A 113,215-nucleotide genomic window follows, 5' to 3' on the forward strand; every position below is an offset into this window, starting at 1 on the left:
TCGGTCCTGGTCGCCACCGACGTGGCCGCCCGTGGTCTGGACATCGATGCGCTGGACATGGTGATCAACGTCGAGCTGGCCCGCGACTCGGAAATCCACATTCACCGCGTTGGCCGTACCGGTCGCGCTGGCGAAAAAGGCATCGCGGTCAGCCTCGTCGCACCGTCCGAAGCGCATCGTGCGCAAGCCATCGAACAGTTGCAGAAAGCCCCGTTGAACTGGGATCAGGTCGATAACCTCAAGTCCCAGGGCGGCGCCCCGCTGCAGCCACCGATGAGCACGCTGTGCATCGCCGGCGGGCGCAAGGACAAGGTTCGTCCGGGCGACATCCTCGGCGCCCTGACCGGTGACGCCGCCATCCCGGGTGCCCAGGTCGGCAAGATCGCGATCTTTGACTTCCAGTCATATGTGGCGGTTGAACGCACCGTGGTCATGCAGGCGCTGCAGCGCTTGAACAATGGCAAGATCAAGGGCCGTTCGCTGCGCGTACGGGTCTTGTAAGAACAACGCCTGCCCTGTAGGAGCTGCCGCAGGCTGCGATCTTTTGACTTTGTTTTTAAAGAGCAAGATCAAAAGATCGCAGCCTCGTTTCACTCGACAGCTCCTACAACAGTTGGTTTTGTGGTGATATTTCAGAGGACACCGTTTTGCGCTCTACCGAAGTCGTGATCATTGGCGCTGGCGCCGCAGGGTTGATGTGTGCACTGACCGCCGCCGGGCGTGGGCGTCAGGTACTGCTGCTTGACCATGCGAACAAGGCCGGCAAGAAAATCCTGATGTCCGGTGGTGGCCGCTGCAATTTCACCAACATGTACACCGAGCCGGGCAATTTCCTTTCGGGTAACCCGCATTTCTGCAAATCGGCACTGGCGCGCTACACCCAGTGGGATTTCATCGGCATGGTCGCCAAGCATGGCGTGCCCTACCACGAGAAAAAACTCGGCCAGCTGTTCTGCGATAACAAATCCAGCGACATCCTCGGCATGCTGCTCGACGAGTGCGATCAGGCCGGCGTCGAGTTGCACCTGGACACCTCGATCCAGACCATCGAAAAGGTAGAAAGCGGTTACCTGCTCGACACCACCCTCGGCCAGGTTCAGTGCCAATCGCTGGTGATCGCCACCGGCGGGCTGTCGATCCCGACACTGGGCGCCACCGGCTTCGGTTATCAGGTCGCCAGGCAGTTTGGCCATGAACTGCTGCCGACCCGTGCCGGCCTGGTGCCGTTCACTATCACCGATCAGCTCAAGGAACTGTGCACCGAGTTGTCCGGTACGTCGGTGGACTGTCTGGTCAGCTGCAACGAGCAGAGCTTTCGCGAGAACATCCTGTTCACTCACCGTGGCCTCAGCGGCCCGGCGATCCTGCAGATCTCGTCGTTCTGGGAGCCGGGCGACACCGTGGAGATCAACCTGCTGCCGGATCACGACACCGCCGCATGGCTGCAACAGCAAGTGGCCGAACGCCCGAACAGTGAACTGAAAACCCTGCTCGGCGAGATCTTCACCAAGAAGATGGCCAACCTGTTGGCGGACAACTGGTTCGTCTCCAAACCGATGAAGCAGTACACCCACGCCGAACTGGCGCAGATCGCCGACAAGCTCGGCAGCTGGAAAGTTGTCCCGGCCGGCACCGAAGGCTACCGCACCGCCGAGGTCACGCTGGGCGGCGTCGATACCCGCGAAGTGTCGTCCAAGACCATGGAATCGCTGAAAAGCCCGGGCCTGTATTTCGTTGGCGAGGTTCTCGACGTCACCGGGCATCTGGGCGGTTTCAACTTCCAGTGGGCATGGGCCTCGGGGTACGCGGCTGCGCAGTACGTCTGACTGAAACAACACTCCCCTGTAGGAGCTGCCGAAGGCTGCGATCTTTTGATCTTAAAAACAGGATCAAAAGATCGCAGCCTTCGGCAGCTCCTACAGGGGGGAGCGGGCAATCAAGGAATACTTTTTGCTGTCAGATGTGATCGGCGCCATTGCGTCGGCGTCATTACTGGCTCAATTTAGCGGCATCGCCTCGGAAGGCCTTCGCACTTCATGTCCTCGACCTCGTTTCGTCAGTCTTTGCGGCGCCTGTGGGCGCTGGATAAATTCAGCTACAGCGTGCGGGTGTTCATCGCCCTGACCGGCAGCATGGCGCTGTGCTGGTATCAGGATGAAATGGGCCTGCTGATCCCGTTGTTCCTCGGGATTATCGCCAGCGCCCTGGCCGAGACCGACGACAGCTGGCAGGGCCGCCTCAATGCTCTGGCGGTGACGCTGGTGTGTTTCAGTATCGCCGCGCTGTCGGTGGAACTGCTCTTCCCCTACCCCATCGTGTTTGCCATCGCCCTGGCCCTGGCCAGTTTCGCCCTGACCATGCTCGGTGCGCTCGGTGAGCGTTATGGCGCGATTGCTTCGGCAACGTTGATTCTGTCGGTCTACACCATGATCGGCGTGGATCAGCGCGGCGGCGCGGTCACCGATTTCTGGCACGAGCCGATGCTGCTGGTGGCGGGCGCCGCGTGGTACGGCTTGCTCTCGGTGTTGTGGCAGGCGCTGTTTTCCAACCAGCCGGTGCAGCAGAGTCTGGCGCGGCTGTTCCGTGAACTGGGTTTCTACCTGAAGCTCAAAGCCTCGCTGTTCGAGCCGATCCGCCAACTGGACGTCGAAGGACGACGGCTGGAACTGGCACAGCAGAACGGTCGCGTAGTGGCCGCGCTGAACAGCGCCAAGGAAATCATCCTGCACCGGGTCGGCAACGGTCGCCCGGGTTCGAAAGTCAGCCGTTATCTGAAGCTGTATTTCCTCGCCCAAGACATTCACGAACGCGCCAGCTCTTCGCACTATCCGTACAACGCGCTGGCCGAGGCATTCTTCCACAGCGACGTGCTGTTCCGCTGCCAGCGTCTGCTGCGCCAGCAGGGCAAAGCCTGTCGTGCGCTGGCCGAGTCGATCCAGATGCGCCAGCCGTTCGTCTACGACGCCAGTTTTGCCGAAGCGCTGACAGACCTCGACGCGTCCCTTGAACACCTGCGCATCCAGAGCAATCCGGCGTGGCGCGGCCTTCTGCGTTCGCTGCGTGCTCTGGCAGCCAACCTCGGCACCCTCGACCGCTTGCTCAGCGATGCGAGCAACCCTGACGCGCTGGCGGACGCCACCGATAGCAGCCTGCTCGACCGCTCACCACGCAACCTCAAGGACGTGTGGATTCGTCTGCGCACGCAGCTGACACCGACCTCCTTGCTGTTCCGCCACGCCCTGCGTCTGCCGCTGGCATTGAGTATCGGCTACGGCATGGTGCACCTGATTCACCCGTCGCAGGGCTATTGGATCATCCTCACCACGCTGTTCGTCTGCCAGCCGAACTACGGCGCAACGCGGCGCAAACTCGGGCAGCGGATTCTCGGCACCGCCATCGGTCTGACCGTGGCCTGGGCGCTGTTCGATCTGTCCCCAGCCCGCTGGTGCAGTCGTGCTTCGCCATTGCCGCCGGGGTGGTGTTCTTTACCAACCGCACCACGCGCTACACCGTGGCGACGGCGGCGATCACGATCATGGTGCTGTTCTGCTTTAACCAGATCGGCGATGGCTACGGGCTGTTCCTGCCGCGCCTGTTCGATACCCTGCTCGGCAGCCTGATCGCCGGCCTGACGGTGTTCCTGTTCCTGCCGGACTGGCAGGGTCGACGCCTGAACAAAGTGCTGGCCAACACCCTGACGTGCAACAGCATCTACCTGCGCCAGATCATGCAGCAATACGCCGCCGGCAAGAGCGATGACCTCGCCTATCGCCTGGCCCGACGCAACGCGCACAATGCCGACGCGGCACTGTCGACCACGCTGGCGAACATGCTGATGGAGCCGGGGCATTTCCGTAAGGAAGCGGATGTCGGTTTCCGCTTCCTGGTGCTGTCGCACACGCTGCTCAGCTACCTCTCCGGATTGGGCGCGCATCGCGAAACGCAGCTACCGGCGGAAATCCGCGAACACCTGATTGACGGCGCCGGGGTGAAACTGGCCGCGAGCATCGATGAAATCGCCCAGGGCCTGGCCAACAAGCAGCCAGTGGCGATCCAGAGCGACGACGAGGAAGCGCTGGCCAATGAGCTGGAGCAGATGCCGGACGAGATCGATGAAGGGCAGCGGCTGGTGCAGACGCAACTGGCATTGATCTGCCGGCAGTTGGGGCCGTTGCGCACGTTGGCGGCGCATTTGATCAAAGACACCAGTGAGGCTTAAGGTGACCGGACTGGCCCCATCGCTGGCAAGCCAGCTCCCACATGATTTGTGTACACCGCAATACCTGTGGGAGCTGGCTTGCCAGCGATGAGGGCATCAGCAACAACGCAACTCCGGGATCAGATGCTCACATCCCATGTTGCCTCAGCAACTTGTCATAACTGCCATCCGCCTTCATCGCCGCAATCGCCTTGTCGAACCCGGCCACAATCTGCTCATGCTCGGGGTTCTTCAGGCTCACCAGAATATGCAGGCTGTTCTCGCTCAACGGCTTGGGCAGAAACTCCACGGCGTTGCGCACCTTGGGTGATTCGCGCGCCAGGTAATAGCGCGCGACATACTCATCTTCCAGGGTCAGCTTGACCCGATCCGCCGCCAGCATGCGCACCGCCATTGCAAAGTTGTGTACCGGGACTTTCTGCAACGCCGTGTCGGCATCGAACGCCTGCGAGTAGGCATAACCGCGCACCACCGCCACCGGGTAGGTGTGCAGTTGCTCCAGGCTGTTGTATTCGAGCGGAGTGTCCTTGCGCTTGAGAAAGCGGATGCGGTTGAGCAGGTATTCGCCAGAGAACTGGCCGATCCGGGTGCGTTCGTCGTTGTACCAGGCATTGACCAGCACGTCGTACCGGCCCTCGCCCACCCCCAACAACGCCCGCGCCCACGGCACCTGCTCATAGTCGCTGGCGTAACCGGCCCGCGCCAGCGCGGTGCTGACGATGTCGGTGGCCAGGCCACCGTTGACCAGCGTGTCGTCGGTAAAGGGTGGCCAGATATCAAATACCAGTCGCAGCTTGTCCGCAGCGGCGGGTTGGGCCAGCAAGAGCAGTCCGATCAAGGCAAAGGCTCGATGCAGTCGCGGCATGCTTGAAAATCCTTAGCGGGCGGTTGGCCCGGCGTGTTTTCCAGTCAAAACCCCAAGGCCCCGTACCGGCGAAACCCAGGCCCTAACAGTAGCTCATTGAAGCCCGTGCACAGCGCTTTCCAGCAGATTACACAAAGCGGCCGCCACCGCGAGAAAGGAATGATGGCATTTTGACCTTTGTCACAGACTCTTCCGCCATACAGACATTCAACGCCTGTGCACTTAGTATCGGGCGACGGTGTTCAAGGAGTCGGAAGATGACAATCGAGTGGATCTGCAAGCATCACAGCGATCTGGGCAAAGAGCAGTTATACGCACTGCTGAAACTGCGCTCGGACGTATTTGTGGTCGAACAGCAATGCGCCTACCCAGACCTCGACGGGCAGGATCTGGACGGCGATACCCATCATTTGATGGGCTGGGAAGGCGATCAACTGATGGCCTATCTGCGCCTGCTGGACCCCGAATCCCAGGGCGGTGACGTGGTGATCGGCCGCGTGATCATTGCGCCGCAGGGCCGTGGCAAAGGGCTGGGCCATGTGTTGATGGAACACGCCCTGAATCAGGCCGAGAAGCATTGGCCGCAGGTGCCTATCTATCTGTCGGCGCAGGCGCATTTGCAGGGGTATTACGGCAGGTACGGGTTTGTGGTGAAGGGTGAGGAATATCTGGAGGATGACATTCCGCACATAGGCATGCGTCGTCCTTGAGGCCCTCATCGCTGGCAAGCCAGCTCCCACAGGTTCATCCGTTGCTCACAACAACCGTGTTGACTGGAGACCCTTGTGGGAGCTGGCTTGCCAGCGATTGCGTCAGCTCAAACACTGCAAAACTCAGGGATATTCCAGCACAGCCTTGATCTGCCGCAGATTGCGCTCGATCCACCCGCGATCAATTGCCCCCCACTCGCGAATCCGATAGCGCCCGGCATGGTTGCGCGCGCCCTCTTCCTGCTCAAACTCACAGACGATATCCAGATCCGCCAGCGCGGCGATCGTGTCCTGCGCCGTGCGCCGGGGCATGCCGGTCACTTCGGTCAGCGCCGGGACGCTGGGGGCCAGGCCGCTGTCGATCAGGTAGGCCACGTACAGGCGCCGGTAAAAGCTGCTTTTGGTCTTGCTTACGTCCATCTAAACACTCCCAACGTTAAAAGATCGCAGCCTGCGGCAGCTCCTACAGTTGGAATGCGATCTTTTGATCTTCATTGCAGATCCCGCCACGTCAGGTACACCCGCAGATCGAACTCGACCTGGTGATACCCCGGCAGCATGTGTTCACACAACTTATAGAAGGCCTTGTTGTGATCCGATTCCTTGAAGTGCGCCAGTTCATGCACGACTATCATCTTCAGGAACTCGGGCGCCGCCTCCTTGAACAGCGAGGCGATGCGAATCTCTTTCTTGGCTTTGAGCTTGCCGCCCTGCACCCTTGAGACCGTGGTGTGCAGGCCCAGCGCGCGATGCGTCAGGTCGAGGCGGTTGTCGAACAGCACTTTGTCGATGGCCGGCGCGTTGCGCAGGTATTCCTGCTTCAGGTCCAGCGCGTAGCTATACAGCGCCTTGTCGCTCTGCACATCGTGACGTCCCGGATAGCGTTGGCTCAGGTAGTCACCCAGACGCTGTTCGGCGATCAGTTGGCGCACCTGATCCTGCAATTGCGCGGGATAGGCCTGGAGGTATTTCAACGCAGTCATGGACACGGCAGCACGGTTCGAAAAGAGCGCCAGTGTAGCGAATTCAAACCGGCAGCGCGCTCCAGTCAAAGGGTTTGGCAAAGCTGACGGCGTCCTCGGAGGTCAGCGGACGCGCCACCAGGAAACCCTGTACGTATTCGCAGCCATGCGCCTGCAGCCATTGATACTGTTCAACGGTTTCCACGCCTTCGGCGATCACCAGCAAACCGTACTGTTTGCACAGATTGATCACGTTGCTGACCAGCGCCGCGTCGCGCGTCGAGTCCGGCAGCCGCGCAATCAGGTGTCGATCCAGCTTGAGCGTATCCAGTTCCAGATCACGCAGATACGCCAGCGAACACGGCCCTGAACCAAAGTCATCCAGCGCCACCCGCACCCCGAGATTACGCAGCAGGCGCAACTGTTTGCGGGTCTCGTCGGGGTTGTGCATCAGCGCGTCTTCGGTGACTTCCACCTCCAGTTGCTGCGGCTGCAGCGAATGCCGCTCCAGCACCTGACGCAATTCGGTGACCAGGTTCGGCAGGCCGAACTGGGTGTTGCTCAAACTCACGCCGAGCACCAGATCCTCGGCGAACAGGGTTTCCCAGGCTTTGCGCTGGCCGGCGCCACGGTGATAGATCCAGCTACCGAGCCGACTGATCAGCCGTGCTTCCTCCAGCAATGGCAGGAACAACCCCGGCGGCACATCGCCGACGCTCGGGTGCTGCCAGCGCAGCAACGCCTCGAAACCGCGAATCTGCCCGCTGTCGATCGCCACCTGCGGCTGATACACCAGATTGAAATCCCGGTTCTCGATGGCATTGCGCACGCTCTCTTCGAGCATCAGCCGCGAGCGGGCGCGACCGTTCATTTCGTGATCATAAAAACGATATTGCTGACGCCCGGCGCGCTTGGCTTCATACATGGCGATGTCGGAGGCGCGCAGCAAACCGTCCAGGTTCGCGCCGCAGTCCGGGTAAGTGGCGATGCCGATACTCGCGCCGAGAGCGATGTCCAGTCCTTCGATCTGCTGACAGATCGACACCCGTTCGATGAGCTTCTCGGCAATTTTTGCGGCCTGCTCGGGAAACTCCAGATCGAGCAACGCGGTGAACTCGTCACCGCCCATGCGCGCGAGAATATCGAACGGTCGCAGACAAGCTTTCAACTGCTCGGAGACCCAGCGCAGCACCCGGTCGCCGGCATCGTGGCCAAGGGAATCGTTAACCCGCTTGAAGCCATCCAGATCCAGATACAGCAGCACCCAACTGCTGTCGCTGCGTTCACCGCGCAGCAGCAGGTTTTCCACCGTCTGATAAAAGCCCCGGCGATTGAGCAGACCGGTCAGCGGATCGGTGACCGCTTGAAATTCCAGCTGCTGATGCAGGTGACGCACCACCGACATGTCCAGCACCGTCACCACCATCGCCCGCTGCTCGGCGGGCAGCGGCGCACAGGACAACGCCACCGGCACCTGCTGCCCCGGCGCCGTACGCAATAATGCATCGTGCAGACGCAAGGTCTCACCGCGTTTATAGCCGGCCAGCAACTCGGAACCGGCCCACAGCGGGATATGCGGTTTCTGCAGAAAATCGAGAAACTCCTTGCCCTCCAACTCTTTCACCGGCGCATTCAGCAAGCGCGAAATCGCCGGATTGGCGAAGCGGATCAGGCCGTCCTCGCCGAGCACCAGAATGCCTTCCGCCGCGTTATCCAGCACCGAGGCATTGAAGGCCCGCGCGACCTCCAGATCATGACTCAGACGCTGCAAGGCGCGGCGGTTGCGCTGGTGTTCGAGCAACGCCTGGACTTTCGGCTTGAGGATCTGCGGATCGAACGGTTTGAACAGGTAATCCACCGCGCCACTGGCGTAACCCTTGATCACGGCGTCCTGTGATTGCTCGTTGGCGGTGAGAAAAATAATCGGTGTGAGACGCGTGCGCTGGCTGCCGCGCATCAGCCGCGCGACTTCGAAGCCGTCCATGCCCGGCATCTGCACGTCCAGCAGCACCAGATCGACGTCGTGTTCGAGCAGCAGATTGAGCGCCTCGAAACCGGAGGCGGCGGTCATGACGTGCCAATCCTGACGCTGCAGCAACGCGCGCATGCTGATCAGGTTTTCAGGGTAGTCATCAACGATCAAAAGGACAGAGCTGCCTTCACCTGGCTGGGGTTGCGCGCATTCCATGCTGCTTCTCTTGTCGGGACATCTCTTGTCGGACTATCGGCCGGTTTTTTGTGAAAACCGTACAGTTACTGAGCCATCACTCTAGTCCCGGATCTGTGAAAGCAGAAGCTGCCACGCCGCCATCATTTAGCCAAAGCTGTAATTTACCGACTAACGGTCACCCCTGCAGCCCCCGAAAACCGGCACAGATGGCATTTCGACAGGATGTTGACGCCAATCATCTGCCAAACGGGCGTTAACAAAAAACACCTCTACGCTTATAACTGCCGCCCGAAAAAGCGCGGGCTAGAGCTTCTGGCACTCGCGTACAGGAAAATTGAGTGGAAGAACCGACATGATCGATCTCGCAACATGGAACCTCAGCGTTCCCGTCGGCAGTCCGCCGTACACCGTCGAAACCTCCAAACTGGTGAATGGCTTCAAGGATCAGTACTTCCATTCCGACACCGGCACCTTGTTCTTCTGGTCGCCGGTGACCGGGTCAAAAACCGAAAACGCCATTTACCCGCGCACCGAACTGCGCGAAACCTACAGCAACGGCACCCTGCGCAACTGGTACTACCCAGACGCCGACAACCTGCTGCGCGCGACCCTTTCGGTCAACAAGGTGCCCAGCTCCGGCAAGATCGTCATCGGCCAGATCCACGCTTATGAAAGCCAGCGCCCGATGGTCAAGCTCGAATACCAGTACAAGGAAAAAACCCAGAACGGCAACCTGGTGATCAAAGTGCGAATGCACCCCGACGACCAGGAAAGCCGCGTCATCACCCTCGCCACCGGCATCAAGCTGGATCGCGAATTCAACTACCTGATCCACTTGAGCCCCGGCGGGGCGCTTGGCGTAAGCGCGGCGGGTTACCAGTGGGACTCACAGATCAGCGCGACCTGGCGCAACAAGCCGTTGTACTTCAAGGCCGGGGTGTATGTGCAGGACAACACCGGCTATACCAGCGAAGGCGGCCAGGTCACCTTCAGCAAACTCGACATCGACCACGACAAATAAGGCTTCATTGGCACAAATCCCTGTGGCGAGGGAGCTTGCTCCCGCTGGGGCGCGCAGCGGCCCTAAAAAAGCGAGGCCTGCTGCGCAGTCCAGCGGGAGCAAGCTCCCTCGCCACAGTGTTATTTATTGCCAGTCGGACATCCTTTAAACGGTGTTGTTTAAATCGCTCGGCGGTTACTTCCCGATGCCTACAACAACTTGCGTGGATACCTACAGCTACGCCAGAATCCGCCGGCTTGTGCGCCTGGAGGGCCATCGGTAACTTGATTCGCGTCACTGATTTCCCGTGATCGGGTTTAGTAGCCCGAGGTTACGCGATGCGCATTGGCACCATTCAGTCGGACATTCATCCGCGCTTGATGGTAGCTGTACGCAGGGCGCCTTCGGGTGCGCCGGTCGCGTCTCCCCGGTCTACTAACCTGCGTTCAGCTGCCACCCCTTCGTTTAGTAGCGATCCGGTGCCGGCTCCATTTACCGGAGACGAAACATGACCAAATCAACACCACACCCGCCAGACAAAGATCCAGCCTCCCCCTACGAATCCCTCGACTCCAGAAAACTCCACGACGCCGCCGAACGCGCCCTCGACCATTATCTCAATCCCGCCGCCCTCATCATGGCGAGCAGCAACAAACCCGAGCCCATGTACCTCGCCAACCCGAAGTACGACAGCGAATCCCTGCTCGCCAACGCCAGCGAAACCCTGGGCTCGGCAAGCGACATGCTCAACAACTTCGCCGCCATCCTCGACCCCTCCCACCGCAAGACCGCACTGGGCATCGCGCAAATCGTCATGCTCGGTGAACTGGCGGTGAATCAGGCCTGGATCATGTGGGGTTGAAGAAATAATCGCCCACAAAAAACCCGCCTTACGGCGGGTTTCTTGAGGCAAATAGATTAAATGTTGCGCATACGCTACATTGGCTTCAAATTGTTACGGTATCACAACATGGATCACACTCTATTGATCGGCCGTCTCGGTATCCAATTACGAGAGAAACGCATAAATCGTGGCCTGACACAGGCGCAGCTTGCCGATCTGGCGGGACTGACAAGATACAAAGTCATCGCGGTGGAGAAAGGTACCCTTTCTGTCGGCATGATCGCTTATGCGCGCGTTTTGGCTGCACTGGACTGCGAACTCTCGGTGGTTCCAGCAACGATGCCAACCCTTGAAGAGCTTGGAGATTTATTCGAATGAAAATGGCCTCTCTTCAAGTCAGCACCCCACAAGGTAATAGCGGCAGACTTTTCAGCAATGCCGAAGATTTCACTTTTCGATCACGAAGATGCATCGCCAAAAATGGCCATTAGCCTCTCGATGCCTGTACGGTATGACGAATTTCGTCGGCGCGAACTGCATCCTGTTTTTCAAATGAACCTGCCAGAAGGCTATGTGCTGGAACAGTTACGCAATCGCTTGGCCAAGACAGTCAACGTCGACCCAATGTTGCTACTGGCGCTTTCCGGCAGCACATCGCCCATTGGCAGGGTTCACGTACGCTCTGAAACCGTGGATGCCTTGTTGCAGGAGCAAGAATTTCCGGGAGAGAAACTCGAAGAGATTCTCACGTGGGACGGCACGGAAGATATCTTCGCCGACATGCTTGATCGCTACATCCTGCGGGCAGGCATTTCAGGTGTTCAACCCAAGTTGCTGGTGCCGGAACGACAAGAGGTAGAGTTGCCGCGAGTGACATCCAAAACCTCGGACCTGATCATCAAAAGTGGCAGAGACGAATTCCCGGGCCTGGCGATCAACGAATTCCTGTGCATGTCCATGGCAAAAGACGCGGGCATTCCCGTTCCGCCGTTTTACCTTTCCGACAACGCCAAGCTATTTGTCATGCGCCGCTTTGATCGCGACGATCAGCTCAACCCGATCGGTTTTGAAGACATGGCCGTGTTGATGGGGCTGTCGGCCACTCAGAAGTACAGCAAAAGTTATGCAGCCATCGCGAAGGCAGTTCGAGTATTTTGTCCGGCGATACATTTGCGCACGTCCCTCGATCAACTCTTCGATAGCGTTGCCCTGAGTTGCATCGTCGGAAATGGCGACGCTCATTTGAAGAATTTCGGCTTGCTCTATTCCGAACCGACGCAACGGGATGCACGCTTGGCTCCGGCTTATGACATCGTCAATACCACGGCCTATATCCCGGAAGATGTTTTGGCGCTGGATCTGGCGGGTAACAAGTCAATGTTCGCTTCACGACAAGGATTGCTGGAGTTTGCTCATACCTGTGAAATCGAGAAGCCCAGCGAGCGCATTCAGAAGTTGCTCATCTCTGTTGAGAAGGTGCTCAAGCGCCATTCTCAGTATCGGGAACAGGCGCCTCACGTGTTCACTGCCATCAAGCAATCAGCAGCGCCATTTGCTCTGACTTTTGGATAGTTACACTGCACGCAGATATTGCAGCCCACAAAAAACCCGCCTTACGGCGGGTTTCTTGTATCAGCGGTTCAAAGCTAAGGCTTAGTTAACCTTCGCGTTCAACTCACCCTTCAAATACCGCTGGAACATCGCTTCCAGCGAGATCGGCTTGATCTTCGAAGCGTTACCGGCGGTGCCGAACGCTTCATAACGCGCGATACATACATCACGCATTGCCGTCACGGTCGCGCCGAAGAATTTACGCGGGTCGAATTCGCTCGGGTTGGTGGCCATCAGACGACGCATGGCGCCAGTGGATGCCAAGCGCAGGTCGGTGTCGATGTTGACCTTGCGCACGCCGTACTTGATGCCTTCGACGATTTCTTCAACCGGTACGCCGTAGGTTTCTTTGATGTCGCCGCCGTACTGGTTGATGATCGCCAGCCACTCCTGCGGAACCGACGAGGAACCGTGCATCACCAGGTGGGTGTTCGGGATGCGCTTGTGGATTTCCTTGATGCGGTCGATCGCCAGTACGTCACCGGTAGGTGGCTTGGTGAACTTGTAGGCGCCGTGGCTGGTGCCGATGGCGATGGCCAAGGCATCGACCTGAGTCTTCTTGACGAAGTCAGCGGCTTCTTCCGGGTCGGTCAGCATCTGGCTGTGATCCAGAACGCCTTCAGCGCCGATGCCGTCTTCTTCACCGGCCATGCCGGTTTCCAGCGAACCCAGGCAGCCCAGCTCGCCTTCAACCGAAACGCCGCAGGCGTGAGCCATGGCGACGGTTTGTTGGGTCACGCGGACGTTGTATTCGTAGTCGGTCGGCGTCTTGCCGTCTTCGCCGAGGGAGCCGTCCATCATCACCGAGCTGAAGCCCAGTTGAATCGAGCGCTGGCAGACGTCAGGGCTGGTGCCGTGGTCCTGGTGCATGCACACCGGGATGTGCGGGAACTCTTCGATCGCGGCCAGGATCAGGTGACGCAGGAATGGCGCGCCGGCGTATTTGCGAGCGCCGGCCGAAGCCTGGACGATCACCGGGGAGTCAGTCTTGTCAGCGGCTTCCATGATGGCGCGCATCTGCTCAAGGTTGTTGACGTTGAAGGCTGGAACGCCGTAGCCGAACTCGGCTGCGTGGTCCAGCATCTGGCGCATGCTGATAAGTGCCATTGTGTGTGTCTCTCCCGGTTGAGGGTCGTTAATCGTGCCAGCCTGCCGGAGCGGCGGCGGCTATTCAAGTGATTGCAGATCGGGGGTTGAGGCCCGGTCTGGTGATTCGATAAAGCAAAATCCTGAGAACTGCACAGATCCCCTGTGGGAGCGAGCCTGCTCGCGAAAGCAATCTCGCAGTCGTTGATGCAGTGCCTGTCAGACCGCTTTCGCGAGCAGGCTCGCTCCCACATGAGAATCGCAGTGCTTCAATTACTCGGCCTTGCAGCCGCGGCCAATCAGGTCATTGGTGGCGACCCAGTACACCAGGCCTTCGTCACCCTTGACGTGAAACGCCAGCATGCCGTCGCTGTACAGCACGCCCGAGGCGCCCGGCTCTTCTTTCAGGCGATAGACCTGATCACCGCCACCGAGCCGGACATCGACTTCCTTCTGGCCGGCATCGGCGTAACGCCACAGCACTTTGGCCTGGCTGTCGCAGGTCCAGGTGGTCCAGCTATCCGCCGGCGCGGACGACTGAAACAGGTTCATCTGCGCGCAACCGCCCAACAATGCCAACGCCGCAATGGCGATCAAGCCTTTCATCCGTGTTCCTCGACTGACAGCGCACGCCGCCAGCCCTGCGTTAAAGAGTCAGACCGGTCAAGGACAACCATGTTCCTTGGCCGGGGTTTGCGTCTCGTATTTGTCCAGGCCGTCCGGCCCCGAGCGCTTGTTCAGCACCGGATTGGTTTCGGCCTGCCAGTCGGCCTGGTAGCAGCCTTTCTGCGCGGCATCCGGCGCGGGCGTGGCCTCGGCCTTCGGGTTACTCCCGCAGGCCGCCAGCGTACCGGTCAGCAACAACAGCGCTAACGACTTGACCATCTGAACACTCCTTTGCCTGGCCAACCGGGCGGCCTCAGGCCTTGGCCCGGCTTTCCAGGACTTCAACGGCTGGCAGCACCTTGCCTTCGACGAATTCGAGGAACGCGCCACCACCGGTGGAAATGTAGGAGATTTGCTCGGCCACGCCATATTTATCGATGGCCGCCAGGGTGTCGCCACCGCCGGCAATGGAGAATGCGGCGCTGTCAGCGATGGCCTGGGCCAGCACTTTGGTGCCGTTGCCGAACTGATCGAATTCGAACACGCCGACCGGACCGTTCCACAGAATGGTTTTCGACGATTTCAGCAGTTCGGCGAAGTTGGCCGCGGTTTGCGGGCCGATGTCCAGAATCATGTCGTCAGCGGCAACGTCAGCGATCAGCTTGACGGTGGCTTCGGCGCTTTCGGCGAATTCCTTGGCAACCACCACGTCCACCGGCAGCGGCACGCTGACCTTGGCGGCGATGGCGCGCGCGGTGTCCAGCAGGTCCGGCTCGTACAGCGACTTGCCGACCGGGTGACCGGCGGCCGCCAGGAAGGTGTTGGCGATGCCGCCGCCAACGATCAGTTGATCGCAGATCTGGCTCAGGCTGTTGAGGACGTCGAGTTTGGTCGACACCTTGGAACCGGCAACGATCGCAGCCATTGGCTTGGCCGGCGCGCCCAGCGCCTTGCCCAGTGCCTCCAGCTCAGCGGCCAGCAGCGGGCCAGCCGCGGCGACCTTGGCGAACTTGGCCACGCCGTGCGTCGAACCTTCAGCGCGGTGCGCTGTGCCGAAGGCGTCCATCACGAACACGTCGCACAGGGCGGCGTATTGCTGGGCGAGGTCGTCGGCGTTCTTTTTCTCGCCCTTGTTGAAGCGCACGTTTTCGAACAGCACGATGTCGCCGGCCTTGACGTCAACGCCATCCAGGTAATCGGCCACCAGTGGCACTTCGCGGCCCAGAGCCTTGCTCAGGTAGTCAGCGACTGGCTTGAGGCTGTTCTCGGCGGAGAACTCGCCTTCGGTCGGACGGCCCAGGTGCGAACACACCATCACCGCCGCACCTTTTTCCAAGGCCAGCTTGATGGTCGGCAGCGAAGCCAGGATACGCGCATCGCTGGTGACAACACCGTCCTTGACTGGGACGTTGAGGTCTTCGCGGATCAATACGCGCTTACCTTGCAGATCGAGGTCGGACATCTTCAACACGGTCATGGGTCGCACTTCCTGAGTAACTGTTCTTAGAGAGCAGGTTTTTTTGAAATCGCTGTTTGCAGATAGTGGTCTGCAACGTCCAGCATTCGGTTGGCAAAACCCCATTCGTTGTCGAACCAGGCCAGGATGTTCACCAGTTTGGGGCCGGAAACACGGGTCTGACTGGCATCGACGATGGCCGAATGTGGGTCATGGTTGAAATCACAGCTGGCGTGCGGCAACTCGGTGTAGGCCAGCAGTCCCTTGAGCGGGCCGCTGGTGGCGGCTTCGCGCAGGATCCGGTTGACCTCGCCCGCATCGGTCGCGGTGGCGGTCTGCATCGTGATGTCGAGGCAGGACACGTTGACCGTCGGCACGCGTACGGCTTTGGCCTGAATTCGCCCGGCAAGTTCCGGCAGCAGGCGCTCGATGCCACGCGCCAGACCAGTGGACACCGGGATCACCGACTGGAACGCCGAACGGGTGCGGCGCAGGTCTTCATGGTGATAGGCGTCGATCACCGGCTGATCGTTCATCGCCGAGTGAATGGTGGTGATCGACACGTAATCCAGGCCAATCGCCTTGTCCAGCAGACGCAACAGCGGCACGCCGCAGTTGGTGGTGCAGGAGGCGTTGGACACCAGCAGTTCGGCGCCGGTCAGGCAATCCTGATTGACACCGTAGACGATGGTGGCGTCGACATCCGCCTCGCTGGCCATCGGTTGCGAGAACAGCACGCGGGGCGCGCCGGCGTCGAGGAAACGCTGGCCATCTTCGCGGGTGTGGTAAGCGCCGGAGCATTCGAGCACCAGGTCGACGCCCAGCGCCGCCCAGTCGATGCCTTCGGGGGTGGCACTGCGCAGGACCTTCACGCAGTCGCCATTAATATGCAGACAATCGCCTTCTACACGCACTTCGCCGGGAAACCGGCCGTGAGTGGAATCAAAGCGTGTCAGGTATTCGATGCTGGCCATGTCCGCCAGATCGTTGATCGCGACAATCTCAAACCCGGCCTTCTCGCCACGCTCAAACAACGCACGCAAGACGCAACGACCAATCCGGCCGTAGCCGTTGAGTGCAACTTTGTAGGGACGCGGTTGAGGCATGGGGTTCTCGATAGTATTCGCTAACAACACAACCCCATGTAGGAGCTGCCGAAGGCTGCGATCTTTTGATCCTGTTGTTCAAGATCAAGATCAAAAGATCGCAGCCTTCGGCAGCTCCTACAGGGAACGCGGCGACTTGGGTCGCCGCGCTATGTTTTAGTCTTCCAGCAGCTCTTCAGCCTGACCCAGGATGTTGTCCAGGGTGAAGCCGAATTCTTCGAACAATGCCGAAGCCGGCGCCGATTCGCCGTAGGTGGTCATGCCGATCACGCGACCTTCCAGACCCACGTACTTGAACCAGAAGTCGGCATGAGCCGCTTCGATCGCGATACGTGCGCTGACCTGCAGCGGCAGAACCGATTGCTTGTAGCCGGCGTCCTGCGCATCGAACACGCTGGTGCAAGGCATGGAAACCACACGCACCTTGCGGCCTTGCCCGGTCAGCTTGTCGTAGGCCTGAACGGCCAGACCGACTTCCGAACCGGTGGCGATCAGGATCAGCTCAGGCTCGCCTGCGCAGTCCTTCAACACATAGCCACCACGGCTGATGTCAGCGATCTGGGCGGCGTCGCGTTCCTGATGCTGCAGGTTCTGACGCGAGAAGATCAGCGCCGACGGGCCGTCCTTGCGCTCCAGCGCGTTTTTCCAGGCCACCGCCGATTCAACGGCATCGGCTGGACGCCAGGTGTCGAGGTTCGGCGTGGAACGCAGGCTGGTCAGTTGCTCGATCGGCTGGTGCGTCGGGCCGTCTTCGCCCAGACCGATGGAGTCGTGGGTGTAGACGTGGATCACGCGCTTCTTCATCAGTGCCGACATGCGCACCGCGTTGCGCGCGTATTCCATGAACATCAGGAAGGTCGCGCCGTAAGGCACCAGGCCGCCGTGCAGGGACACGCCGTTCATGATCGCGGTCATGCCGAATTCGCGCACGCCGTAGTACATGTAGTTGCCGCTGGCATCTTCAGCGCTGACGCCCTTGCAACCTTTCCACAGGGTCAGGTTGGAACCGGCCAGGTCAGCCGAACCGCCGAGCAGTTCCGGCAGCAGCGGGCCGAACGCGTTCAAGGTGTTCTGGCTGGCTTTACGGCTGGCGATGGTTTCGCCTTTGGCCGCGACTTCAGCGATGTAAGCCGAGGCTTTTTCCGCGAAGTCCGCCGGCAGTTCGCCGCTCAGACGACGGATCAGCTCGTTGGCTTCGGTCGGGAACGCCGCAGAGTAGGCAGCGAAACGCTGATCCCATTCGGCTTCGGCGGCGCGACCTTTTTCCTTGGCATCCCACTCGGCATAGATGTCGGCCGGGATTTCGAACGGGCCGTAGTTCCAGTTCAGCGCCTGACGGGTCAGAGCGATTTCCGCGTCACCCAGCGGGGCGCCGTGGCAATCTTCCTTGCCCTGCTTGTTCGGCGAACCGAAACCGATGGTGGTCTTGCAGCAGATCAGGGTCGGCAGCGGGCTCTTGCGCGCGGTTTCGATGGCGGTCTTGATCTCTTCCGGATCGTGACCGTCGACGTTGCGGATCACCTGCCAGTTGTAGGACTCGAAACGCTTTGGCGTGTCATCGGTGAACCAGCCTTCGACTTCGCCATCGATGGAAATGCCGTTGTCATCGTAGAAGGCGATCAGCTTGCCCAGGCCCAGGGTACCGGCCAGAGAAGCGACTTCGTGGGAAATGCCTTCCATCATGCAGCCATCACCGAGGAACACGTAGGTGTGGTGATCAACGATGTTGTGGCTAGGACGGTTGAACTGCGCGCCGAGAACTTTCTCCGCCAGCGCGAAACCGACGGCGTTGGCCAGACCCTGACCCAGCGGGCCGGTGGTGGTTTCGACGCCCGGGGTGTAGCCGAATTCCGGGTGGCCCGGGGTGCGGCTGTGCAGTTGACGGAACTGCTTGAGGTCGTCGATCGACAGGTCGTAACCGGTCAGGTGCAGCAGCGAATAGATCAACATCGAGCCGTGGCCGTTGGACAGCACGAAGCGGTCACGGTCGGCGAACGACGGGTTGCTCGGGTTGTGCTTGAGGTAGTCGCGCCAAAGTACTTCGGCGATATCTGCCATACCCATAGGGGCACCGGGATGGCCGCTGTTGGCTTTTTGCACGGCATCCATGCTGAGGGCACGAATGGCGTTGGCACGCTCACGACGGCTAGGCATCGCTGATCTCCTGGGTGTGAATAGGTTGAAACGGAAAAAAGGAGGGCATTTTCCCTCACCGGAGCGCCTCGGGGCAATGACAGATAGTCATCCGAGGGCGTTTTTCCCGTGCTGGACGGCGGTTTCGTCTGGTGAAACCTTTCCGCTGTTCGTTTGTAGAGTTAACCAGCCAGTGAGAAGTGCCATCTATCGAGCAATATCAAAACTTTTTGATATTGCCCTTGCGGCGATTTCCCACCGTCACTAGACTGCTGCCCCATGAACTTACGCGTGCCTTCCATTCGCCATGACGATTGCGACGAGCTGGCGGCTCTGTGCAAGGCCGGTGGCGACCCGCTGCGCCTGAATGTATTGCGCGCGCTGGCCAACGATTCGTTCGGCGTACTGGAGCTGGCGCAGATTTTCGGCATTGGTCAGTCAGGCATGAGCCACCACCTCAAGGTGCTGGCCCAGGCCGATCTGGTGGCGACGCGCCGCGAGGGCAACGCGATTTTCTATCGCCGCGCCCTGCCCCACACCGAATTGCTGGGCGGCAAGTTGCATGCAGCACTGTTAGAAGAAGTCGACAATCTGGCGCTGCCGGAGGACGTGCAGGCTCGCATCGCTCAGGTCCACGGACAACGTGAAGCCGCCAGCCAGGACTTTTTCGCACGGGTTGCGGAAAAATTCCGCGCCCAGCAAGACTTGATCGCAGGTCTGCCGCAGTACCGCGACAGCGTGCTGGCCCTGCTCGACAAACTGAACTTCAATGGTGCTGCCACGGCCATTGAAGTCGGCCCCGGCGATGGTGCTTTTCTGCCGGAACTGGCCCGCCGCTTCGGCACCGTAACCGCGCTGGACAACAGCCCGGCGATGCTCGAACTGGCGCGTCAGGTATGTGAACGTGAACGGCTGGCTAACGTCAGCCTGCAATTGGCCGATGCATTGAATGGCTCCAGCCTTCAGGCCGATTGCGTGGTACTGAACATGGTGTTGCACCATTTCGCCGCGCCGGCCGAAGCGCTCAAGCACATGGCCGGCCTGCTGCAACCGGGCGGTAGCCTGCTCGTGACAGAGTTATGTAGCCACAACCAGAGTTGGGCCAGGGAGGCCTGCGGTGATCTGTGGTTGGGGTTTGAACAGGACGATCTGGCCCGTTGGGCCACCGCTGCGGGACTCGTTCCCGGGGACAGCCTCTATGTAGGCTTACGTAATGGTTTCCAGATCCAGGTTCGCCACTTTCAGCGACCGGCTGGCGACACTCACCATCGGTAAATTCAGGAAAACATCGAGATGAGCGAATACTCCCTCTTCACCTCCGAGTCCGTGTCTGAAGGACATCCGGACAAAATCGCCGACCAGATTTCCGATGCGGTGCTGGACGCCATTATTGCCCAGGACAAACACGCACGCGTTGCCGTGGAAACTCTGGTCAAGACCGGCGTTGCCATCGTGGCCGGTGAAGTGACCACCAGCGCCTGGGTCGACCTGGAGCAGATCGTTCGTGATGTGATCTGCGACATCGGCTACACCAGCTCCGAAGTCGGCTTCGACGGCGCGACCTGCGGCGTGATGAACATCATCGGCAAGCAGTCCCCTGACATCAACCAGGGTGTTGACCGCGCCAAGCCTGAAGATCAGGGCGCCGGCGACCAGGGCCTGATGTTCGGCTACGCCAGCAACGAAACCGACGTGCTGATGCCAGCGCCGATCACCTTCTCGCACCAGCTGGTGCAGCGCCAGGCCGAAGCCCGCAAATCGGGCCTGCTGCCGTGGCTGCGTCCAGACGCCAAGTCGCAAGTGACGTGCCGTTACGAAGGCGGCAAGGTGGTCGGTATCGACGCCGTTGTACTGTCGACCCAGCACAACCCTGAAGTGTCGTACAAAGACCTGCGCGAAGGCGTGATGGAGCTGATCGTCAAGCACGTGCTGCCTGCCGAACTGCTGAGCAAAGACACCCAGTTCCACATCAACCCGACCGGCCAGTTCATCATTGGCGGCCCGGTAGGTGACTGCGGTCTGACCGGTCGCAAGATCATCGTCGACAGCTACGGCGGCATGGCCCGTCACGGCGGCGGCGCGTTCTCCGGCAAAGATCCATCGAAGGTTGACCGTTCGGCGGCCTACGCTGGCCGTTATGTTGCCAAGAACATCGTCGCTGCCGGCCTGGCCGAGCGTTGCGAGATTCAGGTGTCCTACGCCATCGGTGTCGCTCAGCCGACTTCGATCTCGCTGAACACCTTCGGTACCGGCAAGATCAGCGATGACAAGATCATCAAACTGGTGCGTGAAGTGTTCGACCTGCGTCCATACGCAATCACCACCATGCTCGATCTGCTGCACCCGATGTACCAGGAAACTGCAGCCTACGGCCACTTCGGTCGTGCTCCGCAGACCAAGACGGTTGGCGAAGACACCTTCTCCACCTTCACCTGGGAAAAAACCGACCGCGCCGACGCTCTGCGTTCCGCCGCAGGTCTGTAAGCCCTTCCCGGCCGCAAAAAAAGCCCCGCACGGTTCGCGCCGTGCGGGGCTTTTTCATGCTTGCCAGGATTAAAAGATCGCAGCCTTCGGCAGCTCCTACACAACGCATCCCCCTGTAGGAGCTGCGGAAGGCTGCGATCTTTTGACTTTAACGCTGCGCAACACCCCGCAAAACACCCAGGCTACCCGACCCGCAATCCTCGCCTAGCCTTCAAACATTCCCCCTGAGCAAGGACGCTCAAAATGCTTGCCACGCTGCGCCTGTTTTCCGCTGTTCTGCTGAGCGTCATCCCTCTGATCGCTTACTCAGCCTGCCCCGACTGGTCTACCAGCAGGGCAAAAACTGAAATCTCGGCCCTGCAACTGCAGATCGATCAATGGGACAACGCCTACCACCACCAAGGTCGCTCGCTGATTGCCGACGAGCTCTACGATCAATCGCGCCTGCGGCTCAACCAATGGCGCCAGTGCTTCCAGCAGCCCGCAGCGCCCGAACCGTTGCGCAGCGTGTCTGGCTCCGTCGCGCATCCGGTCGCCCACACCGGTCTGGACAAGCTTCACGAAGCTGCTGCCGTTCAAGCGTGGTTGAAGAATCGGCAGGATGTCTGGGTACAACCCAAGGTCGACGGTGTGGCCGTCACGCTGATTTACCGTCGCGGCCTGTTGCAGCAAGCGATCAGTCGCGGCGACGGGATCAGCGGTCAGGACTGGACAGCGTCGGCGCAAAAGATCGCTGCCATTCCGCAACAACTGTCTCAACCGCTGGACTTGCTGGTGCAAGGCGAACTCTACTGGCGCCTGAATCAACATGTGCAAGCCAGCGCCGGCGGCGTCAACGCCCGCGCCACGGTTGCCGGGCTGATGAGCCGTAAAACCTTGAGCACAGATCAGGCGTCCGGGATCGGTCTGTTCGTCTGGGACTGGCCGCAGGGGCCGGCGAATCTGCCGGAAAGAATATCGACGCTAGCGACATTGGGCTTTGCCACGACAGCGCCATTCAGTCAGGCCATCACCAACCTTGCCGACGCGCAAAAATGGCGGGAGTACTGGTATCGATCGCCCCTGCCGTTCGCTACTGACGGCATTGTCCTGCGCCAGAGCCAGCGCCCACCGGCCGAGCGCTGGCAGGCAAGCGCGCCCTACTGGGCCGTCGCCTGGAAATACCCGTTTACCCGAGCGCTGGCCGAGGTGCGCAAAGTGAATTTCAAGGTCGGCCGCAGTGGACGCATCACGCCGGTATTGGAGTTGTCGCCGGTGATGCTCGATGACCGCGAGATCAAACGCGTCGGCGCCGGTTCACTCAAGCGCTGGCAGGCGCTGGATATCCGCCCCGGCGATCAAGTGGCAATCAGCCTGGCCGGGTTGACCATCCCGCGACTCGACAGTGTGGTGCTGCGCACTACCGAACGAGCCGCCCTCGACATTCCCGACACGCGCGACTTCCACGCCTTGAGTTGCTGGCAACCGACACCCGGTTGTGAAAGCCAGTTTCTCGCGCGCCTGACCTGGCTCAGTGGCAAACAAGGCCTGGCGCTGCAGAATGTCGGGCGCGGCACCTGGGAGAAACTTCTGGAAACAGGCCGCCTGAACAACCTGCTGGATTGGTTGACCCTCGACGAGCCAGAGCTTGCTAACATTGCCGGCTTCGGCGAGCGCAGCAGCGCACGTCTGATCAACAGTTTTCACAGCGCCCGCCAACGACCGTTCACGCAGTGGCTCAAAGCATTGGGTTTACCGCCCACCGGTCAGGCACAACTGGCCGACTCGTGGCAGGCGCTGGCACAACGCAACACCGAACAATGGCAAGCAGAAGCCGGAATCGGCCCGGGCCGCGCGGCGCAATTGAGCGCATTCTTCCGCGACCCGCAGGTGCTGGCCTTGAGTGACACATTACGCGCCGCCGGAATCGACGGCTTCTGATCACGCAATCCCGGCAGCCGGGAACCGAAGGAACGTCAGACGCTCAAACAGCGCAGTGCCACCGACCCGATTGCCTTCGCACATGGAGCTTTTATGAAATTTCTTGCACCGCTCGCCTTGCTGACCCTCTGTGGCGTTTTGGCCGCACCTGCGATGGCCGACGAAGATGCACCGGGCCTGACCGGTTGCGCCGCGAAGAAGCAGGGCATCATCAATCAGATCGAACAAGCCAAATCCCGAGGCAACACCGACCAGCAGGCCGGTCTGCAAACCGCTCTGGACGAAGTGACGAAAAACTGCACCGATGCGGGCCTGAAGAAAGAACGCGAGAACAAGGTGCTGGAAGCCAAGCACGAAGTCAGCAAACGTCAGGCTGATCTCGACAAGGCGATGAAGAAAGGTGATCCGGAGAAGATCGACAAGCGCAAAAACAAACTCGCCGAGTCGCGCAAAGAACTGCAGGATGCGCTGGACCAGATTGACAAGTAACCGAAGGTTTGGTGAGGGAGATTTATGTGGTGAGGGGATTTATCCCCGATGGGCTGCGCAGCAGCCCCAAAACCATTCAACCGAGTCTTTCAGAAAGAACAGCAGGTTCACGACGGCTTCGCCGCCGATCGGGGCGGTGCGACGTTTCGCTAAATCCCCTCGCCACAATTGCTCAGCAGTTCAATGGTCCCGAAACTCTTTATGGCAAGCGCTGCAGGCATCTTCGACTTTCTGCACCGCCGGCCCCAGGTTGCTGGCCTTGTACGGCTGAACCTTGCTGGCGATCACCAGTTCACCGGTGGCCGCCTCAAGGTTGCGGGCCAGTTCCTGAAAGCGGGCCTGACGCAGCCAGACATCGTCCCTGGCGCTGGTGTTATCTTCTTCGCGCACCTGCGGGAAATGCTTCCACGGTTCATGGGACAACGCATCAAGTTTCACCGCACCCTCGGCGAATTTCGGCCCGTCGAACGGAATGCGTCCGCGCAACATGCCGCCCAGGTCTTCACCGGTCTTGAGCATCTGCTTGAAGATCGCCTTGCGTTGACCCAGCGGCGAATTCGGATCGACGCCGCCACAGGCGGACAAGGTCAGACAGGCCAGCAATACAACAGCAATTCTTTTAAGAGTCATGGTGGCTTCAGGTCACGGAATTCGGCGGCCAGTATCCTCGCGTCGCTGATAAACACCAATAGCCCTATTAAAAATACGGGTTGCCCGGGCGCATGGAGCACTTCGGCAACCGGCACAGGAATCACTCCATGAACAGCCGTTTCAAGGCCTGGCGTCACCCGCTGATCGCAACCCTGCCGCTGCTGGCAATCCTTGCTGGCTGTACGGGCGGCGACAATGCCAAACCGAAAACCCACGCCTTGGCGACTTATTCCAGCGCCACCTGGGAAGCCCTGCCGGCGGTGTCCGACAGCGACCTGGTCGCCGGTTTCGGCTCGTGGCGCAGCGCCTGCACCCGACTCAAGGCTGATCCGATCTGGGGTGGCACCTGCGCGGCAGCCGCCAGCGTGCCGCAAAGCGCCAACGAGATTCGCGCGTTCCTCAAGCAGAACCTCGACGTGTTCGGGTTGCGCGCCGAACACGACAACCCCAACGGCCTGATCACCGGTTACTACGAGCCGGTCTACCCCGGCAGCCTGACCCCCACCGAAACAGCCAACGTGCCGGTCTATGGTGTGCCCGAAGACATGATCATCGTCTCGCTGGACAGCATTTACCCCGAACTCAAGGGCAAGCGCCTGCGCGGTCGCCTCGAAGGTCGGGTGCTCAAGCCGTATGACGACGCCGCAACCATCGAATCCAAAGGCGTCAAAGCCCCGGTGGTGGCGTACCTGACCGATCCGATGAACCTGCAATTCCTGCAGATTCAGGGCTCCGGGCGGATTCAGACAACGGACGGCAAACAACTGCGCATCGCCTACGCCGACCAGAATGGCCACCCGTACCGGCCGATCGGCCGCTGGCTGGTGGAACAGGGCGAGTTGAAGAAAGAAGACGTGACCATGAGCGCGATCAGCAATTGGGCCAAGGCCAACCCGTCGCGCATTCCGGAGCTGCTGGGCAGCAACCCGAGCTACGTGTTTTTCACTCGCAACCCGGACAGCAATGAAGGCCCGCGCGGCTCGTTGAACGTACCGCTGACGGCCGGCTATAGCGCGGCGGTGGATCGCAAGGTGATTCCGTTGGGCAGTCTGCTGTGGTTGTCGACCACCCGTCCGGATGGCACCGCTCTGGTTCGCCCGGTCGCGGCGCAGGACACTGGCGGCGCGATTGCCGGCGAGGTGCGCGCGGACTTGTTCTGGGGCACCGGCGACGCAGCCGGGCAACTGGCCGGGGACATGAAACAGCAGGGGCAGATCTGGATGCTCTGGCCTAAAGGTGCGGCGTTGCCGCAAGTGCCCCAGGTCGCCGACAAACCTTGAAAAGCAAAAGATCGCAGCCTGCGGCAGCTCCTACAGGGGACATGTATCAACCTTGTAGGAGCTGCCGCAGGCTGCGATCTTTTGATCTTGCTTTATCTATACCGACACAAAGAAGAACGCAGCAATCAGCCCCATCCCGACAAACCACACCAGCGACCGCAAGATCGCCCAGTCCGCCAGATAGCAAATGATGTACAGCAGACGACTGGTGATAAACAGCACCGCCAGCACATTCACGGTCACTAGCTGCGCCGTGCCCACCAGATGCGCAACAATCACTGCGGCAGCAAATGCCGGCATCACTTCGAAGCTGTTCAGCTGTGCCGCATGCGCCCGTCGGGCGACGCCGCCCACGCTATCGAGGAAGTCCCGAGGATCATGATTGTCACTGAGCCGGAAACCGCCCGAGACCTTGGCCACAATCGTGCACACATACGGCAGGAAAATCGCGATCAATACACACCACAGAGCCACCGTCATAACGCCGTCCTTTTTTCGAGTGTTGGAAATGGCGGGCCGTCAGAACTTCATCACCAGCATGCCGATCAGCACCAGCCCACAGGCTAAGAGCCGCGGCCTGCCGAAAGGTTCTTTCAGATACCGCATGCCGAACAGCACCACCAGTATCACGCTGATCTCACGCAAGGCCGCCGCCTCGGCAATCGAGCCCAACTGCATCGCCCATAGCACCAGAGCGTAGCTGAACAACACGCAGAACCCGACCGCCAGCCCCAGCTTCCATTGCTCGCGCCAGAACACCAGAAATGCCGGGCGTTTGGCGACCCACGCCAGCAACGGAAACGGCCAGGCGCTGAGCAGCGTGACCCAGACCAGGTAATCCAGCGGATGCGACCAGCGCCGCAAGGCCTGGCCATCGATGTAGGTGTAGCAACCGATGCACAAGCCGATCAGCGCCACCACCGGCAGCATCGACCACGGCAAATGTTTACCACCACCGCCCTGCCAGAGCAGGCAGACCATGCCCAGCGGAATCAGCATGATCCCGAGGATCTGCTGCGTGGTGAGCACTTCGCCGGCGAAGATCAGGGTCAGCGCCAGTACCACCAGCGGCGACAAGCCGCGCATCAAGGGATAGACCAACCCGAGGTCGCCGACCCGATAAGCCTGGATCAACAGATAGCGATACAGCAGCTCGAATGCTGCCGACGCCAGAATCCACGGCCAGATTTGCGCCGGTGGCAGGCTGATGAATGGAAAGGCCAGCGCCACGAACAACAGCGCCACCGTGTCCATGCACGCCACCACCAACAGCCGTTCGGCACTGAACTTGATCAGGGTATTCCACGTCGCATGCAACAGCGCCGCCATCAACACCAGAACTGTCGCCGCCACGTCCCACTCCTTGATTTTTTGTTGACCCTACACCAATGCGTACCGCTGACCAACCGAGGGATGCGATTGTGTCCCCATCCCGAAACAGCCCATCCAACTTTCGCGCCGAAGAATCGGGGCGCTGTCTTTCCCCCCATCCAATGGAGCCCGGATGCTAGAACTTGTAGCCGCTTTTATCTGCCTCACCACCCTTCTCACCTTCGTCAATTACCGCTTCATCGGCCTGCCGCCGACCATCGGCGTCATGGTCACCGCGCTGATGTTCTCCCTGTTGCTGCAGGGCCTGAGTGTGCTCGGCTACCCCGGCCTCGAAGAACGCGTGCAGCAACTGATCGGCCAGATCGACTTCGGCGACCTGCTGATGAACTGGATGCTGTCGTTCCTGCTGTTCGCCGGCGCCCTGCACGTCAACCTCAACGATTTGCGCAGCTATCGCTGGCCCATCGGCCTGCTGGCGACGTTCGGCGTGCTGATTGCCACCGCCGTGATCGGCAGCCTCGCCTATTACATTTTTGCCCTGTTCGGTTGGCACGTGAGCTTCCTCTACTGCTTGCTGTTCGGTGCGCTGATTTCGCCGACCGACCCGATCGCGGTACTCGGCGTACTGCGTACCGCCAATGCCTCGAAGCCGCTGAAAACCACCATCGTCGGCGAGTCGTTGTTCAACGACGGCACCGCGGTCGTGGTGTTTACCGTGCTGCTGGGCATCGCTCAGTTGGGTGAGACGCCGACCCTCAGCGCCACGGCCATGCTGTTCGTGCATGAAGCCCTTGGCGGCGTGCTGTTCGGCGGGCTGATCGGTTATGGGGTGTACCGGATGATCAAAAGCGTCCAGCAGCATCAGATCACGGTGATGCTGACCCTGGCGCTGGTGATCGGCGGTTCGGCGATGGCCACCGAGTTGCACGTCTCGGCGCCGATTGCGATGGTGGTGGCCGGCCTGATCATCGGCAACCTGGGGCGTAACCTGGCGATGAACGACATGACCCGCAAGTACCTCGACGGCTTCTGGGAGCTGCTCGATGACATGCTCAACGCCCTGCTGTTCGCGCTGATCGGCATGGAGCTGTTGCTGCTGCCGTTCAACTGGGCGCACGTGGCGGCGGCCAGTTTGCTGGCGCTGGCGATCCTGCTGTCGCGCCTGCTCACCGTGGCCCCGGCCATCGTTCTGCTGCGGCGTTGGCGCACAGTGCCGCGTGGCACCATCCGCATCCTGACCTGGGGCGGTTTGCGCGGTGGTGTTTCGGTGGCACTGGCGCTGGCCCTGCCGCTGGGCCCGGAGCGCGACTTGCTGTTGAGCATCACCTACATCGTGGTGCTGTCGTCGATCCTGTTGCAAGGCCTGACCATCGGCAAGCTGGTCAAGCACGCCACCCGCGACGAGCCGGCCACCACGGCCGAGCCCGCGCATCACTGATCATTTTCTGATCTGCTGCGGGTCAGGCTTTTCGGCCTGATCCGCAGACCCTTTGGCCTTGCCTGTTTCCTTTGGCGCACCGCTTTCGCTGCGGATCTGCGCATGGCTGATCAGGGCGAAGATGCAACTGCCGCCGATGATGTTCCCCGCCAGCGTCGGACCGGCAAACACCATCCAGAAATCACTCCACGGCAACTCGCCGGCAAACACCAGGTACGAGACTTCCGCCGAACCGACCACGATGTGGGTGAAGTCGCCCAACGCCATCAGATAAGTGATGAGGATGATGATCCACATCTTCGCGCTCTCCATGGACGGGATCATCCAGACCATGGTGGCGATCATCCAGCCGGAGACGATGCCTTTGGCGAACATCTGACTGGCGTGGTTTTCCATGACCTTGCGGCCGATTTCAAGGAAGGCGTGATCGGTCCTGGTGTCAAAGATCGGCAGCTCGAGCATCACGTAGGCCACGAGTATCGTCCCGCACAAATTGCCGAACAGGACGACGCCCCACAAGCGGATCAACCGGCCAAAATTGGCCAGGGTCGGCTTGGTCATCACCGGGAGGACGGCGGTCAGGGTGTTTTCGGTGAACAGTTGCTGGCGGGCGAGAATCACCGCGAGGAAACCGGCACAGTAGCCGAAACTGGCGATGACCTTGAATTCGTCGCCCTCGGGCAGGCGCGAATTGAGCAGGCCCATGCCCATCAGCGACAGGCCCATGGTCAATCCGGCCGCGAGCGCCGACCACCACAACGCGGCGATGCTGCGCTCCAGTTCCTGATCGCCCTGCGTGCGGATGATTTCATGCAGAACCGCTGCGCGAGGCGGCTGGTTTTTCTCGACTTCATGTTGTTCATCGGTCGAGAGGTTGGGGGTCTTGCCGTCTGTCGGGGTGGTCATGGCGTGGGAACCGGGTGGGGGCTTTTAGCTACGACCGTTCTTGCCTGGAATACGTTCTGTATGCGCCACGCAAATCCCCGGTTATACGCATGACAGTGTAGGAGCTGCCGCAGGCTGCGATCTTTTGATCTTGCTCTGCAAAAACAAAGTCAGAAGATCGCAGCCTGCGGCAGCTCCTACAGGGCTCGCATTACTCGCTGACGAGCTCATCTTCCTTGAACTGGTCTTTGACGTACTTGATCTCGGTGCGCCCGTGCGGCGCTGGCAGGCCGTCTTCGCCGAGGTTGACGAAGACCATCTTTTCGACGGTGAGGATGCTCTTGCGGGTGATCTTGTTGCGAACCTCGCACGTCAGGGTGATCGAGGTGCGGCCGAACTCGGTGGCGGTGATGCCCAGTTCGATGATGTCGCCCTGGCGCGAAGCGCTGACGAAGTTGATTTCGGAAATGTACTTGGTCACCACGCGCTGATTGCCCAACTGGACGATCGCGTAAATCGCCGCCTCTTCGTCGATCCAGCGCAGCAGGCTGCCGCCGAACAGGGTGCCGTTGGGGTTCAGGTCTTCGGGTTTTACCCATTTGCGGGTGTGGAAATTCATGTTCACTCCTGAGCGTTTGCCGAAAGATGGCGCCATCTTGGCAGACCGGGCGGTCATGCTCCATGAGCCTTCTACTATGGTCGCTATTAACGATCTTCATCTGGCCGACAGAAACCCTTTGGAAGATCAGTCTAGACGGCTATAATCGCCCCCGTTTCAAAACGGTAACCTTCACTTGCTACCGTTTTCCCGCCACCTGTCCGAGGGGCGCTGCAGCAGGATCAACCTGTCAGGCTCGGATGGGGCGTTGACTGGCCACGGCCGGACACTAAACGCACAACGGCGCCCATTCGCATACATTACGAATGGAGGCTCTTCATGAGCGCTGTTATCACGCCTGCCGATTTTAACGATTACAAAGTTGCCGACATGTCCCTGGCTGCCTGGGGCCGTCGCGAAACCATCATCGCCGAGTCGGAAATGCCGGCCCTGATGGGTCTGCGCCGCAAGTACGCTTCCGAGCAGCCGCTCAAGGGCGCGAAAATCCTCGGCTGCATCCACATGACCATTCAGACCGCCGTGCTGATCGAAACCCTGGTTGCCCTGGGTGCCGAAGTACGCTGGTCGTCCTGCAACATCTTCTCGACTCAGGATCAGGCTGCCGCGTCCATCGCCGCTGCCGGCATCCCGGTTTTCGCCTGGAAAGGCGAGACTGAAGAAGAGTACGAGTGGTGCCTGGAGCAGACCATCCTGAAGGATGGCCAGCCATGGGACGCCAACATGATCCTCGACGACGGCGGCGACCTGACCGAGCTGCTGCACAAGAAATACCCACAGGTGCTGGACCGCGTTCACGGCGTGACCGAAGAAACCACCACCGGCGTTCACCGCCTGCTGGACATGCTGGCCAAGGGCGAGCTGAAGATCCCTGCGATCAACGTCAACGACTCGGTGACCAAGTCCAAGAACGACAACAAGTACGGCTGCCGTCACAGCCTGAACGATGCGATCAAGCGCGGTACCGACCACCTGCTGTCCGGCAAGCAGGCGCTGGTCATCGGTTACGGTGACGTGGGCAAGGGTTCGGCCCAGTCCCTGCGTCAGGAAGGCATGATCGTCAAGGTTTCCGAAGTTGACCCGATCTGCGCCATGCAGGCCTGCATGGACGGTTTCGAACTGGTTTCGCCGTTCATCGACGGTATCAACAATGGCACCGAAGCGAGCATCGACAAAGCGTTGCTGGGCAAGATCGACCTGATCGTGACCACCACCGGTAACGTCAACGTTTGCGACGCGAACATGCTCAAAGCCCTGAAGAAGCGTGCTGTTGTCTGCAACATCGGCCACTTCGACAACGAAATCGACACCGCTTTCATGCGCAAGAACTGGGCATGGGAAGAAGTGAAGCCACAGGTCCACAAGATCCACCGTACCGGCCCGGGCGCTTTCGACGCGCAGAACGACGACTACCTGATCCTGCTGGCCGAAGGCCGTCTGGTGAACCTGGGCAACGCCACCGGTCACCCGAGCCGCATCATGGACGGTTCGTTCGCCAACCAGGTACTGGCGCAGATCTTCCTGTTCGGCCAGAAGTACGCCGACCTGTCGCCAGCCCAGAAAGCCGAGCGTCTGACCGTTGAAGTACTGCCGAAGAAACTCGACGAAGAAGTGGCCCTGGAAATGGTGCGCGGCTTCGGCGGCGTGGTCACTCAACTGACCAAGCAACAGGCTGACTACATCGGCGTCACCGTCGAAGGCCCGTTCAAGCCGCACGCTTACCGCTACTGATTGGCTGAGCGTCGACGCGGTGTGCCTTGCGCACCGCGTTGCCTGACTGGCGCTGCTGACCGCTCTGTGCAGGAGCTGCCGCAGGCTGCGATCTTTTGATCTTCAAAGATCGCAGCCTGCGGCAGCTCCTACAGGAGTACAGCGTCCGGCTTACGTGTTTCCAAGGGTATGACCATGTCCCAAGACCGTCGCTACAGCTTCGAGTTCTTCCCGACCAAGACCGATGCTGGGCATGAAAAACTGCTCAACGTTGCCCGTCAGTTGGCAACGTACAACCCCGATTTCTTTTCCTGCACCTACGGCGCTGGCGGTTCGACCCGTGATCGCACCCTCAACACCGTTCTGCAGCTGGAAAGCGAAGTCAAAGTACCGGCCGCACCGCACCTGTCGTGCGTCGGCGACAGCAAGGACGACCTGCGCGGACTGCTGAACGAGTACAAGGCTGCCGGCATCAAGCGCATCGTTGCCCTGCGTGGTGACCTGCCGTCCGGCATGGGCATGACCAGCGGCGAGCTGCGTCACGCCAATGAACTGGTTGAATTCATTCGTGAAGAAACCGCTGATCATTTTCACATCGAAGTTGCCGCTTATCCGGAGATGCATCCGCAAGCGCGCAACTACGAAGACGATCTCGCCAACTTCGTGCGCAAGGCCCGCGCCGGCGCCGACAGCGCGATCACCCAGTACTTCTTCAACGCCGACAGCTACTTCTACTTTGTCGACCGTTTGCAGGCGCTGGGCGTGGACATTCCGGTGGTACCGGGGATCATGCCGATCACCAACTACAGCAAGCTGGCGCGGTTCTCCGATGCCTGCGGTGCGGAAATCCCGCGCTGGATCCGCAAGCAACTGGAAGCCTACGGCGATGACAGCCAGAGCATTCAGCGCTTTGGCGAGCAGGTTGTCAGCGAAATGTGCGAACGCCTGCTGCAAGGTGGCGCACCAGGGCTGCACTTCTATTCCATGAACCAGGCCGAGCCTAGTCTGGCGATCTGGAATAACCTGAAGTTGCCGCGCTAAAAAGCATCAAAGCACAATCAAAAGATCGCAGCCTTCGGCAGCTCCTACAGGGGTGTCGTGGCTGCGATCTTTTGCTTTTGAATCCCCGAATTAGAGCTTGTGCAGGCACTTTCTGGCTCTTTCGCGTTTCTCGTCGTAATCTCAAGCCATGCCTTTGATCGCGCAATTATTCACGGTGCTGGTTTTTGCTTGCCTGAGCTTTGCCGCTCGGGGCGAGAAGTTGCGCATTGTCACCGAGCCATGGGCGCCGTACGTGTACGAAGAGGACGGCAAGAACCTCGGGCTGGATTACGAAACCACGGCCATCGTGTTCAAGCGCCTGGGGATCGAGGTCGAATGGCAATTTTTGCCGTGGAAACGTTGCCTGTCGATGCTCGAAACCGGTCAGGCTGACGGCGCACTGGACATCTTTCACAGCGACGAGCGCGACGCCATGCTGCTCTACCCCATCGAACCGCTGTCGGACGTCGAGTTCGTGATGTTCTACGCCAACGACCGGCCGCACCCGTTCAGCAAACTCGAAGAACTCAAAGGCCTGACCATTGGCACCTCGCCGGGTTATCTGTACAGCCCTGACTTCCGCGAATCGACACTGTTCACCCGGGAACCGGCGCCAACCCACGAAGCCAACTTCGGCAAACTGCTGCGCGGGCGCATCGACTTGCTGATCACCGATCGCCGCGTCGGTCAGCATTTGCTCGATCAGTTGAATATCCGCGACCAGATCACTGAAAACCCCACTGTCATTAGCCGCCAGAGCCAATATCTGGCCGTTCGTCGCAATGCCGGGATGGATCTGCTGGTGGCGCGTTTTGGCGCCGAGCTCAAGCGCTTCAAGCGCGAACCGGCCTACGCCGAGCTCAGCGCACGCTACGGCGCAGCCCCGGTCGACGCCGCGCCAATGAGCAACGTCTCGGCCAGTCGCAAAACCGTTGAGCAGCAGGAAAGCAGCGCGCAGTGATTGCTCTGTTATACTCCGGCGTTCCCGCCAGGCTCACGCCCGGACGCCCGGAACCGTAACAGGCCTCCAGTCCCGCTACAGCGCAGCTTTTCAGCCCGCGCGAGCGCTCCTGACGTGCCTTCGAGACCGCAGCAGGACCGGACGGGATCGCGTCCTCTTAAACGCGATTCGCGCCAGGCAAGACTCCCATTGGGCCAAGCCCTAACTAAAACAGGATTACTCATGTCCTTTGCTTCCCTCGGTCTCTCCGAGGCTTTAGTCCGTGCCATCGAAGATGCGGGCTATACCGAGCCTACTCCGGTGCAACAGCGGGCCATTCCCGCCGTGTTGCAAGGTCGCGACCTGATGGTTGCGGCACAGACAGGTACCGGTAAAACCGGCGGGTTCGCCCTTCCGATCCTGGAGCGGTTGTTCCCCAACGGTCACCCGGACAAATCCCAGCGTCATGGCCCGCGCCAACCGCGCGTACTGGTCCTGACCCCGACCCGCGAACTCGCGGCCCAGGTTCACGAAAGCTTCAAGATCTACGCCCGTGACCTGAAATTCGTCAGCGCCTGCATCTTCGGCGGCGTCGGCATGAACCCGCAAGTCCAGGCCATGTCCCGTGGCGTTGACGTCCTCGTCGCCTGCCCGGGTCGCCTGCTTGACCTCGCCGGCCAAGGCAGCGTTGACCTGTCCCACGTCGAAATCCTCGTCCTCGACGAAGCCGACCGCATGCTCGACATGGGTTTCGTGCACGATGTGAAGAAAGTCCTCGCGCGTCTGCCGGCCAAGCGTCAGAACCTGCTGTTCTCGGCGACCTTCTCCAAAGACATCACCGATCTGGCCGGCAAACTGCTGCACAACCCGGAGCGCATCGAAGTCACGCCGCCGAACACCACGGTCGAGCGCATCGAGCAACGCGTGTTCCGTCTGCCGGCCAGCCACAAGCGTGCGCTGCTGGCGCACCTGATCACCGCCGGCGCCTGGGAACAGGTGCTGGTGTTCACCCGCACCAAGCACGGCGCCAACCGTCTGGCCGAATACCTGGACAAACACGGCCTGCCGGCTGTGGCGATCCACGGCAACAAAAGCCAGAACGCCCGCACCAAAGCCCTGGCCGATTTCAAGGCCGGTGAAGTGCGCATTCTGGTAGCGACCGACATCGCTGCTCGCGGTCTGGACATCGACCAGTTGCCACACGTGGTCAACTTCGAGCTGCCGAACGTCGATGAAGACTACGTGCACCGTATCGGCCGTACTGGCCGCGCCGGTCGTTCGGGCGAGGCGATCTCGCTGGTCGCGCCGGACGAAGAAAAACTGCTGAAAAGCATCGAACGCATGACCAAGCAGAAAATCGCCGACGGCGACCTGATGGGCTTCGATGCCAGCACCATCGAGGCCGAGAAGCCTGAAGTGCGCGAGCGTCCGGACATGCGCAACCCGCGCAACTCCCGCGGTCCGCGCGGCGACGGTCCGAATGGCGGCGGCGGTGGCGGCGGTCGCAAGGACAAAGGCAAAGACAAGGGCAAGGAAAAACCGGCCGGCGAACGCGGCGAGCGCCCTGCCCGCCAGCAGAAGCCCCGTGAAGGCACGCCGAGCCGCGAACAGCGTCCGAGCCAGCCACCACGCGCGGCTGCCGACCGTGCACCGGACGAGTTCCTCGACGACGATATCGATAACTTCGGTAACCGCGTTGACTACGTGCCCAAAGCCGCTCCGGCCGGTGGTCGTGGTCGCCGTCCGGGCGCGCCAGGCCAGGGCGCAGGTGCCGGCGCACCTCGCGGCGGTCAATCGCAAGGTCGCCAGAACGGCCCGCGCAACAGCAACGGTTCGAGCACCGGCACTCCACCGGGCAAACGCAACGGTCCGCGCAACGGCGCCCCACGTGACGGCCAGGGCCGTCGTGACGAGTCCTCGCGCAACCGCCGTCCGGCTCGCGACGATCAGCAACGCGCCGAACCGGCCGTGCAGAACCCGCGCAGCACCGGGCCGAAGATCATGCACAAGGAATCGAAAGCCGACCGCTTCCCGACGCCTGAGCAACTTGATCAATTGCCGACCCGTCCGCGCGGCGAAAAACCAGCCTTGCTGACCCGCAATCGCTGAGTTATCGCTGCAATGAAAAATGCCCCGGTTCGAAAGAGCCGGGGCATTTTTTATGGATGTCCCAGAACCCGCTTTCTGTAGGAGCTGCCGAAGGCTGCGATCTTTTGATCCTGGAAAAACCAACCTCTCAAAAGATCGCAGCCTTCGGCAGCTCCTACAGGGGATCCGGGTTGTGGCGGGCTATAAAAAACGCCCCCGGCCTTGCGACCGGGGGCGTTTTTGTAAGGCGGCGAAGTTACTTCGCTTTCACACCTTCGAACGAGATGTACAGGTCGACGTTGTCGGACTGTGGACCCAGGTCCATCATCTTGCCGAAATCAGAACGCTTGATGCTGGTAGTACCTTCGAAGCCGGCACGGTAGCCGCCCCATGGATCCTTGCCTTCGCCCAGGAACACGGCCTTGACCACGATTGGCTTGGTCACGCCGTGCAGGGTCAGGTCGCCGGTCACGTCAGCCGTGTCTTTGCCAGCGGCGTTCTTGCCGGTGGATTTGACGCTGGTGGAGACGAACTTGGCGTCAGCGTATTTGCCCACGTCCAGGAAGTCTTTGCTGGCGATGTGCTTGTCGCGCTCGGCGTGGTTGGTGAACACGCTGGCGGTCTTCACGTTGAATTCGATTTTGCTGTCTTCAGGCTTGGCAGCGTCAAAGCTGAACTTGCCGTCGATGTCCTTGAACGTACCGGTGATGTAGCTGTAGCCCAAGTGGCTGATCTTGAAGTCGACGAAAGCGTGCTGGCCTTCCTTGTCGACGGTGTAATCAGCAGCCATCACGTTCGCGGACAGTACGGCCGAACCGATTGCCAGAGCGGCCAGAGTCTTTTTCAACATGCTTTCTTTTCCTTTGAGTCGAGGTTGAATTTCAGGATTTGCGACCGAGCATTCGCGTCAGGGTCGCATCACGATCGATAAAGTGGTGCTTCAATGCTGCCAACGCATGGAGGCCGGAAAAAATTACCAGCGCCCACGCCAGCCAGAGATGAATCACCCCAGCGGTATCTGCCTGATCCGGTAGCCCGGAAACCAGTGCAGGCACTTCAAACAGACCAAATACCGGAATCCCGACACCGTCTGCGGTGGAAATCAGGTAACCGGCAAGCATCACAGCGAACAGCCCGACGTACAGAAACCCGTGGCCGAATTTGGCGCCGATGCGGGTCATGCGGCTGTAGCTTTGCAGCATCGGTGGCGGTGGGCTGATAAAACGCCACAACACCCGCAACACCATCACACCTAGCAGCACCAGACCGATGCTCTTGTGCAGATCCGGCGCGTCTTTGCGCCAGCTGCTGTAGTAATCCAGCCCCACCATCCACAGACCCAGCGCGAACAGTCCAAAGACCGCCAGCGCCACGCCCCAGTGCATGAAGATGCTGACCCAACCATAGCGTGAAGCAGAGTTACGTAGCTGCATTGCCCAAATCCTGTGAGAACTGCGAACCAAGACTAGCGAGTTATCTATCGAATTAAAGCGGAAAATTTTGCTTTGAAATATCGAGAAATACGATCAAGAGCTTCTAACCCTCGTGTTAAGGAAAGATTAACCCATAGCAGAATCACACGTCCTAGCGAGAAAAATCATACAAGTCCAGCCCCCGCTGACGTAGTCGCTCATCAGAAAACTCTTCAGTTTCTTTAGGAATTCCAAGTGATTTGAGTGGGATAGCAGGGCTAGAGCTATGCGTTTTTTTGACGATCGGAACGAAAAGCTTGATGAGGCTTTCGCATCTGGACCTACGACAGAGTGGCTACTACTCTCAGGTGGGGCAAACGTAAGTCCATTGTCCAACAGCAGGAACAGTGCCAGACGGACCGCAACTCAACACAGGGAAAAAAGATGCGTTTTGACGGCAAACTCGAAGAACTAAAGCAAAAATTAAGCTCTCTCCGGCACGCTGGAGAATGGAAAGTCGTCAACCCAAACCAATATCAATTCAGAGCTAATAGCAAAGGGATCATGAATTGGTTCCCCTCAACGGGGAGCATAACATTTCAAGGAAACCCGAGATCCGCCGAACAATTAAAACTACTTGTTGAAGGATTGCTGATCAGCGGCACAGATTCGGAACACCCATATATCGAACAAACCTCAATAGAGGTAGAAGCTGCTTTCGCTGAACTATCAACAAGCTCGACTGAGACAGGAGCATATTTTCTCGATGACTCCTACTCAGACTCCGAGCTGATTATCGGCTTGGTTGGGACGATCGGCACCAACCTAAACGAAATTGCAAGACTCATAGAGGAACGGCTTTATAAATTCAACTACACAACAGAAAACATAAAAATCTCTACGGATATAATCTCTACATTAGGCTCCCCACTTTCAAGCACAGATGAGTTTGCCAGGATCAGTTCCTTCATGGAGGAAGGGAACAATCTTAGAAAAAATAGTAAAGATAATTCAATACTTGCTCTCGGCGCTGCTGCCAGAATCAACTTCTTACGAGGCAAGCAAGAAGCATTGCGCAGAAAAGCTTTTATTATCAATTCGCTGAAGAATCCTGCCGAAGTACAAAGATTAAGAAAAATATACTCGAATGGTTTTTTCTTAATCGGCGTCCACGCTGACCATACAAGACGGCATGACTACTTAACAAAAGAAAAATCGATTCCAGAGGAGCAAGCTTCTAAATTAATCGACAGAGACGCGGATGAACGCGATGACTATGGTCAACACACGAAGGATACCTATCATTTATCCGACTTTTTCATCGACTACAACGGCAACTCTGACTCACTGAAAAAGCAGATATGGCGAGTTTTTGATCTGCTTTTTGGCAAGCCATACGTCACGCCTACATTCGATGAATACGCAATGTTCATGGCATTCTCAGCTTCATTAAGATCTGCTGATCTTTCTCGACAAGTGGGTGCCGTTCTAACGAAAGACAGATGCATCGTCTCAACAGGCGCTAACGATGTACCAAAAGCACATGGAGGGCTGTACTGGCCTGAAGTAGACGATGTTACACAGGAAATCGTTGACGCAAAGGATGGGCGCGACTACATGAGAGGAGAAGACTCTAACGCCACACAGAAAAAATTAATCATCGACAGTATTCTTGAAGTGATTCCAGAAGAATACAAAGAAAAACTGAAACCCTTGATCAAGAGCAGCAAGATAAAAGACATCACCGAATACGGAAGAGTTGTTCATGCCGAAATGGAGGCACTTCTTTCAAGCTCAAGACTAGGAATTAGTACATATGGTAGCGATTTATACTGCACGACATTCCCCTGCCACAATTGTGCAAAGCATATCGTGGCTGCTGGAATCAAGAGAGTTGTATATGTTGAGCCATACCCGAAAAGCAAAGCACTCGACTTCCACTCAGATTCCATATCACTGAATCAAAGAAGCAGCAACGTTGTATTTGCACCGTTTATCGGAGTTGGCCCACGAAGCTTTTTCAACCTATTCTCCACCAACCTCGGTAGTGGCTATCCAGTAACCAGAAAAACCGAGGATGGTCAGGCTCTTGACTGGAATGAGTCTGATGCTAAATTACGCACCCAAATGCTGCCTTGCTCGTACATTGAACGCGAAACCATAGCTGCAACACTTCTATCAAGGTACCTAGAGGAAAGCCAAAATGACGCCCACTAAAGAAGAGTTTCTCAACCATTTAGCGGAATCTCGCCGTACTGTTGAGCAATGGCCTTCTTGGAAGCAAGAGGCACTCAAAGCATCTCCTCAGCAGCATTCTTCCTCATCAGTTCCGTCTGCTCAGCACAAAGAAAAGCGCTGAGTCGTCTACACAGATCTCACCCGATGGAGCTTGAAACCCGATCTAGGGCAGATTAACCAAAACGGTTAATCCATAAAAAAGCGCGGCTTGAAAGCCGCGCTTTATCATTCAAGCCAAAATTTTACTGAGCCTTTGTATCGGTGCTCGCTGCCGGTTTCGCCGCTGGCTTCTTCGCCGGCTCAGCCTTTTTCGCCGCAGGCTTGGTCGGGGCCTTTTTCGCCTCGGTTTTCGCTGCAGGTTTCTTCGCCGCAGGCTTGGCTGGCGCTTTCTTCGCCGGCTCGGCTTTCACCGGAGTCGCTGGTTTCGGCGCTTCCACCGGAGCTGGCGCAGGTGCCGGAGTCGGTGCAGGCGCTGGCGCCGCTGGAGCTGGAGCTGGAGCCGGCTCAGGCGCCTTCGCAGGCTCTGGCTTCTTCTCGTCATCCGAACCGCCAAACAGGTTGCTGAAGAAGTTACCCTTCTTCGCCGCCACGGCACCCGCCGCGCCCGCCGCTGCTGCAGCCGGAACCACTTTGGCCGGTTCAAACGACTTGCCGGCGGCCAGGTCTTCAACCTGACTGGCCGCACGCTGACCAGTGCGCAGCGCGCCTTCCAGGGTGCCCGGGTACAGGGTGTCGGTGTGTTCACCGGCAAACGCTACACGTTGCAGCGGACGCTCCCACAGGCGCCAGAACTTGCTGATCTGGCCCGGACCGTAAGCCAGGTAAGCGCCGCCCATCGACGGATCGGTGCTGTAACGACGAATTTCATAACCGGTGAACGAGCCACGGGCCTGTGGATAAAACGCGTGCAGGCGGATCAGCACTTGATCGACCATCTGCTTGTCGCCGAACGCCTGCATCACGCGAGCGTTGTCGCCGGACAGGTTGATCACCACGTTCGCGCCGCCCTTCAGCGCCGGTTCGATCCAGAGCATGCCCAAACCTGCGTTGCTGTAGATCTCGCCGGACATGCGCGCCTTGCTTTCCCACACCGGCGTCTTGAACTTCAACATGATCTGGTCGCGCCAGCCGTAGTTGGTGCCCTTGATCGCGGCCAGATGCTGGGCGTCCAGTGCCGGGGTCAGCGCAATCTTGTTCAGCGCGCGCAGCGGCACGGCCAGCACCACGTAATCAGCCTGGTAGCCGACACTGCCGACCTTGACGGTCACGCCGTCCTTGTCCTGAGTGATCGCCGACACCGGCGAGTTGGTCTTGATGGTCTTGATCTGTTTGACGAAGGCCTGGGCCAGCACCTGGCTGCCGCCGACCAGACGCGAGGCACGCAGGTCGCGGTCAGAGACGCCGCGATACACGCGGTTCTGCTGGGCGAAATACAGCAGCGACAGACGCGAAGGCTCGTCGTAATGGGTGCGGATGTCCTGGTTGATCAACTGACGCGCGGTGGCCGGCAGGTTCTGCTTGTCGAGCCAATTCGACACGTTGATCTGATCCAGCGCATGCAGGGTGCTGGTCGCGGCCGGGTTCTGCGGGTCGTCGATCGAGCGCGCCAGGTCGTCGAGGGTTTTCTGGTAGCGCTTCAAGGCATCGGCGGTGGCCGGTTGCTTGGTTGCCAGATCGGCAGCGGAGAAATACTCGCCGTCGATCAGATAACCCGGGGTACGCACGAATTCCGGGGCTGGCGTGGTGCTCAGTTTGAAGGTCGAGACGTACTTGTTCAGCACCGGCTGGGTCTTGTCGTTGCCGATCCACTCGCTGGTGGCCATGCCCGAGCGACCGCCCAGGCTCGGTTTGGCTTCCAGCAGGGTGACCTGCCAGCCCTTGTTTTGCAGCTCGTAAGCCGCGGTCAGGCCCGACAGGCCGCCGCCGATCACGATTGCGGTTTTATCCTTGGCCAGCGCCGTAACGCTGAACAGCCCCAACATCACCAGCGCACAGGCGCGCAGCCAACCGACAGACATTCAGCGAACTCCGGAAATACACGTAGGAAAAAGCAGTTTTTGCGGGTCAGACGACCCAAAGAACCGCGAAGAATACGTCAGCCATCAAAACGCCGCCAGCGACGTCTATCGGCCCATACAAAGTAGCTCAATCGACACAATGGGTTGTTCCGACGCGATGCATTGCATAGGCTTGCGCGATTGTTTGCCCGCGCCTGACGCGAGCCGCCTCGAGGAGACTGTAAATGGGCCTGAATAACCAGTGGATGCAACGCGACCTCGCGGTGTTGTGGCATCCCTGTACCCAGATGAAAGACCACGAACAGCTGCCGCTGATCCCGATCAAGCGCGGTGAAGGCGTGTGGCTCGAAGACTTCGAAGGCAAGCGCTACCTCGATGCTGTCAGCTCCTGGTGGGTCAACGTGTTCGGCCACGCCAACCCGCGCATCAACCAGCGCATCAAGGATCAGGTCGATCAGCTGGAGCATGTGATCCTCGCCGGTTTCAGCCATCAACCGGTGATCGAGCTGTCCGAGCGCCTGGTCAAGATGACGCCCGAGGGCCTGAACCGGGTGTTCTACGCCGATAACGGTTCGTCCTGCATCGAAGTCGCGCTGAAAATGAGCTTTCACTACTGGCTCAACCGTGGCCAGCCGAACAAGAAGCGTTTCGTCACCCTGACCAACAGCTACCACGGCGAAACCATGGCGGCGATGGCGGTCGGTGACGTGCCGCTGTTTACCGAAACCTACAAAGCGCTGCTGATGGACACCATCAAGGTGCCAAGCCCGGATTGCTACCTGCGCCCCGAAGGCATGAGCTGGGAAGAACATTCGCGCAATCTGTTCGCCGCCATGGAACAGACGTTGGCAGAACATCATGACAGCGTGGCGGCAGTCATCGTCGAGCCGTTGATTCAGGGCGCCGGCGGCATGCGCATGTATCACCCGGTGTACCTCAAACTGCTGCGCGAAGCCTGCAACCGCTACGGCGTGCACCTGATTCACGACGAAATCGCCGTCGGCTTCGGCCGCACCGGCACCATGTTCGCCTGTGAACAGGCCGGCATCCGTCCGGACTTCCTCTGCCTGTCCAAGGCCCTGACCGGCGGCTACCTGCCACTGGCGGCGTGCCTGACCACCGACGAGGTCTACAGCGCGTTCTACGACGACTACCCGACCCTGCGCGCCTTCCTCCACTCGCACAGCTACACCGGCAACCCGCTGGCCTGTGCGGCGGCGTTGGCGACGCTGGATATCTTCGAGCAGGACAACGTCATCGAAAACAACCAGGCGCTGGCCCGGCGCATGGCCTCGGCCACGGCGCATCTGGTTGATCACCCGAACGTCTCGGAAGTGCGGCAGACCGGCATGGTCCTGGCCATCGAGATGGTCAAGGATAAAGCCACGAAAGAGGCCTACCCTTGGCAGGAACGTCGCGGCCTGAAGGTGTTCCAGCATGCGCTGGAGCGTGGCGCGCTGCTGCGGCCGCTGGGCAGCGTGGTGTATTTCCTGCCGCCGTACGTGATCACCCCGGAGCAGATCGATTTCCTCGCCGAAGTCGCCAGCGAAGGCATCGACATCGCCACTCGAGACAGCGTCAGCGTGGCGGTGCCGAAAGATTTCCACCCGGGCTTCCGCGATCCGGGCTGATTGAAAATTTGTGGCGCCTGAACTGCCGCTTTCGCGAGCAGGCTCGCTCCCACCCTGGAATGCATTTTCCTGTGGGAGCGAGCCTGCTCGCGAATGAAGTCGACTCCGATCCAACTGATTCACATCTTTCCAGAGACCCGAAATGAGACTGTCCCGCTTCTTTATCGACGCCCCCCTGAGCACCGGCGAACACGAACTGCCGGAAGCCCAGGCGCATTACATCAGCCGCGTGCTGCGCATGGCCGAGGGCGATGCGGTGCAGTTGTTCGACGGTTCCGGCCATGAGTTTCGCGGCTCGCTGGTGGAAGTCGGCAAGAAGCGCGTGGTGGTGCAGATCGACGAGCAGCTCGCCGGCCAAGTCGAATCGCCGCTGCACATCCATCTAGGCCAGGGCCTGTCCCGGGGCGAGCGCATGGACTGGGCGATCCAGAAAGCCACCGAACTGGGCGTGAGCGAAATCACCCCGATCTTCAGCGAGCGCTGCGAAGTGCGCCTGAAGGACGAGCGCGCCGACAAACGCCTGCTGCACTGGCGTCAGGTGGCGATCAGCGCCTGCGAGCAATGCGGTCGTTCGCGGGTGCCGGTGATACATCCACCGGTACTGCTGGCGGACTGGCTGAAACAGACCCAAGCCGAGCTGAAACTGGTTCTGCACCCGGTGGCCGAGCCGTTGGTCAGCCACGCCAAGCCTGCGACCCTGGCGTTCCTGATCGGCCCCGAAGGCGGCTTGTCCGACGCCGAAGTCGAGCAAGCCAAGGCCAACGGTTTCCACGCCGCCCGCCTCGGCCCACGTGTGCTGCGCACCGAGACCGCACCGGTTGTGGCACTGGCGGTGGCTCAGCAGCTTTGGGGTGATTTCTAACCCGTCACTGCACCGGATCACTGATCGGTTTGGCGATGATTGCCTTGAGTTCGCTGGTCATCGGGAACTCAAGGTTCAAGCCTTTCGGCGGGATCGGCTGTTCGAACCACTTACGATAGATCCCGTTGATCTCCCCCGAGCTGTACAGATCGGCCAGCGCCCCGTTCACCAGCGCGAGGAATGGCGGATCATCCTTGCGCACCATGCAGCTGTAGATTTCCCGCGATTGTTCCTCCCCCACCACGACCCAGTTGTGCGGGTCCCGCGCCTTGGCCCGCTCGCCGTAGAGCAATGCGTCGTCCATGTAGAAGGCCGCTGCCCGTCCCGACTGCAGCATCTGGAACGCCTCGCCGTGATCCTTGGCGCTGATCACGAACATGTTCAGTTTGTGGTCGAGGTTGTAGCTCTTCAGATAGCGCTCGTTGGTGGTGCCGGCGGTGGTCACCACATTCTTGCCGCGCAGGTCATCGAAGCTGTGAATGCCGCTGTCCTTTGCGGTCAGCAACTGCCCTTTGACGTAGATGAAACCGTAGGAGAACGCCACCTGTTTCTGCCGCTCGGCCGTCACCCCGGTGGAGCCGCACTCAAGATCAACCGTGCCGTTCTGCACCAGCGGAATCCGCGTCTGCGACGTCACCAGGTTGTACTTCACCTTCAGCTCAGGCAACGCCAGTTGCTGCTTGATCCGCTCGACAATCTTGCCCGCCAGCTCCACCGAATACCCCATCGGCTGCCCGGTGTGATCGCCCACATACGAGAACGGCACCGAGGCATCGCGATAGCCCAGGGTGATGCTGTTGGCGCTGGCGATCTTGCCAAGCGCGCCGGTCAGCGGCACTTCATTGGCCTGTGCCTGGGCGCCGATGAACAGCGCCAGTGTGCAGCCGAGCAACGTGATTTTTTGCATTGTTATTCTCCGTTGTGGTTGGGGTGTTTTAGCAGAAACTGTCACGCCGCACGGGGATTGAGCCCGTGCAGGTCAATGGATGTACGCTGCTGACCGATCAGTTCACTGAGCAACTGCCCGCTGCCGCAGGCCAGGGTGAAACCGAGCGCGCCGTGGCCGAGGTTGAGCCACAGATTGCGATACGCCGTGGCGCCCAGCAGCGGTACGCCGGTGGGGGTGGCCGGGCGCATGCCCGCCCATTCCACAGCCGCGTCGTAATTGCCGGCATCGGGAAAGGTGTCGCGGGCCTGGCGCTTGATCAGTGCCAACCGCTCGGGATCTACCGCCGGGTCGAAACCGACGATGTCGACCATCGCCGCCACCCGTAACTGTTCGCCGATGCGCGCGTAGACGATCTTGCGGTCGTAGTCGGTGATGCTCACGTCCGGCGCCCGATGCTCATCGCCGATCGACAAGGTCAGGCTGTAACCCTTCAGCGGATACAGCGGCAGACGCAGGCCGGGCAGCGCCAGCAAGGGGCTTCGGTGCCCGGCGGCGATCACCAGTTGTTCAACTGGCAGGGTTTCGTTGCCAAGCTCAATCGCCGTAACGACGCCGTGGCTGTGGCGAATGCCGGTGACTGCCTGACCGAGGCGAAACTCGCAGCGACCCGACGCCGTCAATCGCGCCGCCAACTGCTGGCAGAAGGCGTGACAGTCGCCGACTTCTTCATCCGGCGTGTAGATCGCGCCTACAAACGGCGCATCGGTCAGTGCCGGTTCCAGCTGCGCACATTCGGCGGCGGACAACACCTGTTGTTGCTGCGGATCGGCCAAGCCCTTGCGCGCATGGTCGAAGTTGCCGGCATTGCGGAAGGTCACCAGTTTGCCGTTGCGCCGCCAGTTGAAACCGGTGAGCCCGTCATCCTCGCGCCAGCGTTTCAGCGTGCTCTGGCTGAACAGCGCCAGACGCAACAGATGCGCCGCGTTTTCCCGGTTGACCGAGGTGCGGCAGGCGGCGAGAAACGACGCCATCCAGCGCCACTGCGCCGGGTCCAGACGCGGGCGCAGCTTGAGCGGCGAGTCGCCGCGCAGCATCCAGCCGAGCGCCTGCAACGGCACGCCGGCATCAGCCAGCGGCGCCACATAGCGGTAGGACAACTGGCCGCCGTTGGCGAAACTGGTTTCGCTGCCCAGCGACTGCCGCGCCTCGACCACAGTCACTTCGAAACCGTCGCGCACCAGCGCATAGGCCGTTGCCAACCCGATCACACCGCCGCCGATGATGCACACGCGCTGAGCCATGTCCGTCCTTATTTCTATGTGAAGACGAGGCTGAGGTTAGGGTGAGGTGACAGGCGCCGAACAATGAATAAAGATGCCAGACTTATAAACAAAGGTTATGGACTCACCATGCGCCTTCGCCACATCGAGATTTTCCAGGCCATTCGCCAGACCGGCTCGGTCAGCGCCGCTGCGCAATTGCTGCACGTCTCTCAGCCGGCGGTGACCAAAGTGCTGCAGCACGCCGAGCAGCAGTTGGGCTTTCCGCTGTTTCTGCGGGTGCGCGGTAAATTGCAGGCGACTCCGGAAGCGCTGGAGCTGGAGCGCGAAGTCGACAAGGTCACGGAAAGTCTGCAAGGCGTGCGACGCCTGGCCCAGAGCCTGCGCCGCGAGCCCGGCCACAGCCTGCGGATCGGCGCGACCCCGGCGCTGGCGCTGTCGTTGCTGCCGCCGGCGATCCGGCAATGGACGGCACAGTTCCCGGACATCGCCTGCGAACTCTCCAGCGCCCACAGCCGCGAGCTGATGCAGAATCTGCTGATGCGCGAAGTGGACGTGGCCCTGACGTTGCAGTTGCCGGATCATCCGGGATTGAAGGCGCAGGCATTGGCCTCGGGCGTGTTGGTGGCGCTGGCGCCGAAAGGTTACTGGCCGGAGGAAGAAGCCGGTCAGCCGTTGCCGCTGATGGCGTTGGCGGGAGCACCGCTGATCGGGCTGTCCAGCGCCGACCCGCTGGCTGCCCGACTCGACAGCTACCTGGAAGCGGTCGAGCCACCGCCTCGCGTGCGGATCGCCGTGCAGACGTATTCGCTGGCGCGGGCGATGGTGGAGTCTGGCGCCGGGGTGGCGGTGATCGACCCTTTCACGGCACTCGGTGCTTCGCCGACCAGCACCGTAATCCGCCCGTTGGCGCCGCCCTTGCCGATCACGTTGTACGCAGTGACCCGCGCCACCGAACCGCCACCGCATACCCTCGGCGACTTGTTGCAGATATTCAGCAGACGCGCGCAGATACAACTGCAAACCCTGGTCCCTGTGGGAGCTGGCTTGCCAGCGATTGCGGTTGCCCCATCAACACATGAGTGACTGACAGTCCGTCATCGCGGGCAAGCCCGCTCCCACAGGATTTGTGATGTTCTAAAGGACATAAAACAGAATCGCCACAAAGTGCAGCAGACTCCCGGCGATCACAAACAAATGCCAGATCCCGTGCGCATGCCGCAACCGGTGATCCAGGGCAAAAAAGATGATCCCCACGGTGTACAACACCCCGCCCGATGCCAGCCAGGCAAAGCCTGCTGTGCCCAGCGCCGCGATCAACGGTTTGACCGCCACCAGCACGATCCAGCCCATCACCGCGTAGATCACGATCGACAGGATCCGCGCTTCCGAGCGTGGCTTGATCTCCTGCAGGATGCCGATCAGCGCCAGCCCCCAGACAATCCCGAACAACGTCCAGCCCCACGGCCCGCGCAACGTCACCAGGCAGAACGGCGTGTAGCTGCCGGCGATCAGCAGATAGATGGAAAAGTGGTCGACCTTCTTCATGATCGCTTTCTTGCGCCCGCGCACGCTGTGGTACACGGTTGAAGCGCTGTAGAGCACCAGCAAGGTAAAGGCGTAGATCGCCACGCTGACGATCTTCCACGGACTGCCGTCGAGGCTGGCAATCACCAGCATCCACACGCCGCCGATAAACGCAGCCACGGCCCCGACCAGATGCGTCCAGGCGTTGAGTTTTTCCCCGTGATACATGTGTCGCTCACCTCAAGATTCGTTACCGCAACGCGCAAGGCTCAGGCCTTGAGCGTAAAAGCGCAATGTTTCCGTTTAAAAGATCAAAAGATCGCAGCCTCCGGCAGCTCCTACAAAGAGCGGCGCATACCGGGCACAATCGGTCGATACCAAAAAGAGTCCGCGCCATGCTGATCGACGAAGAATTGACCCTGAAAAAACTCGAGGTGTTCCTCGCCTTCATGCGCACCGGCAATCTGGCGCGTGCCGCAGCCGAGTTGCAGACCAGCAATGTCAGCGTGCACCGGGCGATCCATTCGCTGGAAAGCGCCCTGCGCTGCCCGCTGTTCAAGCATGAAGGGCGCAACCTGACGCCCCTGGAAAGCGCCTACGTGCTCGAAGAACGCGCGCAGAAGCTGATCCAGGACGTGGTCGAGAGTGTGCGCCTGACCCGCGAGGCCGCCGGCTTCTCCGCTGAACGCTTCAAACTCGGCTCGCTGTACTCGCTGACGGTGAAAACCGTACCGCAACTGATCATGGGCCTGAAGATCCGCCGCAGCGAACTCAACATCGACCTGATCCTCGGCTCCAACATCGACCTGCTGTACAAGCTGAAGAACATGGAAGTCGACGCGATTCTGGTGTCGCTGGACGACACGGTCAGCGACCCGGACTGCGAGCAGATCCCGCTGTTCTCCGACGACATTTTCCTCGCCACACCGGCAGATTCAAGGTTCGCCCAACGCAGTGAAGTCGATCTGGCCGAGGTGCGTGACGAAACCTTTATCACCCTGACCCAGGGCTTCGCTACGCATCAGGACGGTATCCGGGTGTTCAAGCAGGCGGGGTTCGAGCCGAAGGTGGCGATGCAGGTCAACGACATCTTCACCCTGCTGAGCATGGTCAGCTCCGGGGTCGGCTATGCGTTGCTGCCGGGGCGGATTGCGGCGGTGTACGAGAATCGGGTGAAGCTGATCCCGTTGCAGGAGAAGTACCGCTTGCAGCAGCACATTGGCGTGGTGTTCTTGAAGGCCAAGGAGCGCGATCCGAATCTGCTGGCGTTGCTGGCGGAGTGTCGGATGTATGCCAATCGCCAGATCTGAAACCGAGTTGCGCCCTTCGCGAGCAAGCTCGCTCCCACAGGAGAATGCATTCCAAGTGTGGGAGCGAGCTTGCTCGCGAAGGCGTCAGCGCAGACAACTGAAATTCCGGATCTAGCCCACAATCCCGCGAACAATGAAGAACAACAGCGAAGGCCCCAGCAAGCACCCGAGCCCGGTGTGGAACGTCGCCGTCAACGCCCCATAAGGCACCAACCGCCGATCCGTCGCCGCCAGCCCTGCGGTCACCCCGCTCACCGTCCCGGCCAGACCACCAAACACCATCGCCGAACGCGGGTTATCCAGGCCCATCCAGCGCGCCGCGACCGGCGTGCCGACCATCACCAGAATCGCCTTGATCAACCCGGTAGCAATCGACAGCGCCATCACATCCGAAGTCGCGCCAATAGCCGCACCGGTCACTGGGCCGACGATGTAGGTCACCGCGCCCGCGCCGATGGTGGTCATGCTTACCGCATCGCGATAGCCGAAGGCCCAAGCCATACACGCGCCGACAATGAACGGCAGGATGGTGCCGAGCAGCAGCGCGATCACGCCAATCAACCCGGCCTTCTTCGCCTCGGTCGCCTGCACTTCGAACGCCGTGGCGACGATCGCGAAATCACGCAGCATCGCCCCGCCCATCAGGCCGATGCCGGAGAACAGCGTCAGATCCGCCAGGCCTTTCTGACCACCGGTCAGAGTGCCGCCAACCCAGGCCAGCACCAGACCGATGACGATGGCAATCGCCGAGCCATGAATGCGCCCGAAGGTCAGGCGTTTGGAGAGAATCACCGAGACCCACATGATCACGCCGACGAAAGCGAACGCGGTGATCAGGCCGTTGTGTTCCAGACCGTTTTCAATGAGTGCCCACATGTCAGCGACCTCCTACCGGGGTACCGACCGGGGTGACTTCCACCGGTTCGTCAGGCAACGGTTCGCCTTTATGGGTGCGGCTGATCAGGGCAATCGTGCAGCCACACACCACCACCGAACCGATGGCCGCCAGCACCGCCACCGGGCCGCCGTGCAGGGCGGTGACGACGTTCTGTTGCGCGGCCATCGCCACCACCACAGGAATGTACATCGCGCCCCAGAAGCCGACGCCCATCTCGCAATCCTTGGTCATGCCGCCACGCTTCTGCATCCACAACCGCGCGCAGATCAGCAGGATCATGGCGATGCCGACCCCGCCGACGTTGGATTTGACGCCCAGCAACACGCCAAGCATGTCACCCATGATCACCCCTGCCAGCGTACAGATCGCCAACAGCGCCACACCGTAAATAATCATTGTTGTAGTCCTCAAAGTGCATCGTCGAATGTTGTTTTTGTTGTTCGAAGCCTGAGTCGCGGCGGTTTAGGGTCGGCGGTCTCCCTCCTCTCGCAACAGCGCCTGCAAGGTGTCCAGACGCGCACTGTCGAAGGCAGTGACCGTGCCCGATTCGAACACCCGGCGCGCCAGCCCGGTCAGCACCGCACCGGGCGGCAGTTCGATTTGTAAACGTACACCGCGCTCGTAAGCGCTTTGTACGGTGCCGCGCCAGTCCACCACGCGGCACATGTTGAAAGCGAGGTCGTCGCGCAGGGCATCAGGCTTGATCAGCGGACGCGCGCGGCTGCCACTCAGGTACGCGATTGTCGGGCGCTTCAGTTCAACCTTGGCGAAGGCCTCAGCGAGGATTTGCGCAGGTTTTTCCAACAGCGGACAGTGCGACGGCACGCTCACCGCCAGACGTTTCGCCAGACCGGCGCCACGACTGCGCGCCAGTTCCGCCACCGCTTGCATCGCCGCGTCACTGCCGGCAATCACCACCTGGTTATCGGCGTTGATGTTGGCCAGGTACACCGGCGACTCCGCGCTGTGCACCTGCGCCAGCAGCGTTTCGACGGTGGATAATTGCAGACCGATGATCGCGGTCATGCCATAGCCCTGTGGATAAGCCTGCTGCATCAACTCGCCACGCAGGCTGACCAGATGCAACGCATCGCTGAAGCTCAGCGACCCGGCGACCACCGCTGCCGGGTACGCACCGATGGACAGGCCGGCGACGTAATCCGCCGTGAGTCCGTCCTGCAACAACTGCCGCGAGGCGGCGACCCCGGCGATCAACAGGCACAGCTGAACCGCCCGGGTGCTGCGCAGCGCATCGGCCGAATCGAGCAGCGAGACATCCTCACCGAGCACGTCGCTGGCCTCGATCAAGGTTGCCCGAGGCAAACGCTGGAGCATGCCCGGTTGCTGCGCGCCCTGGCCCGGGAACACCAACAGGCTGCTCACGCTGCCTGCTCCTGCAGGTTCCACGGGTCAGTGACCAGACAGGCCTGATGCTGAGTTTTCAGCAGCACCCGGGCCGAACCGCTGGCCCATTCGCGCAGCGCCACAGCACCAAACGGCGTCTGCAATTGCATATCCACCCGGCACACAGCCTGATCGAAACCCGCGACCAGTTTGCGTGCCTGATTACGGGTGATCAGCTGCGGGGTACGCAGAATCAGATCGAGGTCACTGGCCGCGTGCATCGCGGTAAAACCACTGGCCAACTCAAATCCGACACTGCCGCTGACACCCCAGACCCAACCACAATCATCGAGCATCGGCCGCAGTTGTTTGAGTGCCTGCATCACTGACAGATCGCGCTCGCAATCGACATGACAAAGCGCCTCCGGACTGATCCGACGCACGACTGCATCAAGACCCATGAACGCCGCCAGGCGCTGCTCACGCAACACACCGCGAATACCCACCGCGACCCAACCTTCAGCGCTCACCGCGCGCCGCACCACCACCGGTTGCCCGGCAGCCAGCGATTCGACTGCCCACTGCGGCGCATCCGCCGGCAACTGCGCAGGAGTCATGCCCCACAGCAGGTCGTGGGCCAATGGCAAGTTCACCACTGTGCCCTCAGCAGTTCACGCACGCGGCTGGAGGCCTCACGATTTTTCGCGCCGAGACGCTTGCGCAAGTCAGTGCCGGAGATATCGTCGATCGCCTGTTTCAGGCACTCGGTGACCCGCGTCAGGTCCTCCGCCGTCGGCTGCTCGATCTGCTGCACCGAGAAGGTTTCCCAGAGCAATCCGAGGCTGGCGTAGCTGTCGATGTCGTAAGCCATCGGCGGCACGCTGGCGGCCAGCGCTTCCAGTTCCTCGACACTGCGCAAGGTCACTCGCGCCGCCGAAGCCTTGCCCATCGCATGCACCATCACCCCGGGATCGCGCAGGGCAATCAAGCGGTTGGCCTGATAACCGTGAGCCAGAAACGCCCCGGACATCGCCTTGCCCACCAGCAGCGCAATCACCGGATGCCCGGCCAGACGGGCGCGGGCATAACTGTCCGCCGCACCGGCCAGGGCCTGATGAATGCCGAGGGCTTCTTCGCGACGACCGTAAGCCTGGCTCGGGACGTCGACGATGGCGATGATCGGGCGCTTCTGCGCTTTGTCGCGATCTGCCGTGATCACGTCATCCACAGCCTTCGCCAGACCCCAGCCTTCGAGCAAACCGACTTCGCCGTTGCGAGCGCGTGGAAAGCGGTTGTCCGGGTCACTAACCACGGCAATGAAACGCCCCAGCTCACCGTCAGCAACCCGCAACGAGGCCGGTAGCCCTTCAACCACCACAGCACCAGCGCTCAGGGCGTTGAACCAGTTCAAACCGCGCACGGAATAACCACTCATGAGCGCTCTCCTTGATACAGATCGCGAACCACCGCAGGCTCGATTTGCTTATCGGTGTCCAGGCTCGCCAGACGTTGCAGAAACCAATCGGCGCGCTGACTGCGCGGCCGCGTTGGCAAACCCTGTTGCAGCAACTCACCGATCTGCTGGCGAATCTGTGCCACATCATCGGCGACGTAACGATCCACCAAGCCGCTGGCGAAACGCTGCTCGCCACCGGTCAGGCTCCAGATGAAGGGCCGGTCGCGGGAGTCGTACTCTTCGATCCCGGCTTCCTGTTCGATCACTTGCGGGCCGTTGAGACCGAGGCGCGCTTCCTGAGTCACCAGCAAATAGCTGCACAACGCAGCGGCAATCGACATACCGCCGAAACAGCCGACACTGCCCGCGACCACGCCGACCACCGGTTGGTACTGCTGCAAGTCGACAATCGCCGCATGAATATCGGCAATCGCCGCCAGCCCGAGATTGGCTTCCTGCAAGCGCACGCCACCGGTTTCCAGCAGCAACACGGCGCGGGTCGGGATGCCTTTGCGGTTGTCTTCGGCGGCCAGTTCCAGCGCGCCGGCAATCTTCGCCCCGCCGACTTCGCCGAGGCTGCCGCCCTGGAACGCGCCCTCGATGGCGGCGATCACCAGCGGCAAACCGTCAAGGCTGCCCTTGGCGATCACCACGCCGTCATCGGCTTGCGGTACCACGCCCTGGCGTTCGAGCCACGGCGACATGACCCGTTGAAACGGGTCAAGCAATTCGCGGAAGGTCCCGGCATCGAGCAAGGCTTTCGCCCGTTGCCGCGCACCGAGTTCGACGAAGCTGTGCTTGTGCAACAGCGCTGCGCTGTCATTCATGGCCGATCTCCTCGAAACCTTGTTCCAGACGCAGCCGCACCACCCCCGGCGTGGCGCCGAAATCGTGGATATCGATGGCCATCGCCGGTGGCGTGGTGCCGTCGAACATCCGCGCAAACAGATGCTGCCAGCGCTGCTGCGCACCGTTGACCGAGGTCTGCACATTGATCGTCAGCTTGCCGGCCAGCCCCGGTTCGATCAGCACTTCCAGATCGCCGGAGCCGACACAACCGACCAGCGCGCGCCCGCGTGGCGGCTGCCCGGCGGGAAATTCAAAGGATAAGGTTTCCATCAAAACGCTCCCTGAAGGATACCGTCGCGCTCGATTCGGTCGAGCAGCAGCGTGGCGGCGAGCAAGTCGGCGGCGCCACCGGGCGAGGCATTCAATGCGATGAGTTGTTGATCCAGTGCGTGCAGGCGCCGACGTCCGCTTAGGCTGGCGCTGCCGCCGGCGTCGAGCACCGCTTGCGCGCCGTGTTGCATGGCCTGCAGGCCTTGTTCACCGGCGCGGTAGAGCACGCACGTGTCGGCCAGATCGGTCATGATCGCCAGCAGCGCATCGAGCCGGGCGTTCTGTTCGCCGTGACCGTTGGCGCGGCTGCGTTTGAGTTGCGGCAGGCCGCGTTGCAGCACGGACGGGAAGCCGAGTTGCGCTTCTTCCCGAGCGCCGCGTGCGCCGTAACGCAGGGCAACTTGTGCGCCGTGGCTCAGCGGTTTTGGTGCGTAGCGATCATCCAGCAAGGCCAGACGTGCGGCGCGAACAGAGACGGCGTCGGCACTTGAGGATTTCGGTTCCAGCGCAGCGGCGGTCACCAATAACCCCAGTGCCCAAATGGCGCCGCGATGGGTATTCACCCCGTTGGTGGTCGCAAGCATGGCTTGCTCGCCTTCGCGACCGATGCGACCAATCGCTTCGCGCAACGCTGTATCGACTGCGCCGATATCAACTGCGGCCTCGGCCATTTCCTTGAACGCCGGCCACAATGACAATGCCGAAGCGTGCATCAGGCCCAAGTGCAGATCGGTGTGCGCGCCATTGCCACGTCGGTCGACCAGCGCCGGTTTCGGTGACAGATCGGCTTCGTCGATCAGCGCATCCACCGCCAGATCGGCCAGGCGTTCGCTCAGGCTCAGGGGTTTCGCTTGCAGGTTGAGTGCGTGCATTACCAGCTCCTGAATTTGGCGGGCGGGTTGTACAGGCCGCCGGACCACTCGACCAGATCGGCCACGCTTTTCGCCGCCAGCAGTTCGCGGGTGGCGTCGGTGCGGCGGATGCCGAGGTCTTCGGGCAAGGCGATCAGGCCTTCGCGGCGCATGCGTTCGGTGTCTTTCGGGTTGTGGCGCAGGCCGATGGCGGTGACGCCGGCAACCGCTGCGATCATCGCCTGGCGCTCTTGCAGCGAGCGCGCCTTATACAGATAGGCGATGCCTTCTTCGGTGAGCAGGTGGGTGACGTCGTCGCCGTAGATCATGATCGGCGCCAGCGGCATGCCGCTTTTCTTCGCCACGTCCACCGCGTCGAGGGTTTCGACGAAGGTCGGTTTGCCGCCCTCCTGGAAGGTCTCGACCATTTGCACCACGAGTTTCTTGCCGCGTTCGAGCATCGGTTGCGGCGCGTCGTCGTGGCGCATGTCGAGCCACGCCGGGGTGCCGTGACGCCGACCGCGCGGGTCGTGGCCCATGTTCGGCGCACCGCCGAAACCGGCGAGGCGGCCACGGGTAACGGTCGAGGAATGGCCGTCGCCATCGACCTGCAGCGTCGCGCCGATAAACAGATCCACCGCGTACTGTCCGGCGAGTTGGCAGAACATCCGGTTGGAACGCAGCGAGCCGTCGCGGCCGGTGAAGAACACGTCCGGGCGCGCGGCGATGTAGTTTTCCATGCCCAGCTCGGTGCCAAAGCAATGCACGCTTTCGACCCAGCCGCTCTCAATCGCCGGGATCAGCGTCGGGTGCGGGTTGAGCGTCCAGTTGCGGCAGATCTTGCCTTTGAGGCCGAGGGATTCGCCGTAGGTCGGCAGGATCAGCTCGATGGCGGCGGTGTTGAAACCGATGCCGTGGTTGAGCGACTGCACGTTGTGTTTTTCGTAGATCCCGCGAATCGCCATCATCGCCATCAACACGTGCACCGGTTTGATGTGCCGTGGGTCGCGGGTGAACAGCGGTTCGATGTAGAACGGCTTGTCGGCCACCACCACGAAATCAACCCATGAGGCGGGGATATCCACGCGCGGCAGTTCGCTGACGTCATCCACCAACTGGTTGACCTGAACGATGACGATGCCGTCGCTGAACGCCGCCGGTTCGATCAGTGCCGGGGTGTCTTCGGTGCTGGGGCCGGTGTAGATGTTGCCGTTGCGGTCGGCCATGAACCCGGCCGAAAGCACGACGTTGGGGATCAGGTCCACCACCAGCCGCGCGTAGAGTTCGATGTAGGTGTGAATCGCGCCGACTTCCAGCAGGCCGTCTTCGAGCAACTGGCTGATGCGCAGGCTCTGGGTGCCGGCGAAGGAGAAATCGAGCTTGCGGGCGATGCCGCGTTCGAACAGATCAAGGTGCTCGGAGCGACCGACGCTGGGCATGATCATGTGCAGATCATGCAGCTTGGCCGGATCGGCTTTGGCCAGCGAACGGGAAAGGAAATCCGCCTGCTTCTGGTTGTTGCCCTCCAGCACCACACGGTCGCCGGGATGGATCAACGCTTCAAGCGCGGCGACGATCTTGTCGCTGGGCAACACCACGCCGTCGGCCAGCCCGCGCACCTTGTCGAGACGCCGCTGCTTCTCGTCACGCCGCCGCGTCCAGCGCGAGTCGGGGGAAATTGTTGTTGTCATGCTCACTCCACGGGGTTCGCTGTCGTGGAGCTACGTTAGGCGTGTGGGGTGGGGGGCATCAATCAAGCGCGGTGGTGAATCATTACGGTCAGCGTAACGTTTGACGACGCCTTCGCGAGCAAGCTCGCTCCCACAGGGATTTGAGTTGTTCAACCACTATGTGACAACCCAAATCCCCTGTAGGAGCTGTCGAGTGAAACGAGGCTGCGATCTTTTGATCTTCAGAATCAAGTTCAAAAGATCGCAGCGTGCCGCAGCTCCTACAGGGGAATGCTGCGCTTTTCAGTCTGTTGGCACCAATTTGTCGAGCACCCGATTGACCGCCATCTCCGCCACCATCACCACCTGAGCGATGCCTTGCAGGGTCTTGCGGTGCGTGCCTTGCACCAGCGCCGCATGGTTGTTGAGCATGACCGTGGCCGAGCCGAGCGATTCACTGGCGTCGGCCAGCAGGGATTCGCTGTCGGCGTCGGGGTTGGCCATGTACAGCGTGTTGGGGGTGTAGGGCGTGGCCATGAGGTCGGGTTTTGGCGGGCCGAGGTAATGGTCGAGGGCGCGTTCGGCGGCTTCGTGGAATTTCTTTGATTCGGGGGCTTCGTAAGGGGATGCCGCATCTGTTGGCGGCGGATTTGGTGTTGGTTTAATCATTCTCAGGTTCCGAAATAAAGCTGGAACCGCTTCTCTGCTAAAAGAAGGGGTGGCAGCTGAACGCAGGTTAGCAGACCGGGGAACCTAAGGAAGCCGGCGCGCCGAAGCGCCCTGCGCACAGCCGCCATCGAATGCAGGCACTGAGCCTGACGATGATGTATGTGCCCCCTTAGATTAACCACGGGCTGCTAAACCCGATCACTGGGAATCAGTGACGCAATCAAGTTACGCAGGCTGCCGAGGGCGCACAAGCCGGCGGATTCTGGTGCATGCGTAGGCAGTGGCGCAAGGATTTGTAGGCTGGTGAGGCGTAACACTGAGTGTCTTTAAACAGCTGTGCTGGAAAGTGTTTATTGCACTGCAGAAATTGAAGATTTGCCTGTAAGAATTTGCTGATTCAACTGGCCCCATCGCTGGCAAGCCAGCTCCCACAGGGTTTTGTGTGATTCACAAAATCCGCATACGACGCGGACACTGTGGGAGCTGGCTTGCCAGCGATGAGGCCAGTCAGGGCAGCACAAAGGCTGGATCAGTGAACCAAGCCAGCCTCCACCAACAACTGCTCCAACCCCAACAAATCCGGCACCTTGGCCACCTGTTCCCCGACCTGCACCGCCGCCTGCTCCAGCGCACACAACGGCACATCGACATAACTCAACTGACTGTCGAGCTTGTACGAACGCGGGATCCCCTGCACCAGCAGCGCGATGAATTTCAGCTGCGGCAACCCACCGAGAGCATTGAGGATGACGATCCGCGCGCGTTCGCCGATGACAATTTTCTGCCCGCACGCCGACTCGAAACTCAGCAGCGGGATCTGCCGCTCACGCCAGCTCACCCGCCCCAGGTACCACGGCGGCGTGTCCAGATCGAACGCGCTGGCCTGGTAGTCGATCAACTCGGCGACGGCGACGTTGGGCAGGATCAGGTTGCGGTCGGCCAGTGGCAGCAGCAGGCCGGTGAGTTGGCTGCTGCGCGCGTTGTGGCGGCGCTCATGCATGTTTCTTGCTCCAGTGGGCAATGCTTTCGAGCAGCACCGATTCCTGGTACGGCTTGCCGAGGTAGTCGTTGACGCCGATGGCCATCGCACGGTCGCGGTGTTTCTGCCCGGTGCGCGAGGTGATCATGATGATCGGTAGGTGCTGCAGACGTTCGTCGTGGCGCACCTGGGTGGCGACTTCGAAGCCGTCCATGCGCGGCATTTCAATGTCGAGCAGCATCAGGTCGGGCATGTGTTCTTCCAGCAGCAGCATCGCGTCGACGCCGTCCTTGGCGGTCAGCACGTTCATGCCGTGGCGTTCGAGCAAACGGCTGGTGACCTTGCGCACCGTGACCGAGTCGTCGACCACCAGCACCAGCAGGGGTTTCTGCGGTTCGCTGTCGATGTCCGCCTGCGCCGGATGCTGGGCGATCCGCGCCTGCATCGCGCGGATCGGTGCGAGCAGATCAAGAATCAGCACCACCCGGCCATCGCCGAGAATCGTCGCCCCGGACACCCCCTGCACCGCCGCGAACTGCGGGCCGAGGCTCTTGACCACAATCTCGCGAGTGCCGGCCATCGCATCGACCTGCACCGCGATGTGCCGGTCATTGCACTGCACCAGCAGCACCGGCAATGGCAGGCTCTGGCCGAGCAGTTTGGGGCGTGGCGCGGTTTTCAGCAGCTCGCCCAAATAGCACAACTCGTAACGCTGGCCGGCGTAGTGGTAGCTCGGCGGATCGTTGCGGTAGTGCGCTTCCAGATCATTCGGCAACACCCGAACGATGCCTTCGATGGTGTTCAGCGGAATCGCATATTGATCCTCACCACACTGCACCATCAGCGCGCGGTTGACCGACACGGTGAACGGCAGACGAATGCGGAAATGCACGCCCTGCCCCGGCACCGAGTCGATGCTCATGGTGCCGCCGAGCTGCCGGACTTCCTCATGAACCACGTCCATGCCGACGCCGCGCCCGGAAATCTGGGTGATCTTTTCCGCGGTGGAAAAGCCCGGCTGCAGGATGAACTGCAGCACGTCGCGGTCGCTGATCTCGGCGTCCGGTGCGAGCAGGCCACGCTTGATCGCCTTGCGCCGCACCGCGTCCAGCGGCACCCCGGCGCCGTCGTCACGAATATCGAAAACGATGTCGCCGCCCTCGCGGGACAAGTCCAGGCTGATTGTGCCCTGCGCCGGTTTGCCCGCCGCCAGCCGCACTTCGGCTGACTCCAGGCCATGGTCGACGGCGTTGCGCAGCATGTGTTCCAGCGGCGCCGCCATGCGCTCCAGCACGTTGCGGTCCATCTCGCCTTCGGCGTTGTCGATGATGAAGGCGACGTCCTTGTTCAGCTCTTCGGCGACCTGCCGCACGATACGTTTCAGGCGCGGCAGCATCCGTTCGAACGGCACCATGCGCGTGCGCATCAGGCCTTCCTGCAATTCGGTATTGATTCGCCCCTGCTGCTGCAACAGGTTCTCGGCATCGTGATTACGGCGCTCAAGGGTTTCCTTGAGGTCAAGCAGGTCGGAAGCGGATTCGAACAGCGCTCGCGACAGTTGCTGCAACTGCGAGTGACGATCCATTTCCAGCGGGTCGAATTCTTCGTAACCGAGGCGTTCAGCATCGACTTGCTGGCGGCTGAGAATCCGTCCCTGGGTTTCGGTATCGAGCCGGCGCAATTGATCGCGCATGCGCTCAATGGTGGTTTCCATCTCGTTCAGCGCGGTTTGCGCATCGCTGACCTGCTGCTCGATACGCCCACGGAAAATCGAAGTTTCGCCGGCCAGATTGACCAGTTCATCGAGCAGTTCGGCGGAGACCTTGACCATGTCCGCGCCGGCATCGGCGGCGGGTGCGGCAGGTTCGGTCTTGGCCGGAATCGGCAGCAACGGCGGCGTGTCGGGGGTCGCCGGATGGCTGAAATTCTGGATCGCGTTGATCAGCCGATCCGCCGGCGGGCATGGCTGCCCGGCGCGCACGCCGTCGAGCATTTGCGCCAGGCGGTCATGCCCGCGCTGCACCAGCGCAAACAGTTCGGCGGACGGTTGCAGCACGCCGGTGGCGAGGCTTTCGTAAAGGAATTCGAGCTCATGGGCGAGGTCGCCGATCGGGCCGATCTCGACCATCCGCGCGCCGCCCTTGAGTGTGTGCAGATCGCGCAGCAGGGTTTCCACTTCCTGCCGATTGCCCGGCTCGGCCTGCCAGCGCAGCAGCGCCGCGCCGGAGCTTTCGATGATGTCGAAACCTTCTTCGAGGAAGATGTCCAGCAGCTCCGGATCATGCGCTGCGCTGTCGGGTACAGCCGTCGGCTGTGCCGCTTCGGCACTGCCGGACTGGCCCTGACGGAAATGGCGGATCGCTTCGATCAAGTCTTGCGCCGGGGTCAGTGGCTGATGGTTGTGCAACTGTTCAAGCAACTGCGCCAAGCGGTCGTGGCTCTTGTGCAGCAAGCGTCCGAGCAGCTCACTGTAGCTGTGGCGACGATCTACCAGACCTTCGTAGAGACTTTCCAGCTCATGGGCCAGATCGCCGATGGCATCGACCTCGGCCATCCGCGCGCCACCCTTGAGGGTGTGCAGATCGCGCTGCAACGACGACAGCGGCGCAGTGTTGTCCGGGTCGCTCAACCAGCGCTGCAGGGCTTGCCCGGCGCTGTCGAGAATGTCTACCGCCTCTTCGAGGAAGATCTCGACGATCTCGTCGTCCGGCGCCGTCTCGGCATTGGCGCGGGACAGTTCGGCGGTGGCGGCACCCAGTTCGCTGATGTTCAAGGTGCGGCTGCCGTCGCTGCGGATCAGCCCCATCGCTGACGGGTCGAGGCTTTCATCGAGCAGCTCGTGCAGGGCACGAATGCGCTGCGGCTGCGGGGTAATTTCCTGGCCGGCAGCCAGTTCGTCGAGCATGTTGATCAGCGCTTCATGGGCGTTCTGCGCTTCGTGGAAAAACCTGTCGCTGACCGCCAGGCTGCTTTCTTCGACGGCGCCATAGAGGTCGAGCAAGGCTTCGCACAACACATCCACCGGCAGCAGATCGGCGAGGTGCGCGCCTTCGCCCAAAGTGCTCAGCTCATCCAGCAGCGCGCTGAGTTCCTGGCGCTCGCCGGGGTGTTGTTGCCAGCGTTGCAACAGGCTTTCGGCGTCGAGCAGGATGTCCATGCCCTGGGCGAGGAAGTTGTTGATCAGTTGCGGATCGCGCTTGATCCGCAGGCCGGTGTTCGGCGCGTTAAGGATCGCTTCCAGGCGTTCGGCGAGCAGCGTTTCGGTGCGCTTGATCAGCGATTGCGCACCGACAATCGGCGCCAGCGGGTCGTGCTTGAGCTGGCGCAAACCAACGCGGAACAGGCCTTCGGCTTCGAGGAGCAATTCCACTTCATCCAGATCCAGAGGCAACTGATGCGCCTTGAACTCCCGCGCCAGCTTATCCAGCGGCGCGGCCAGTTCGGCAATCGGCAATACGCCGGCCATCGACGCACTGCCCTTGAGCGTGTGCAAGGCGCGCTGCAATTCGTCGCTGGCCGGCAGCGGCACATGCTCGGCGGCCTGATCGAGGAAGCGGTTGAGGCTGGCGAGGTGGGTTTCAGCCTCGTTGCGAAAGATCTCCAGCAACAGCGGATCGAGGGCCGCCACATCGTCGACGTCTTCGGCCGCCAGCGGCTCGACACCTTTGGCCAGCGCATGCGCGCGGGCCGCCAGTTGATCGACATCGCGGCGCTGCCGCTGGCGCTGAGTGGCGAATTCGCTGATCAGTTCCGGCAGCAACAACACCGTGTCCGTGAGCAACTGCTGCACCTGCGCGCTGGGCTCGACGCTGTGTTCCAGTACGCGGTTGAGCAGGTTTTCCACGGCCCAGGCCAGCTCGCCAAGGATCAGCGCACGCACCATGCGCCCGCTGCCCTTCAAGGTGTGAAAAGCGCGGCGCAGCTCGGTCAGGGCGGCGCGGTCGCGGGTGTCAGCCGTCCAGCGCGGCAGGTATTCGTGCAGGACTTCGAGCACCTCGTCGGTCTCTTCGAGGAACACTTCGCGCAGTTCATCGTCCACCGGTGCTTCATCGAGCGGCGGCGGCATCAGGCTGCCGGGGGTGATCAAGGCCGGCGGGTTGACTGCCGATACCGGACTGGCCAGCACCTCGGCCAGCGACTGCACGGTCTGCGGATCGTCCAGCGCCTGCAGGTCCTGCATCACCAGCGCTTCGCTGGGGCTGAGGACATCGTCGAGCAACGGCACGTGAGGTTCGCCGGGAGGCTCGTCAGGAAAGAAACCGAGGCTGGCGAGGCTCTTTTGTGCAACATCCAAAAGTTGTTCATTCGGCGCTTGCGGGTCGTCGCTCAGGCGTTCGAGGTAATACTCGAGGCTGGTGATGACGTCGGCGAGGTGATCCAGTTGCTGCCAGCCCGGCTCATGCGGATCGAGCAGCAGGTGTTCGCGAATGAAGCTGTTGCAGGCCTCGACCAGACTCGCCGCGCGGCTCAGCGGAATCATCGCGAGCGCGCCGCGCACCTGGGTCAGCAACTCCGGCAGCGGTTGCAGTTGCTGGCGATCCCAGTCGGCGTCGATGTAATCGACGATCATGTCCTTGGCCTGTTGCAGGCAGATGCGCGCTTCCTTGATCACGATCTGGTGGATCTGTGTCAGGTCGGTGGTCGGCAGGCGCGCGTCTTCAGGGCTTTCCGGCTCTACGGTGCCGACCATCCCGGCGAGGTTGGCTTCGACGTAGAGCAGCGCGCCGGCCACGTCCATCAGGGTCGCGTCATTCGGTTCGCGCTGGCCCTGAGCCAGGCTGAGGACCACCGCCAGTTGATCGATGATGACTTTGCGCGGCTGACCAAAACCGAGCACCGCGAGGGTGTCGGCGATCTGCCGCAGCGGCGCCAGCAGGCTCTCCAGATCAGCAGTGTGCTGACGGTCGCTGCGCACGAACAGGTCGAGGCGCTCCTTGACCCGCACCAGCTCTTCGCACAGCGCCGCCAGCACCGAGCGCATCGCATCGCGGTCGGGGCCGGCCAGGCGCGCGCGTTCTTCGTCGACCATCGCGCTGTCGGGCAACGCGTCGTCCAGGGAGTAGCGATCTTTCATGGTCAGCATCTGCCCGGTGGGATGTTCGGCTTTGGCAATATAGAACAGCAGGCTTTTCAGCAGCTCCGGCGGAGGCGGCTGATTGAGGCCGCGCGGGCCTTGTTCGAGCAGGCGCTTGAGTTCCTTGTCGGCGTCCTTGAACAGGCTGCGCAAGGCCGGGCTGTTGGCGATGGCGCCTTCGCGCATGCCTTCGACCAGCGCTGAAGCGACCTGCCACAGCGGGCTCAACGGCGCATTGGCGCTCAGCGCTTCGAGGCGCTGGAAGACTTTCGCCAGGTAGTCGAGGTGCGTCTGGTCATCCTGCTCGCGCAGCAACCCGACCAGCGCCATTTGCAACATCTGGCGCAACTTGCGCAGTACGTTGGGCCACTCGGCCGGCTCCAGCGCGGCCAAGGCTTCCTCGCTCAACGGCGGCAAGTCCGGCAGTGGCGGGCTGAACAGGCTGGTTTCCGAGAGCAGGCTTTCACCGCGCGCACTGCGCAGATCGTTGATCAGCGGCAGCACCACCAACGGCAAGTCGCGGCGGGCGCTCTGCACCCGATCGAGGTAAATCGGCAATTGCCCGAGGGCTTGCAGCAACAAGTGCAGGGCTTCGTCGCGGTGGCTGACGCGCCCTTGCTGCAGGGCGTCGACCAGATGCTCCATCTCTTCGGCCAGCAATGCCGCGCCGTAGAACTCGACCATCTGCAAACTGCCATGCACTTGATGAATAAACGCCAGGCACTCGTCCAGGCCCGGCGCGGCGTGCGGGTCATCGAGCACGGACTCAATCGCCTGATGCGCCTGTTTCAGCGTTTCGGCAATTTCACCCTTGACCCATTCGAGGGCCACATAGTCGTGCCGGTCACCCATAACCACTCCACTCACGCCTTGTCCGTCGCGGACGCCGACGGCAAGGTGAAACCGGATACCGAACGGCGCAGCTGACTGGCCATCTTCGCCAGGTTGCCGATGCTCTCGGCGGTGGCGGTCGAGCCAGACGAAGTCTGCGAGGTGATCTGCTGGATCACGTTCATCGTCAGCGAGATTTGCCCGGCCGACGAGGTCTGCTGCTGCGCCGCGTTGGAGATGCTCTGGATCAGCGCGGCAAGGGTCTTCGATACGCCTTCGATTTCTTCCAGCGCCACCCCGGCATCCTGCGCCAGTCGCGCGCCGCGCACCACTTCGGTGGTGGTCTGCTCCATGGAAATCACCGCTTCGTTGGTGTCGGTCTGAATCGCCCGCACCAGGGTTTCGATCTGCCGGGTGGCGGCGGACGAGCGCTCGGCCAGCCGCTGCACTTCGTCGGCAACCACGGCAAACCCGCGTCCGGCATCCCCCGCCATCGACGCCTGAATCGCCGCGTTGAGCGCGAGGATGTTGGTCTGGTCGGCGATGTCGTCGATCAAGCTGACGATGTCGCCGATTTCCTGGGACGACTCGCCGAGGCTCTTGATGCGTTTGGCGGTGTCCTGAATCTGTTCGCGGATGTTGTCCATGCCGTGGATGGTGTTGTGCACCACCTCGTTGCCCTTGTTGGCGATTTCCACGGAACGCTCGGCCACCGCCGAGGATTCAGCGGCGTTAGCCGAGACCTGATCGATCGACTGAGCCATGTCGCTGATCGCCGTCGAGGCTTCGGAAATCTGCTGCGCCTGATGTTCCGAGGCCTGGGCCAGATGCATGGCAGTGGCCTGGGTTTCCTGCACGGCGGCGGCGACCTGGCCGGCGGTGAGGTTGATGGTCGCAACCAGATCGCGCAGTTGGTCGACCGAGTAGTTGATCGAATCGGCGATGGTCCCGGTGAAGTCTTCGGTCACCGAGGCGGTCACCGTCAGGTCACCGTCGGCGAGGTCTTCGATCTCGTCGAGCAGGCGCATGATCGCGTTCTGGTTACGCTCGTTCTTCTCGGCGGTCTCGCGCAACTGGCGGTTGGTTTCGCGGACCATGACCATGCCGATCAGGATGATCGAGGCCAGTGCCAGCAAGCCCAGGACGTAGCCGCCAATGGTGTCGGTGCTGCGTCCGCCGGCAAGGTTTTCGAAACCGCTGGCGAGGTGTGAAGCCTCGTCGAGCAGGGTCTGCGACAGGCTGAAGATGTTGCTCGCCGATTCACGGACCTTGAACAGCTCCGGCGAGGTTTCGAGGATTTCGTCCACGGAGCCGGAGACGAACTGGAACAGCTCGGAAATTTCACTCAGGCGTGCGCGGGCATCGCGGTCTTCGACCTGGCTGATTTTCAGGGTCGGGTTGCCCTGCAGCATGCCGTTGAGCACCTGGCCGAAACGAGTGGCGTCGCGGCCAAAAGCGTCGGCGGCCTGCTGCGAGTTTTCGTCGCCAGCGAGCACGGTGTTGACCGCGCCGAGGATGCGTTCGGCCAGCAGCGATTGACGCTGGGCCATCGCCACTTGCGCCGCCGGGGCGCCGCGTTGCAGGAGAATTTCGACGACTTTTTCGTATTCGATCTGCAACTGCGGCACGGTTTCGGCCAGGGTCGCGGCGACCTGATGCAGCGAGAGCACGGTCTGTTCGCTGGAAAGAATCGCGTCGGTGTTTTTCAGCAGGCGTTCCCAATCCAGCTGCACCGCGCGCATTTCCGGGCGCACGGTGGCCGGCGCAGGCGGCAGACCGGTGGCCGGGTCGCCCTTCTTCAGATAACCCCAACGCTGGGCGAAATCGTTGCGCGCATCGCTCAGCAGCTTGAACGCGGCAGCCTTGCCGGCGGCGGCCTCGGTGGCGTTCTTGGCGATGCGTTGCGACAGCACCCGCAGCTCACCGGCGTGGCCGATGTACTGCTTGTCGTAGTTGGCCTGGGTGTTGAGGTAGGCGAAGTTGGCGAACAGCAGCATGATGAACACGATCAGTGCGATGAACAGCACGATGATCTGCGAACGACTGCGCGACCCTTCTGCCGACTTGCCTGTTTTTGCTTTTGTCATCGGTCCTCGCCTATGAAACCTGCCACGGTCCACTGTGGGATTTGTGGTGAGGGGATTTATCCCCGATGGGTCGCGCAGCGGCCCCAAAACTGAGTGGTATCTGGAACATCGCGAATGCAGGTTTTGGGTTGGCTTCGCCAACCATCGGGGATAAATCCCCTCGCCACAGACTCCCACCCCATATATTTATGGTGCTTCGGCTATATCGCGACGCTCATGAACACCGGCGACCTGGCCAGCGCAAACAGGCTGAACACCCGCCAGTTCTGCTCGCGCCGAAAATAGCCTTTGACGAACTCGGCCTTGGAACCCTGGCGCTTGCTGATCGAGATCGGTTCGAAGCTGTCCTGCTCGAAGTGCTGCAAACCGAACACCTCATCCACCAGCAGCCCGGCGAACACGTCGTTGTGCTCCACCACCAACACCCGCCGCTGTTTGCGCAGCGGTGACAGCTCGTGGCCGAAGAAGCCGCACAGGTCCATGATCGGCAGCAAGCGCCCACGCAGGTTAGCCACCCCTTTGACCCATGGCTTGACCCCGGGCAATTGAGTGCAGCGTGGTTCGTGCAGCACTTCGCTGACTTCACCCATCGGCGTCACGTACCAGTGCTCGCCGAGGCGAAAACCAATGCCGCTCCAGCGATCCTGGCGGCCGGGTTGCGACGGCAGGTCCGCCGCCAGCAGGCGGCAGCGCTGGTCGATCTGCCACAGCAGTTCGAACGCGGTCAGCGATTCGCTCATGGTCGCGCGATCAACCGGCCAGCACGTTGTTCAGAGTCTTGATCAGCATGTCTTCTTCGACCGGTTTGGTCAGGTAATCCCTGGCGCCCTGGCGGGTGCCCCAGACCTTGTCGGTTTCCTGATCCTTGGTGGTGATGATGATCACCGGGATATGGCTGGTCTCGGCATCCTTGGTCAACTGGCGGGTGGCCTGAAAACCGTTGAGGCCGGGCATGACGATGTCCATCAACACCGCGTCGGGTTTTTCCTGACGGGCCAGGGCCACGCCGTCGGCGCCGTTTTCGGCCTTGAGCACTTCATGGCCGTGCTTTTCCAGCATGCCGGTGAGTTTGTACATTTCAGTCGGCGAATCATCGACGATCAGGATACGTGCCATGGTCTTCCCCATTTTTCTTGTCGACTCCCGGCCCGCTGGCCGAGCGTCACTGTACGTGTCTTACTGCGGCAAAACGGCGGCAAAGCCCGGAACGTGGGCCTGAATCGCGTCGAGCAGTTCTTCCTTGCTGAAAGGTTTGGTCAAAAATTGATCAGAACCGACAATGCGCCCCTTGGCCTTGTCGAACAGTCCGTCACGCGACGACAGCATGATCACTGGCGTGGCCTTGAACGCACTGTTGTTCTTGATTAAAGCGCAGGTCTGATAACCATCCAGACGCGGCATCATGATGTCGACAAAAATGATCCCGGGGTGGTTGTCGGCGATCTTGGCCAACGCGTCGAAGCCGTCGATGGCCGTGATGACCTCGCAGCCCACATTCTTCAACAGCGTTTCGGCGGTGCGACGAATCGTTTTCGAGTCGTCGATCACCATGACCTTCAAGGCGCTGGACTGCTGTTCCATAAGGGGGCTCTACCGTCGCCTTTGCGAATCAAATTGTCCGTTTTGCGATGAGTAATGGCTGGAAACCCTTGATGCTCAAGGGCCAGCACGCTATGCCAGCCTTTTTAGCACAGTCTCCAGATGCAATCTATCGACGGGTTTTTCCTTGACCGAAAACCCGCCCGGAGCCACTCTGGCGGCACTTTTTCAATACCGATCCGGTAGCCAATTTTCGAGGAAAACCCAATGAGCGTTCGCGTCGGGATTGTCATGGACCCTATCGCCAGCATTTCCTATAAAAAGGATAGCTCGCTGGCCATGCTGCTGGCCGCGCAGAAACGTGGCTGGGAACTGTTCTACATGGAGCAGCGCGACCTGTATCAGGCCGAAGGTCAGGCCCGGGCGCGCATGAAGCCGCTGAAAGTCTTCGCCAACCCGGAAAAATGGTTCGAACTGGACGCCGAGCAGGACAACCTGCTGAGCGACCTGGACGTGATCCTGATGCGCAAGGATCCGCCGTTCGACATGGAGTTCGTCTACTCCACCTACCTGCTGGAACAGGCCGAAACCGCCGGCGTGCTGGTGGTCAACAAACCGCAGAGCCTGCGCGACTGCAACGAAAAGCTGTTCGCCACGCTGTTCCCGCAGTGCACGCCGCCGACCATCGTCAGCCGTCGTCCGGACGTACTGCGTGAGTTCGCCGACCACCATGGCGACGTCATCCTCAAGCCGCTGGACGGCATGGGCGGTTCGTCGATCTTCCGTCATACCGCCGGTCACCCGAACCTGTCGGTGATCCTTGAAACCCTGACGCTGCACGGCAAGCAGCAGATCATGATTCAGGGCTACCTGCCGGCCATCGTCGACGGCGACAAACGCATCCTGATGATCGACGGCGAGCCGGTGGATTACTGCCTGGCGCGAATTCCGGCTCAAGGCGAAACCCGTGGCAACCTCGCGGCCGGTGGTCGTGGCGAAGCGCGGCCGCTGACCGACAAGGATCGCTGGATCGCCGCGCAAGTCGGCCCGACCCTGCGTGAGAAAGGCCTGCTGTTCGTCGGTCTGGATGTGATCGGTGAACACCTGACGGAAATCAACGTCACCAGCCCGACCTGCATCCGCGAAATCGACAACGCGTTCGGCACCGACATCGGCGGCATGCTGATGGACGCGATCGACAAGAAACTGCAAGCCGCCGGCAAAAAGCCACAAGCTTGATGCACGTCACATGCAGTCTGTCGCTTGAAGCGTGAAGCCCAAGGCGTGAAACCAACATTGCGTTATCATGCGCAGCCTCTGAAAAACGCGATGTTGGTTTTCTTGTCATGACCCTCCCGTCCGATCTGCCCGCAGAACTCGCCCATCGTGGCGTGCGCCCGGCCGATCGCCTCGGCTTTACCCTGTTTCTGGCGGCGCTGATTCATTTGGCGCTGCTGCTCGGCGTGGGCTTCACCATGGTCGAGCCCAAGCAGATCAGTAAAACCCTGGAAATCACCCTCGCCACCTTCAAGAGCGAAACCAAGCCGAAAAAGGCCGATTTCCTCGCTCAGGAAAACCAGGAAGGCAGCGGCACCCTTGACAAGAAGGCGACTCCCAAGACCACCGAGGTCGCGCCGTTCCAGGATAACCAGGTCAAGAAGGTCACCCCGCCACCGGCCGCCAAGCCGGAAGTGCGCGAAGCAGCACCCAAGGCTGCGGTGACCACCGTGGCGCCGAAACAGCAAAAGGCGCCGACCAAGAAAGAAGAAACCAAAACCGAAACCAAGCCTGCGGTCAACGCGCCGACGTTCGACAGCTCGCAGCTGTCCAGCGACATCGCCAGCCTCGAAGCCGAACTGGCCAACGAACAACAGCTATACGCCAAGCGCCCGCGCATTCACCGTTTGAGCGCGGCCTCGACCATGCGCGACAAGGGCGCCTGGTACAAGGACGACTGGCGCAAGAAGGTCGAGCGCATCGGCAACCTCAATTACCCGGAAGAAGCCCGGCGCAAGCAGATTTACGGCAACCTGCGCCTGATGGTTTCAATCAACCGCGATGGCTCGCTGTATGAAGTGCTGGTGCTGGAGTCCTCCGGCCAGCCGCTGCTGGATCAGGCGGCGCAGCGCATCGTCCGGCTGGCGGCACCGTTTGCGCCGTTTACCGGCGATCTGTCGGATATCGACCGACTGGAAATCATCCGCACCTGGAAATTCGCCCGGGGCGACAAACTCTCCAGTAACTGACCGCCGGCATACAGGTTTTTTGTGGTGAGGGGATTTATCCCCGATCGGCTGCGAAGCAGTCGCAAAACCAGCACACTCGGTATGTCAGGCATATCACGTCAATGGATTGAGGGCCGCTTCGCACCCCATCGGGGATAAATCCCCTCACCACAAAGGTTCAACTTCAACAATGGATCTGCGTTGTTCTCTGATCCTCAGCTTGTCAGTTCGCCCCTTGAACGCCACACTATCGCTCATGAAAAACGTCAGCCCCAGCTACCTCAAGCATCACTTCCTGATCGCCATGCCGCACATGGCCGACCCGAACTTTGCCCACACCTTGACCTACATCGTCGAGCACACGGCCAATGGCGCCATGGGGCTGGTGGTCAATCGACCGCAAGAGCTGAATCTGGCTGACATCCTCGAGCAATTGCGCCCGGACATCGATCCGCCAGCGCTGTGCCAGCACGTGCCGATTTTCATCGGCGGCCCGGTGCAGACTGATCGCGGTTTCGTCCTGCACCCGGCCGGCAAGACCTTTCAGGCCACCGTTGAGCTCGAAGGTGATCTGGCGCTGTCCACTTCGCAGGACGTGCTGTTCGCCATCGCCGACGGCGTGGGCCCGGCGAAAAGCGTGATCACCCTCGGCTACGCCGGTTGGGAAGCCGGGCAACTGGAGGCTGAACTGGCCGACAACGCCTGGCTGACCTGCCCGTACGACGCCGACATCCTGTTCAACACCAGCAGCGAGCTGCGTCTGGAAGCGGCGGCACGGCACCTGGGGATCAACCTCAGCCTGCTGACCAGCCAGGCGGGGCACGCCTGATGGCCCTGCGCCTGATTCTCGGCTTCGACTACGGCACCAAACAGATCGGCGTTGCGGTCGGCCAGGTGATTACCGGCCAGGCCCGCGAGCTGTGCACCCTGAAAGCGCAAAACGGCGTGCCCGACTGGAATCAGGTCGAAGCGCTGTTCAAGGAATGGAAACCCGACGCCGTGGTGGTCGGCCTGCCGCTGAACATGGACGGCACGCCCAGCGAGATGTGCCTGCGCGCGGAGAAATTCGCCCGCCGTCTCAATGGCCGCTTCAATGTGCCCTTCTATACCCATGACGAACGCCTGACCACCTTTGAAGCCAAGGGTGAGCGGCTGGTGCGTGGCGGGCAGAAAGGCAGTTACCGCGACAACCCGGTGGACGCCATCGCCGCCGCTCTGCTGCTGCAGGGCTGGCTCGATGAAAACACTGCATTGTTTGAATCCTGACAAGCGCTTCGGCGCTTTTCTTTTGAGCTACGACCCGAGCCGCGTCCAAGGACCCGGCTCGGCCCCAAGAAGGAGCAACCATGAGCCTGCCCAATCCCGCCGATCTGATCAGCCAGATGGCGACCCGCCTCAAGGCGCACCTGGCCCAGCGTGATATCCGCGAGCCGCGTTACATCGGCATCCGCACCGGTGGTATCTGGGTCGCGCAGGCCCTGCTCAAGGAACTGGGCAGTGACGCGCCGCTGGGCACGCTGGATGTTTCCTTCTACCGCGACGACTTCAGCCAGAACGGCCTGCACCCGCAAGTGCGTCCGTCGGCCCTGCCCTTCGAGATCGAAGGCCAGCATCTGGTGCTGATCGACGACGTATTGATGAGTGGCCGGACCATCCGCGCCGCCATGAACGAACTGTTCGACTACGGCCGCCCGGCCAGCGTAACCCTGGTCTGCCTGCTCGACCTGGACGCCGGCGAGCTGCCGATCCGCCCGAACGTGGTCGGCGCGACGCTGTCGCTGGCCGCCAACGAGCGCGTGAAGCTGTCCGGCCCGGAGCCGCTGACGCTCGAACTGCAAGACCTGAATTCCTAACCCGCCCTTATTGAGAGTCCCCCTCGCGATGACGCCTCTAGATACCAAGCGCCCGCTGCAGCTCAATGATCAGGGCCAGCTGCGCCACTTCCTCTCGCTCGACGGCCTGCGCCGCGAGTTGCTGACGGAAATCCTCGACACTGCCGACTCGTTTCTCGAAGTCGGTGCCCGGGCGGTGAAGAAGGTCCCGTTGCTGCGCGGCAAGACCGTGTGCAACGTGTTCTTCGAAAACTCCACCCGCACCCGTACCACCTTCGAACTGGCGGCCCAGCGGCTGTCGGCGGACGTGATCACCCTGAACGTGTCGACTTCGTCGGCCAGCAAAGGTGAAACCCTGCTCGACACCCTGCGCAACCTCGAAGCGATGGCCGCCGACATGTTCGTCGTGCGCCACGGTGATTCCGGCGCCGCGCATTTCATCGCCGAGCATGTCTGCCCGCAGGTGGCGATCATCAACGGCGGCGACGGCCGTCATGCGCACCCGACTCAGGGCATGCTCGACATGCTCACCATCCGTCGGCACAAGGGCGGTTTCGAAAACCTCTCGGTGGCGATTGTCGGCGACATCCTGCACTCGCGGGTCGCGCGCTCGAACATGCTGGCCCTGAAGACCCTCGGCTGCCCGGACATCCGCGTGATCGCGCCGAAGACCCTGCTGCCGATCGGCATCGAGCAGTACGGCGTCAAGGTCTACACCGACATGAACGAAGGCCTCAAGGACGTCGACGTGGTAATCATGCTGCGCCTGCAGCGCGAGCGCATGAGCGGCGGCCTGCTGCCGAGTGAAGGCGAGTTCTACCGCCTGTTCGGCCTGACCACCGCACGTCTGGCCGGGGCCAAGCCCGATTGCATCGTCATGCACCCGGGGCCGATCAACCGTGGCGTGGAAATCGAGTCCGCGGTGGCCGACGGCCCGCACTCGGTGATCCTCAATCAAGTCACCTACGGCATCGCGATCCGCATGGCCGTGCTGTCCATGGCCATGAGCGGGCAAACAGCGCAACGTCAATTCGAGCAGGAGAACGCCCAGTGAAGCTCAGCATTCTCGGCGCCCGCGTCATCGATCCAAGCAGCGGCCTGGATCAAATCACCGATATCCACGTTGAAGCCTGCAAGATCGTCGCTCTCGGCGCCGCACCCGCCGGTTTCACTGCCGTTGAAACCATCGACGCTCAAGGCCTCGTTGCCGCGCCCGGGCTGGTCGATCTGAACGTCGCCCTGCGCGAACCGGGCTACAGCCGCAAAGGCAGCATCGCCAGCGAAACCCGCGCCGCGGCGGCTGGCGGCGTGACCAGTCTGTGCTGCCCGCCGAAAACCAAACCGGTACTCGACACCTCGGCCGTGGCCGAACTGATCCTCGACCGCGCCCGCGAAGCCGGCAACACCAAGGTGTTTCCGATTGGCGCGCTGAGCAAAGGCCTGGACGGCGAACAGCTGGCAGAGCTGGTGGCGCTACGCGACGCCGGGTGTGTGGCGTTCGGCAACGGTCTGGAGAGTTTCCGCAACACCCGCACCCTGTGCCGGGCGCTGGACTACGCGGCCACTTTCGACCTGACGGTGATCTTCAATTCGCAGGATCACGATCTGGCCGATGGCGGTCTGGCCCATGAAGGCGCGGTCGCCAGTTTCCTTGGCTTGCCGGGCATTCCGGAAACCGCGGAAACCGTGGCCCTCGCTCGCGATCTGCTGCTGGTCGAGCAGACCGGCGTGCGCGCGCACTTCAGCCAACTGACCAGCGCGCGCGGCGTGGCCCTGATCGCTCAGGCGCAGGCCCGTGGTTTGAAGGTTACGGCGGATGTCGCCCTGTATCAGCTGATCCTTACCGATGAAGCGCTGATCGACTTCAGCAGCCTGTATCACGTGCAACCGCCGCTGCGCACCCGTGCCGACCGCGACGGCCTGCGCGAGGCAGTGAAATCCGGCGTGGTGTCGGCGATCTCCAGCCATCACCAGCCGCATGAGCGCGACGCCAAACTGGCGCCGTTCGGCGCCACCGAGCCGGGCATCAGCAGTGTTGAATTGCTGCTGCCGCTGGCGATGACGCTGGTTGAGGATGGCTTGCTGGATCTGCCGACCCTGCTGGCGCGCCTGAGCTCTGGGCCTGCGGACGCGCTGCGTTTGCCGGCGGGCAAACTGGAAGTCGGTGGTGCGGCCGATATCGTGCTGTTCGACCCGAAAGCATCCACCGTGGCCGGCGAAGGCTGGCTGTCGAAGGGCGAGAACTGCCCGTTCCTCGGGCACAGCCTGCCGGGTGTGGTGCGCTATACGCTGGTGGACGGGCGGATCAGCCACCAGGCGTAACCGGCTGCTGAGGGACATTGTGGCGAGGGGATTTATCCCCGATGGACTGCGCAGCAGCCCTCGATCTACAACCGCGGTGATTTCAGTTCCTCCGCGGTTGAATGTTTTAGGGCCGCTACGCGCCCCATCGGGGATAAATCCCCTCGCCACAGGTTACTGAAAGGCACCGCGATTCTGCGCGTTGCGCACCGACACCTGATCATTCAGGGTCCAGAAGTCATACAGCACACCAATAAAGAACAACCCGCCGGTCAGCAGATACAGCAACCCGCTGATCCACTTGCCCTGGTACATCCGGTGCACGCCGAACACGCCCAGGAACGTCAGCAGAATCCACGCCACGTTGTATTCGATCGGCCCTGCGGTGAAACGCAGATCCGCCTCGCGATCCATCGCCGGAATCAGGAACACGTCGATCAGCCAGCCAATGCCCAGCAGACCGAAGGTGAAGAACCAGATCGTCCCGGTCACCGGCTTGCCGTAATAGAAGCGGTGAGCGCCGGTGAAACCAAAAATCCACAGCAGATAACCGATGATTTTGCTGTGCGTATCTTGCGGTGCAGCGACCTGCTGATAGCGGTTCATGAAGACCTCGATTCACTCGATAGATAAATTTTCTTTAATTCTTTGTGACTTTTTTACAGGGAGCCGACGTACGGCAAATGTTACTGTGTCGTCCGTCAAAGCCTTATACCACCGGACTTCTGTCGGACAATCGCGTCCATTTGCCGCTTGTTTGGTTCCGTTGCCTCCCGATTGAATCGACCAACGGCCTCGGTAGGGACAAAAAAGCTGTTATAAAGTTGCGCGCTACCACCTAAGAGCCACGCCTAATGCGACCATTTTTCAAGACATGGCTAACTATTTGCCTATTAATGCCACTGGCCGCCCACGCCACCAATCGTGAGCAACGTCTTCCCAACGTCAACGGTTTCACCCCTAAATCCCATGCTTCGGCTCCTTCGAGCAAGAGCAGCAAACAAACGAAACACACCACGCTTGCCAGCAAGAGTCACGGCAAGCTGGTGCCACCGATGGCCAACAAGGAAAGCAGCAACGTCCTGAGCCGTGCGGTGAACGTCCTCGGTACTCCCTACCGTTGGGGCGGCAGCAGCCCAAGTAAAGGCTTCGACTGCAGCGGTCTGGTGAAATATGCGTTCAACGACGCCACGTTCGACCTGCCACGCACCTCCAACGCCATGGCCAGCGGGCATGGCGAGAAAGTCGAACGCAAGGATCTGAAGCCGGGCGACCTGATTTTCTTCAACATCAAGAGCCGCCGGGTCAACCACGTTGCCATCTACCTGGGCAACGACCGCTTCATCCACGCACCCCGCCGTGGCAAAGCGGTCAGCATCGATACGCTGAACAAGCCGTACTGGGAACAGCATTACGTGGTTGCCAAGCGTGTGCTGCCGAAAGACCCGGGCGGCAAGCAGATGCGCGTGGTTCAGCGCTGAAACACGATCAACTGTGGCGAGGGAGCTTGCTCCCGCTGGGCTGCGCAGCAGCCCCAAAATCTTGTGAGCGCTACGCGCTCAAGCGGGAGCAAGCTCCCTCGCCACAGGTGCATTCCAGCCTTTAGAAATTATCCGGCGTACGCGCCTTTTCCCGCGCATGCTCGCGGCTGATCAAGCCCTTGGTCACCAGCTCCTTCAGGCACATGTCGAGTGTCTGCATCCCCAGCGACCCACCGGTCTGAATCGCCGAATACATCTGCGCCACTTTGTCCTCGCGGATCAGGTTCCGGATCGCCGACGTTCCCAGCATGATTTCGTGCGCCGCTACCCGCCCGCCACCAATCTTCTTGATCAGCGTCTGCGACACCACGGCCAGCAGCGACTCGGACAACATTGAACGCACCATGGACTTCTCGTCGCCCGGGAACACATCGACAACCCGGTCGATGGTCTTGGCGGCTGAAGTGGTGTGCAGCGTGCCGAACACCAGATGCCCGGTCTCGGCGGCAGTCAGTGCGAGGCGGATGGTTTCCAGGTCGCGCATCTCACCCACCAGGATCACATCCGGGTCTTCGCGTAAGGCCGAGCGCAACGCGGTGGCGAAGCTGCGGGTATCGCGATGGACTTCGCGCTGATTGATCAGGCATTTGCGCGATTCGTGGACGAACTCGATGGGGTCTTCGATGGTGAGAATGTGATGATGGCGATGGGTGTTGAGGTAATCGATCATCGCCGCCAGCGTGGTCGACTTGCCGGAACCGGTCGGCCCGGTCACCAGCACCAGCCCGCGTGGCGCATCGGTGATCTTGCGAAACACATCGCCCATGGCGAGGTCTTCCATGCTCAGCACTTTCGACGGGATGGTGCGAAACACCGCACCGGCGCCACGATTCTGGTTAAACGCATTGACCCGAAAACGCGCGACGCCAGGGACTTCGAACGAGAAATCCGTTTCCAGGTGTTTCTCGAAATCGACCCGCTGGGTGTCGTTCATGATGTCGTAGATCAATTCGTGCACTTGCTTGTGATCCAGCGCCGGCAGATTGATCCGCCGCACATCGCCATCGACGCGGATCATCGGCGGCAGGCCCGCCGACAGGTGCAGGTCGGAAGCGCCCTGTTTGGCGCTGAACGCCAGCAGTTCAGTGATATCCATAGCGTCCCTCAATTCCAGTAGAATGCCGCGAACCTTCAGACCGCCGGCGCCTCTTGATGTCCACGATAGCAGACAACATCCTTCAGGTTAGTTCGCGCATCCAGGCCGCGACCAAAGCGGCCGGTCGTGACGAAAACAGCGTTCAATTGCTCGCCGTCAGCAAGACGAAACCGGCGCAGGCCCTGCGTGAAGCCTACGCCGCCGGCCTGCGTGACTTTGGCGAGAACTACCTGCAGGAAGCCTTGGGCAAACAGCTCGAACTGGCCGACCTGCCCTTGATCTGGCACTTCATCGGCCCCATTCAATCGAACAAGACTCGCGCTATCGCCGAGCATTTCGACTGGGTGCACTCCGTGGATCGCCTGAAAATTGCCCAACGCCTGTCCGAACAGCGCCCGGCCGAGCTGCCGCCGCTGAACATCTGCATTCAGGTCAACGTCAGCGGTGAAGCCAGCAAGTCCGGTTGCACCCCGGCCGACCTGCCGGCGCTGGCCGAGGCCATCAGCACCCTGCCCCGGCTGAAATTGCGCGGGCTGATGGCGATTCCCGAGCCGACCGAAGATCGCGCCGAACAAGACGCCGCTTTTGCTGCAGTGCAACGTTTGCAGGCCAGCCTGAATCTGCCGCTCGACACACTTTCCATGGGCATGAGCCACGACCTCGAGTCGGCCATCGCCCAAGGCGCCACCTGGGTGCGGATCGGTACCGCCCTGTTTGGGGCCAGAGATTACGGTCAGCAATGACCGACAGCCATCTGAAAAAGGACCTGACATGAGCAACACAAGTATTGCCTTTATCGGTGCCGGCAACATGGCCGCCAGTCTGATCGGTGGCCTGCGCGCCAAGGGTCTGCAAGCCAGCCACATCCGCGCCAGCGATCCGGGCGAAGAAACCCGCCAACGCGTCAGCGCCGAACACGGCATCGAAACCTTCGCCGACAACGCGCAGGCCATCGAAGGTGCCGACGTGATCGTGCTGGCGGTCAAGCCACAGGCGATGAAAGCCGTGTGCGAAGCCATCCGGCCAAGCCTGAAACCGCAGCAACTGGTGGTATCGATCGCCGCCGGCATCACCTGCGCGAGCATGACTGCGTGGCTCGGCGAGCAGCCGATCGTGCGCTGCATGCCGAACACCCCGGCGCTGCTGCGTCAGGGCGTCAGTGGCTTGTACGCCACCAGCGAAGTGACTGCCGAACAGCGTCAGCAGGCTGAAGAGCTGCTGTCCGCCGTGGGTATTGCGCTGTGGCTGGACGAAGAGCAGCAACTCGATGCCGTGACCGCCGTCTCCGGTTCCGGCCCGGCGTACTTCTTCCTGCTGATCGAAGCGATGACCGCCGCCGGCGTCAAACTCGGCCTGCCCAAGGAAATCGCCGAGCAACTGACCCTGCAAACGGCGCTGGGCGCCGCGCACATGGCGGTATCCAGCGATGTCGACGCTGCCGAACTACGCCGTCGCGTGACGTCGCCAAATGGCACCACAGAGGCCGCGATCAAATCATTCCAGGCTAATGGCTTCGAAGCCCTGGTGGAAAAAGCACTCGGCGCCGCCGCGCACCGCTCGGCCGAAATGGCCGAACAACTGGGCAAATAAGGAGCCTTACATGATTGGATTGAACACCGCAGCGGTTTACGTGCTGCAAACCCTCGGCAGCCTGTACCTGCTGATTGTGCTGCTGCGCTTCGTCCTGCAACTGGTGCGGGCGAATTTTTATAACCCGCTGTGCCAATTCGTGGTCAAGGCCACCCAGCCGCTGCTCAAGCCACTGCGCCGGATCATCCCGAGCCTGTTCGGCCTGGATATGTCATCGCTGGTGCTGGCAATTCTGGTGCAACTGGCCCTGATGGCCCTGACCCTGCTGCTGACCTACGGCACCACCGGCAACCCGCTGCAGCTGTTCATCTGGTCAATCATCGGCGTGACCGCGCTGTTCCTGAAGATCTTCTTCTTCGCCCTGATCATCAGCGTGATCCTGTCGTGGGTCGCCCCGGGCAGCCACAACCCGGGCGCGGAACTGGTCAACCAGATCTGCGAGCCGGCGCTGGCACCGTTCCGCCGTATCCTGCCGAACCTCGGCGGTCTGGATCTGTCGCCGATCTTCGCCTTCCTCGCGCTGAAGCTGATCGACATGCTGGTGATCAACAATCTGGCGGCGATGACGATGATGCCGGAAATCCTGCGCCTGCTGATGTGAGCTGGTTTCGCTGGGACGGGGACGATTTGATCCTCGAATGTCATCTGCAACCGGCAGCCCGCAGCGATGATTTCGCCGGGCTGCACGGTGACCGCCTGAAGATCCGCCTCACCGCGCCGCCGGTCGAGGGCAAGGCCAATGCGTATCTGATGGGCTTTCTGGCCAAGGCGTTTGGGGTGTCCAAAAGCCAGGTGAGCTTGCTCAGCGGCGAGCTGAACCGGCAGAAACGGGTGAAGATCCGTGCGCCGAAGAAGCTGCCGGAGTTGCCGGGGTTGGTACGTCCGGCCTGATCCTCTGTGGTGAGGGGATTTATCCCCGATGGGTCGCGAAGCGGCCCCTTGTTGTTGCCAACCCCATTCTTCCGGCACGGCCAAAGATGACTGGGCTGCTACGCAGCCATCGGGGATAAATCCCCTCACCACAAGGACTTCGCTCAATCAACGATCAGGCCCCATCGTTGCTTGCCGCTAACCCCCCCGGTCTTTAGACTTACGCCTCATTTCAACGAGAGCAGGGTCGATGCCAGCTGCCTTTCCCCCCGATTCTGTTGGTCTGGTGACGCCGCAAACGGCGCACTTCAGTGAACCTCTGGCTTTGGCCTGCGGCCGTTCGCTGCCCGCCTACGACCTGATCTACGAAACCTACGGCACGCTGAACGCACAGGCGAGCAACGCCGTGCTGATCTGCCACGCCTTGTCCGGGCATCATCATGCCGCCGGCTATCACAGCGCCGACGACCGCAAGCCCGGTTGGTGGGACAGCTGCATCGGCCCGGGCAAACCGATCGACACCAATAAGTTCTTCGTGGTCAGCCTGAACAATCTGGGCGGCTGCAACGGCTCCACCGGCCCGAGCAGTATCAATCCGGAAACCGGCAAGCCATTCGGCGCCGACTTCCCGGTGCTCACCGTGGAAGACTGGGTGCACAGCCAGGCGCGTCTGGCCGACCGGCTCGGCATTCGTCAGTTCGCCGCCGTGATCGGTGGCAGCCTCGGCGGCATGCAGGCCTTGCAGTGGACGATCACCTACCCGGATCGCGTGCGTCACTGCCTGGCTATCGCCTCAGCGCCCAAGCTGTCGGCGCAGAACATCGCCTTCAACGAAGTCGCGCGTCAGGCGATCCTCACCGACCCGGAATTCCACGGTGGTTCGTTCCAGGAACACGGCGTGATCCCCAAGCGCGGGCTGATGCTGGCGCGGATGGTCGGGCACATCACCTACCTGTCCGACGACTCGATGGGCGAAAAATTCGGTCGCGGCCTGAAGAGCGAAAAGCTCAACTACGACTTCCACAGCGTCGAGTTCCAGGTCGAAAGCTATCTGCGCTATCAGGGTGAAGAATTCTCCGGGCGTTTCGATGCCAACACCTATTTGTTGATGACCAAGGCGCTGGACTACTTCGATCCGGCGGCGAACTTCGACGATAACCTGGCGAAAACTTTCGAAAACGCCACAGCCAAGTTCTGCGTGATGTCATTCACCACAGACTGGCGCTTCTCCCCGGCCCGCTCGCGGGAACTGGTGGACGCGCTGATGGCGGCACGCAAAGACGTGAGCTATCTGGAAATCGATGCGCCACAGGGCCACGACGCCTTCCTGATTCCGATCCCGCGCTATCTGCAGGCGTTCGGCAATTACATGAACCGAATTACGGTGTGAACAAGCCATGAGAGCTGATCTGGAAATCATCCAGGAATGGATCCCCGCCGGCAGTCGCGTGCTCGACCTCGGCTGCGGCGACGGCGAACTGCTGACCTGGCTGCGCGACAACAAGAACGTCACCGGTTATGGCCTGGAAAACGACGCCGACAACATCGCCGAATGCGTGGCCAAGGGCATCAACGTCATCGAGCAGGATCTGGACAAAGGGCTGGGCAACTTCGCCAGCAACAGTTTCGACATCGTCGTCATGACCCAGGCCCTGCAAGCCGTGCATTACCCGGACAAGATCCTCGACGAAATGCTGCGGGTCGGTCGTCAGTGCATCATCACCTTCCCCAACTTCGGTCACTGGCGCTGCCGCTGGTATCTGGCAAGCAAGGGCCGGATGCCGGTGTCTGAGTTTCTGCCGTATACCTGGTACAACACGCCGAACATTCACTTCTGCACCTTCGAAGACTTTGAAGAACTTTGCCGCGAACGTGATGCGAAGGTCATTGATCGGCTTGCCGTGGATCAACAGCACCGCCACGGGTGGGCCAGTAAGCTATGGCCTAATCTGTTAGGTGAGATTGGTATCTACCGCGTCAGCAGCCCGGTGCTTGCAGATCATCGGGTCGCGGTCTGAACCACGACATTTCGAGGAGAACGATCATGGGTCGCTTGATTACTGTGCTATTGGCCGCCTGCCTGAGCCTTTCGGCGGTGGCCGCCGATGCCATCAAGGGCGAACGCAAGGAAGTGTTCGGTGACATTACCGTGCACTACAACACCTTCAACTCGACCTTCCTGACACCCGACATCGCCAAGGCAGCCGAGCTGATCCGCAGCAAGAACCAGGGCGTGATCAACGTCTCGGTAATCAAGGACGGCAAACCGCTGATCGCCAACGTCACTGGCACGGTCAAAGACCTGACCAGCCAGAGCGTGCCGCTGAACTTCCGCCAGGTCACCGAACAAGGCGCGATTTACTACATCGCCCAGTACCCGGTGGAGCAGCAGGAAACCCGCACCTTTGAAATCAAGGTGCAGAACGGCGACAAGATCAACACCATCAACTTCAACCAAGAAATCTTTCCCGGCGAATGATGAACCTCAAGCAACTCGTACTGGCCAGCCATAACGCCGGCAAACTCAAGGAACTCCAGGCCATGCTCGGCGACTCGGTGCAACTGCGCTCGATCGGCGAATGGAGCAAGGTCGAACCGGAAGAAACCGGTCTGTCGTTCGTCGAGAACGCGATCCTCAAGGCGCGAAATGCCGCGCGCATCTCCGGGCTGCCGGCACTGGCTGATGACTCGGGTCTGGCGGTGGATTTCCTCGGCGGCGCGCCAGGCATCTACTCGGCGCGTTATGCCGATGGCAAAGGCGATGCAGCGAACAACGCCAAACTGCTCGACGCGCTTAAAGACGTGCCACAAGCCGAGCGCGGTGCGCAGTTCGTCTGCGTGCTGGCACTGGTGCGGCATGCCGATGATCCGCTGCCGATCCTCTGCGAAGGCCTGTGGCACGGACGCATCCTGACCGCCGCCAGCGGCGAGCACGGTTTTGGCTACGACCCGCTGTTCTGGGTGCCGGAACGTGACGTGTCCAGCGCCGAACTGAGCCCGGCCGACAAGAACCAGATCAGCCACCGCGCCCGTGCAATGGATCTGCTGCGCCAGCGTCTGGGCCTGAAATGACCGACAGCTACCCCGCGTCGTCGCTGATCATCGGCGGCGCCGCCTCCTCGCCTCGGGCGCCGCTGCCGACGCTGCCGCCTCTGGCGCTGTACATCCACATTCCGTGGTGTGTGCGCAAATGCCCGTATTGCGACTTCAACTCGCACACCGCCAGCCCGGTACTGCCGGAAGAGGAATACGTCGACGCGTTGCTGGCTGACCTCGATCAGGACCTGCACGCGGTGTATGGCCGTGAAATCAGTTCGATCTTCTTCGGGGGGGGCACGCCGAGCCTGTTCAGCGCCGAAGCCCTCGGACGGTTGCTCAAAGGCGTCGAGCAGCGCATCCCGTTTGCGCCCGACATCGAGATCACCCTGGAAGCCAACCCCGGCACCTTCGAGCAAGAGAAGTTTGTCGCGTATCGCAAGCTGGGGATCAATCGCCTGTCGATCGGCATCCAGAGCTTCCAGCAGCAGAAACTCGAGGCCCTCGGCCGTATCCACAACGGCGACGAAGCGGTGCGCGCGGCGGGCATGGCACGCCAGGCCGGGTTCGACAACTTCAACCTCGACCTGATGCACGGCCTGCCCGATCAGTCGCTGGACGATGCCTTGAGCGACCTGCGCCAGGCCATCGAACTGAAACCGACGCACATCTCCTGGTATCAGCTGACACTGGAGCCGAACACGGTGTTCTGGAACCAGCCGCCGGTGCTGCCGGAAGACGACACGCTATGGGACATTCAGGAGGCCGGGCAAGCGCTGCTGGCCGCGCACGGTTACGCGCAGTACGAGGTCTCGGCCTATGCCCAGCCCGGGCGTCCGGCGCGGCATAACCTCAATTACTGGAGTTTCGGCGACTTCATCGGCATCGGCGCCGGCGCCCACGGCAAGCTCAGCCATCCGGACGGGCGCATTATGCGCACCTGGAAGACGCGTTTGCCGAAGGACTATCTCAATCCGGCAAAAAACTTCCAGGCTGGCGAAAAAGCGCTGACCAACGACGAGATGCCGTTCGAATTTCTGATGAACGCTTTGCGCCTGACCTCGGGCGTCGAATCGCGCCTGTATCCGGAGCGCACCGGCCTGCCGCTGGAAAGCCTCGCAGAAGGCCGGGCCGCGGCAGAACAAAGTGGCCTGTTGCAGGTCGAACCGTCACGTCTGGCGGCCACCGAGCGCGGACAGTTGTTCCTCAACGACTTGCTGCAACAATTTCTGAACTGACTTCAGTCCCAAGGGAAAACGCATGGATTTGATACTCGACCTGCTCGCCACCGTATCCCGCTGGAGCCGCAGCAACCTCTCGGAAATCGCCCTGGCGCTGGTGGGCTGCCTGCTGGTGCTGTTCGGCGCCGACTTCAAAGGCTGGGTCGAACAACGCCTAGGCAGCATTGCCGGCGCCCTGCGCGTACCATTGATGGCCCTGCTGTGCGTGATCGGCAGCGGCGCCGCACTGATCTACGCCACACCGTGGGTGGTCAAGGGCCTGAGCCAGTTCAACAACTACAGCCTGGCGCCGGTGTTGCTGGTGGTGCTCGTTCTTATCGGCGTCGTCGCTGACCGCCGCTGATTTTCAGCACATACAAAACAACTGTGGGAGCGAGCTTGCTCGCGATGGCGGTGTAACAGACGACATAAATGTTGAATGTTATGGCCTCATCGCGAGCAAGCTCGCTCCCACAGTTTTTATTGCGTGATGCTCAGGAGATTTTCTCGAACTTCAGATCCCACACGCCATGCCCCAGACGTTCGCCGCGGCGTTCGAACTTGGTGATCGGGCGCTCGGCCGGGCGCGGTACGCATTTGCCGTCTTCGGCGAGGTTGCGGTAGCCCGGGGCGACGTTCATCACTTCCAGCATGTACTCGGCGTACGGCTCCCAGTCGGTGGCCATGTGCAGGATGCCGCCGACTTTCAGCTTGCTGCGCACCAGTTCGGCGAAGGACGCCTGAACGATGCGACGCTTGTGATGACGGCTCTTGTGCCATGGATCCGGGAAGAACAGCATCAGTCGATCGAGGCTGTTGTCGGCGATGCAGCGGTTGAGCACTTCGATCGCGTCGCAATCGTAGACCCGCAGGTTGGTCAGGCCCTGAGTCAGCACGCCATTGAGCAGCGCGCCAACACCGGGACGATGCACTTCCACACCGATGAAGTCCTGATCCGGTGCCGCTGCGGCCATTTCCAGCAACGAGTGGCCCATGCCGAAACCGATCTCCAGCGAGCGCGGCGCCGAACGGCCGAACACCTGATCGTAATCCACCGGCGCGTCGGCCAGCGGCAGCACGTACAGCGGCGCACCCTGGTCCAGACCGCGCTGCTGGCCTTCGGTCATGCGCCCGGCACGCATCACGAAGCTCTTGATGCGGCGGTGTTGGCGCTCGTCGCCCTCTTCCGTCTGGATAGGCGTGTCGTTCGATTCAGTCATCAATGGCTCTTACTTGATCAGACCATCCAGCGGCGAAGAGGCGCTGGCATAGAGTTTTTTCGGCATGCGGCCGGCGAGGTAGGCCAGACGGCCCGCGACGATCGCGTGTTGCATGGCTTGGGCCATCATCACCGGTTGCTGGGCATGGGCGATGGCCGAGTTCATCAGCACCGCGTCACAGCCCAGTTCCATGGCGATGGTGGCGTCGGAAGCGGTACCGACACCGGCATCCACCAGTACCGGAATTTTCGCTTCTTCGAGGATGATCTGCAGGTTGTATGGGTTGCAGATCCCCAGACCGGAACCGATCAGACCGGCCAGCGGCATGACCGCGATGCAGCCGATTTCCGCCAGTTGCCGGGCGATGATCGGGTCATCACTGGTGTACACCATCACGTCGAAGCCTTCCTTGACCAGCGTTTCCGCGGCCTTGAGGGTTTCGATCACGTTGGGGAACAGGGTTTTCTGGTCAGCCAGCACTTCCAGCTTCACCAGGTTGTGGCCGTCGAGCAGCTCACGGGCCAGGCGGCAGGTGCGCACGGCTTCGATAGCGTCGTAGCAACCGGCGGTGTTTGGCAGGAAGGTGTAGCGCTCCGGCGACAGCACATCGAGCAGGTTCGGCTCGCCTTCGATCTGGCCCAGGTTGGTGCGGCGCACGGCGAAGGTGACGATCTCGGCACCCGAGGCTTCGATGGCCTGGCGGGTTTCTTCCATGTCACGGTACTTGCCGGTACCGACCAGCAAACGCGACTGGTAAGTACGACCGGCCAGGACGAAAGGCTTGTCGCTACGAACGATGCTCATGGGGAATCCTCTTTAGGGGTGAGGGTCTTGCAGAATTCTGTGCCCTTGCGGGCCGGGCGACTAGCCACCGCCGATGGCGTGCACCACTTCAACATGGTCGCCGTCATTGAGAACGGTGTCGGCATGCTGACTGCGCGGGACGATATCCAGATTGAGTTCAACTGCCACCCGGCGACCGGTCAGGTCCATACGGGCAATCAGGGCCGCAACGGTTTCACCGTCGGGCAGTTCAAGGGATTCGCCGTTCAACTGAATGCGCATGCGCCAGGCCGCCATCATTTTTAGGGGGTGGCATTCTAGCCCGATCATGACCTAAAGGTCAGCACCAAGCGTCAAGCGGTTCACTGCAGGCGCCAGGCGGCAAGCCCAAGGCACAGCCAGCCGACCAGAAACGCCAGCCCGCCAAATGGGGTAATGATGCCGAGTTTGCTGATGCCGGTGGTGGTCAGCACATACAGACTGCCGGAGAACAGCAGGATACCGAGGGTGAACGATGCCCCCGCCCAAGCGACGAGACGCCCCTGAATCTGCGAGGCCAACAGTGCAACACCAAACAACGCCAAAGCGTGCACCAGCTGATAGGTCACGCCAGTGTGGAAAATCGCCAGATACTCGGGGGTCAGGCGGTTTTTCAGGCCATGAGCGGCGAAGGCGCCAAGGCCCACACCGGTAAAACCAAAGAAAGCGGCCAGCATCAGAAAGCCACGCAGCATGTGGAACTCCAGTCAGACTCGTTCGGCAGGGTCTGTATAATGGCCCGCTCCATCGGTTCGGCCAAGCCATCTCTATGCTGCGTTCACTTTTGCGTCGTCTCACGAAGGCCCTGCTCTGGTTCGCGGGCGGCAGTGTATTGCTGGTGTTGCTGTTTCGCTTCGTGCCGCCGCCGGGCACGGCGCTGATGGTCGAGCGCAAGGTTGAATCCTGGGTCGACGGCGAGCCGATCGACCTGCAACGCACCTGGAAACCGTGGGACGAGATCTCCGACGATCTCAAGGTCGCGGTCATGGCCGGCGAAGACCAGAAATTTCCCGAGCACTGGGGCTTTGACTTCGGCGCGATCCAGGCGGCATTGGCCCACAACGAATTGGGCGGTTCGATTCGCGGCGCCAGCACCCTGAGCCAGCAAGTGTCGAAGAACCTGTTCCTGTGGTCGGGGCGCAGCTATCTGCGCAAAGGCCTGGAGGCCTGGTTTACCGCATTGATCGAAGTGTTCTGGCCCAAACAGCGGATTCTTGAGGTTTATCTGAACAGCGTCGAGTGGGATGACGGAGTGTTTGGTGCCGAAGCGGCGGCACGCCATCACTTTGGCGTGAGCGCCAAGTCACTGTCGCGTCAGCAGGCGAGTTATCTGGCGGCGGTGCTGCCTAACCCGCGAGTTTGGAGTGCCAGCCATCCGACAGCGTATGTGTCGCGCCGGGCCGGGTGGATTCGGCAGCAGATGAGCCAGTTGGGCGGAACCAGTTATTTGCTGGGGCTTGATGATTCGCGCCGGGCGCCTTGGGCGCGATAGCCCTCACTGTTCTTATAGACACTGAAAATCCCTGTGGGAGCGGGCTTGTCCGCGATAGCGGTAGTTCAGCCACCATCTACATGACTGACCCGACGCCATCGCTGGCAAGCCAGCTCCCACAGGGATTAATGCCGCCCTGACATATGCGCATAAAAAAACGCCCCGATCATCGCTGATCGGGGCGTTTTTTATTGCCTTGACGCCGGTTACGCGGCGATCGACAACTTGAGCTTGTTCATCGCGCTCTTCTCGAGCTGACGGATCCGCTCGGCCGACACGTTGTACTTCTGCGCCAGGTCGTGCAGCGTGGCTTTCTCTTCTGCCAGCCAGCGCTGGTAGAGGATGTCGCGGCTACGCTCGTCCAGCACTTCCAGCGCTTCGTGCAGGTTGTGGTTGGAGTTGTCGCTCCAGTCGGCATCTTCCAGTTGACGCGCCGGATCGTACCGGTGGTCTTCCAGGTAGTTGGCCGGCGACTGGAAAGCACTGTCGTCATCGGCCTCTGCAGCCGGGTCGAAGGCCATGTCATGGCCGGTCAGGCGACTTTCCATCTCACGCACTTCACGCGGTTCGACGCCGAGGCTTTCCGCCACACGGTGGACTTCCTCGTTGTTCAGCCACGCCAGACGTTTCTTCTGGCTGCGCAGGTTGAAGAACAACTTGCGCTGGGCCTTGGTGGTCGCGACTTTCACAATGCGCCAGTTGCGCAGGATGAACTCGTGAATTTCCGCCTTGATCCAGTGCACGGCGAACGACACCAGACGCACACCCATTTCCGGATTGAAGCGTTTTACCGCCTTCATCAGCCCGACGTTGCCTTCCTGGATCAGGTCAGCCTGAGCCAGACCGTAGCCGGAATAGCTACGGGCAATGTGTACGACAAATCGCAGGTGGGCGAGCACCATCTGCCGAGCCGCCCCCAGATCCTGCTCATAGTAGAGACTCTCGGCCAGTTCACGCTCCTGCTCCGGCGTCAGCAATGGAATGCTGTTGACGGTGTGCACATAGGCTTCCAGGTTCGCACCCGGAACCAACGCGTACGCAGGTTGCAAAGAATTGGTCATGCGAAAAAACCTCCCACTTACATACTCGTGCCTCTCGGCACTGCGAAAAATTGACCGGGAATTCAAGTACAAGTTCCCAAAAAAACCGCAAGGTCAATCACGCGCAAAAAAGATTCTACTTCGGCGCCAGCTCCCTGAGATGACGTGCGACTGCAATCCATGCACCGATATAACCCAACAGCACCGCGCCAAGCAAGAGCGACAGACCGTCGGCAACTGGCACTCCGGCCAGCGCGAAATCACTGCCGTACAAGCCGGCCAGTCCAACCACCGCGTCGTTCAGCCAGTTCAGGCCGAACGCCAGCACACCCCAGGACAGAACACCTGCACCGAAGCCATACAGCGCGCCCATATAAAGGAAGGGACGGCGCACATAGCTGTCGGTGCCGCCGACGAGTTTAATCACTTCTATCTCTGTGCGGCGGTTTTCAATATGAAGACGAATGGTATTGCCTATCACCAAAAGTAATGCAGAAACCAGCAGCACCGTCAGACCGAAGACAAAACGATCACCGAGCTTGAGGATGGCAGCCAGACGCTCGACCCAGACTAGATCAAGTTGCGCCTGTTGTACCTTGGGCAGCTCGGAAAGTTTTTGTCTTAATGCTTCCAGGGTCGGCTTGTCGACCTCGTTCGGGGTCACCAGCACCACGCCCGGCAGCGGGTTCTCCGGCAGCTCGCGCAGGGCTTCGCCCAGACCGGACTGCTGCTGAAACTCTTCCAGCGCCTGGTCACGGCCGACATATTCGGCATCAGCAACGCCGGGCATGCCTTTGATCTGCTCGCGCAACGATTCGCCCTGCGCGGGCGTGGCATCCAATTGCAGATACAGCGAAATCTGCGCCGCCCGCTGCCACGAACCGCCGAGACGCTCGACGTTATTGATCAGCAGCGACAGCCCCATCGGCAAGCTCAGCGCCACGGCCATCACCATGCAGGTGAAGAAGCTGCCGATCGGCTGCTTGCCAAGGCGACGCAGGCTGTCGAGCAGGCTGGCACGGTGACTTTCGATCCACGAGCGCAACAGCGTGGAAAAGTCCGGGCCGTCGTCATCGTCGTGTTTTTTCTTCTTCGGCGGTTGCGGGTCGGCGGCCTTCGGGGCCACGCGCTCGGAAACCTTCGGACTGCGTGTCGCACTCATACGCCGGCCTCCCCGTCGCCAATCAAGCGGCCGCGCTGCAGGGTCAGCATGCGGTGCCGCATGCGCGCAATCAGGGCCAGGTCGTGACTGGCGATCAGCACGCTGGTGCCCAGTCGGTTGATATCTTCGAACACGCCCATGATCTCGGCCGCCAGACGCGGGTCGAGGTTACCGGTCGGTTCGTCCGCCAGCAGCAGCGCCGGACGGTGAACGATGGCGCGGGCAATGCCGACGCGCTGTTGCTGACCAGTGGACAGGTCGCCGGGGTACAGATCGGTTTTATCCGACAGCGCCACGCGCTCCAGCGCCGAATCGACGCGCTTGGCGATCTCGGCCTTGGACAGCCCGAGAATCTGCAGCGGCAGCGCGACGTTGTTGAACACCGTGCGATCGAACAGCAACTGGTGATTCTGGAACACCACGCCGATCTGCCGGCGCAGGAACGGAATCTGCGCATTGCTGATGGTGCTCAGGTCTTGCCCGGCCAGCAGCAGTTTGCCGCTGGTCGGACGCTCCATCGCCAGCAGCAGGCGCAACAGTGTGGATTTACCGGCACCGGAGTGACCGGTGACAAACAGAAACTCGCCACGACGGACTCGAAAGCTCAGCTCATGCAAGCCGACGTGACCGTTCGGGTAGCGTTTACCGACCTGTTCGAAACGAATCATGAACGCTCCCGCTCGGCAAACAGTGCCTGGACAAAGGGTTCGGCTTCAAAGGTACGCAGATCGTCAATGCCTTCACCGACACCGATGTAGCGGATCGGCAGGCCAAACTGCTTGGCCAGGGCGAAAATCACCCCGCCCTTGGCGGTGCCGTCGAGCTTGGTCAGCGCCAGGCCGGTCAGTTCGACGGTCTGGTTGAATTGCTTGGCCTGGTTGATGGCGTTTTGACCGGTGCCAGCGTCGAGCACCAGCAACACTTCGTGCGGCGCGTCGGCGTCGAGCTTGCCGATCACCCGGCGAACTTTCTTCAACTCTTCCATCAGGTTGTCTTTGGTGTGCAGACGACCGGCGGTGTCGGCGATCAGCACGTCAATGCCACGGGCCTTGGCGGCCTGCACGGCGTCGAAGATCACCGACGCGGAGTCGGCACCGGTGTGCTGGGCGATCACCGGGATCTTGTTGCGCTCGCCCCAGACCTGCAACTGCTCAACGGCAGCGGCGCGGAAGGTGTCACCGGCGGCGAGCATGACTTTCTTGCCTTCCAGCTGCAGCTTCTTCGCCAGCTTGCCGATGGTGGTGGTCTTGCCGGCGCCGTTGACGCCCACCACCAGAATCACGAACGGCTTGGTCTGCGACGCGATTTTCAGCGGCTGTTCGACCGGTTTCAGCATCGCCGCCAGCTCGGCCTGCAGCGACTTGTACAGCGCGTCGGCGTCGGCCAGTTCTTTGCGGGCGACCTTCTGGGTCAAGCGCTGGATGATCTGCGTGGTGGCTTCGACACCGACGTCGGCGGTCAGCAGACGGGTTTCCAGCTCATCGAGCAAATCGTCATCAATGGTTTTACGGCCGAGAAACAGGCTGGCCATGCCCTCGCCGATGCTGGCGCTGGTTTTCGACAGGCCTTGCTTGAGGCGGGCGAAAAAGCCGACTTTGGTTTCTTCGCTGCGCGGGGCTTCCACTGGCGTTTCAGCAACCACGTCTACCGGCACCACCGGAGCAGCGACGACCGGTGCAGGTGCAGGCTGCTGAGCGACCGGCGCAACCGGGGCGACGACCACCGGGGCCACGGGTTCGGGAACAACCGGTGCCGGCTCGACAACCGGCTCAACCACTGGCGCCGGAGCGACTTCAGGGACGAACGCGGCGGGCGCCGGAATCGGCGGCGTCACATGCGGCGATGCCTCTTCGACCAACGCCACCGGCTCTTCCGCCACCGGCAAGGTCAGCCACGGCTCGGCCGCCGGGGTCAGGGGCAACTCGGCCGCCGCCGGGGTTTCAGGTTGCGGCTCTGGCTCAACCGGTTGCAGCACCGGCTCGGCAATCGGCAGCACGATCGGCGCCGACTCTTCTTCTATGGCAGGCGCTGGCGTCGGAGCCGGTTCAGGAATCTCGGGCGGCTGTTCGACGACGGGTTCCTGCGGTTTCTTACGCAGCCATCCGAACAGGCTTTTCTTCTCGCCAGCCGCAGCTGGGGTCTTCTTGTCGTCGTTGGAACCAAACATGGAGGACGGCTATCTCACGGTAGCGACGCGCCATAAGGGCGCCCCGGCAAATAAATATTCGATGCAGAACAGACTGTGTTTCATCCAGCTTGTTCACGCGCAACATTTTGTCGAGGCGCCAGCGGCACCCCAAAGATTCGTATTAACGAAGGACTAAACCGGCAAAATCGGCGAAAAAGCGAAGTCTAGTCGATAAACCGCAGCTTTCTGCCGCCAACCTATACAACCGCATCAGGCCTGAAAACCTGATAGGCGTGGTCGCCGGTAAAACGGATCAGTATCCTAGCACCCTCTCGCCCGCCGACGCTAAGACCAAGCGGGCAGCCCAACAGGTTAAAAAACGAATGAATGCTCTAGCCCGCCGCGCTGCAGGCCTGCTGCTCAGCACAGTCTGCCTGCCCCTTTCGGCCCTGGCGGCCGACCCGCAACCGACCCACGAATTCACCCTCGACAACGGCCTGAAGGTCGTCGTGCGCGAAGACCATCGCGCGCCAGTCGTGGTGTCACAGGTCTGGTACAAGGTCGGCTCCAGCTACGAAACCCCGGGCCAGACCGGTCTGTCCCACGCGCTCGAGCACATGATGTTCAAGGGCAGCGAGAAAGTCGGCCCCGGCGAAGCATCGCTGATCCTGCGCGACTTGGGCGCCGAAGAAAACGCCTTCACCAGTGACGACTTCACCGCCTATTACCAGGTGCTGGCCCGCGACCGTCTGGGCGTAGCGTTTGAACTGGAAGCCGACCGCATGGCCAATCTGCGCCTGCCGGGCGACGAGTTCGCCAAGGAAATCGAAGTCATCAAGGAAGAGCGCCGCCTGCGCACAGACGATAAGCCGATGTCTAAAGCCTACGAGCGCTACAAGGCGATGGCTTACCCGGCCAGCGGCTACCACACGCCGACCATTGGCTGGATGGCGGACCTTGACCGGATGAAGGTTGAGGAGCTGCGTCACTGGTATCAATCCTGGTATGTGCCGAACAACGCCACGCTGGTGGTGGTCGGCGACGTCACTCCTGATGAAGTGAAGACCCTCGCCCAGCGCTACTTCGGGCCGATTGCCAAGCGCGACGTGCCACCGGCGAAGAAACCGCTGGAGCTGGCCGAGCCGGGTGAGCGCCAGATCACCCTGCATGTGCAGACCCAACTGCCGAGCCTGATGCTCGGTTTCAACGTGCCCAGCATCGCCACCGCTGAAGACAAGCGCTCGGTCAACGCCCTGCGCCTGATCTCGGCGCTGCTCGACGGCGGCTACAGCGGACGCATCCCGACGCAACTGGAGCGCGGCGAAGAGCTGGTTTCCGGCGGTTCGTCGAGCTACGACGCCTACACCCGTGGCGACAGCCTGTTCACCCTGTCGGCAACGCCGAACACCCAGAAGAACAAGACCATGGCGCAAGCTGAAGCCGGTCTGTGGAAACTGCTGGAACAGCTGAAAACCACCGCACCGTCCGCCGAAGAACTCGAGCGCGTGCGGGCACAGGTCATCGCCGGCCTGGTGTTCGAACGCGATTCGATCACCAGTCAGGCCACCGCCATCGGCCAACTGGAAACGGTCGGGCTGTCGTGGAAGTTGATGGACACTGAACTTGCCGATCTGGAAAGCGTGACCCCGCAAGACATCCAGAACGCCGCCAAGCTGTATTTCACCCGCGAACGTCTCAGCGTCGCCCATGTCCTGCCACTGGAGACGACTCATGAGTGAGCGCAAATCCCCACGCCTGTTGCTTGGTCTGATCGCTGTGGCGGTCATCGGCTCCGCCGCGTTCTATCTGATGCCCGGTGTCAAAACCGACGCCAGCGAAGCACTGGACAACGCCAAGACCAGCCAGAAGCTGCAATCGCTGGCCGAACTCGACGGCAAGGCCCCTGCCAGCCGCAAGCTCGACGTGCAGACCTGGAACACCGCCGAAGGCGCCAAGGTGCTATTCGTCGAAGCCCATGAGCTGCCGATGTTCGACATGCGCCTGATCTTCGCCGCCGGCAGCAGCCAGGACGGCAGTGCGCCGGGCCTGGCAGTCCTGACCAATGCCATGCTCAACGAAGGTGTGGCGGGCAAGGACGTCGGCGCCATCGCCCAAGGCTTCGAAAGCCTCGGCGCGGATTTCGGCAACGGTGCCTACAAGGACATGGCGCTGGCGTCGCTGCGCAGTCTGAGTGCCGCCGACAAGCGCGAGCCAGCGCTCAAGCTGTTCTCCGAAGTAGTGGGCAAACCCACGTTCCCGACCGACTCCTTCGCGCGCATCAAGAATCAGATGCTCGCCGGTTTCGAATACCAGAAACAGAACCCCGGCAAACTCGCCAGCCTTGAGCTGATGAAGCGCTTGTACGGCGACCACCCTTACGCGCATTCCAGCGACGGCAACCCGCAGAGCGTGCCGAAGATCACTCTGGCGCAACTGCGTGAGTTCCACGCCAAGGCCTACGCGGCGGGCAACGTGGTGATCGCGCTGGTCGGTGACCTGTCGCGCGCCGAGGCGGAGGCGATTGCCAATCAGGTCTCCGGCGCCCTGCCGAAAGGCCCGGCGTTGGCGAAAATCGCCCAGCCGCAGGAACCGAAAGCCAGCGTCAATCACATCGAGTTCCCGTCCAAGCAAACCAACCTGCTGCTCGCACAGCTGGGCATCGACCGTGACGACCCGGATTACGCGGCGCTGTCGATGGGCAACCAGATCCTCGGTGGCGGCGGTTTCGGCACCCGGCTGATGAGCGAAGTGCGCGAGAAGCGCGGCCTGACCTACGGCGTGTATTCCGGGTTCAGCCCGATGCAGGCTCGCGGCCCGTTCATGATCAACCTGCAGACCCGCGCGGAAATGAGCGAAGGCACGCTGAAACTGGTGCAGGACGTGCTCGCCGATTACCTGAAGAGCGGCCCGACCCAGAAAGAACTCGACGACGCCAAACGCGAGCTGGCCGGCAGCTTCCCGCTGTCCACCGCAAGCAACGCCGATATCGTCGGCCAACTGGGCGCCATGGGCTTCTATAATCTGCCGCTGAGCTATCTGGATGACTTCATGCGTCAGTCCCAGAGCCTGACTGTCGAGCAGGTCAAAGACGCGATGAACAAACACCTGAGCACGGACAAACTGGTCATCGTCAGCGCTGGCCCGACCGTGCCGCAAAAGCCGTTACCGGCCCCATCTGATAAACCTGCCGAGCCACCGCTCGGGGTTCCGGAGCATTAATGGCTACTCGTCCTAAAAAACCTGCGCAGAACGTCCATAACGGTGTGAACCAGCTGCGCATCATCGGCGGCGAATGGCGCAGCCGCAAACTGAGTTTCCCCGATGCGCCGGGCCTGCGCCCGACGCCGGACCGCGTGCGCGAAACCCTGTTCAACTGGCTCGCGCCGTACGTCGCCGGGGCCAAAGTACTGGACCCGTTCGCCGGCAGCGGCGCGCTGTTTCTTGAAGCACTGTCGCGTGGCGCGGCCATGGGTCAAGCGCTGGATGCCAGCCACGTAGCGGTATCGAGCCTGAAGGAACACCTCGGCACCCTGCGCTGTACCAACGGCCAGGTGCAGACCGCCGACGCGCTGCGTTATCTGGAGACCCAGGTCGCCTCGCCGTTCGATCTGGTATTTCTCGATCCGCCGTTCAACCAGAACCTGCTGCCAGCGGTCTGCACTTTGCTCGAAGAGCGCCAATGGCTGGCGCCGGATTCGTGGATCTACACTGAAAGCGAGACCGCGCCATCGACGTTGGGCCTGCCGGGCAACTGGCGCCTGCACCGCGAGCAGAAATCCGGGCGGGTGTACTACGCGTTGTGGCAACGTATGACAGAGATCGCCGGTTAACTGAAAGTTTGCGCTAAATCTGTGGCGAGGGAGCTTGCTCCCGCTGGGTCGCGTAGCGGCCCCTTTTTCAGAAGCGAGGCCTGCTGCGCAGTCCAGCGGGAGCAAGCTCCCTCGCCACAAAAGCGTGCGTACTCTGCCCACAAAGCTGCATCGAGAATCATCGTGCCCGCGTCTTCAGATCGCTTCACCCCCGCCTTCGGCCTCGGCAATCCGCACCTGCAAACCTTGTGGGGGCCGCTGTGGCGCAAAACCGTCCACCTTGATCGCGAGCGGGAACGCCTGTGGCTGGACGACGGGGATTTTCTCGATCTCGACTGGCATGGCCCGCACAGCGCCGAGGCGCCGCTGGTGCTGGTGCTGCATGGGCTGACCGGTTCATCCAATTCGCCTTACGTCGCCGGGATCCAGGCCGCGCTCGCCGCGCAGGGCTGGGCCAGTGTCGCGCTGAACTGGCGCGGTTGCTCCGGCGAACCCAACCTGCTGCCGCGCAGTTACCACTCCGGTGCCAGCGAAGACCTCGCCGAGGCCATCAAACACTTGCGGGCCAAGCGCCCGCTGGCGCCGCTGTATGCGGTCGGCTATTCATTGGGCGGCAACGTGTTGCTCAAGCATCTGGGCGAGACCGGCAGCGACAGCGGCGTGCTCGGTGCGGTGGCGGTGTCGGTGCCGTTTCGGCTCGATCAGTGCGCCGACCGCATCGGTCAGGGTTTCTCCAAGGTCTATCAAGCACACTTCATGCGCGAGATGGTCGCCTACATCAAGAACAAGCAGCGCCAGTTCCAGCATGACGGGCGTGAGGATGGCCTGGCAGCCCTGGCGGCGCTCGGTTCGCTGGAGAACATGCGCACCTTCTGGGACTTCGATGGCCGAGTCACCGCGCCGCTGCACGGTTTCAACGATGCCGAGGATTACTATCGGCGAGCATCGAGTCGCTACTTTCTCGGCGAGATCCGCACCCCGACCCTGATCATCCAGGCCGCTGACGATCCGTTCGTATTCCCCCACAGCTTGCCGACGACCGAAGAATTGTCCGCCAGCACCCAGTTCGAACTGCAAGCCAAGGGCGGGCACGTCGGCTTTGTCGATGGCACGTTCCGCCAGCCCGGCTACTACCTGGAACGGCGCATCCCGCAATGGCTGGCCCGTGTGACGTCGTGAGCGATAAGGGCGAGTCGATCCGCTTCTGGCAAACCGCGCCGCTGGCCGGGGTCGAGTTGCTGTCGGCGCGCTACATCGAGCATCGCTTCGCCCCGCACGTCCACGACGGTTATGTGATCGGCATGATCATGGCCGGCGCCCAGCGTTATCGCTATCGCGGCGCCGAACACCTGGCCGGCAGCGGCACGCTGGTGCTGATCAATCCGGACGAATTGCACACCGGGCACAAGGGCACCGAGGACGGCTGGCTGTACCGGGCCTTTTATCCCGATACCGGACAGATCGTGTCCTTGCTCGAAGAACTGGAACTGCCCTGCGCGCCGATGCCGGCGTTTGGCGCGACGCTGTACCGCGACCCGGATCTGGTCAACGGTTTCTGTCAGTTGCATCGCTTGCTGGAAAGCCCGGCCACCGCGCTGCAACAGCAAACGGTATGGCGCGAGATGATGATGCTGCTGTTGCAGCGGCATGCGGCGGTGCAGATCAACGGCAGCCCGGGCAAGGAACATCGCGCGGTGGTGATGGCCAAGGAGCTGCTGCACGCGCAACTGGCGGCGCCGCCATCGCTGGAAGAACTGGCGGCCGCAGTGAATCTGTCGCCCTTCCACTTCGCCCGTGTCTTCCGCCGCGCCACCGGCATGCCACCGCACACCTGGCTGATGCAGCAGCGCATCGCCACGGCCCGGGGTTTATTGCAGAGTGGTTGCCTGCCGGTGGAAGTCGCCATGCAACTGGGCTTTGCCGATCAGAGTCATCTCAGCCGACAGTTCAAGCAGGTTTACGGGGTTGGGCCGGCGGCGTATCGCAGTGCCCGCGTGGAACGCTAAAAGATCGCGGCCTGCGGCACGCCAGCCCCTGTAGGAGCTGCCGCAGGCTGCGATCTTTTGCTGTTATTCGCCCGTGGCTATACCTCTGGAAGGCTCGTTGATCCACTCACTCCACGACCCGGCATACAGCGAACCCAGCGGATACCCCGCCAGGCACAACGCAAACAGGTTGTGACACGCCGTCACCCCGGAACCGCAATAAGCGACCAGGTCCGTTGGCGAACGCTCGCCGAGTTTCGCCGCAAAACGCTGCTTGAGCTGCTCCGCTGGCAGGAAGCGCCCGTCGCTGCCGAGGTTCTCGGTAAACGCCGCGCATTGCGCCCCGGGAATGTGCCCGGCAATCGGATCGATCGGTTCCACCTCACCCTTGAAGCGCGGCAAGGCCCGGGCATCGAGCAATGTCAGCGACGGCTGAGCAAGGCGCTGGTGCAATTGCTCGGCGCTCAGCAGCAGTTTCATGTCCGGCTGACCACTGAAGTTGCCCCGGCTGACCGACGGCGCATCCAGGCTCAGCGGTTGACCCGCCGCGTGCCAGGCCTTGAGGCCGCCGTCGAGAATGAACACGCCGTCGCGCTTGCCCAGCCACGCCAGCAACCACCAGGCGCGGGCCGCATAGGCACCAGGGCCGTCGTCGTACAAAACCACATCGCTGTCGGCATTGATGCCCCACGCCTGCAGACGCTCGATCAGCGCCGCCGGCTCGGGCAATGGGTGACGTCCGGTCACGCCTTTGACCACTTTGCCACTCAGGTCACGCTCAAGGTCAGCGAAGCGGGCGCCGGCGATGTGCCCTTCGGCATAGCTGCGCTGCCCGTAGTCCGGGTCTTCGAGGGCAAAACGACAATCGAGAATCACCAGCCCCGGCTGCTCCTTGCGGGCATCCAGTGCGGTCGGGCTGAGCAGTTGCGCAATCGGCATGACGGACTCCTGTGAGCGACTTCGAAATGGGTTACCGCCCTTCCTCGAGGGCCTGGGCCAGCGGTACGTAGAACTCGTCGAACAAGGCATTCACCTCTTCGCGGGCCTGATCGGTGACGAACCCGGCTTCCAGCACCAGCACCTGATACACGCCACGCTTGATGGCCTGCTCGCTGAGGTGGTTGGAGTTTTCCCGGGTGGTGCACAGAAAACGCACCCACGAGGTGAGGATGATCCAGGCATTGATCGTCAGGGACTCGATCTGTACCCGATCCATCTTGAGAATGCCGGCGGCGACAAAGCCCTCGTAGATCGCCATGCCCTGGATCACACAGCGCTGGGAAAAACGCCGGTAGCGCGCGGCCAGATCCGGGTCACTGTCGAGCAGGTGTTCCAGATCCCGATGCAGAAAGCGGTAACCCCACATCGCCGACAGCAGCTCCTTGAGGTAATAGCGCTTGTCTTCGACGGTGGCGGCACGCCCCTGTGGCGGGCGCAAAAAGCTGTCGACCAGACTTTCGTACTCACTGAACAGCACGGCGATGATCGCCTGCTTGTTGGGGAAGTGGTAGTACAGATTGCCCGGAGAAATCTCCATGTGCGCGGCAATGTGGTTGGTGCTGATGCTGCGCTCGCCCTGCTGATTGAACAGTTCGAGGCTGTTCTGCACGATGCGCTCGCTGGTTTTTATTCGTGGGGCCATGGCTTGAGCTTTAATTCAGAGTGCGGTGAGGGGCATCTTACGACCTAACCGGAATTGGATAAAACAAAGCTGTGTCGGGAAGTCATTTGACTTTCTAGAGCTTAGACTCTAAAAAGTCCTCACTACAATAAATCCGGAGCCGACGATGACTGCCGACATTGCTTATCTGCAAACGCTGCAACAGCCCCTGGAAGAGCTGGATCGGCTGTTCGCGGCACAGCGCGCCGCCTACACAGCCAACCCGATGCCGCCGGCGGCCCAGCGTCAGCAATGGCTCAAAGCGTTGCGCGACATGCTCAGCAATGAGCGCCAGGCCTTGATCGACGCCATCAGCGCCGATTTCAGTCATCGCAGCGCCGATGAAACCCTGCTTGCCGAGCTGATGCCCAGCCTGCACGGTATCCATTACGCCAGCCGCCATCTCAAGGGCTGGATGAAGTCGTCGCGGCGCAAAGTCGGCATGGCCTTTCAGCCGGCGTCAGCGAAAGTCGTGTACCAGCCGCTCGGCGTGGTCGGTATCATCGTCCCGTGGAACTACCCGTTGTATCTGGCCATCGGCCCATTGGTCGGTGCGCTCGCGGCGGGCAACCGGGTGATGCTCAAACTCAGCGAATCGACTCCGGCCACCGGCCAGTTGCTCAAAACCCTGCTGGGACGAATTTTCCCCGAAGACCTGGTCTGCGTGGTGCTCGGCGAGGCCGACATCGGCGTGGCGTTCTCCCGTTTGCGCTTTGATCACCTGCTGTTCACCGGCGCCACCAGCATCGGCAAGCACGTGATGCGCGCGGCGGCGGAAAACCTGACCCCGGTGACCCTCGAACTGGGCGGCAAGTCCCCGGCCATTGTCTCCGGCGACGTACCGCTCAAGGACGCCGCCGAACGCATCGCCTTCGGTAAAACCCTCAACGCCGGCCAGACCTGCGTCGCGCCCGACTACGTGCTGGTACCGCAAGACCGTGTCGGCGCGTTCGTCGAAGCCTATCGCCAGGTAGTGAACAATTTCTATCCGACCCTCGCCGACAACCCGGACTACACCGCGATCATTAACGAGCGCCAACTGGCCCGGCTCAACAGTTATGTCAGCGACGCCACGAGCAAGGGCGCGCTGCTGATCCCGCTGTTCGAACAGGGCCAGGGCCGGCGCATGCCGCACAGCCTGCTGCTGAACGTCACCGATGAAATGACCGTGATGCAGGATGAAATCTTCGGCCCGCTGCTGCCGATCGTGCCGTATCAGGATCTCGATCAGGCGTTTGCCTACATCAATCAGCGCCCGCGTCCTCTGGCGCTTTACTACTTCGGCTACGACAAGCGCGAACAGAACCGCGTGCTGCACGAAACCCACTCCGGCGGCGTGTGCCTGAACGACACCTTGTTGCATGTGGCCCAGGACGACATGCCATTCGGCGGCATCGGCCCGTCGGGCATGGGCCACTATCACGGCCACGAAGGCTTCCTGACTTTCAGCAAGGCCAAGGGCGTCCTGATCAAACAGCGCTTCAACGCCGCGAAGTTGATCTATCCGCCGTACGGCAAATCGATCCAGAAACTGATCCAGAAGCTGTTCATCCGCTAATCGTCGTCACCGCCGGGTAATAACAACAATGCACCCAAGCCTGACCGAAACACCTGCCCTGTCGCGCCGTGGCCTGCTGAAATTCAGCCTCGGTGCCACTGCGTTCCTCGCCACCGCCGGCCTTGGCGCCAGCCTCAGTGGTTGCTCATCGAGTATCGCGGCCAATGGCTTCGTCACTTTGCGTGACGGCGACCTGCTGTTCCTGCGTGCACTGATTCCGGTGATGCTCGAAGGCGCCGTGACCACCGAGAAAATGCCCGGTGCGGTGGATGGCACTCTGAAGTCGCTGGACTTCAGCCTCGATCACCTGTCGCCGGAGATGCTCAAACTCACCCGACAACTGTTCGACGTGCTTGGCATGGCCGTCACCCGCGGGCCGCTCACCGGCATCTGGGGCAGTTGGGAAAACGCCAGCCCCGAGGCGATGCGTCACTTCCTCGAACGTTGGCAGAACAGTTCATTGAGCCTGCTGCGCATGGGCCATAGCTCATTGCAGCAAATGGTGATGATGGCCTGGTACACCCGCGCCGAGTCCTGGGCGCATTGCGGCTACCCCGGCCCGCCGACTGTTTGAAACCGAGTCGCGTCCTTCGCGAGCAGGCTCGCTCCCACACATGCACCGCATTCCTCCTGTGGGAGCGAGCTTGCTCGCGAAGGGGCCCGCCAGAACAACAAGAACAAGAGAACCTGATCAATGCCTGTACCCGACCCGTTCCGCGAAGGCCTTGCCCGTGGCTGGAAAACCTACAACGGCGCACAACTGACCGACGACCTGACGCTGCAAACCGACGTGGCCATCATCGGCAGCGGTGCCGGAGGCGGCACCACGGCGGAAATCCTCAGCGCCGCCGGTTACAAAGTGCTGCTGATCGAAGAGGGCCCGCTCAAGACCAGTTCCGACTTCAAAATGCTTGAAGACCAGGCCTACAGCAGCCTCTATCAGGAAGGCATCGGCCGCATGAGCAAGGACGGCGCGATCACCATCCTCCAGGGCCGTGCGGTGGGCGGCACCACGCTGATCAACTGGACGTCGAGCTTCCGCACGCCCGAGCCGACCCTCGAACACTGGGCCAGGGAACACAACGTCAAAGGCCACAGCCCGGCCGAGATGGCGCCGTGGTTCGAGAAAATGGAACAGCGCCTCGGCGTCGCGCCATGGAGGGTCCCGCCCAATGCCAACAACGACGTGATCCGCAAGGGCTGCGAGCAACTCGGCTACAGCTGGCACGTGATCCCGCGTAACGTCCGTGGCTGCTGGAACCTTGGCTATTGCGGCATGGGCTGCCCGACCAATGCCAAGCAATCGATGATGGTCACCACCATTCCGGCGACCCTGGAAAAGGGCGGCGAGCTGCTGTACCTGGCCCGCGCGGAAAAACTGTTGATCAGCGGCGACAAAATCACCGGCCTGCAATGTGTGGCGATGGACGAGCGCTGCGTCGCGCCGACCGGACGCAAAATCACGGTCAAGGCCCGGCATTACGTGCTGGCGGGCGGCGGCATCAACAGCCCGGCCCTGCTCTTGCGTTCAGACGCGCCGGACCCGCATCAGCGCCTCGGCAAACGCACCTTTTTGCATCTGGTTAACATGTCCGCCGGGCGTTTCGACGAGGTGATCAACCCGTTCTACGGCGCGCCGCAGTCAATCTACTCGGATCATTTCCAGTGGCAGGACGGCACCAGCGGGCCAATGGGCTACAAACTCGAAGTGCCACCGCTGCAACCGGCACTGGCGGCAACGCTGCTCGGCGGCTTCGGCCAGCAGAACGCCGAACACATGGCTGATCTGCCGCGCACCCACGCGATGCTGGCGCTGCTGCGCGACGGCTTCCATCCGGATAGCCCCGGCGGCAGTGTCGAATTGCGCGGCGACGGCTCACCAGTGCTCGACTATCATGTCTCGCCTTACGCCTGGGAAGGCTTGCGTCGCGCGTTTCACAGCATGGCCGAGATCCAGTTCGCCGGCGGCGCGAAAGCGGTAATGCCGATGCACGCCGATGCGCGCTACGTGAACACCCTGGCCGAGGCGCGCAAATTGATCGACGGTCTGAGCCTTGAGCTCTATCGCACGCGGCTGGGCAGTGCCCACGTGATGGGCGGTTGCGCAATGGGTGAAGACCCGAAAAACGCAGTCACCGACAGCCTTGGCCGGCATCATCAACTGAGCAATCTGTCGATTCACGACGGCTCGCTGTTCCCCACCAGCATTGGCGCCAACCCGCAATTGTCGGTGTATGGACTGACTGCACAACTGGCGACATCCCTCGCCGATCGGCTGAGAAATCCGTGAAAAAAACGGTTTATCGCGTCGTCTATAGTGCTTTCTTACCCAACAGGCGACTTGGCCGACCGGGACGGCTGCGATACCATCCGACTCCCCAACGGACTCCCGCCAGGACGACGCGATGAACCGAGTGTTGTACCCAGGTACCTTCGACCCTATTACCAAAGGGCATGGCGATCTGGTCGAACGCGCCTCGCGCCTGTTCGATCACGTGATCATTGCGGTCGCCGCCAGCCCGAAGAAAAATCCGCTGTTCCCGCTGGAACAACGGGTTGAGCTGGCTCGCGAGGTCACCAAACACCTGCCCAACGTCGAAGTGGTCGGCTTCTCGACGCTGCTGGCGCATTTCGCCAAAGAACAGAACGCCAATGTGTTCCTGCGCGGTCTGCGCGCAGTGTCGGACTTCGAATACGAATTCCAGCTGGCCAACATGAACCGCCAGTTGGCCCCGGACGTCGAGAGCCTGTTTCTCACCCCGTCCGAGCGTTATTCGTTCATTTCCTCGACGCTGGTGCGGGAAATCGCCGCGCTGGGCGGCGATATCAGCAAGTTCGTGCACCCGGCCGTGGCCGATGCCCTGACCCTGCGCTTCAAAAAGTAGGAACTGCCGAAGGCTGCGATCTTTTGCTTTTAAAGATTGCAGTCTTGTGCCCTTGATCGCAGCCGCGTGCACTGCGCTCGCCAATGCGGCACAATTGCGCGCATTGATTTATTGCGCCCGGGCCTGCCGCCCCGGCTGGAGTTAGCATGTCCCTGATCATCACCGACGATTGCATCAACTGCGACGTCTGCGAACCCGAGTGCCCGAACGCTGCCATTTCCCAAGGCGAAGAGATCTACGTGATCGACCCGAACCTGTGCACCCAGTGCGTTGGCCACTACGACGAACCGCAGTGCCAACAGGTCTGCCCGGTGGATTGCATTCCGCTGGACGAGGCGCATCCGGAGACTGAAGAACAGTTGATGGAGAAGTACCGCAAGATCACCGGCAAGGCCTGATCTGAACGTTTTGTAGCGCTCTTCCGGGCCTCTTCGCGAGCAAGCTCGCTCCCACATTTGAAATGCGCTCCAATGTGGGAGCGAGCTTGCTCGCGAAAGGGCCATCAGCAGCAGCGCAAAACCCTGATCAGCTCACTCACGCTGCTCAAACCCCTCCCCCGTACACCCCAGACACCGCACAAAAGCAGCTTTCGCCGGATCCACCACCAGTGCCTGCCCCGCATCGCCCACCCCGCCACCCAGCGCGGTAAACGGCAATGACACCACAAACACCCCCGCACCCAGCACCGTTGCCGCCACCAACAAAGGTCGGGCAATCAGCAGATCGCCAATCATGGCGTAGGCGGGAGGGTTCTGGATGGTGTAGCGCGGATCACCGCTGCCGTTTTCCGTGGCCTGAACGGCCAGGCTGGAACACAGCAGCAGTGTGACAAACAGGGCTTGCAAGGACTTCATGGCACGATCCTTCGGGCTGAACAGTGAGACCACTCACTATAGACCGTAGGACTTTTTCAGCTTTTTGCCTCAGGTCTGACAGCGCGGACAGAACACACTGGCCCGTTGCCCCAGCTTCACTTCCCGCAGACCGGTGCCGCAGACCTTGCAGTGCTCACCGCCACGACCATAAACGAAGAGCTCCTGCTGGAAGTACCCCGGTTGCCCGTCGCCGCCAATGAAATCACGCAACGTGGTGCCGCCGCGCTCGATGGCTGCGGCCAGGATGCGCTTGATCTCGATTGCCAGCTTCAGGTAACGCGCCCGGGAAATGCTCTTGGCTTCGCGCCGCGGATCAATCCCGGCGGCGAACAGCGCTTCGGTCGCGTAAATATTGCCGACGCCCACCACCACCGCGTTGTCCATGATGAACGGCTTGACCGCCATCGAACGCCCGCGTGACAACTGGAACAGCCGCTCGCCGTCGAACAGATCGGTCAATGGCTCCGGTCCGAGGCGAATCAGCAGTTCGTGATTGAGCGGGTCGCTACTCCAGAGCATCGCGCCGAACCGGCGCGGATCGGTGTAGCGCAGGGCCAGCCCGGACTCCAGCTCGATATCGACATGCTCATGCTTGGCCGCCGGCATCCCGACCTCAACCAGCCGCAAGTTACCGGACATGCCCAAGTGGCTGATCAGCGTGCCGACTTCGGCGTTGATCAGCAAATACTTGGCCCGCCGCTCGACCAGCACGATGCGCTGTCCGGACAGGCGCACATCGAGGTCCTCGGGGATCGGCCAGCGCAACCGGCGATCACGCACGATGACCCGGCTGACACGCTGACCTTCCAGGTGCGGAGCGATCCCGCGGCGGGTGGTTTCGACTTCCGGCAATTCAGGCATGGGGGTCTCGAATCAGTTTGCTAAATCAGTGTGCGCCAAGTTCGCGGATCGTCTGCTTCAACGTTTCGAAGTCGTAATCCGAGAGGCCGATGTACTCCAGCACCAGCGGCCCGACGGCCTGCCATTCGAAGTCTTCGGTCTGGTTGCCCAGCACCCGGTACGACGCGCAGATGTGCTCGGCCATCTTCAGGATCGCCAGCAGGTTTTTCATCTGACTGTTGCGCGAGGTTTCGTCGCTGAAAATCGCCAGGGCATTGTGGTGGTTGGCGATGGCTGCACTGACGTGTTCCGGCAGGCGCCAGGACTTGGCGGTGTAATAACCGACCACCGAGTGATTGGTGTTGTAGACATCATTCTCGGTGTCCACGACCCGGCGCTCGGCACTCGCGTTGGCGTAGGCCTTTTCGAGTGTCGTCATGTAATCCGGGAAACGCTGAAGCATCAGCGGCACGCCGCAGTCGTGGAAAAGCCCCAAGGCGTAAGCCTCGTCGCTGGCCTCGGTGCCGACGCGCTTGGCAAGGGTCAGGCAGGTCATGGCCACATCCTGGGCGGTATCCCAGAAACGGTTGAGGGTGACGATGGTGTCGTCATTCATCTCGCCCTTGATCGACATGGCGTTGATCAGATTGACGATCGAACGGCTGCCCAGCAGGTTCACCGCGCGCTTGATCGAAGTGATCTTGTTGCTCAGGCCGTAATACGGCGAATTGACGATTTTCAGCAGCGAACCGGACAGGCCGGGATCCTGGGAGATCAGCTTGGCGATCACCTCCAGGTCCGGGTCGGGCATGTACTGCTCCATTTGCAGATCCACCATGATCTGCGGCTGCGCCGGCACACTGATGCCTTGCAGGGATTGTTGAATCTGTTCGGTGGTCAGCTCTTGGGACATAAGTACACACTCTGGGACAGGCGGCGATTCTAACCTCTAAAAACCGCACGACGACACACCAGTGGGCAATTGTCAGGAACTTTCATTCACGCTCAGGCTTCGGACTGTGTAAGGCCGACCGGACAATCAAGCACCGGCTCGGCGGTAATTTCCCGCAGACTCAGGAGCTTATCGATGACTACCTCCCTCACCGGCAAACGCGTCGCCATTTTGGTAACAGACGGTTTCGAACAGATCGAGTTGACCGGCCCCAAGCAGGCTCTCGAGCAGGCCGGCGCCCAGGTCGACATCCTCTCCGCCGAAGCCGGCAAGGTCAAAGGCTGGAACCACGACAAACCGGCGGATGACTTCAAGGTCGACCAGACCTTTCAAGGCGCCAGCAGCGAGCAGTACGACGCGATCGTCCTGCCGGGCGGCGTGCAGAACTCCGACACCATCCGCATCGACCAGGATGCCCAGCATCTGGTGAAAACCGGGGCCTCCGCCGGCAAACCGATTGCGGTGATCTGCCATGGCGGCTGGTTGCTGATTTCCGCCGGGCTGGTCAACGGCAAAACCATGACCAGTTACAAGACCCTCAAGGATGACCTGGTGAATGCCGGGGCCAACTGGGTCGATAAAGAAGTGGTCAAGGACGGTCATCTGATCAGCAGCCGGCAGCCGGATGATATTCCGGCGTTCAACAAGGAGCTGATCGACGCGCTGTCAGCCTGATCTGTGGGCTAGTGAATTCATGTGGTGAGGGGATTTATGTGGCGAGGGGATTTATCCCCGATGGACAGCGCAGCTGTCCCAAATCGATTCACGCGGTCAGTCAGACAACTGCGTTCGGGGTTTGCGGCTGCTACGCAGCCGATCGGGGATAAATCCCCTCGCCACAGTAAACTCCTTCTTTACTGATTGCCCTTGCCACATATCCACTCACCAGCCAATCAGGCCGAGCAACACGCTATACTCCCGCTCTTTTTTCCGGAGCGACGTCATGTCCCTGCCTAGCCTGCGCCTCAAAGCCAACGCCGACCGTCGCCTGCGCAACGGCCACTTGTGGGTCTACAGCAACGAAATCGATGTGGCCGCCACGCCACTGCACGGCTTCAAGGCCGGCGATCAGGCGATCCTCGAAGCTGCCGGCGGCAAGCCGCTGGGCATCGTTGCCATGAGCCCGAACAACCTGATCTGCGCGCGTCTGCTGTCGCGCGACATCAAGTTGCCGCTGGACAAGTCGCTGCTGGTGCACCGCCTGAACGTGGCCCTGTCGCTGCGCGAGCGTCTGTTCGACAAGCCGTTCTACCGCCTGGTCTACGGCGACTCCGATCTGCTGCCAGGTCTGGTAGTCGACCGTTTCGGCGACATCCTCGTCGTGCAGATCGCCTCGGCGACCATGGAAGCGCATAAAGATGCCGTGATCGCTGCACTGACCCAAGTGCTCAAGCCGAGCGGCATCCTGTTCAAGAACGATTCCGCCGCCCGTGATGCCGAAGGTCTCAACCGCTACGTCGAAACCGTGTTCGGCCTGGTGCCGGAGTGGGTGGCCCTGGAAGAGAACGGCGTGAAATTCGAAGCGCCGGTCATTGGCGGCCAGAAAACCGGCTGGTTCTACGACCACCGCATGAACCGCGCCCGTCTGGCCCCTTACGCCAAAGGCAAACGCGTTCTCGACCTCTATAGCTACATCGGTGGCTGGGGCGTGCAGGCTGCCGCGTTCGGCGCCAGCGAAGTGTTCTGCGTCGACGCATCGGGCTTTGCCCTCGACGGCGTCGAGCGTAACGCCGCGCTGAACGGCTTCGCCGACAAGATGACCTGCATCGAAGGTGATGTCTTCGAAGCGCTGAAGGAACTCAAGGCCAGCGAAGAACGTTTCGATGTGATCGTTGCCGACCCGCCTGCGTTCATCAAGCGCAAGAAAGACATGAAGAACGGCGAAGGCGCCTACCGTCGCCTGAACGAGCAAGCCATGCGCCTGCTGACCAAGGACGGCATTCTGGTCAGCGCTTCATGCTCGATGCACCTGCCGGAGGACGATCTGCAGAACATCCTGCTGACCAGCGCCCGCCACCTGGACCGCAACATCCAGTTGCTTGAACGCGGCGGTCAAGGTCCGGATCATCCGGTACACCCGGCTATCGCCGAGACTCGCTACATCAAGAGCATTACCTGCCGTCTGCTGCCGAACAGCTGATTGCCCATGAAACGGGGAGCCTGCGGGCTTCCCGTTGGCTTTACGGCGATGCAATATCGTCGAATTTCTTTCCTTTTCCTACAACTAACTTCCTACATGTACGCAGGACATTTCCCTGCGCGTTGAATTTCAAGAACTAAAACTTACAAACTTGACCTTGCAGCACATCCACTCCGACAAAATTAATAGAAATTTCCTACCCAAGTATCGCTTGCCAATAATTCATTACAACCTATTATTAAGTTGTCACCACGACGGTGACATTCACTCTCAATGAACAAGGAGTTCATACTTATGAAAGCAATTACTCTGGAAACCAACAAAATCGCAAACCTGGCTTTTCTGGTTGCGCCTAAAACCCGCTAAGTAAACCGGAACGCTGGGGAGTGCCGGCACCCCAGCGTTCTTTCGACTATATCCAGAGTGATGAATACAACATGTACATCAATCCTTATTTATTCATATTGCCGCGCACACCCGGACAAATAGTCTGGAACTACAAAAACCACACTCAACATGAACTGGACCTGACTTACTCTTGTCGACTTGCACAACTAATCAACAATCCGGAACAGTTCGACAGACGCAACATAATAGACTCACAACTTCTAAACGCAGGCATATTAACCGTTGCAAAAATAGACAGTCCGCCATGGGGCTGGGACGAGCTGTCGAAGATTTATCATATTGGTACCCAGAACATTCCCTGCGAACAGACACCCCGGAATATTCATGAGTGGTCCAGGCAATACCTGAACCATTGCAGCGCAGTGCTGACCACACCGGCACCCGCTCAAGATCGCCCGATACTTGAAGACGCACCTCGAATCGCCCTCCCCGCCTCTGCGGCCCTGACCGTCGCCAGCCTGGGTAATGTCCTGCGCTTGAGAAAAACCTGCCGCTCCTTTACTGGCGAAGCGATCACGCTCGGCGACGTCGGCACACTCATGTATCTCACACTGGGTTTTCTTCACCACCGCGACCATGACCGCGACGAAAGCATCGCCGAAGGCCTCGGCGCCCGTCGCAGCAGTCCCTCCGGGGGTGGACTGAATGCCTGTGAAGGCTTTCTTCTGGCACGCAATATCGAGGGTCTTGAGCCGGGCCTCTACGCCTATCACCCGGCAGAACACGCGCTCAGCCGGGTCAACCCATTGCCCGAACCTGCGCTCGGTCATTTGCTGGCGGGCCAGCATTTCATCAATAACCTGCCTCTGGGCCTGTTCATCACCGCTCGTTTCGACAAGCTCTGGTGGAAGTATGAACACTCGCGCGCCTATCGCATGGCGTTCGTCGAGGCGGGTCATCTGTCGCAGACCTTTCAACTGGTGGCCACGGCGCTGGGCCTGGGAACGTGGCTGACCGGGGCATTCGCTGATCGGCAGGTCGAAGCCTTGCTCAAACTCGAAGGCAGCGCTGAACAACCGTTGTTCTTTGTCGGCTGCGGTGCCAGCGACGGTCAGGCGATGTGTCAGGAAATGCGCGACCTGTTGCTGGAGACACGGACATGAACGTGCCATCCACGGATCTTCCCGAAGCACCAACGTCCTGGGCGCTTCGATTTACCCTCGGCGACTGGAACAACCACGCTTCGGTACGCACCAGCCGGCACGACTACCGTTTGCCGGAGGACCTGCAATTGCAACTGCAGACCCGCTTCTGGTTCCCGCCGGCCTTCCTGCCGTATCTGTCCCATCCGGCCATCGAAGCCGCAGGCAGCAAGGTCATGCATCGGCTGGCAGCCAGCCACCTGGTGCACTTCCTGGACTACACCACGCTGCTTGAACACCGCATCGTCAACCGCGCCGTGGAAACCATCGTCCACGGCGAGTTGCCCGCGTACATTCCTCCACGGATGAAAACCGCCGCGCTGCAGCTGTATACCGACGAGGGTTATCACGCGCTGTTCTCCCATCAACTGGCCGAACAGATCGCCGAACTGCATGGTTTTACCGGTCGTCCGCAGATGCCGCTGCGCATCACCCGCCTGACCGGTCAGATTGCCCGAACGCCGGAGAGTAAACGCCCGCTGGCATGGTTTCTGCTGGGTTTCGTCTCGGAAACCATCATTGCCCGGGAGCTGCTGGATGTGTGTCGGGAAACGCTGGTCAGCAGCGTGAATGACATGTTGCGCGATCACCTCGCTGACGAAGCGCGCCACAGTCGGTTTTTTTCCGAAGTCTTCCACTACCTCTGGTTGACCCTGAACAGCCGCCAGCGCGCCTTCGTTGCCAGAACCTTGCTGGAGACCCTGGCGACCTTCTTCGAAGTGGACGAGCAATGGCTGCATCAAAGCCTGCGCCGCGCCGGTATCGGCGAAGGTGCGATCAAGGAAATCCTCGACAGCCTGACCAACGAGCAAGCCAGCCGCCAGCGTGCCAGATCCGGAGCCGTGGCCACACTTGCCGCACTCGAAAGGGCCGGATTTTTCGCACTACCCAACAACCGTAAACTTTTCGCCAAGGCAGGACTGATCGATGCGTGAAGGACGAAAGGCAGTAACAACCCGACAACGCCGCGGGGCGGTCAGTCTGCTGTTGGCCATGGTGCTGCTGGGGGTGTTTCCGCTGGATGTTCTGCTGCCGTCGTTCCCGGCGCTGGCTGAACACTTCGCCCGCACTCCGGCCGACATCGCCCTGTCGATCAGCCTGTTTGCCGTGGGCATTGCCTTCGCCCAGCTGGTGATCGGACCGTTGTCCGACGTCATCGGGCGCAAGGGATTGTTACTTGCCGGCATGGCGGTTTCGATCCTCGGCGCCATCGGTTGCGTGATGACCAGTGACTACATACTGTTCATGGCTTTTCGCATCGTGCAGGCCATCGGTTGCGGCTGTTTTGTCCTGTCGCAGGCGCTGGTACAGGACCTGTTCGATGGCAGGGAACGCGATCGCCTGCGGATCCTGATGGTGACCGCCACCGGGATCTTCATCTCTCTGTCACCGTTGGCTGGCAGCTTCTTGCAAGCGGCCTTGGGCTGGCGCGGCAGCTTCTGGCTGTTCATCGCCCTGGCGGCTGCGGTGTTGCTCAAGGCCTGGCTGTTTCTCGACGGTGGTCGACCAGACGTCAACGCTACACCGCTCAATTTCCTCAGCGCCTATCGACGGGTGCTCGGGGATTTCGAGTTCGTCGGCTACTGGCTGATTTCGGCTTTCGCATTCGCCTGTCACTTCTCGTTCATCGTCATTTCGCCGTTGATCTTCATGGATCAGTTGCAGCTGTCAGCCTACGACTTCTCGCTGATCCTGCTGATCTACGGCGCGGCTTATGTAACAGGCGGAATTGCCGCCGCGCTATTGAGCCGGCGCATCAGTTCTGCGCAACAGATCGTGGCCGGGTTGAGCCTGATCCTGCTGGCAGGGCTGGTGATGCTATTCCTGTCGCGCCACTCTGCACTCTCGCCCGCCACGGTATTGATCCCGATGCTGATCTGCACCGCCGGCACCACCATCTCACGCCCGGCCGCCACCTCACGAGCCATGGACCTGTTCCCGGAGAACGCCGGTACGTCGGCCTCGGCCGGCAGCACAATCATTTTCATTTGTGGCGGATTGATCAGTGCACTGATCAGCCTCAGCCCGAGCAATCTGCAAGCGACCCTCGGCTACAGTTTTGTCCTGCTCAGTTGCATCGCACTGGCGTTGAACAGGCGGATCAGCCGTCACGCCAGAGCGCTCGACACCAGTCCCATCACCAGCACGGGCGGCGATTGAACCTGCCGGTCGTCCTGCCACACGCACCGTCGGCACTGGAACAACGCTTTGCGCCATTCCCTCCAGACGCCAGCGGTGTAGAATCGGCTGATTCATCGCCATTCATCCCCCGGCGGGTTTATGAGCTCAGGCTGAGGCAAGCGGCGATCCCGCAAAGTCATCGGCAACATCCAGGACACACGGCCATTTCTGAGTGTTCCAGACGTCAATAGAAGCTCACTCCCTTTTGATACCTGATTAGCCGCCCGGAGTGCTCCATGCCAGATTACCGCTCGAAAACATCCACCCACGGCCGCAACATGGCCGGCGCCCGCGCACTGTGGCGCGCCACCGGGATGAAAGATGACGACTTCAAGAAGCCGATCATCGCCATTGCCAACTCCTTCACCCAGTTCGTGCCGGGCCACGTGCACCTCAAAGACCTCGGTCAACTGGTTGCCCGGGAAATCGAACGCGCCGGTGGCGTCGCGAAAGAATTCAATACCATCGCCGTGGATGACGGCATCGCCATGGGCCACGACGGCATGCTGTATTCGCTGCCGAGCCGCGAGATCATCGCCGACTCCGTCGAGTACATGGTCAACGCCCACTGCGCCGACGCCATCGTCTGCATCTCCAACTGCGACAAGATCACCCCGGGCATGCTGATGGCCGCCTTGCGCCTGAACATTCCGGTGATCTTCGTGTCCGGCGGTCCGATGGAAGCCGGCAAGACCAAACTCGCTTCCCACGGCCTCGACCTCGTCGACGCCATGGTGATCGCCGCCGACTCCAGCGCTTCTGACGAGAAGGTTGCCGAGTACGAGCGCAGCGCCTGCCCGACCTGCGGTTCGTGCTCCGGCATGTTCACCGCCAACTCGATGAACTGCCTGACCGAAGCCCTTGGCCTGGCGTTGCCGGGCAACGGTTCGACCCTGGCCACCCACAGTGATCGCGAGCAGCTGTTCCTGCAGGCCGGCCGCACCATCGTCGAGCTGTGCAAGCGTTACTACGGCGAAAACGACGAATCCGTGCTGCCGCGCAACATCGCCAACTTCAAGGCGTTCGAGAACGCGATGATGCTCGACATCGCCATGGGCGGTTCGACCAACACCATCCTGCACCTGCTGGCGGCCGCCCAGGAAGCCGAGATCGATTTCGATCTGCGCGACATCGACCGTCTCTCGCGCAGCGTGCCGCAACTGTGCAAAGTGGCGCCGAACATCCAGAAGTACCACATGGAAGATGTGCACCGTGCCGGGGGCATCTTCAGCATCCTCGGCTCTCTGGCCCGTGGCGGCCTGCTGCATACCGACCTGCCGACCGTGCACAGCCGCAGCATGGAAGAAGCCATCGCCAAGTGGGACATCACCCAGACCACCGACGAAGCCGTGCATCACTTCTTCAAGGCCGGCCCGGCGGGCATCCCGACCCAGACTGCGTTCAGCCAGTCGACCCGTTGGGAAACCCTGGATGACGACCGTGAAAACGGCTGCATCCGCAGCTTCGAACACGCCTATTCGAAAGAAGGTGGCCTGGCCGTGCTGTACGGCAATATCGCGCTGGACGGCTGCGTGGTGAAGACCGCCGGCGTTGACGAGTCGATCCACGTCTTCGAAGGCAACGCGAAAATCTTCGAAAGCCAGGACAGCGCGGTGCGCGGCATCCTTGCCGACGAAGTGAAGGAAGGCGACATCGTCATCATTCGCTACGAAGGTCCGAAAGGCGGCCCGGGCATGCAGGAAATGCTCTACCCGACGTCATACCTGAAGTCCAAAGGCCTGGGCAAAGCCTGTGCGTTGCTCACCGACGGGCGCTTTTCCGGCGGTACTTCCGGCTTGTCGATCGGCCACGCTTCGCCAGAGGCCGCGGCCGGCGGCGCGATCGGTCTGGTGCAGGACGGCGACAAAGTGCTGATCGA

At 61.0% G+C, this 113,215-nt stretch carries 109 protein-coding genes, 2 pseudogenes and 1 riboswitch (2 of these 112 running past the window's edge); of the genes and pseudogenes, 59 read left to right on the top strand and 52 right to left on the bottom strand.

Annotation, left to right across the window (positions count from 1 at the left end; genetic code table 11):
- The 3 genes and pseudogenes from dbpA to yccS all read left to right on the top strand — a co-directional run.
- A protein-coding gene (gene dbpA / locus HXW87_RS00805) for an ATP-dependent RNA helicase DbpA (RefSeq protein ID WP_239779130.1) crosses the window boundary here: on the top strand, positions 1 to 501 show its end. Its footprint begins 837 nt before the window's first position; the window shows 501 of its 1,338 coding nt (coding positions 838-1,338); its start codon lies beyond the left edge, outside the window; it ends in the stop codon at positions 499 to 501.
- Between the two features lie 146 nt (positions 502 to 647).
- Positions 648 to 1,826 (top strand): NAD(P)/FAD-dependent oxidoreductase, encoded by a 1,179-nt coding sequence (locus HXW87_RS00810; RefSeq protein ID WP_095668133.1) that lies wholly within the window; start codon positions 648 to 650, stop codon positions 1,824 to 1,826.
- Positions 1,827 to 2,036: 210 nt separating this feature from the next.
- Positions 2,037 to 4,219 (top strand): annotated as a pseudogene (gene yccS, locus HXW87_RS00815) (YccS family putative transporter).
- 127 nt (positions 4,220 to 4,346) lie between these two features.
- On the opposite strand, the gene HXW87_RS00820 reads toward yccS, so the two are convergent.
- Positions 4,347 to 5,084 carry a transporter substrate-binding domain-containing protein gene (locus HXW87_RS00820; RefSeq protein WP_047297090.1) on the bottom strand — a complete coding sequence of 246 codons (738 nt, stop codon included), beginning with the start codon at positions 5,082 to 5,084 and terminating at the stop codon, positions 4,347 to 4,349.
- Between the two features lie 257 nt (positions 5,085 to 5,341).
- On the opposite strand from HXW87_RS00820, the gene HXW87_RS00825 reads away from it, so the two are divergent.
- Entirely contained in the window at positions 5,342 to 5,794 is a 453-nt protein-coding gene (locus tag HXW87_RS00825; RefSeq protein WP_239778319.1) for a GNAT family N-acetyltransferase, read from the top strand.
- Between the two features lie 123 nt (positions 5,795 to 5,917).
- Here HXW87_RS00825 and HXW87_RS00830 read toward each other — a convergent pair whose 3' ends face one another.
- From HXW87_RS00830 to HXW87_RS00840, 3 genes are all read right to left on the bottom strand, one after another.
- Positions 5,918 to 6,214: a winged helix-turn-helix domain-containing protein gene (locus HXW87_RS00830; RefSeq protein ID WP_003229005.1), complete on the bottom strand. Its 297-nt coding sequence runs from the start codon at positions 6,212 to 6,214 to the stop codon at positions 5,918 to 5,920.
- A gap of 71 nt (positions 6,215 to 6,285) precedes the next feature.
- Positions 6,286 to 6,777, bottom strand: a complete 492-nt coding sequence (locus HXW87_RS00835) for a M48 family metallopeptidase (RefSeq protein WP_003229006.1) — start codon at positions 6,775 to 6,777, stop codon at positions 6,286 to 6,288.
- A 43-nt stretch (positions 6,778 to 6,820) separates the two neighbouring features.
- Complete coding sequence (locus HXW87_RS00840; RefSeq protein ID WP_095668130.1) at positions 6,821 to 8,944, bottom strand: EAL domain-containing protein; 2,124 nt, start codon at positions 8,942 to 8,944, stop codon at positions 6,821 to 6,823.
- A gap of 334 nt (positions 8,945 to 9,278) precedes the next feature.
- Between HXW87_RS00840 and HXW87_RS00845 the strand changes: the two genes are divergently transcribed.
- From HXW87_RS00845 to HXW87_RS00860, 4 genes and pseudogenes are all read left to right on the top strand, one after another.
- On the top strand, positions 9,279 to 9,947 hold the full coding sequence (locus HXW87_RS00845) for a polysaccharide lyase family 7 protein (protein ID WP_047297095.1): 669 nt from the start codon (positions 9,279 to 9,281) through the stop codon (positions 9,945 to 9,947).
- A gap of 487 nt (positions 9,948 to 10,434) precedes the next feature.
- On the top strand, positions 10,435 to 10,788 hold the full coding sequence (locus HXW87_RS00850; protein ID WP_182402875.1) for a DUF6124 family protein: 354 nt from the start codon (positions 10,435 to 10,437) through the stop codon (positions 10,786 to 10,788).
- A 108-nt stretch (positions 10,789 to 10,896) separates the two neighbouring features.
- Positions 10,897 to 11,148, top strand: a complete 252-nt coding sequence (locus HXW87_RS00855) for a helix-turn-helix domain-containing protein (RefSeq protein ID WP_108588991.1) — start codon at positions 10,897 to 10,899, stop codon at positions 11,146 to 11,148.
- A pseudogene (locus HXW87_RS00860) lies at positions 11,145 to 12,342 on the top strand (type II toxin-antitoxin system HipA family toxin). The gene HXW87_RS00855 and the pseudogene HXW87_RS00860 overlap by 4 nt, the downstream one beginning before the upstream one ends.
- Positions 12,343 to 12,423: 81 nt before the next feature.
- Here HXW87_RS00860 and fba read toward each other — a convergent pair.
- From fba to tkt, 6 genes are all read right to left on the bottom strand, one after another.
- Positions 12,424 to 13,488, bottom strand: coding sequence for a class II fructose-bisphosphate aldolase (fba, locus tag HXW87_RS00865; protein WP_003229012.1), 1,065 nt, complete (start codon positions 13,486 to 13,488; stop codon positions 12,424 to 12,426).
- Positions 13,489 to 13,740: 252 nt separating this feature from the next.
- On the bottom strand, positions 13,741 to 14,073 hold the full coding sequence (locus tag HXW87_RS00870) for an MliC family protein (RefSeq protein WP_047297097.1): 333 nt from the start codon (positions 14,071 to 14,073) through the stop codon (positions 13,741 to 13,743).
- Between the two features lie 57 nt (positions 14,074 to 14,130).
- The gene (locus tag HXW87_RS00875) at positions 14,131 to 14,352 is read right to left on the bottom strand and encodes a hypothetical protein (RefSeq protein ID WP_007961876.1); all 222 of its coding nucleotides are present in this window, start codon (positions 14,350 to 14,352) and stop codon (positions 14,131 to 14,133) included.
- A 34-nt stretch (positions 14,353 to 14,386) separates the two neighbouring features.
- On the bottom strand, positions 14,387 to 15,550 hold the full coding sequence (locus HXW87_RS00880) for a phosphoglycerate kinase (protein WP_131670574.1): 1,164 nt from the start codon (positions 15,548 to 15,550) through the stop codon (positions 14,387 to 14,389).
- A 26-nt stretch (positions 15,551 to 15,576) separates the two neighbouring features.
- Entirely contained in the window at positions 15,577 to 16,635 is a 1,059-nt protein-coding gene (epd, locus tag HXW87_RS00885) for an erythrose-4-phosphate dehydrogenase (RefSeq protein WP_047297099.1), read from the bottom strand.
- A gap of 156 nt (positions 16,636 to 16,791) precedes the next feature.
- Positions 16,792 to 18,789: a transketolase gene (gene tkt, locus HXW87_RS00890; RefSeq protein ID WP_239778320.1), complete on the bottom strand. Its 1,998-nt coding sequence runs from the start codon at positions 18,787 to 18,789 to the stop codon at positions 16,792 to 16,794.
- A 258-nt stretch (positions 18,790 to 19,047) separates the two neighbouring features.
- On the opposite strand from tkt, the gene HXW87_RS00895 reads away from it, so the two are divergent.
- The 4 genes from HXW87_RS00895 (at position 19,048) to HXW87_RS00910 (ending at position 23,661) form a co-directional block, all read left to right on the top strand.
- Complete coding sequence (locus HXW87_RS00895; protein WP_182403991.1) at positions 19,048 to 20,043, top strand: metalloregulator ArsR/SmtB family transcription factor; 996 nt, start codon at positions 19,048 to 19,050, stop codon at positions 20,041 to 20,043.
- Between the two features lie 18 nt (positions 20,044 to 20,061).
- On the top strand, positions 20,062 to 21,252 hold the full coding sequence (gene metK, locus HXW87_RS00900) for a methionine adenosyltransferase (protein WP_027610621.1): 1,191 nt from the start codon (positions 20,062 to 20,064) through the stop codon (positions 21,250 to 21,252).
- Between the two features lie 243 nt (positions 21,253 to 21,495).
- The gene (ligB, locus tag HXW87_RS00905) at positions 21,496 to 23,172 is read left to right on the top strand and encodes an NAD-dependent DNA ligase LigB (protein ID WP_239778321.1); all 1,677 of its coding nucleotides are present in this window, start codon (positions 21,496 to 21,498) and stop codon (positions 23,170 to 23,172) included.
- Between the two features lie 93 nt (positions 23,173 to 23,265).
- On the top strand, positions 23,266 to 23,661 hold the full coding sequence (locus tag HXW87_RS00910; protein WP_041063442.1) for a DUF1090 domain-containing protein: 396 nt from the start codon (positions 23,266 to 23,268) through the stop codon (positions 23,659 to 23,661).
- Between the two features lie 180 nt (positions 23,662 to 23,841).
- Here HXW87_RS00910 and HXW87_RS00915 read toward each other — a convergent pair whose 3' ends face one another.
- Positions 23,842 to 24,291: a cytochrome c gene (locus tag HXW87_RS00915; protein WP_239778322.1), complete on the bottom strand. Its 450-nt coding sequence runs from the start codon at positions 24,289 to 24,291 to the stop codon at positions 23,842 to 23,844.
- A 128-nt stretch (positions 24,292 to 24,419) separates the two neighbouring features.
- On the opposite strand from HXW87_RS00915, the gene HXW87_RS00920 reads away from it, so the two are divergent.
- Positions 24,420 to 25,592, top strand: coding sequence for a murein transglycosylase A (locus HXW87_RS00920; RefSeq protein ID WP_239778323.1), 1,173 nt, complete (start codon positions 24,420 to 24,422; stop codon positions 25,590 to 25,592).
- 96 nt (positions 25,593 to 25,688) lie between these two features.
- Here HXW87_RS00920 and HXW87_RS00925 read toward each other — a convergent pair whose 3' ends face one another.
- The gene (locus HXW87_RS00925; RefSeq protein ID WP_027610617.1) at positions 25,689 to 26,072 is read right to left on the bottom strand and encodes an MAPEG family protein; all 384 of its coding nucleotides are present in this window, start codon (positions 26,070 to 26,072) and stop codon (positions 25,689 to 25,691) included.
- Between the two features lie 39 nt (positions 26,073 to 26,111).
- Positions 26,112 to 26,945: an EamA family transporter gene (locus HXW87_RS00930; RefSeq protein ID WP_095668121.1), complete on the bottom strand. Its 834-nt coding sequence runs from the start codon at positions 26,943 to 26,945 to the stop codon at positions 26,112 to 26,114.
- A gap of 151 nt (positions 26,946 to 27,096) precedes the next feature.
- On the opposite strand from HXW87_RS00930, the gene HXW87_RS00935 reads away from it, so the two are divergent.
- Positions 27,097 to 28,362, top strand: a complete 1,266-nt coding sequence (locus tag HXW87_RS00935) for a sodium:proton antiporter (protein WP_086793619.1) — start codon at positions 27,097 to 27,099, stop codon at positions 28,360 to 28,362.
- Here HXW87_RS00935 and HXW87_RS00940 read toward each other — a convergent pair whose 3' ends face one another.
- Together HXW87_RS00940 and HXW87_RS00945 are read right to left on the bottom strand one after the other, a co-directional pair.
- On the bottom strand, positions 28,363 to 29,268 hold the full coding sequence (locus tag HXW87_RS00940; RefSeq protein ID WP_121187613.1) for a formate/nitrite transporter family protein: 906 nt from the start codon (positions 29,266 to 29,268) through the stop codon (positions 28,363 to 28,365). It lies immediately after the preceding gene.
- 190 nt (positions 29,269 to 29,458) lie between these two features.
- Positions 29,459 to 29,866, bottom strand: coding sequence for a hotdog domain-containing protein (locus HXW87_RS00945; protein WP_047297108.1), 408 nt, complete (start codon positions 29,864 to 29,866; stop codon positions 29,459 to 29,461).
- A gap of 196 nt (positions 29,867 to 30,062) precedes the next feature.
- A riboswitch (S-adenosyl-L-homocysteine riboswitch) is annotated at positions 30,063 to 30,161 on the top strand.
- 23 nt (positions 30,162 to 30,184) lie between these two features.
- Between HXW87_RS00945 and ahcY the strand changes: the two genes are divergently transcribed.
- The 4 genes from ahcY (at position 30,185) to HXW87_RS00965 (ending at position 35,663) form a co-directional block, all read left to right on the top strand.
- Positions 30,185 to 31,594 carry an adenosylhomocysteinase gene (ahcY, locus tag HXW87_RS00950; protein ID WP_047297109.1) on the top strand — a complete coding sequence of 470 codons (1,410 nt, stop codon included), beginning with the start codon at positions 30,185 to 30,187 and terminating at the stop codon, positions 31,592 to 31,594.
- Positions 31,595 to 31,768: 174 nt separating this feature from the next.
- Complete coding sequence (gene metF / locus HXW87_RS00955) at positions 31,769 to 32,614, top strand: methylenetetrahydrofolate reductase [NAD(P)H] (RefSeq protein WP_047297145.1); 846 nt, start codon at positions 31,769 to 31,771, stop codon at positions 32,612 to 32,614.
- Between the two features lie 148 nt (positions 32,615 to 32,762).
- Positions 32,763 to 33,575: a transporter substrate-binding domain-containing protein gene (locus tag HXW87_RS00960; RefSeq protein WP_131670608.1), complete on the top strand. Its 813-nt coding sequence runs from the start codon at positions 32,763 to 32,765 to the stop codon at positions 33,573 to 33,575.
- Positions 33,576 to 33,797: 222 nt separating this feature from the next.
- Entirely contained in the window at positions 33,798 to 35,663 is a 1,866-nt protein-coding gene (locus HXW87_RS00965; RefSeq protein ID WP_047297111.1) for a DEAD/DEAH box helicase, read from the top strand.
- Positions 35,664 to 35,898: 235 nt separating this feature from the next.
- Here HXW87_RS00965 and HXW87_RS00970 read toward each other — a convergent pair whose 3' ends face one another.
- Both HXW87_RS00970 and HXW87_RS00975 read right to left on the bottom strand, forming a co-directional pair.
- Positions 35,899 to 36,492: a YceI family protein gene (locus HXW87_RS00970; RefSeq protein WP_041063462.1), complete on the bottom strand. Its 594-nt coding sequence runs from the start codon at positions 36,490 to 36,492 to the stop codon at positions 35,899 to 35,901.
- Positions 36,493 to 36,523: 31 nt separating this feature from the next.
- The gene (locus HXW87_RS00975) at positions 36,524 to 37,075 is read right to left on the bottom strand and encodes a cytochrome b (protein WP_182402821.1); all 552 of its coding nucleotides are present in this window, start codon (positions 37,073 to 37,075) and stop codon (positions 36,524 to 36,526) included.
- A 423-nt stretch (positions 37,076 to 37,498) separates the two neighbouring features.
- Between HXW87_RS00975 and HXW87_RS00980 the strand changes: the two genes are divergently transcribed.
- On the top strand, positions 37,499 to 39,271 hold the full coding sequence (locus HXW87_RS00980; protein ID WP_239778324.1) for an anti-phage dCTP deaminase: 1,773 nt from the start codon (positions 37,499 to 37,501) through the stop codon (positions 39,269 to 39,271).
- The gene (locus HXW87_RS00985; protein WP_239778325.1) at positions 39,258 to 39,413 is read left to right on the top strand and encodes a hypothetical protein; all 156 of its coding nucleotides are present in this window, start codon (positions 39,258 to 39,260) and stop codon (positions 39,411 to 39,413) included. The genes HXW87_RS00980 and HXW87_RS00985 overlap by 14 nt, the downstream gene beginning before the upstream one ends.
- A gap of 121 nt (positions 39,414 to 39,534) precedes the next feature.
- Here the strand turns inward: HXW87_RS00985 and HXW87_RS00990 are convergent, their stop codons facing one another.
- Positions 39,535 to 41,310, bottom strand: a complete 1,776-nt coding sequence (locus HXW87_RS00990) for a flavin monoamine oxidase family protein (protein WP_239778326.1) — start codon at positions 41,308 to 41,310, stop codon at positions 39,535 to 39,537.
- A 224-nt stretch (positions 41,311 to 41,534) separates the two neighbouring features.
- On the opposite strand from HXW87_RS00990, the gene HXW87_RS00995 reads away from it, so the two are divergent.
- Entirely contained in the window at positions 41,535 to 42,941 is a 1,407-nt protein-coding gene (locus HXW87_RS00995; RefSeq protein WP_239778327.1) for an adenosylmethionine--8-amino-7-oxononanoate transaminase, read from the top strand.
- A gap of 142 nt (positions 42,942 to 43,083) precedes the next feature.
- Complete coding sequence (locus HXW87_RS01000) at positions 43,084 to 43,803, top strand: 16S rRNA (uracil(1498)-N(3))-methyltransferase (protein ID WP_239778328.1); 720 nt, start codon at positions 43,084 to 43,086, stop codon at positions 43,801 to 43,803.
- Positions 43,804 to 43,807: 4 nt separating this feature from the next.
- On the opposite strand, the gene HXW87_RS01005 is transcribed toward HXW87_RS01000, so the two are convergent.
- Positions 43,808 to 44,710: a transporter substrate-binding domain-containing protein gene (locus HXW87_RS01005; RefSeq protein ID WP_047297116.1), complete on the bottom strand. Its 903-nt coding sequence runs from the start codon at positions 44,708 to 44,710 to the stop codon at positions 43,808 to 43,810.
- A 41-nt stretch (positions 44,711 to 44,751) separates the two neighbouring features.
- Positions 44,752 to 45,993: a D-amino acid dehydrogenase gene (locus tag HXW87_RS01010; RefSeq protein ID WP_095668114.1), complete on the bottom strand. Its 1,242-nt coding sequence runs from the start codon at positions 45,991 to 45,993 to the stop codon at positions 44,752 to 44,754.
- A gap of 108 nt (positions 45,994 to 46,101) precedes the next feature.
- Here HXW87_RS01010 and HXW87_RS01015 point away from each other — a divergent pair, with 108 nt between their 5' ends.
- Positions 46,102 to 47,058: a LysR family transcriptional regulator gene (locus HXW87_RS01015; RefSeq protein WP_108184069.1), complete on the top strand. Its 957-nt coding sequence runs from the start codon at positions 46,102 to 46,104 to the stop codon at positions 47,056 to 47,058.
- Between the two features lie 51 nt (positions 47,059 to 47,109).
- Here HXW87_RS01015 and HXW87_RS01020 read toward each other — a convergent pair whose 3' ends face one another.
- Entirely contained in the window at positions 47,110 to 47,727 is a 618-nt protein-coding gene (locus tag HXW87_RS01020; protein ID WP_007964065.1) for a hemolysin III family protein, read from the bottom strand.
- Positions 47,728 to 47,894: 167 nt separating this feature from the next.
- Here HXW87_RS01020 and HXW87_RS01025 point away from each other — a divergent pair, with 167 nt between their 5' ends.
- Positions 47,895 to 48,809, top strand: a complete 915-nt coding sequence (locus HXW87_RS01025; protein WP_047297119.1) for a LysR substrate-binding domain-containing protein — start codon at positions 47,895 to 47,897, stop codon at positions 48,807 to 48,809.
- A 111-nt stretch (positions 48,810 to 48,920) separates the two neighbouring features.
- On the opposite strand, the gene madM is transcribed toward HXW87_RS01025, so the two are convergent.
- From madM to pilG, 16 genes are all read right to left on the bottom strand, one after another.
- Positions 48,921 to 49,685: a malonate transporter subunit MadM gene (madM, locus tag HXW87_RS01030; RefSeq protein WP_103485191.1), complete on the bottom strand. Its 765-nt coding sequence runs from the start codon at positions 49,683 to 49,685 to the stop codon at positions 48,921 to 48,923.
- A 1-nt stretch (position 49,686) separates the two neighbouring features.
- Positions 49,687 to 50,103 (bottom strand): malonate transporter subunit MadL, encoded by a 417-nt coding sequence (gene madL, locus HXW87_RS01035; RefSeq protein WP_003229065.1) that lies wholly within the window; start codon positions 50,101 to 50,103, stop codon positions 49,687 to 49,689.
- 66 nt (positions 50,104 to 50,169) lie between these two features.
- Positions 50,170 to 51,090 carry a malonate decarboxylase subunit epsilon gene (gene mdcH, locus HXW87_RS01040; RefSeq protein WP_239778329.1) on the bottom strand — a complete coding sequence of 307 codons (921 nt, stop codon included), beginning with the start codon at positions 51,088 to 51,090 and terminating at the stop codon, positions 50,170 to 50,172.
- A complete protein-coding gene (locus HXW87_RS01045; RefSeq protein WP_239778330.1) occupies positions 51,087 to 51,707 on the bottom strand; it encodes a malonate decarboxylase holo-ACP synthase in 621 nt (206 codons plus the stop codon). The genes mdcH and HXW87_RS01045 overlap by 4 nt, the downstream gene beginning before the upstream one ends.
- Positions 51,701 to 52,486 (bottom strand): biotin-independent malonate decarboxylase subunit gamma, encoded by a 786-nt coding sequence (mdcE, locus tag HXW87_RS01050; protein ID WP_239778331.1) that lies wholly within the window; start codon positions 52,484 to 52,486, stop codon positions 51,701 to 51,703. The genes HXW87_RS01045 and mdcE overlap by 7 nt, the downstream gene beginning before the upstream one ends.
- Entirely contained in the window at positions 52,483 to 53,334 is an 852-nt protein-coding gene (locus HXW87_RS01055) for a biotin-independent malonate decarboxylase subunit beta (protein WP_239778332.1), read from the bottom strand. Before HXW87_RS01055 ends, mdcE begins: the two co-directional genes overlap by 4 nt.
- Positions 53,327 to 53,626 (bottom strand): malonate decarboxylase subunit delta, encoded by a 300-nt coding sequence (locus tag HXW87_RS01060; RefSeq protein ID WP_095668108.1) that lies wholly within the window; start codon positions 53,624 to 53,626, stop codon positions 53,327 to 53,329. The genes HXW87_RS01055 and HXW87_RS01060 overlap by 8 nt, the downstream gene beginning before the upstream one ends.
- Positions 53,626 to 54,498, bottom strand: a complete 873-nt coding sequence (locus HXW87_RS01065) for a triphosphoribosyl-dephospho-CoA synthase (RefSeq protein WP_239778333.1) — start codon at positions 54,496 to 54,498, stop codon at positions 53,626 to 53,628. Before HXW87_RS01065 ends, HXW87_RS01060 begins: the two co-directional genes overlap by 1 nt.
- The gene (gene mdcA, locus HXW87_RS01070; protein WP_239778334.1) at positions 54,498 to 56,168 is read right to left on the bottom strand and encodes a malonate decarboxylase subunit alpha; all 1,671 of its coding nucleotides are present in this window, start codon (positions 56,166 to 56,168) and stop codon (positions 54,498 to 54,500) included. Before mdcA ends, HXW87_RS01065 begins: the two co-directional genes overlap by 1 nt.
- Before the next feature lie 282 nt (positions 56,169 to 56,450).
- Entirely contained in the window at positions 56,451 to 56,816 is a 366-nt protein-coding gene (locus HXW87_RS01075) for a hypothetical protein (protein ID WP_239778335.1), read from the bottom strand.
- 529 nt (positions 56,817 to 57,345) lie between these two features.
- On the bottom strand, positions 57,346 to 57,816 hold the full coding sequence (locus HXW87_RS01080) for a chemotaxis protein CheW (RefSeq protein ID WP_086792248.1): 471 nt from the start codon (positions 57,814 to 57,816) through the stop codon (positions 57,346 to 57,348).
- On the bottom strand, positions 57,809 to 63,721 hold the full coding sequence (locus HXW87_RS01085) for an Hpt domain-containing protein (protein WP_239779131.1): 5,913 nt from the start codon (positions 63,719 to 63,721) through the stop codon (positions 57,809 to 57,811). Before HXW87_RS01085 ends, HXW87_RS01080 begins: the two co-directional genes overlap by 8 nt.
- Positions 63,722 to 63,732: 11 nt before the next feature.
- Positions 63,733 to 65,787 (bottom strand): methyl-accepting chemotaxis protein, encoded by a 2,055-nt coding sequence (locus HXW87_RS01090; protein WP_239778336.1) that lies wholly within the window; start codon positions 65,785 to 65,787, stop codon positions 63,733 to 63,735.
- A 200-nt stretch (positions 65,788 to 65,987) separates the two neighbouring features.
- Complete coding sequence (locus HXW87_RS01095; RefSeq protein WP_047297131.1) at positions 65,988 to 66,527, bottom strand: chemotaxis protein CheW; 540 nt, start codon at positions 66,525 to 66,527, stop codon at positions 65,988 to 65,990.
- Between the two features lie 10 nt (positions 66,528 to 66,537).
- Complete coding sequence (gene pilH, locus HXW87_RS01100; protein WP_047297146.1) at positions 66,538 to 66,903, bottom strand: twitching motility response regulator PilH; 366 nt, start codon at positions 66,901 to 66,903, stop codon at positions 66,538 to 66,540.
- Between the two features lie 60 nt (positions 66,904 to 66,963).
- On the bottom strand, positions 66,964 to 67,368 hold the full coding sequence (gene pilG / locus HXW87_RS01105; protein ID WP_041063509.1) for a twitching motility response regulator PilG: 405 nt from the start codon (positions 67,366 to 67,368) through the stop codon (positions 66,964 to 66,966).
- A gap of 225 nt (positions 67,369 to 67,593) precedes the next feature.
- On the opposite strand from pilG, the gene gshB reads away from it, so the two are divergent.
- The 7 genes from gshB to HXW87_RS01140 all read left to right on the top strand — a co-directional run bounded on the left by gshB (position 67,594) and on the right by HXW87_RS01140 (position 73,705).
- Complete coding sequence (gene gshB / locus HXW87_RS01110) at positions 67,594 to 68,565, top strand: glutathione synthase (protein ID WP_041063511.1); 972 nt, start codon at positions 67,594 to 67,596, stop codon at positions 68,563 to 68,565.
- 107 nt (positions 68,566 to 68,672) lie between these two features.
- On the top strand, positions 68,673 to 69,572 hold the full coding sequence (locus tag HXW87_RS01115; protein WP_239778337.1) for an energy transducer TonB: 900 nt from the start codon (positions 68,673 to 68,675) through the stop codon (positions 69,570 to 69,572).
- Positions 69,573 to 69,807: 235 nt separating this feature from the next.
- Positions 69,808 to 70,380, top strand: a complete 573-nt coding sequence (locus HXW87_RS01120) for a YqgE/AlgH family protein (protein WP_011336368.1) — start codon at positions 69,808 to 69,810, stop codon at positions 70,378 to 70,380.
- Complete coding sequence (gene ruvX / locus HXW87_RS01125) at positions 70,380 to 70,817, top strand: Holliday junction resolvase RuvX (protein ID WP_003229101.1); 438 nt, start codon at positions 70,380 to 70,382, stop codon at positions 70,815 to 70,817. The genes HXW87_RS01120 and ruvX overlap by 1 nt, the downstream gene beginning before the upstream one ends.
- An 80-nt stretch (positions 70,818 to 70,897) precedes the next feature.
- The gene (pyrR, locus tag HXW87_RS01130) at positions 70,898 to 71,404 is read left to right on the top strand and encodes a bifunctional pyr operon transcriptional regulator/uracil phosphoribosyltransferase PyrR (protein ID WP_121187653.1); all 507 of its coding nucleotides are present in this window, start codon (positions 70,898 to 70,900) and stop codon (positions 71,402 to 71,404) included.
- 28 nt (positions 71,405 to 71,432) lie between these two features.
- Entirely contained in the window at positions 71,433 to 72,437 is a 1,005-nt protein-coding gene (locus HXW87_RS01135) for an aspartate carbamoyltransferase catalytic subunit (RefSeq protein ID WP_041063517.1), read from the top strand.
- Complete coding sequence (locus tag HXW87_RS01140; RefSeq protein ID WP_239778338.1) at positions 72,434 to 73,705, top strand: dihydroorotase; 1,272 nt, start codon at positions 72,434 to 72,436, stop codon at positions 73,703 to 73,705. The genes HXW87_RS01135 and HXW87_RS01140 overlap by 4 nt, the downstream gene beginning before the upstream one ends.
- 153 nt (positions 73,706 to 73,858) lie before the next feature.
- On the opposite strand, the gene HXW87_RS01145 is transcribed toward HXW87_RS01140, so the two are convergent.
- Entirely contained in the window at positions 73,859 to 74,290 is a 432-nt protein-coding gene (locus HXW87_RS01145; protein WP_007964113.1) for a TM2 domain-containing protein, read from the bottom strand.
- A 248-nt stretch (positions 74,291 to 74,538) separates the two neighbouring features.
- Here HXW87_RS01145 and HXW87_RS01150 point away from each other — a divergent pair, with 248 nt between their 5' ends.
- Positions 74,539 to 75,165: a C40 family peptidase gene (locus HXW87_RS01150; RefSeq protein WP_047297134.1), complete on the top strand. Its 627-nt coding sequence runs from the start codon at positions 74,539 to 74,541 to the stop codon at positions 75,163 to 75,165.
- Positions 75,166 to 75,286: 121 nt separating this feature from the next.
- Here HXW87_RS01150 and HXW87_RS01155 read toward each other — a convergent pair whose 3' ends face one another.
- Positions 75,287 to 76,321 carry a type IV pilus twitching motility protein PilT gene (locus HXW87_RS01155; protein WP_041063525.1) on the bottom strand — a complete coding sequence of 345 codons (1,035 nt, stop codon included), beginning with the start codon at positions 76,319 to 76,321 and terminating at the stop codon, positions 75,287 to 75,289.
- A gap of 56 nt (positions 76,322 to 76,377) precedes the next feature.
- On the opposite strand from HXW87_RS01155, the gene HXW87_RS01160 reads away from it, so the two are divergent.
- The 10 genes from HXW87_RS01160 to HXW87_RS01205 all read left to right on the top strand — a co-directional run bounded on the left by HXW87_RS01160 (position 76,378) and on the right by HXW87_RS01205 (position 83,401).
- Positions 76,378 to 77,064, top strand: coding sequence for a YggS family pyridoxal phosphate-dependent enzyme (locus tag HXW87_RS01160; protein ID WP_239778339.1), 687 nt, complete (start codon positions 76,378 to 76,380; stop codon positions 77,062 to 77,064).
- A 28-nt stretch (positions 77,065 to 77,092) separates the two neighbouring features.
- The gene (proC, locus tag HXW87_RS01165) at positions 77,093 to 77,911 is read left to right on the top strand and encodes a pyrroline-5-carboxylate reductase (RefSeq protein WP_239778340.1); all 819 of its coding nucleotides are present in this window, start codon (positions 77,093 to 77,095) and stop codon (positions 77,909 to 77,911) included.
- 10 nt (positions 77,912 to 77,921) lie between these two features.
- Positions 77,922 to 78,512 carry a YggT family protein gene (locus HXW87_RS01170; protein WP_047297137.1) on the top strand — a complete coding sequence of 197 codons (591 nt, stop codon included), beginning with the start codon at positions 77,922 to 77,924 and terminating at the stop codon, positions 78,510 to 78,512.
- Positions 78,509 to 78,802 (top strand): DUF167 domain-containing protein, encoded by a 294-nt coding sequence (locus tag HXW87_RS01175; protein ID WP_239778341.1) that lies wholly within the window; start codon positions 78,509 to 78,511, stop codon positions 78,800 to 78,802. The genes HXW87_RS01170 and HXW87_RS01175 overlap by 4 nt, the downstream gene beginning before the upstream one ends.
- Positions 78,803 to 79,031: 229 nt before the next feature.
- Positions 79,032 to 80,171: a homoserine O-acetyltransferase gene (locus tag HXW87_RS01180; RefSeq protein WP_239778342.1), complete on the top strand. Its 1,140-nt coding sequence runs from the start codon at positions 79,032 to 79,034 to the stop codon at positions 80,169 to 80,171.
- A gap of 7 nt (positions 80,172 to 80,178) precedes the next feature.
- The gene (gene metW, locus HXW87_RS01185) at positions 80,179 to 80,799 is read left to right on the top strand and encodes a methionine biosynthesis protein MetW (protein ID WP_003229126.1); all 621 of its coding nucleotides are present in this window, start codon (positions 80,179 to 80,181) and stop codon (positions 80,797 to 80,799) included.
- 26 nt (positions 80,800 to 80,825) lie between these two features.
- The gene (locus HXW87_RS01190; protein ID WP_239778343.1) at positions 80,826 to 81,260 is read left to right on the top strand and encodes a DUF4426 domain-containing protein; all 435 of its coding nucleotides are present in this window, start codon (positions 80,826 to 80,828) and stop codon (positions 81,258 to 81,260) included.
- Complete coding sequence (gene rdgB / locus HXW87_RS01195) at positions 81,257 to 81,853, top strand: RdgB/HAM1 family non-canonical purine NTP pyrophosphatase (RefSeq protein ID WP_239778344.1); 597 nt, start codon at positions 81,257 to 81,259, stop codon at positions 81,851 to 81,853. Before HXW87_RS01190 ends, rdgB begins: the two co-directional genes overlap by 4 nt.
- Entirely contained in the window at positions 81,850 to 83,055 is a 1,206-nt protein-coding gene (gene hemW, locus HXW87_RS01200) for a radical SAM family heme chaperone HemW (RefSeq protein WP_239778345.1), read from the top strand. The genes rdgB and hemW overlap by 4 nt, the downstream gene beginning before the upstream one ends.
- Positions 83,056 to 83,077: 22 nt before the next feature.
- Positions 83,078 to 83,401, top strand: coding sequence for a DUF3392 domain-containing protein (locus tag HXW87_RS01205; RefSeq protein WP_003229134.1), 324 nt, complete (start codon positions 83,078 to 83,080; stop codon positions 83,399 to 83,401).
- Positions 83,402 to 83,531: 130 nt separating this feature from the next.
- On the opposite strand, the gene trmB is transcribed toward HXW87_RS01205, so the two are convergent.
- The 4 genes from trmB to HXW87_RS01225 all read right to left on the bottom strand — a co-directional run bounded on the left by trmB (position 83,532) and on the right by HXW87_RS01225 (position 85,774).
- On the bottom strand, positions 83,532 to 84,257 hold the full coding sequence (trmB, locus tag HXW87_RS01210; RefSeq protein WP_047297147.1) for a tRNA (guanosine(46)-N7)-methyltransferase TrmB: 726 nt from the start codon (positions 84,255 to 84,257) through the stop codon (positions 83,532 to 83,534).
- A gap of 9 nt (positions 84,258 to 84,266) precedes the next feature.
- Positions 84,267 to 85,061 carry a thiazole synthase gene (locus HXW87_RS01215; protein ID WP_039757540.1) on the bottom strand — a complete coding sequence of 265 codons (795 nt, stop codon included), beginning with the start codon at positions 85,059 to 85,061 and terminating at the stop codon, positions 84,267 to 84,269.
- A gap of 60 nt (positions 85,062 to 85,121) precedes the next feature.
- The gene (gene thiS, locus HXW87_RS01220) at positions 85,122 to 85,322 is read right to left on the bottom strand and encodes a sulfur carrier protein ThiS (RefSeq protein WP_161794890.1); all 201 of its coding nucleotides are present in this window, start codon (positions 85,320 to 85,322) and stop codon (positions 85,122 to 85,124) included.
- An 80-nt stretch (positions 85,323 to 85,402) separates the two neighbouring features.
- Entirely contained in the window at positions 85,403 to 85,774 is a 372-nt protein-coding gene (locus HXW87_RS01225) for a DUF423 domain-containing protein (protein WP_041063556.1), read from the bottom strand.
- A gap of 74 nt (positions 85,775 to 85,848) precedes the next feature.
- On the opposite strand from HXW87_RS01225, the gene mtgA reads away from it, so the two are divergent.
- Positions 85,849 to 86,571 carry a monofunctional biosynthetic peptidoglycan transglycosylase gene (mtgA, locus tag HXW87_RS01230; protein ID WP_047297150.1) on the top strand — a complete coding sequence of 241 codons (723 nt, stop codon included), beginning with the start codon at positions 85,849 to 85,851 and terminating at the stop codon, positions 86,569 to 86,571.
- Positions 86,572 to 86,777: 206 nt separating this feature from the next.
- Here mtgA and rpoH read toward each other — a convergent pair whose 3' ends face one another.
- The 4 genes from rpoH to ftsY all read right to left on the bottom strand — a co-directional run bounded on the left by rpoH (position 86,778) and on the right by ftsY (position 90,940).
- Entirely contained in the window at positions 86,778 to 87,632 is an 855-nt protein-coding gene (gene rpoH, locus HXW87_RS01235; RefSeq protein ID WP_003229146.1) for an RNA polymerase sigma factor RpoH, read from the bottom strand.
- A gap of 115 nt (positions 87,633 to 87,747) precedes the next feature.
- Positions 87,748 to 88,773, bottom strand: a complete 1,026-nt coding sequence (ftsX, locus tag HXW87_RS01240) for a permease-like cell division protein FtsX (RefSeq protein WP_007964135.1) — start codon at positions 88,771 to 88,773, stop codon at positions 87,748 to 87,750.
- Positions 88,770 to 89,441, bottom strand: coding sequence for a cell division ATP-binding protein FtsE (gene ftsE / locus HXW87_RS01245; protein ID WP_003229148.1), 672 nt, complete (start codon positions 89,439 to 89,441; stop codon positions 88,770 to 88,772). Before ftsE ends, ftsX begins: the two co-directional genes overlap by 4 nt.
- The gene (ftsY, locus tag HXW87_RS01250) at positions 89,438 to 90,940 is read right to left on the bottom strand and encodes a signal recognition particle-docking protein FtsY (protein ID WP_239778346.1); all 1,503 of its coding nucleotides are present in this window, start codon (positions 90,938 to 90,940) and stop codon (positions 89,438 to 89,440) included. Before ftsY ends, ftsE begins: the two co-directional genes overlap by 4 nt.
- Before the next feature lie 344 nt (positions 90,941 to 91,284).
- Between ftsY and HXW87_RS01255 the strand changes: the two genes are divergently transcribed.
- The 5 genes from HXW87_RS01255 (at position 91,285) to HXW87_RS01275 (ending at position 96,716) form a co-directional block, all read left to right on the top strand.
- A complete protein-coding gene (locus HXW87_RS01255) occupies positions 91,285 to 92,640 on the top strand; it encodes a pitrilysin family protein (protein WP_239778347.1) in 1,356 nt (451 codons plus the stop codon).
- On the top strand, positions 92,633 to 94,120 hold the full coding sequence (locus HXW87_RS01260) for a pitrilysin family protein (protein ID WP_239778348.1): 1,488 nt from the start codon (positions 92,633 to 92,635) through the stop codon (positions 94,118 to 94,120). Before HXW87_RS01255 ends, HXW87_RS01260 begins: the two co-directional genes overlap by 8 nt.
- Complete coding sequence (gene rsmD / locus HXW87_RS01265; protein WP_182402873.1) at positions 94,120 to 94,731, top strand: 16S rRNA (guanine(966)-N(2))-methyltransferase RsmD; 612 nt, start codon at positions 94,120 to 94,122, stop codon at positions 94,729 to 94,731. Before HXW87_RS01260 ends, rsmD begins: the two co-directional genes overlap by 1 nt.
- A 162-nt stretch (positions 94,732 to 94,893) precedes the next feature.
- Entirely contained in the window at positions 94,894 to 95,889 is a 996-nt protein-coding gene (locus tag HXW87_RS01270) for a hydrolase (protein WP_182402877.1), read from the top strand.
- Entirely contained in the window at positions 95,865 to 96,716 is an 852-nt protein-coding gene (locus HXW87_RS01275; protein ID WP_182402879.1) for an AraC family transcriptional regulator, read from the top strand. The genes HXW87_RS01270 and HXW87_RS01275 overlap by 25 nt, the downstream gene beginning before the upstream one ends.
- Before the next feature lie 63 nt (positions 96,717 to 96,779).
- Here the strand turns inward: HXW87_RS01275 and HXW87_RS01280 are convergent, their stop codons facing one another.
- Both HXW87_RS01280 and HXW87_RS01285 read right to left on the bottom strand, forming a co-directional pair.
- Positions 96,780 to 97,634, bottom strand: coding sequence for a sulfurtransferase (locus tag HXW87_RS01280; protein WP_239778349.1), 855 nt, complete (start codon positions 97,632 to 97,634; stop codon positions 96,780 to 96,782).
- A gap of 31 nt (positions 97,635 to 97,665) precedes the next feature.
- Positions 97,666 to 98,337, bottom strand: a complete 672-nt coding sequence (locus tag HXW87_RS01285) for a TetR/AcrR family transcriptional regulator (RefSeq protein WP_007964152.1) — start codon at positions 98,335 to 98,337, stop codon at positions 97,666 to 97,668.
- Between the two features lie 145 nt (positions 98,338 to 98,482).
- Here HXW87_RS01285 and HXW87_RS01290 point away from each other — a divergent pair, with 145 nt between their 5' ends.
- From HXW87_RS01290 to HXW87_RS01310, 5 genes are all read left to right on the top strand, one after another.
- A complete protein-coding gene (locus HXW87_RS01290) occupies positions 98,483 to 99,913 on the top strand; it encodes a coniferyl aldehyde dehydrogenase (protein WP_047297156.1) in 1,431 nt (476 codons plus the stop codon).
- Positions 99,914 to 99,941: 28 nt separating this feature from the next.
- On the top strand, positions 99,942 to 100,487 hold the full coding sequence (locus HXW87_RS01295; protein WP_121182471.1) for a twin-arginine translocation pathway signal protein: 546 nt from the start codon (positions 99,942 to 99,944) through the stop codon (positions 100,485 to 100,487).
- A gap of 120 nt (positions 100,488 to 100,607) precedes the next feature.
- Positions 100,608 to 102,203: a GMC family oxidoreductase gene (locus HXW87_RS01300; RefSeq protein ID WP_239778350.1), complete on the top strand. Its 1,596-nt coding sequence runs from the start codon at positions 100,608 to 100,610 to the stop codon at positions 102,201 to 102,203.
- A gap of 115 nt (positions 102,204 to 102,318) precedes the next feature.
- The gene (coaD, locus tag HXW87_RS01305; protein WP_003229157.1) at positions 102,319 to 102,798 is read left to right on the top strand and encodes a pantetheine-phosphate adenylyltransferase; all 480 of its coding nucleotides are present in this window, start codon (positions 102,319 to 102,321) and stop codon (positions 102,796 to 102,798) included.
- A gap of 146 nt (positions 102,799 to 102,944) precedes the next feature.
- Positions 102,945 to 103,196, top strand: coding sequence for a YfhL family 4Fe-4S dicluster ferredoxin (locus tag HXW87_RS01310; RefSeq protein ID WP_003195146.1), 252 nt, complete (start codon positions 102,945 to 102,947; stop codon positions 103,194 to 103,196).
- 132 nt (positions 103,197 to 103,328) lie between these two features.
- Here HXW87_RS01310 and HXW87_RS01315 read toward each other — a convergent pair whose 3' ends face one another.
- The 3 genes from HXW87_RS01315 to HXW87_RS01325 all read right to left on the bottom strand — a co-directional run bounded on the left by HXW87_RS01315 (position 103,329) and on the right by HXW87_RS01325 (position 105,372).
- On the bottom strand, positions 103,329 to 103,652 hold the full coding sequence (locus HXW87_RS01315) for a multidrug transporter (protein WP_239778351.1): 324 nt from the start codon (positions 103,650 to 103,652) through the stop codon (positions 103,329 to 103,331).
- Between the two features lie 69 nt (positions 103,653 to 103,721).
- On the bottom strand, positions 103,722 to 104,534 hold the full coding sequence (gene mutM, locus HXW87_RS01320) for a bifunctional DNA-formamidopyrimidine glycosylase/DNA-(apurinic or apyrimidinic site) lyase (RefSeq protein ID WP_047297159.1): 813 nt from the start codon (positions 104,532 to 104,534) through the stop codon (positions 103,722 to 103,724).
- 25 nt (positions 104,535 to 104,559) lie between these two features.
- Positions 104,560 to 105,372 carry an HDOD domain-containing protein gene (locus tag HXW87_RS01325; RefSeq protein WP_179295008.1) on the bottom strand — a complete coding sequence of 271 codons (813 nt, stop codon included), beginning with the start codon at positions 105,370 to 105,372 and terminating at the stop codon, positions 104,560 to 104,562.
- A gap of 228 nt (positions 105,373 to 105,600) precedes the next feature.
- On the opposite strand from HXW87_RS01325, the gene HXW87_RS01330 reads away from it, so the two are divergent.
- The 6 genes from HXW87_RS01330 to ilvD all read left to right on the top strand — a co-directional run.
- Positions 105,601 to 106,140 (top strand): type 1 glutamine amidotransferase domain-containing protein, encoded by a 540-nt coding sequence (locus tag HXW87_RS01330; RefSeq protein ID WP_239778352.1) that lies wholly within the window; start codon positions 105,601 to 105,603, stop codon positions 106,138 to 106,140.
- A 268-nt stretch (positions 106,141 to 106,408) separates the two neighbouring features.
- Entirely contained in the window at positions 106,409 to 107,605 is a 1,197-nt protein-coding gene (locus tag HXW87_RS01335; protein WP_041063621.1) for a class I SAM-dependent rRNA methyltransferase, read from the top strand.
- Between the two features lie 437 nt (positions 107,606 to 108,042).
- Positions 108,043 to 109,116: a SagB family peptide dehydrogenase gene (locus HXW87_RS01340; protein WP_047297162.1), complete on the top strand. Its 1,074-nt coding sequence runs from the start codon at positions 108,043 to 108,045 to the stop codon at positions 109,114 to 109,116.
- The gene (locus tag HXW87_RS01345) at positions 109,113 to 110,090 is read left to right on the top strand and encodes a diiron oxygenase (protein ID WP_182402886.1); all 978 of its coding nucleotides are present in this window, start codon (positions 109,113 to 109,115) and stop codon (positions 110,088 to 110,090) included. The genes HXW87_RS01340 and HXW87_RS01345 overlap by 4 nt, the downstream gene beginning before the upstream one ends.
- Positions 110,083 to 111,315: an MFS transporter gene (locus HXW87_RS01350; protein WP_239778353.1), complete on the top strand. Its 1,233-nt coding sequence runs from the start codon at positions 110,083 to 110,085 to the stop codon at positions 111,313 to 111,315. Before HXW87_RS01345 ends, HXW87_RS01350 begins: the two co-directional genes overlap by 8 nt.
- Positions 111,316 to 111,572: 257 nt before the next feature.
- On the top strand, positions 111,573 to 113,215 hold the 5' portion of the coding sequence (gene ilvD, locus HXW87_RS01355; protein ID WP_007964170.1) for a dihydroxy-acid dehydratase. The gene runs 199 nt beyond the window's last position; only the first 1,643 of its 1,842 coding nucleotides appear in the window; it begins with the start codon at positions 111,573 to 111,575; its stop codon lies off the right edge, out of view.

It is taken from the genome of Pseudomonas sp. Y5-11 (genome assembly GCF_022368695.1).
GTDB classification, from domain to species: domain Bacteria; phylum Pseudomonadota; class Gammaproteobacteria; order Pseudomonadales; family Pseudomonadaceae; genus Aquipseudomonas; species Aquipseudomonas parakoreensis.

Coding starts and splice junctions, on each gene's coding strand:
- HXW87_RS00820 (WP_047297090.1), bottom strand. CDS start 5,084: ATGCCGCGACTGCATCGAGCCTTTGCCTTGATCGGACTGCTCTTGCTG.
- HXW87_RS00825 (WP_239778319.1), top strand. CDS start 5,342: ATGACAATCGAGTGGATCTGCAAGCATCACAGCGATCTGGGCAAAGAG.
- HXW87_RS00830 (WP_003229005.1), bottom strand. CDS start 6,214: ATGGACGTAAGCAAGACCAAAAGCAGCTTTTACCGGCGCCTGTACGTG.
- HXW87_RS00835 (WP_003229006.1), bottom strand. CDS start 6,777: ATGACTGCGTTGAAATACCTCCAGGCCTATCCCGCGCAATTGCAGGAT.
- HXW87_RS00840 (WP_095668130.1), bottom strand. CDS start 8,944: ATGGAATGCGCGCAACCCCAGCCAGGTGAAGGCAGCTCTGTCCTTTTG.
- HXW87_RS00845 (WP_047297095.1), top strand. CDS start 9,279: ATGATCGATCTCGCAACATGGAACCTCAGCGTTCCCGTCGGCAGTCCG.
- HXW87_RS00850 (WP_182402875.1), top strand. CDS start 10,435: ATGACCAAATCAACACCACACCCGCCAGACAAAGATCCAGCCTCCCCC.
- HXW87_RS00855 (WP_108588991.1), top strand. CDS start 10,897: ATGGATCACACTCTATTGATCGGCCGTCTCGGTATCCAATTACGAGAG.
- fba (WP_003229012.1), bottom strand. CDS start 13,488: ATGGCACTTATCAGCATGCGCCAGATGCTGGACCACGCAGCCGAGTTC.
- HXW87_RS00870 (WP_047297097.1), bottom strand. CDS start 14,073: ATGAAAGGCTTGATCGCCATTGCGGCGTTGGCATTGTTGGGCGGTTGC.
- HXW87_RS00875 (WP_007961876.1), bottom strand. CDS start 14,352: ATGGTCAAGTCGTTAGCGCTGTTGTTGCTGACCGGTACGCTGGCGGCC.
- HXW87_RS00880 (WP_131670574.1), bottom strand. CDS start 15,550: ATGACCGTGTTGAAGATGTCCGACCTCGATCTGCAAGGTAAGCGCGTA.
- epd (WP_047297099.1), bottom strand. CDS start 16,635: ATGCCTCAACCGCGTCCCTACAAAGTTGCACTCAACGGCTACGGCCGG.
- tkt (WP_239778320.1), bottom strand. CDS start 18,789: ATGCCTAGCCGTCGTGAGCGTGCCAACGCCATTCGTGCCCTCAGCATG.
- HXW87_RS00895 (WP_182403991.1), top strand. CDS start 19,048: ATGAACTTACGCGTGCCTTCCATTCGCCATGACGATTGCGACGAGCTG.
- metK (WP_027610621.1), top strand. CDS start 20,062: ATGAGCGAATACTCCCTCTTCACCTCCGAGTCCGTGTCTGAAGGACAT.
- ligB (WP_239778321.1), top strand. CDS start 21,496: ATGCTTGCCACGCTGCGCCTGTTTTCCGCTGTTCTGCTGAGCGTCATC.
- HXW87_RS00910 (WP_041063442.1), top strand. CDS start 23,266: ATGAAATTTCTTGCACCGCTCGCCTTGCTGACCCTCTGTGGCGTTTTG.
- HXW87_RS00915 (WP_239778322.1), bottom strand. CDS start 24,291: ATGACTCTTAAAAGAATTGCTGTTGTATTGCTGGCCTGTCTGACCTTG.
- HXW87_RS00920 (WP_239778323.1), top strand. CDS start 24,420: ATGAACAGCCGTTTCAAGGCCTGGCGTCACCCGCTGATCGCAACCCTG.
- HXW87_RS00925 (WP_027610617.1), bottom strand. CDS start 26,072: ATGACGGTGGCTCTGTGGTGTGTATTGATCGCGATTTTCCTGCCGTAT.
- HXW87_RS00935 (WP_086793619.1), top strand. CDS start 27,097: ATGCTAGAACTTGTAGCCGCTTTTATCTGCCTCACCACCCTTCTCACC.
- HXW87_RS00940 (WP_121187613.1), bottom strand. CDS start 29,268: ATGACCACCCCGACAGACGGCAAGACCCCCAACCTCTCGACCGATGAA.
- HXW87_RS00945 (WP_047297108.1), bottom strand. CDS start 29,866: ATGAATTTCCACACCCGCAAATGGGTAAAACCCGAAGACCTGAACCCC.
- ahcY (WP_047297109.1), top strand. CDS start 30,185: ATGAGCGCTGTTATCACGCCTGCCGATTTTAACGATTACAAAGTTGCC.
- metF (WP_047297145.1), top strand. CDS start 31,769: ATGTCCCAAGACCGTCGCTACAGCTTCGAGTTCTTCCCGACCAAGACC.
- HXW87_RS00960 (WP_131670608.1), top strand. CDS start 32,763: ATGCCTTTGATCGCGCAATTATTCACGGTGCTGGTTTTTGCTTGCCTG.
- HXW87_RS00965 (WP_047297111.1), top strand. CDS start 33,798: ATGTCCTTTGCTTCCCTCGGTCTCTCCGAGGCTTTAGTCCGTGCCATC.
- HXW87_RS00970 (WP_041063462.1), bottom strand. CDS start 36,492: ATGTTGAAAAAGACTCTGGCCGCTCTGGCAATCGGTTCGGCCGTACTG.
- HXW87_RS00975 (WP_182402821.1), bottom strand. CDS start 37,075: ATGCAGCTACGTAACTCTGCTTCACGCTATGGTTGGGTCAGCATCTTC.
- HXW87_RS00980 (WP_239778324.1), top strand. CDS start 37,499: ATGCGTTTTGACGGCAAACTCGAAGAACTAAAGCAAAAATTAAGCTCT.
- HXW87_RS00985 (WP_239778325.1), top strand. CDS start 39,258: ATGACGCCCACTAAAGAAGAGTTTCTCAACCATTTAGCGGAATCTCGC.
- HXW87_RS00990 (WP_239778326.1), bottom strand. CDS start 41,310: ATGTCTGTCGGTTGGCTGCGCGCCTGTGCGCTGGTGATGTTGGGGCTG.
- HXW87_RS00995 (WP_239778327.1), top strand. CDS start 41,535: ATGGGCCTGAATAACCAGTGGATGCAACGCGACCTCGCGGTGTTGTGG.
- HXW87_RS01000 (WP_239778328.1), top strand. CDS start 43,084: ATGAGACTGTCCCGCTTCTTTATCGACGCCCCCCTGAGCACCGGCGAA.
- HXW87_RS01005 (WP_047297116.1), bottom strand. CDS start 44,710: ATGCAAAAAATCACGTTGCTCGGCTGCACACTGGCGCTGTTCATCGGC.
- HXW87_RS01010 (WP_095668114.1), bottom strand. CDS start 45,993: ATGGCTCAGCGCGTGTGCATCATCGGCGGCGGTGTGATCGGGTTGGCA.
- HXW87_RS01015 (WP_108184069.1), top strand. CDS start 46,102: ATGCGCCTTCGCCACATCGAGATTTTCCAGGCCATTCGCCAGACCGGC.
- HXW87_RS01020 (WP_007964065.1), bottom strand. CDS start 47,727: ATGTATCACGGGGAAAAACTCAACGCCTGGACGCATCTGGTCGGGGCC.
- HXW87_RS01025 (WP_047297119.1), top strand. CDS start 47,895: ATGCTGATCGACGAAGAATTGACCCTGAAAAAACTCGAGGTGTTCCTC.
- madM (WP_103485191.1), bottom strand. CDS start 49,685: ATGTGGGCACTCATTGAAAACGGTCTGGAACACAACGGCCTGATCACC.
- madL (WP_003229065.1), bottom strand. CDS start 50,103: ATGATTATTTACGGTGTGGCGCTGTTGGCGATCTGTACGCTGGCAGGG.
- mdcE (WP_239778331.1), bottom strand. CDS start 52,486: ATGAGTGGTTATTCCGTGCGCGGTTTGAACTGGTTCAACGCCCTGAGC.
- HXW87_RS01055 (WP_239778332.1), bottom strand. CDS start 53,334: ATGAATGACAGCGCAGCGCTGTTGCACAAGCACAGCTTCGTCGAACTC.
- HXW87_RS01060 (WP_095668108.1), bottom strand. CDS start 53,626: ATGGAAACCTTATCCTTTGAATTTCCCGCCGGGCAGCCGCCACGCGGG.
- HXW87_RS01065 (WP_239778333.1), bottom strand. CDS start 54,498: ATGCACGCACTCAACCTGCAAGCGAAACCCCTGAGCCTGAGCGAACGC.
- mdcA (WP_239778334.1), bottom strand. CDS start 56,168: ATGACAACAACAATTTCCCCCGACTCGCGCTGGACGCGGCGGCGTGAC.
- HXW87_RS01075 (WP_239778335.1), bottom strand. CDS start 56,816: ATGATTAAACCAACACCAAATCCGCCGCCAACAGATGCGGCATCCCCT.
- HXW87_RS01080 (WP_086792248.1), bottom strand. CDS start 57,816: ATGCATGAGCGCCGCCACAACGCGCGCAGCAGCCAACTCACCGGCCTG.
- HXW87_RS01085 (WP_239779131.1), bottom strand. CDS start 63,721: ATGGGTGACCGGCACGACTATGTGGCCCTCGAATGGGTCAAGGGTGAA.
- HXW87_RS01090 (WP_239778336.1), bottom strand. CDS start 65,787: ATGACAAAAGCAAAAACAGGCAAGTCGGCAGAAGGGTCGCGCAGTCGT.
- HXW87_RS01095 (WP_047297131.1), bottom strand. CDS start 66,527: ATGAGCGAATCGCTGACCGCGTTCGAACTGCTGTGGCAGATCGACCAG.
- pilH (WP_047297146.1), bottom strand. CDS start 66,903: ATGGCACGTATCCTGATCGTCGATGATTCGCCGACTGAAATGTACAAA.
- pilG (WP_041063509.1), bottom strand. CDS start 67,368: ATGGAACAGCAGTCCAGCGCCTTGAAGGTCATGGTGATCGACGACTCG.
- gshB (WP_041063511.1), top strand. CDS start 67,594: ATGAGCGTTCGCGTCGGGATTGTCATGGACCCTATCGCCAGCATTTCC.
- HXW87_RS01115 (WP_239778337.1), top strand. CDS start 68,673: ATGACCCTCCCGTCCGATCTGCCCGCAGAACTCGCCCATCGTGGCGTG.
- HXW87_RS01120 (WP_011336368.1), top strand. CDS start 69,808: ATGAAAAACGTCAGCCCCAGCTACCTCAAGCATCACTTCCTGATCGCC.
- ruvX (WP_003229101.1), top strand. CDS start 70,380: ATGGCCCTGCGCCTGATTCTCGGCTTCGACTACGGCACCAAACAGATC.
- pyrR (WP_121187653.1), top strand. CDS start 70,898: ATGAGCCTGCCCAATCCCGCCGATCTGATCAGCCAGATGGCGACCCGC.
- HXW87_RS01135 (WP_041063517.1), top strand. CDS start 71,433: ATGACGCCTCTAGATACCAAGCGCCCGCTGCAGCTCAATGATCAGGGC.
- HXW87_RS01145 (WP_007964113.1), bottom strand. CDS start 74,290: ATGAACCGCTATCAGCAGGTCGCTGCACCGCAAGATACGCACAGCAAA.
- HXW87_RS01150 (WP_047297134.1), top strand. CDS start 74,539: ATGCGACCATTTTTCAAGACATGGCTAACTATTTGCCTATTAATGCCA.
- HXW87_RS01155 (WP_041063525.1), bottom strand. CDS start 76,321: ATGGATATCACTGAACTGCTGGCGTTCAGCGCCAAACAGGGCGCTTCC.
- HXW87_RS01160 (WP_239778339.1), top strand. CDS start 76,378: ATGTCCACGATAGCAGACAACATCCTTCAGGTTAGTTCGCGCATCCAG.
- proC (WP_239778340.1), top strand. CDS start 77,093: ATGAGCAACACAAGTATTGCCTTTATCGGTGCCGGCAACATGGCCGCC.
- HXW87_RS01170 (WP_047297137.1), top strand. CDS start 77,922: ATGATTGGATTGAACACCGCAGCGGTTTACGTGCTGCAAACCCTCGGC.
- HXW87_RS01180 (WP_239778342.1), top strand. CDS start 79,032: ATGCCAGCTGCCTTTCCCCCCGATTCTGTTGGTCTGGTGACGCCGCAA.
- metW (WP_003229126.1), top strand. CDS start 80,179: ATGAGAGCTGATCTGGAAATCATCCAGGAATGGATCCCCGCCGGCAGT.
- HXW87_RS01190 (WP_239778343.1), top strand. CDS start 80,826: ATGGGTCGCTTGATTACTGTGCTATTGGCCGCCTGCCTGAGCCTTTCG.
- rdgB (WP_239778344.1), top strand. CDS start 81,257: ATGATGAACCTCAAGCAACTCGTACTGGCCAGCCATAACGCCGGCAAA.
- hemW (WP_239778345.1), top strand. CDS start 81,850: ATGACCGACAGCTACCCCGCGTCGTCGCTGATCATCGGCGGCGCCGCC.
- HXW87_RS01205 (WP_003229134.1), top strand. CDS start 83,078: ATGGATTTGATACTCGACCTGCTCGCCACCGTATCCCGCTGGAGCCGC.
- trmB (WP_047297147.1), bottom strand. CDS start 84,257: ATGACTGAATCGAACGACACGCCTATCCAGACGGAAGAGGGCGACGAG.
- HXW87_RS01215 (WP_039757540.1), bottom strand. CDS start 85,061: ATGAGCATCGTTCGTAGCGACAAGCCTTTCGTCCTGGCCGGTCGTACT.
- thiS (WP_161794890.1), bottom strand. CDS start 85,322: ATGCGCATTCAGTTGAACGGCGAATCCCTTGAACTGCCCGACGGTGAA.
- HXW87_RS01225 (WP_041063556.1), bottom strand. CDS start 85,774: ATGCTGCGTGGCTTTCTGATGCTGGCCGCTTTCTTTGGTTTTACCGGT.
- mtgA (WP_047297150.1), top strand. CDS start 85,849: ATGCTGCGTTCACTTTTGCGTCGTCTCACGAAGGCCCTGCTCTGGTTC.
- rpoH (WP_003229146.1), bottom strand. CDS start 87,632: ATGACCAATTCTTTGCAACCTGCGTACGCGTTGGTTCCGGGTGCGAAC.
- ftsX (WP_007964135.1), bottom strand. CDS start 88,773: ATGAGTGCGACACGCAGTCCGAAGGTTTCCGAGCGCGTGGCCCCGAAG.
- ftsE (WP_003229148.1), bottom strand. CDS start 89,441: ATGATTCGTTTCGAACAGGTCGGTAAACGCTACCCGAACGGTCACGTC.
- ftsY (WP_239778346.1), bottom strand. CDS start 90,940: ATGTTTGGTTCCAACGACGACAAGAAGACCCCAGCTGCGGCTGGCGAG.
- HXW87_RS01255 (WP_239778347.1), top strand. CDS start 91,285: ATGAATGCTCTAGCCCGCCGCGCTGCAGGCCTGCTGCTCAGCACAGTC.
- HXW87_RS01260 (WP_239778348.1), top strand. CDS start 92,633: ATGAGTGAGCGCAAATCCCCACGCCTGTTGCTTGGTCTGATCGCTGTG.
- rsmD (WP_182402873.1), top strand. CDS start 94,120: ATGGCTACTCGTCCTAAAAAACCTGCGCAGAACGTCCATAACGGTGTG.
- HXW87_RS01275 (WP_182402879.1), top strand. CDS start 95,865: ATGGCTGGCCCGTGTGACGTCGTGAGCGATAAGGGCGAGTCGATCCGC.
- HXW87_RS01280 (WP_239778349.1), bottom strand. CDS start 97,634: ATGCCGATTGCGCAACTGCTCAGCCCGACCGCACTGGATGCCCGCAAG.
- HXW87_RS01285 (WP_007964152.1), bottom strand. CDS start 98,337: ATGGCCCCACGAATAAAAACCAGCGAGCGCATCGTGCAGAACAGCCTC.
- HXW87_RS01290 (WP_047297156.1), top strand. CDS start 98,483: ATGACTGCCGACATTGCTTATCTGCAAACGCTGCAACAGCCCCTGGAA.
- HXW87_RS01295 (WP_121182471.1), top strand. CDS start 99,942: ATGCACCCAAGCCTGACCGAAACACCTGCCCTGTCGCGCCGTGGCCTG.
- HXW87_RS01300 (WP_239778350.1), top strand. CDS start 100,608: ATGCCTGTACCCGACCCGTTCCGCGAAGGCCTTGCCCGTGGCTGGAAA.
- coaD (WP_003229157.1), top strand. CDS start 102,319: ATGAACCGAGTGTTGTACCCAGGTACCTTCGACCCTATTACCAAAGGG.
- HXW87_RS01310 (WP_003195146.1), top strand. CDS start 102,945: ATGTCCCTGATCATCACCGACGATTGCATCAACTGCGACGTCTGCGAA.
- HXW87_RS01315 (WP_239778351.1), bottom strand. CDS start 103,652: ATGAAGTCCTTGCAAGCCCTGTTTGTCACACTGCTGCTGTGTTCCAGC.
- mutM (WP_047297159.1), bottom strand. CDS start 104,534: ATGCCTGAATTGCCGGAAGTCGAAACCACCCGCCGCGGGATCGCTCCG.
- HXW87_RS01330 (WP_239778352.1), top strand. CDS start 105,601: ATGACTACCTCCCTCACCGGCAAACGCGTCGCCATTTTGGTAACAGAC.
- HXW87_RS01335 (WP_041063621.1), top strand. CDS start 106,409: ATGTCCCTGCCTAGCCTGCGCCTCAAAGCCAACGCCGACCGTCGCCTG.
- HXW87_RS01340 (WP_047297162.1), top strand. CDS start 108,043: ATGTACATCAATCCTTATTTATTCATATTGCCGCGCACACCCGGACAA.
- HXW87_RS01345 (WP_182402886.1), top strand. CDS start 109,113: ATGAACGTGCCATCCACGGATCTTCCCGAAGCACCAACGTCCTGGGCG.
- HXW87_RS01350 (WP_239778353.1), top strand. CDS start 110,083: ATGCGTGAAGGACGAAAGGCAGTAACAACCCGACAACGCCGCGGGGCG.